Annotated in this window: 113 protein-coding genes and 7 tRNA genes (2 of these 120 only partly in view); 59 read left to right on the forward strand and 61 right to left on the reverse strand. The window is 32.3% G+C overall.

The genetic code is table 11. The features are described from left to right. The 15 genes from N534_RS0112550 to N534_RS0112620 form a co-directional block, all read right to left on the reverse strand. Window positions 1–193: the 5' end (the start) of a nuclear transport factor 2 family protein gene (locus N534_RS0112550; RefSeq protein ID WP_028892819.1), read on the reverse strand. It extends 218 nt beyond the left edge of the window; 193 of the gene's 411 nt are visible here — the first part of the coding sequence; it begins with the start codon at window positions 191–193; its stop codon lies off the left edge, out of view. Between the two features lie 7 nt (window positions 194–200). Then, window positions 201–725, reverse strand: a complete 525-nt coding sequence (locus N534_RS0112555) for a TetR/AcrR family transcriptional regulator (RefSeq protein WP_028892820.1) — start codon at window positions 723–725, stop codon at window positions 201–203. Between the two features lie 390 nt (window positions 726–1,115). Further along, on the reverse strand, window positions 1,116–1,337 hold the full coding sequence (locus N534_RS0112560; protein WP_028892821.1) for a heavy-metal-associated domain-containing protein: 222 nt from the start codon (window positions 1,335–1,337) through the stop codon (window positions 1,116–1,118). Window positions 1,338–1,493: 156 nt separating this feature from the next. Then, complete coding sequence (locus tag N534_RS0112565) at window positions 1,494–3,911, reverse strand: heavy metal translocating P-type ATPase (RefSeq protein WP_028892822.1); 2,418 nt, start codon at window positions 3,909–3,911, stop codon at window positions 1,494–1,496. 87 nt (window positions 3,912–3,998) lie between these two features. After that, window positions 3,999–4,559, reverse strand: coding sequence for an AraC family transcriptional regulator (locus tag N534_RS0112570; protein ID WP_038006088.1), 561 nt, complete (start codon window positions 4,557–4,559; stop codon window positions 3,999–4,001). Window positions 4,560–4,677: 118 nt separating this feature from the next. Beyond that, window positions 4,678–5,334, reverse strand: coding sequence for an intradiol ring-cleavage dioxygenase (locus N534_RS0112575; RefSeq protein WP_038006089.1), 657 nt, complete (start codon window positions 5,332–5,334; stop codon window positions 4,678–4,680). A 113-nt stretch (window positions 5,335–5,447) separates the two neighbouring features. Further along, window positions 5,448–6,422, reverse strand: coding sequence for a hypothetical protein (locus N534_RS0112580; RefSeq protein ID WP_028892825.1), 975 nt, complete (start codon window positions 6,420–6,422; stop codon window positions 5,448–5,450). Window positions 6,423–6,493: 71 nt separating this feature from the next. Beyond that, entirely contained in the window at window positions 6,494–7,222 is a 729-nt protein-coding gene (locus tag N534_RS0112585) for a hypothetical protein (protein ID WP_156025615.1), read from the reverse strand. Continuing rightward, window positions 7,204–8,817 carry an RNA-directed DNA polymerase gene (locus tag N534_RS14825; RefSeq protein ID WP_051435926.1) on the reverse strand — a complete coding sequence of 538 codons (1,614 nt, stop codon included), beginning with the start codon at window positions 8,815–8,817 and terminating at the stop codon, window positions 7,204–7,206. The genes N534_RS0112585 and N534_RS14825 overlap by 19 nt, the downstream gene beginning before the upstream one ends. Window positions 8,818–9,337: 520 nt before the next feature. Next, window positions 9,338–9,766: an META domain-containing protein gene (locus N534_RS0112595; RefSeq protein ID WP_028892827.1), complete on the reverse strand. Its 429-nt coding sequence runs from the start codon at window positions 9,764–9,766 to the stop codon at window positions 9,338–9,340. A gap of 10 nt (window positions 9,767–9,776) precedes the next feature. Then, window positions 9,777–10,778 carry a PliI family lysozyme inhibitor of I-type lysozyme gene (locus N534_RS14830; protein ID WP_038006091.1) on the reverse strand — a complete coding sequence of 334 codons (1,002 nt, stop codon included), beginning with the start codon at window positions 10,776–10,778 and terminating at the stop codon, window positions 9,777–9,779. A gap of 236 nt (window positions 10,779–11,014) precedes the next feature. Beyond that, entirely contained in the window at window positions 11,015–12,823 is a 1,809-nt protein-coding gene (locus N534_RS0112605) for an acyl-CoA dehydrogenase family protein (protein WP_028892828.1), read from the reverse strand. Window positions 12,824–12,937: 114 nt separating this feature from the next. After that, on the reverse strand, window positions 12,938–14,128 hold the full coding sequence (locus N534_RS0112610; protein WP_028892829.1) for an acetyl-CoA C-acyltransferase: 1,191 nt from the start codon (window positions 14,126–14,128) through the stop codon (window positions 12,938–12,940). Between the two features lie 87 nt (window positions 14,129–14,215). Further along, entirely contained in the window at window positions 14,216–16,621 is a 2,406-nt protein-coding gene (locus N534_RS0112615) for a 3-hydroxyacyl-CoA dehydrogenase/enoyl-CoA hydratase family protein (protein WP_028892830.1), read from the reverse strand. Between the two features lie 18 nt (window positions 16,622–16,639). Next, on the reverse strand, window positions 16,640–17,101 hold the full coding sequence (locus tag N534_RS0112620; protein ID WP_028892831.1) for a MarR family winged helix-turn-helix transcriptional regulator: 462 nt from the start codon (window positions 17,099–17,101) through the stop codon (window positions 16,640–16,642). A gap of 190 nt (window positions 17,102–17,291) precedes the next feature. Between N534_RS0112620 and N534_RS0112625 the strand changes: the two genes are divergently transcribed. The 4 genes from N534_RS0112625 (at window position 17,292) to N534_RS0112640 (ending at window position 21,690) form a co-directional block, all read left to right on the forward strand. Next, entirely contained in the window at window positions 17,292–18,221 is a 930-nt protein-coding gene (locus tag N534_RS0112625) for an ABC transporter ATP-binding protein (RefSeq protein ID WP_028892832.1), read from the forward strand. A 3-nt stretch (window positions 18,222–18,224) separates the two neighbouring features. Next, window positions 18,225–19,547 carry an ABC transporter permease gene (locus N534_RS0112630; protein ID WP_028892833.1) on the forward strand — a complete coding sequence of 441 codons (1,323 nt, stop codon included), beginning with the start codon at window positions 18,225–18,227 and terminating at the stop codon, window positions 19,545–19,547. 92 nt (window positions 19,548–19,639) lie between these two features. Next, window positions 19,640–20,485, forward strand: a complete 846-nt coding sequence (locus N534_RS0112635) for a mechanosensitive ion channel family protein (RefSeq protein WP_028892834.1) — start codon at window positions 19,640–19,642, stop codon at window positions 20,483–20,485. Window positions 20,486–20,526: 41 nt separating this feature from the next. After that, window positions 20,527–21,690 carry a sigma-54 dependent transcriptional regulator gene (locus tag N534_RS0112640; RefSeq protein WP_028892835.1) on the forward strand — a complete coding sequence of 388 codons (1,164 nt, stop codon included), beginning with the start codon at window positions 20,527–20,529 and terminating at the stop codon, window positions 21,688–21,690. Window positions 21,691–21,759: 69 nt separating this feature from the next. Here the strand turns inward: N534_RS0112640 and katG are convergent, their stop codons facing one another. After that, window positions 21,760–23,958 (reverse strand): catalase/peroxidase HPI, encoded by a 2,199-nt coding sequence (katG, locus tag N534_RS0112645; RefSeq protein WP_028892836.1) that lies wholly within the window; start codon window positions 23,956–23,958, stop codon window positions 21,760–21,762. 295 nt (window positions 23,959–24,253) lie between these two features. Between katG and N534_RS0112650 the strand changes: the two genes are divergently transcribed. The 3 genes from N534_RS0112650 (at window position 24,254) to N534_RS0112660 (ending at window position 25,549) form a co-directional block, all read left to right on the forward strand. Continuing rightward, a complete protein-coding gene (locus N534_RS0112650) occupies window positions 24,254–24,892 on the forward strand; it encodes a peroxiredoxin (protein ID WP_028892837.1) in 639 nt (212 codons plus the stop codon). 88 nt (window positions 24,893–24,980) lie between these two features. After that, window positions 24,981–25,289, forward strand: a complete 309-nt coding sequence (locus N534_RS0112655; RefSeq protein WP_028892838.1) for a co-chaperone YbbN — start codon at window positions 24,981–24,983, stop codon at window positions 25,287–25,289. A gap of 2 nt (window positions 25,290–25,291) precedes the next feature. Further along, window positions 25,292–25,549: a hypothetical protein gene (locus N534_RS0112660; protein ID WP_028892839.1), complete on the forward strand. Its 258-nt coding sequence runs from the start codon at window positions 25,292–25,294 to the stop codon at window positions 25,547–25,549. 52 nt (window positions 25,550–25,601) lie between these two features. On the opposite strand, the gene N534_RS0112665 is transcribed toward N534_RS0112660, so the two are convergent. Beyond that, window positions 25,602–26,495 carry a LysR family transcriptional regulator gene (locus N534_RS0112665; protein ID WP_028892840.1) on the reverse strand — a complete coding sequence of 298 codons (894 nt, stop codon included), beginning with the start codon at window positions 26,493–26,495 and terminating at the stop codon, window positions 25,602–25,604. A 110-nt stretch (window positions 26,496–26,605) separates the two neighbouring features. On the opposite strand from N534_RS0112665, the gene N534_RS0112670 reads away from it, so the two are divergent. Further along, complete coding sequence (locus tag N534_RS0112670; protein ID WP_028892841.1) at window positions 26,606–27,229, forward strand: LysE family translocator; 624 nt, start codon at window positions 26,606–26,608, stop codon at window positions 27,227–27,229. 87 nt (window positions 27,230–27,316) lie between these two features. Here the strand turns inward: N534_RS0112670 and N534_RS15465 are convergent, their stop codons facing one another. The 3 genes from N534_RS15465 to N534_RS0112685 form a co-directional block, all read right to left on the reverse strand. Further along, window positions 27,317–27,475 (reverse strand): hypothetical protein, encoded by a 159-nt coding sequence (locus N534_RS15465; RefSeq protein WP_170141656.1) that lies wholly within the window; start codon window positions 27,473–27,475, stop codon window positions 27,317–27,319. Beyond that, window positions 27,468–28,910 carry a sodium:solute symporter gene (locus N534_RS0112680; RefSeq protein ID WP_028892842.1) on the reverse strand — a complete coding sequence of 481 codons (1,443 nt, stop codon included), beginning with the start codon at window positions 28,908–28,910 and terminating at the stop codon, window positions 27,468–27,470. The genes N534_RS15465 and N534_RS0112680 overlap by 8 nt, the downstream gene beginning before the upstream one ends. A 63-nt stretch (window positions 28,911–28,973) precedes the next feature. Next, on the reverse strand, window positions 28,974–29,606 hold the full coding sequence (locus N534_RS0112685; protein WP_028892843.1) for an NAD(P)H-dependent oxidoreductase: 633 nt from the start codon (window positions 29,604–29,606) through the stop codon (window positions 28,974–28,976). Window positions 29,607–29,729: 123 nt separating this feature from the next. Here N534_RS0112685 and N534_RS0112690 point away from each other — a divergent pair, with 123 nt between their 5' ends. Then, on the forward strand, window positions 29,730–31,001 hold the full coding sequence (locus tag N534_RS0112690; protein ID WP_028892844.1) for a DUF2851 family protein: 1,272 nt from the start codon (window positions 29,730–29,732) through the stop codon (window positions 30,999–31,001). 60 nt (window positions 31,002–31,061) lie between these two features. Here the strand turns inward: N534_RS0112690 and N534_RS0112695 are convergent, their stop codons facing one another. From N534_RS0112695 to uvrA, 25 genes are all read right to left on the reverse strand, one after another. After that, window positions 31,062–33,515: a thiamine pyrophosphate-dependent enzyme gene (locus N534_RS0112695; RefSeq protein WP_028892845.1), complete on the reverse strand. Its 2,454-nt coding sequence runs from the start codon at window positions 33,513–33,515 to the stop codon at window positions 31,062–31,064. 117 nt (window positions 33,516–33,632) lie between these two features. Next, on the reverse strand, window positions 33,633–36,416 hold the full coding sequence (locus N534_RS0112700; protein ID WP_156025617.1) for an aminopeptidase: 2,784 nt from the start codon (window positions 36,414–36,416) through the stop codon (window positions 33,633–33,635). A 92-nt stretch (window positions 36,417–36,508) separates the two neighbouring features. After that, window positions 36,509–37,219 carry a TIGR00730 family Rossman fold protein gene (locus N534_RS0112705; protein WP_038006093.1) on the reverse strand — a complete coding sequence of 237 codons (711 nt, stop codon included), beginning with the start codon at window positions 37,217–37,219 and terminating at the stop codon, window positions 36,509–36,511. Window positions 37,220–37,359: 140 nt separating this feature from the next. After that, window positions 37,360–37,551 (reverse strand): hypothetical protein, encoded by a 192-nt coding sequence (locus N534_RS0112710; RefSeq protein WP_028892848.1) that lies wholly within the window; start codon window positions 37,549–37,551, stop codon window positions 37,360–37,362. A gap of 12 nt (window positions 37,552–37,563) precedes the next feature. Beyond that, entirely contained in the window at window positions 37,564–37,770 is a 207-nt protein-coding gene (locus N534_RS0112715; protein WP_156025618.1) for a hypothetical protein, read from the reverse strand. A gap of 161 nt (window positions 37,771–37,931) precedes the next feature. Next, window positions 37,932–38,093, reverse strand: a complete 162-nt coding sequence (locus tag N534_RS15360; RefSeq protein WP_156025620.1) for a hypothetical protein — start codon at window positions 38,091–38,093, stop codon at window positions 37,932–37,934. A gap of 16 nt (window positions 38,094–38,109) precedes the next feature. Then, window positions 38,110–38,286, reverse strand: coding sequence for a hypothetical protein (locus tag N534_RS15365; protein ID WP_156025621.1), 177 nt, complete (start codon window positions 38,284–38,286; stop codon window positions 38,110–38,112). Window positions 38,287–38,314: 28 nt separating this feature from the next. Beyond that, window positions 38,315–38,491: a hypothetical protein gene (locus N534_RS15370; RefSeq protein ID WP_156025623.1), complete on the reverse strand. Its 177-nt coding sequence runs from the start codon at window positions 38,489–38,491 to the stop codon at window positions 38,315–38,317. A gap of 246 nt (window positions 38,492–38,737) precedes the next feature. Beyond that, complete coding sequence (locus tag N534_RS0112735) at window positions 38,738–38,944, reverse strand: hypothetical protein (protein WP_028892850.1); 207 nt, start codon at window positions 38,942–38,944, stop codon at window positions 38,738–38,740. Between the two features lie 81 nt (window positions 38,945–39,025). Next, the gene (locus tag N534_RS15145) at window positions 39,026–40,552 is read right to left on the reverse strand and encodes a TlpA disulfide reductase family protein (protein ID WP_051435928.1); all 1,527 of its coding nucleotides are present in this window, start codon (window positions 40,550–40,552) and stop codon (window positions 39,026–39,028) included. Window positions 40,553–40,568: 16 nt separating this feature from the next. Then, on the reverse strand, window positions 40,569–40,811 hold the full coding sequence (locus N534_RS0112745) for a hypothetical protein (protein ID WP_028892851.1): 243 nt from the start codon (window positions 40,809–40,811) through the stop codon (window positions 40,569–40,571). Between the two features lie 81 nt (window positions 40,812–40,892). After that, the gene (locus N534_RS0112750) at window positions 40,893–42,182 is read right to left on the reverse strand and encodes an HlyD family secretion protein (RefSeq protein WP_028892852.1); all 1,290 of its coding nucleotides are present in this window, start codon (window positions 42,180–42,182) and stop codon (window positions 40,893–40,895) included. A 41-nt stretch (window positions 42,183–42,223) separates the two neighbouring features. Beyond that, window positions 42,224–42,415 carry a hypothetical protein gene (locus N534_RS0112755; protein WP_028892853.1) on the reverse strand — a complete coding sequence of 64 codons (192 nt, stop codon included), beginning with the start codon at window positions 42,413–42,415 and terminating at the stop codon, window positions 42,224–42,226. Between the two features lie 84 nt (window positions 42,416–42,499). Continuing rightward, window positions 42,500–44,686 (reverse strand): peptidase domain-containing ABC transporter, encoded by a 2,187-nt coding sequence (locus N534_RS0112760; RefSeq protein ID WP_028892854.1) that lies wholly within the window; start codon window positions 44,684–44,686, stop codon window positions 42,500–42,502. 57 nt (window positions 44,687–44,743) lie between these two features. Beyond that, a complete protein-coding gene (locus N534_RS0112765; RefSeq protein ID WP_028892855.1) occupies window positions 44,744–44,932 on the reverse strand; it encodes a hypothetical protein in 189 nt (62 codons plus the stop codon). A 12-nt stretch (window positions 44,933–44,944) separates the two neighbouring features. Beyond that, window positions 44,945–45,139 carry a hypothetical protein gene (locus tag N534_RS0112770; protein ID WP_028892856.1) on the reverse strand — a complete coding sequence of 65 codons (195 nt, stop codon included), beginning with the start codon at window positions 45,137–45,139 and terminating at the stop codon, window positions 44,945–44,947. Window positions 45,140–45,159: 20 nt separating this feature from the next. Next, the gene (locus tag N534_RS0112775) at window positions 45,160–45,414 is read right to left on the reverse strand and encodes a hypothetical protein (RefSeq protein WP_028892857.1); all 255 of its coding nucleotides are present in this window, start codon (window positions 45,412–45,414) and stop codon (window positions 45,160–45,162) included. A gap of 23 nt (window positions 45,415–45,437) precedes the next feature. Then, window positions 45,438–45,674 carry a hypothetical protein gene (locus N534_RS15375; RefSeq protein WP_156025625.1) on the reverse strand — a complete coding sequence of 79 codons (237 nt, stop codon included), beginning with the start codon at window positions 45,672–45,674 and terminating at the stop codon, window positions 45,438–45,440. A 27-nt stretch (window positions 45,675–45,701) separates the two neighbouring features. After that, window positions 45,702–45,905, reverse strand: a complete 204-nt coding sequence (locus tag N534_RS15380; protein WP_156025626.1) for a hypothetical protein — start codon at window positions 45,903–45,905, stop codon at window positions 45,702–45,704. 11 nt (window positions 45,906–45,916) lie between these two features. Beyond that, window positions 45,917–46,108, reverse strand: coding sequence for a hypothetical protein (locus tag N534_RS0112785; RefSeq protein ID WP_028892858.1), 192 nt, complete (start codon window positions 46,106–46,108; stop codon window positions 45,917–45,919). Between the two features lie 12 nt (window positions 46,109–46,120). Further along, a complete protein-coding gene (locus N534_RS15385; RefSeq protein WP_156025627.1) occupies window positions 46,121–46,273 on the reverse strand; it encodes a hypothetical protein in 153 nt (50 codons plus the stop codon). 133 nt (window positions 46,274–46,406) lie between these two features. Then, entirely contained in the window at window positions 46,407–47,993 is a 1,587-nt protein-coding gene (locus N534_RS0112795) for a vitamin K epoxide reductase family protein (RefSeq protein WP_028892859.1), read from the reverse strand. Window positions 47,994–48,112: 119 nt separating this feature from the next. Then, window positions 48,113–48,796 (reverse strand): response regulator, encoded by a 684-nt coding sequence (locus N534_RS0112800; RefSeq protein ID WP_028892860.1) that lies wholly within the window; start codon window positions 48,794–48,796, stop codon window positions 48,113–48,115. Window positions 48,797–48,955: 159 nt separating this feature from the next. Continuing rightward, window positions 48,956–49,777 carry an alpha/beta hydrolase gene (locus N534_RS0112805; protein ID WP_028892861.1) on the reverse strand — a complete coding sequence of 274 codons (822 nt, stop codon included), beginning with the start codon at window positions 49,775–49,777 and terminating at the stop codon, window positions 48,956–48,958. Between the two features lie 13 nt (window positions 49,778–49,790). Beyond that, window positions 49,791–52,613 (reverse strand): excinuclease ABC subunit UvrA, encoded by a 2,823-nt coding sequence (gene uvrA, locus N534_RS0112810; RefSeq protein WP_028892862.1) that lies wholly within the window; start codon window positions 52,611–52,613, stop codon window positions 49,791–49,793. 106 nt (window positions 52,614–52,719) lie between these two features. Between uvrA and N534_RS0112815 the strand changes: the two genes are divergently transcribed. The 24 genes from N534_RS0112815 to N534_RS0112930 all read left to right on the forward strand — a co-directional run bounded on the left by N534_RS0112815 (window position 52,720) and on the right by N534_RS0112930 (window position 74,306). Next, a complete protein-coding gene (locus N534_RS0112815; RefSeq protein WP_038006095.1) occupies window positions 52,720–53,544 on the forward strand; it encodes a class I SAM-dependent methyltransferase in 825 nt (274 codons plus the stop codon). Next, entirely contained in the window at window positions 53,544–53,771 is a 228-nt protein-coding gene (locus N534_RS0112820; protein ID WP_028892864.1) for a hypothetical protein, read from the forward strand. The genes N534_RS0112815 and N534_RS0112820 overlap by 1 nt, the downstream gene beginning before the upstream one ends. Then, complete coding sequence (locus N534_RS0112825; RefSeq protein ID WP_028892865.1) at window positions 53,768–54,772, forward strand: TrkA family potassium uptake protein; 1,005 nt, start codon at window positions 53,768–53,770, stop codon at window positions 54,770–54,772. Before N534_RS0112820 ends, N534_RS0112825 begins: the two co-directional genes overlap by 4 nt. Window positions 54,773–55,149: 377 nt before the next feature. Further along, window positions 55,150–56,841, forward strand: a complete 1,692-nt coding sequence (locus N534_RS0112830; RefSeq protein ID WP_028892866.1) for a sodium:alanine symporter family protein — start codon at window positions 55,150–55,152, stop codon at window positions 56,839–56,841. Window positions 56,842–56,851: 10 nt separating this feature from the next. Continuing rightward, the gene (locus tag N534_RS0112835) at window positions 56,852–57,751 is read left to right on the forward strand and encodes a ComEA family DNA-binding protein (RefSeq protein ID WP_028892867.1); all 900 of its coding nucleotides are present in this window, start codon (window positions 56,852–56,854) and stop codon (window positions 57,749–57,751) included. 25 nt (window positions 57,752–57,776) lie between these two features. After that, window positions 57,777–58,943 (forward strand): acyl-CoA dehydrogenase family protein, encoded by a 1,167-nt coding sequence (locus N534_RS0112840; protein ID WP_028892868.1) that lies wholly within the window; start codon window positions 57,777–57,779, stop codon window positions 58,941–58,943. 212 nt (window positions 58,944–59,155) lie between these two features. Continuing rightward, the gene (gene rpsU, locus N534_RS0112845; RefSeq protein WP_028892869.1) at window positions 59,156–59,353 is read left to right on the forward strand and encodes a 30S ribosomal protein S21; all 198 of its coding nucleotides are present in this window, start codon (window positions 59,156–59,158) and stop codon (window positions 59,351–59,353) included. An 83-nt stretch (window positions 59,354–59,436) separates the two neighbouring features. Continuing rightward, complete coding sequence (locus N534_RS0112850) at window positions 59,437–60,324, forward strand: tyrosine-type recombinase/integrase (protein WP_028892870.1); 888 nt, start codon at window positions 59,437–59,439, stop codon at window positions 60,322–60,324. Window positions 60,325–60,338: 14 nt separating this feature from the next. Then, the gene (gene hpf, locus N534_RS0112855) at window positions 60,339–60,644 is read left to right on the forward strand and encodes a ribosome hibernation-promoting factor, HPF/YfiA family (RefSeq protein ID WP_028892871.1); all 306 of its coding nucleotides are present in this window, start codon (window positions 60,339–60,341) and stop codon (window positions 60,642–60,644) included. 100 nt (window positions 60,645–60,744) lie between these two features. Then, window positions 60,745–60,818, forward strand: a tRNA-Thr gene (locus N534_RS0112860). A 43-nt stretch (window positions 60,819–60,861) separates the two neighbouring features. Further along, window positions 60,862–60,944 (forward strand) — tRNA-Tyr (locus tag N534_RS0112865). Window positions 60,945–60,968: 24 nt separating this feature from the next. Then, window positions 60,969–61,041 (forward strand) — tRNA-Gly (locus N534_RS0112870). A gap of 11 nt (window positions 61,042–61,052) precedes the next feature. Next, window positions 61,053–61,125 (forward strand) — tRNA-Thr (locus tag N534_RS0112875). A 75-nt stretch (window positions 61,126–61,200) separates the two neighbouring features. Further along, window positions 61,201–62,388: an elongation factor Tu gene (gene tuf, locus N534_RS0112880; RefSeq protein WP_028892872.1), complete on the forward strand. Its 1,188-nt coding sequence runs from the start codon at window positions 61,201–61,203 to the stop codon at window positions 62,386–62,388. A gap of 58 nt (window positions 62,389–62,446) precedes the next feature. Continuing rightward, window positions 62,447–62,519, forward strand: a tRNA-Trp gene (locus N534_RS0112885). Window positions 62,520–62,572: 53 nt separating this feature from the next. After that, window positions 62,573–62,764 carry a preprotein translocase subunit SecE gene (gene secE / locus N534_RS0112890; protein WP_028892873.1) on the forward strand — a complete coding sequence of 64 codons (192 nt, stop codon included), beginning with the start codon at window positions 62,573–62,575 and terminating at the stop codon, window positions 62,762–62,764. Window positions 62,765–62,766: 2 nt separating this feature from the next. Next, window positions 62,767–63,315, forward strand: a complete 549-nt coding sequence (nusG, locus tag N534_RS0112895) for a transcription termination/antitermination protein NusG (RefSeq protein ID WP_028892874.1) — start codon at window positions 62,767–62,769, stop codon at window positions 63,313–63,315. Between the two features lie 64 nt (window positions 63,316–63,379). Then, a complete protein-coding gene (gene rplK, locus N534_RS0112900) occupies window positions 63,380–63,817 on the forward strand; it encodes a 50S ribosomal protein L11 (RefSeq protein ID WP_028892875.1) in 438 nt (145 codons plus the stop codon). 20 nt (window positions 63,818–63,837) lie between these two features. Then, the gene (rplA, locus tag N534_RS0112905; protein WP_028892876.1) at window positions 63,838–64,530 is read left to right on the forward strand and encodes a 50S ribosomal protein L1; all 693 of its coding nucleotides are present in this window, start codon (window positions 63,838–63,840) and stop codon (window positions 64,528–64,530) included. A 21-nt stretch (window positions 64,531–64,551) separates the two neighbouring features. Continuing rightward, window positions 64,552–65,067, forward strand: coding sequence for a 50S ribosomal protein L10 (gene rplJ / locus N534_RS0112910; RefSeq protein WP_028892877.1), 516 nt, complete (start codon window positions 64,552–64,554; stop codon window positions 65,065–65,067). Window positions 65,068–65,116: 49 nt separating this feature from the next. Then, on the forward strand, window positions 65,117–65,491 hold the full coding sequence (gene rplL, locus N534_RS0112915; RefSeq protein WP_028892878.1) for a 50S ribosomal protein L7/L12: 375 nt from the start codon (window positions 65,117–65,119) through the stop codon (window positions 65,489–65,491). A 235-nt stretch (window positions 65,492–65,726) separates the two neighbouring features. Beyond that, complete coding sequence (gene rpoB, locus N534_RS0112920; RefSeq protein WP_028892879.1) at window positions 65,727–69,536, forward strand: DNA-directed RNA polymerase subunit beta; 3,810 nt, start codon at window positions 65,727–65,729, stop codon at window positions 69,534–69,536. Between the two features lie 98 nt (window positions 69,537–69,634). Then, window positions 69,635–73,906, forward strand: a complete 4,272-nt coding sequence (gene rpoC / locus N534_RS0112925) for a DNA-directed RNA polymerase subunit beta' (protein ID WP_028892880.1) — start codon at window positions 69,635–69,637, stop codon at window positions 73,904–73,906. Between the two features lie 88 nt (window positions 73,907–73,994). Next, window positions 73,995–74,306 (forward strand): DUF3467 domain-containing protein, encoded by a 312-nt coding sequence (locus N534_RS0112930; protein WP_028892881.1) that lies wholly within the window; start codon window positions 73,995–73,997, stop codon window positions 74,304–74,306. A gap of 44 nt (window positions 74,307–74,350) precedes the next feature. Here N534_RS0112930 and N534_RS0112935 read toward each other — a convergent pair whose 3' ends face one another. Then, window positions 74,351–75,037: a Crp/Fnr family transcriptional regulator gene (locus N534_RS0112935; RefSeq protein WP_028892882.1), complete on the reverse strand. Its 687-nt coding sequence runs from the start codon at window positions 75,035–75,037 to the stop codon at window positions 74,351–74,353. Between the two features lie 101 nt (window positions 75,038–75,138). On the opposite strand from N534_RS0112935, the gene N534_RS0112940 reads away from it, so the two are divergent. The 14 genes from N534_RS0112940 to N534_RS0113005 all read left to right on the forward strand — a co-directional run bounded on the left by N534_RS0112940 (window position 75,139) and on the right by N534_RS0113005 (window position 88,310). Continuing rightward, on the forward strand, window positions 75,139–77,514 hold the full coding sequence (locus N534_RS0112940) for a heavy metal translocating P-type ATPase metal-binding domain-containing protein (protein WP_028892883.1): 2,376 nt from the start codon (window positions 75,139–75,141) through the stop codon (window positions 77,512–77,514). A gap of 5 nt (window positions 77,515–77,519) precedes the next feature. Further along, window positions 77,520–77,852: a cupin domain-containing protein gene (locus N534_RS0112945; RefSeq protein WP_028892884.1), complete on the forward strand. Its 333-nt coding sequence runs from the start codon at window positions 77,520–77,522 to the stop codon at window positions 77,850–77,852. Window positions 77,853–77,854: 2 nt separating this feature from the next. Next, window positions 77,855–78,520, forward strand: coding sequence for a deoxyribose-phosphate aldolase (gene deoC, locus N534_RS0112950; RefSeq protein ID WP_028892885.1), 666 nt, complete (start codon window positions 77,855–77,857; stop codon window positions 78,518–78,520). A 19-nt stretch (window positions 78,521–78,539) separates the two neighbouring features. Next, entirely contained in the window at window positions 78,540–79,238 is a 699-nt protein-coding gene (gene deoD, locus N534_RS0112955) for a purine-nucleoside phosphorylase (protein ID WP_028892886.1), read from the forward strand. A gap of 51 nt (window positions 79,239–79,289) precedes the next feature. Further along, entirely contained in the window at window positions 79,290–80,651 is a 1,362-nt protein-coding gene (gene hemN / locus N534_RS0112960; protein ID WP_028892887.1) for an oxygen-independent coproporphyrinogen III oxidase, read from the forward strand. Between the two features lie 89 nt (window positions 80,652–80,740). Further along, on the forward strand, window positions 80,741–81,076 hold the full coding sequence (locus N534_RS14840; RefSeq protein ID WP_051435929.1) for a hypothetical protein: 336 nt from the start codon (window positions 80,741–80,743) through the stop codon (window positions 81,074–81,076). Window positions 81,077–81,188: 112 nt separating this feature from the next. Continuing rightward, on the forward strand, window positions 81,189–81,353 hold the full coding sequence (ccoS, locus tag N534_RS15215; protein WP_073184498.1) for a cbb3-type cytochrome oxidase assembly protein CcoS: 165 nt from the start codon (window positions 81,189–81,191) through the stop codon (window positions 81,351–81,353). A gap of 33 nt (window positions 81,354–81,386) precedes the next feature. Next, a complete protein-coding gene (ccoN, locus tag N534_RS0112975) occupies window positions 81,387–83,588 on the forward strand; it encodes a cytochrome-c oxidase, cbb3-type subunit I (protein WP_028892888.1) in 2,202 nt (733 codons plus the stop codon). A gap of 5 nt (window positions 83,589–83,593) precedes the next feature. Further along, window positions 83,594–83,761, forward strand: coding sequence for a cytochrome c oxidase subunit IV (locus tag N534_RS0112980; protein ID WP_028892889.1), 168 nt, complete (start codon window positions 83,594–83,596; stop codon window positions 83,759–83,761). A 14-nt stretch (window positions 83,762–83,775) separates the two neighbouring features. Continuing rightward, complete coding sequence (locus tag N534_RS0112985; protein ID WP_028892890.1) at window positions 83,776–84,696, forward strand: cbb3-type cytochrome c oxidase N-terminal domain-containing protein; 921 nt, start codon at window positions 83,776–83,778, stop codon at window positions 84,694–84,696. A gap of 31 nt (window positions 84,697–84,727) precedes the next feature. Continuing rightward, window positions 84,728–86,149 carry a cytochrome c oxidase accessory protein CcoG gene (ccoG, locus tag N534_RS0112990; protein WP_028892891.1) on the forward strand — a complete coding sequence of 474 codons (1,422 nt, stop codon included), beginning with the start codon at window positions 84,728–84,730 and terminating at the stop codon, window positions 86,147–86,149. Window positions 86,150–86,222: 73 nt separating this feature from the next. Next, complete coding sequence (locus N534_RS0112995; protein WP_369791962.1) at window positions 86,223–86,690, forward strand: FixH family protein; 468 nt, start codon at window positions 86,223–86,225, stop codon at window positions 86,688–86,690. Further along, window positions 86,690–87,388 (forward strand): sulfite exporter TauE/SafE family protein, encoded by a 699-nt coding sequence (locus N534_RS0113000; RefSeq protein WP_028892893.1) that lies wholly within the window; start codon window positions 86,690–86,692, stop codon window positions 87,386–87,388. The genes N534_RS0112995 and N534_RS0113000 overlap by 1 nt, the downstream gene beginning before the upstream one ends. A gap of 85 nt (window positions 87,389–87,473) precedes the next feature. Continuing rightward, entirely contained in the window at window positions 87,474–88,310 is an 837-nt protein-coding gene (locus N534_RS0113005) for a universal stress protein (RefSeq protein WP_028892894.1), read from the forward strand. Between the two features lie 66 nt (window positions 88,311–88,376). Here N534_RS0113005 and N534_RS0113010 read toward each other — a convergent pair whose 3' ends face one another. From N534_RS0113010 to N534_RS0113045, 8 genes are all read right to left on the reverse strand, one after another. Beyond that, window positions 88,377–89,081, reverse strand: a complete 705-nt coding sequence (locus N534_RS0113010; RefSeq protein ID WP_028892895.1) for a DUF4369 domain-containing protein — start codon at window positions 89,079–89,081, stop codon at window positions 88,377–88,379. A gap of 40 nt (window positions 89,082–89,121) precedes the next feature. Continuing rightward, window positions 89,122–90,429, reverse strand: a complete 1,308-nt coding sequence (locus N534_RS0113015; protein WP_028892896.1) for a DUF819 domain-containing protein — start codon at window positions 90,427–90,429, stop codon at window positions 89,122–89,124. Between the two features lie 41 nt (window positions 90,430–90,470). Then, complete coding sequence (locus N534_RS0113020) at window positions 90,471–91,130, reverse strand: DUF2490 domain-containing protein (RefSeq protein ID WP_028892897.1); 660 nt, start codon at window positions 91,128–91,130, stop codon at window positions 90,471–90,473. A 138-nt stretch (window positions 91,131–91,268) separates the two neighbouring features. Then, on the reverse strand, window positions 91,269–93,188 hold the full coding sequence (locus N534_RS0113025) for a S9 family peptidase (RefSeq protein ID WP_028892898.1): 1,920 nt from the start codon (window positions 93,186–93,188) through the stop codon (window positions 91,269–91,271). Between the two features lie 25 nt (window positions 93,189–93,213). Further along, window positions 93,214–96,414, reverse strand: a complete 3,201-nt coding sequence (locus tag N534_RS0113030; RefSeq protein WP_028892899.1) for a hypothetical protein — start codon at window positions 96,412–96,414, stop codon at window positions 93,214–93,216. Between the two features lie 96 nt (window positions 96,415–96,510). Further along, on the reverse strand, window positions 96,511–96,678 hold the full coding sequence (locus N534_RS15220; RefSeq protein WP_081728321.1) for an Arc family DNA-binding protein: 168 nt from the start codon (window positions 96,676–96,678) through the stop codon (window positions 96,511–96,513). Window positions 96,679–96,816: 138 nt separating this feature from the next. After that, on the reverse strand, window positions 96,817–97,317 hold the full coding sequence (locus N534_RS15470; protein WP_028892900.1) for a hypothetical protein: 501 nt from the start codon (window positions 97,315–97,317) through the stop codon (window positions 96,817–96,819). A 22-nt stretch (window positions 97,318–97,339) separates the two neighbouring features. Next, a complete protein-coding gene (locus N534_RS0113045; RefSeq protein WP_028892901.1) occupies window positions 97,340–98,200 on the reverse strand; it encodes an SPFH domain-containing protein in 861 nt (286 codons plus the stop codon). Window positions 98,201–98,322: 122 nt separating this feature from the next. On the opposite strand from N534_RS0113045, the gene N534_RS0113050 reads away from it, so the two are divergent. The 5 genes from N534_RS0113050 (at window position 98,323) to N534_RS15225 (ending at window position 103,212) form a co-directional block, all read left to right on the forward strand. After that, entirely contained in the window at window positions 98,323–99,111 is a 789-nt protein-coding gene (locus tag N534_RS0113050; RefSeq protein ID WP_028892902.1) for a S1/P1 nuclease, read from the forward strand. A gap of 130 nt (window positions 99,112–99,241) precedes the next feature. Beyond that, a complete protein-coding gene (locus N534_RS0113055; protein WP_028892903.1) occupies window positions 99,242–99,754 on the forward strand; it encodes a TlpA disulfide reductase family protein in 513 nt (170 codons plus the stop codon). Window positions 99,755–99,760: 6 nt separating this feature from the next. After that, window positions 99,761–100,381, forward strand: a complete 621-nt coding sequence (locus N534_RS0113060) for a thioredoxin family protein (RefSeq protein WP_038006099.1) — start codon at window positions 99,761–99,763, stop codon at window positions 100,379–100,381. Between the two features lie 110 nt (window positions 100,382–100,491). Beyond that, on the forward strand, window positions 100,492–102,990 hold the full coding sequence (locus tag N534_RS0113065; RefSeq protein ID WP_028892905.1) for a M14 family metallopeptidase: 2,499 nt from the start codon (window positions 100,492–100,494) through the stop codon (window positions 102,988–102,990). Between the two features lie 66 nt (window positions 102,991–103,056). Beyond that, window positions 103,057–103,212, forward strand: coding sequence for a YqaE/Pmp3 family membrane protein (locus N534_RS15225; RefSeq protein ID WP_081728322.1), 156 nt, complete (start codon window positions 103,057–103,059; stop codon window positions 103,210–103,212). A gap of 97 nt (window positions 103,213–103,309) precedes the next feature. Here N534_RS15225 and pafA read toward each other — a convergent pair whose 3' ends face one another. Next, window positions 103,310–104,947, reverse strand: a complete 1,638-nt coding sequence (gene pafA / locus N534_RS0113075; protein ID WP_028892906.1) for an alkaline phosphatase PafA — start codon at window positions 104,945–104,947, stop codon at window positions 103,310–103,312. Between the two features lie 119 nt (window positions 104,948–105,066). Between pafA and N534_RS0113080 the strand changes: the two genes are divergently transcribed. From N534_RS0113080 to N534_RS0113110, 7 genes are all read left to right on the forward strand, one after another. Next, window positions 105,067–105,807, forward strand: coding sequence for an ABC transporter permease (locus N534_RS0113080; RefSeq protein WP_028892907.1), 741 nt, complete (start codon window positions 105,067–105,069; stop codon window positions 105,805–105,807). Next, entirely contained in the window at window positions 105,807–106,571 is a 765-nt protein-coding gene (locus tag N534_RS0113085; RefSeq protein ID WP_028892908.1) for an ABC transporter ATP-binding protein, read from the forward strand. Before N534_RS0113080 ends, N534_RS0113085 begins: the two co-directional genes overlap by 1 nt. Before the next feature lie 133 nt (window positions 106,572–106,704). Then, window positions 106,705–106,777: transfer RNA gene (locus N534_RS0113090), tRNA-Lys, on the forward strand. Between the two features lie 47 nt (window positions 106,778–106,824). Next, window positions 106,825–106,907: transfer RNA gene (locus N534_RS0113095), tRNA-Tyr, on the forward strand. Between the two features lie 114 nt (window positions 106,908–107,021). Next, window positions 107,022–109,421, forward strand: a complete 2,400-nt coding sequence (locus tag N534_RS0113100; protein WP_028892909.1) for a TonB-dependent receptor — start codon at window positions 107,022–107,024, stop codon at window positions 109,419–109,421. Window positions 109,422–109,491: 70 nt separating this feature from the next. Further along, a complete protein-coding gene (locus N534_RS0113105) occupies window positions 109,492–110,607 on the forward strand; it encodes an aminopeptidase C (RefSeq protein WP_028892910.1) in 1,116 nt (371 codons plus the stop codon). A gap of 118 nt (window positions 110,608–110,725) precedes the next feature. Beyond that, window positions 110,726–112,174, forward strand: a complete 1,449-nt coding sequence (locus N534_RS0113110; protein ID WP_028892911.1) for a DUF389 domain-containing protein — start codon at window positions 110,726–110,728, stop codon at window positions 112,172–112,174. A 143-nt stretch (window positions 112,175–112,317) separates the two neighbouring features. On the opposite strand, the gene N534_RS0113115 is transcribed toward N534_RS0113110, so the two are convergent. The 6 genes from N534_RS0113115 to N534_RS0113140 all read right to left on the reverse strand — a co-directional run. Further along, a complete protein-coding gene (locus N534_RS0113115; RefSeq protein ID WP_028892912.1) occupies window positions 112,318–113,214 on the reverse strand; it encodes a Ppx/GppA phosphatase family protein in 897 nt (298 codons plus the stop codon). A gap of 8 nt (window positions 113,215–113,222) precedes the next feature. Then, complete coding sequence (locus N534_RS0113120) at window positions 113,223–113,711, reverse strand: histidine phosphatase family protein (protein ID WP_028892913.1); 489 nt, start codon at window positions 113,709–113,711, stop codon at window positions 113,223–113,225. A 29-nt stretch (window positions 113,712–113,740) separates the two neighbouring features. Then, window positions 113,741–114,388: a pyridoxamine 5'-phosphate oxidase gene (gene pdxH / locus N534_RS0113125; protein ID WP_028892914.1), complete on the reverse strand. Its 648-nt coding sequence runs from the start codon at window positions 114,386–114,388 to the stop codon at window positions 113,741–113,743. An 87-nt stretch (window positions 114,389–114,475) separates the two neighbouring features. After that, window positions 114,476–115,153, reverse strand: coding sequence for a hypothetical protein (locus N534_RS14850; RefSeq protein ID WP_051435930.1), 678 nt, complete (start codon window positions 115,151–115,153; stop codon window positions 114,476–114,478). 14 nt (window positions 115,154–115,167) lie between these two features. Beyond that, entirely contained in the window at window positions 115,168–115,335 is a 168-nt protein-coding gene (locus tag N534_RS15390; protein WP_156025629.1) for a hypothetical protein, read from the reverse strand. Beyond that, on the reverse strand, window positions 115,293–115,343 hold the 3' end of the coding sequence (locus N534_RS0113140) for a hypothetical protein (protein ID WP_028892915.1). It continues 831 nt past the right edge of the window; 51 of the gene's 882 nt are visible here — the last part of the coding sequence; its start codon lies beyond the right edge, outside the window; the stop codon is at window positions 115,293–115,295. Before N534_RS0113140 ends, N534_RS15390 begins: the two co-directional genes overlap by 43 nt.

The raw sequence follows: 115,343 nt of genomic DNA on the forward strand, positions 1-115,343 counted from the left end.
ATTTTCTAGCTAAGAAACCAATAATTTCTTCTCTACCATTTACAAAGGTGCCTCTATTTCTCCATTCACTATCAATAGTGTAAGCTAATGCTATCTTTTCAGGGTTTTGAGAATTCCAAGCATCTTCAGCCATTTGAATTTTTTGTTTCGCTGTTTCAAGTGTAAATGGTGGAAGCGGGTGTTTTTGTTCCATAAATATGTTATAATATTTCGTTTATAATTGTTTTAGATTTTTCTATTATTTCGTTTGATTTAAACAGTTGACTTTCTATGATAGAGCTTTCAAAAAGTAAGTATATATGAGTAGCTAATAAATCATTATTGGTTAGTTGTAAAAAAAATGAGTTTAACTCTTTTTTGTGTAGTTGAATAACAGTTAAAATAGCTTCTTGTTCTTTAGAAATCTCTGATAAAATATTAAGAAAACTACAGCCTCTAAAATTCTCTTTTGTGTTCATGTGAATTACAAAATCGAAAGCGAGTAGTATTTTATCTTTTGAATTTGTACCTTTTGAAGTGAATTTAAAAAGCTCCTTAAACCAATACTCGTGCCTGTTGTTTAAGAATTCAATACATAAAGCATCTTTAGATTTAAAATGCTGGTAAAAACTAGCTTTTGCAACCTTAGCTTCTTTAATAACTTGATTGATTCCTGTACTATTATAACCCTGTTGATGAAATAGGTATGAAACGGTTTCTAATATTCGTTCTTTAGGATTGCTCATGTTTCTTATTTTTTGACAAAGTTATTGAACAGAAAAAAAAACAGACAAGTCTGTATGTATTTTTAACATTTTAAGATTTGAATGAAATAAAGTTTAATAGAGTGTCAACTCTAAAAAATTAGTTGTTATAAGTTTAACGGTAAATAAGATTCATCAGAAATGTCACAGAATCTTAAGTAAAACCAATATATCATAAGATTATGTGTTTTACTCAATTTTTTTTTAAATAGAATAACGAAGTAGTTTTTGCAATTTTATTCTTTCAAATATAAAAGAAAAATACACCCCAAGGAAGAGTGTATTTATGTATAAAATTATAAGAAAATTACGCTAACAGCTTGTGAAATAGTTATGATGTTCTTTAACGCATCATAATATTATAAATGCTTTTTATACTAAAGGCTCTGCTTTAAAACCTTTACTTTTTACAATAGCAATTACTTCATCCGCAGTAATTCCTTTAGAATTTACGGTAAGAATTTTATCATCAAAATTAGTGTCTACATTCCAATGGCTAACACCTTCAGCATTGTCTAAATCAGCTTGCACTTTAGATACACATCCTCCGCAGTTAAGGTTAGTTTTAAATTTTAGTTCTTTATTGCTTTCCATTATATTAAAAATTTATTTGTTATTGAATACTACAAATTTCAGCACAACACCGTTATTTTTTGTTGTACAATTTAAAGATTGATTTATGAGATTTACAGATTTATTTACTAAGTAAGGTTTGAAATATTCCGACACTAACTAGTGCAGAAATACTTGTTACTTTTTCCACTTTAATCGTAAGCTATTGCTAACCACACTAACACTACTCATAGCCATAGCTGCACCAGCAATCATAGGATTTAATAAGAAACCATTAATTGGATATAAAATACCAGCTGCAATAGGAATACCAATAAGGTTATAAATAAATGCCCAAAATAGGTTTTGTTTAATGGTAGCCACCGTTTGTTTTGATAGTTTTATGGCTTGCGGAATTTTACTTAGATCGGATGATATAATGGTCATTTTTGCAACATCCATTGCAATATCACTACCTTTTCCCATGGCAATACTTACATCAGCAGTAGCCAACGCAGTACTATCGTTAATACCATCACCTACCATAGCAACAGTTTTTCCTTGTTGTTGTAATTCTTTTACAAAATCGGCTTTATGTTGTGGTAATACTTCAGCTTTATAATGTTGAATACCTGTTTCTTCAGCAATAGATTTTGCAGTAGCTTCGTTATCACCCGTAAGCATGTATAATTCAATACCCATAGCCTGTAACTCTTTAATAGCTTGTGCTGAGGTCTCTTTTATTTTATCTGAAATAGCAAGTACAGAAAGTGCTTCCTTATTATTAGCAAACCAAATAACTGTTTTAACCTGTTTGCTCCATTCTTCCGCCTGTTTTAAAAGCTCTTCCGTTATGGTAACCTTATTTTCAGCCAATAACTTCTTATTACCCACAAAAAAGGTTTCCTCATTATAATCTGCCTTAGCACCTTTACCAGTAATACTGTTGAAATTTGTTAGTGGGGTAGTGGTAGTATCTCCTAAAAACTTTACAACAGCTTCTGCTAATGGATGTTCAGAATTTTTCTCAATACTTAAAAGAATGTTCTTAGCGGTATCATCATTACGTAGCCAAGATATGCCAGTAACCTCTGGTTTTCCTTCGGTAATAGTTCCTGTTTTATCTAAAATAATAGCGTTTACTTTTTTAGCAGATTCAAGGCTTTCAGCATCTTTAATTAAAATACCATTTTCGGCACCTTTACCCACACCCACCATAATAGCGGTAGGAGTAGCAAGTCCTAAAGCACAAGGGCATGCAATAACCAGTACCGTAATACCAGCTAACAACCCTTGAACAACTCCGTTATCTCCACCTAAAACAAACCATATAATAAATGTAATAACAGCAATACTCATAACTACAGGAACGAAAATACTTGCAATTTTATCAACTAATTTTTGTACAGGAGCCTTACTACCTTGTGCATCTTGTACCATTTTAATAATCTGAGCAAGCATGGTTTCTTTTCCAACTTTAACAGCTTTGAACTGAAAACTTCCTTTCTGATTAATGGTTCCTGCAAATACTTTTTCATTTTCTTCTTTTAGTACCGGAACAGGTTCACCACTTAACATGCTTTCATCTACATACGAGCTTCCTGTAATAACCATACCATCTACCGCAATTTTTTCTCCTGGTTTTACAAGAATAATATCACCTACGTTCACTTCTTCAATAGCAGTTTGCTTTTCCGTTCCGTCAGGTTGTATCACAACAACGGTTTTAGGTTGTAAACCCATCAATTTTTTGATAGCTGATGAGGTATTTCCTTTGGCCTTTTCTTCTAATAATTTTCCTAAAAGAATAAATGCAATAATAACTGAAGCAGCCTCAAAATATACATGTGCTTCTAATCCTCTAGATTCCCAAAACTTAGGAAATAGCATGTTAAATACACTAAATATATAAGCAATACCCGTACTTAAGGCTACTAGGGTATCCATATTTGCAGAACGATGTTTGGCTTGTTTCCATGCATTGATAAAAAAGTCTTTACCAAACCATAGCAACACTGGGGTAGTGAAGGCCCACATAATAGGGTTTGCATAAGGCATATTCATAAAAAACATACCAATAATAACCACGGGTAATGAGAGTATTACCGACCAAATGGTTTTGGTTTTTAATTGGTTGAATTTCTTTTCGTGAATTGCTTCTAAGGTTTCTTGCTGTTTAGTTTCGTCTTCAATTAACAAATCATAACCCGCACCTTGTACAGCTTTTTGCAGTTTTGTAGCATTGGTCATATTAGGAAGGTATTCTACCGTTAAGTTTCCGCTAGCAAAATTTACTGAAGCATTAACTACGCCTGGTTCAAAGCTAACAATACTTTCAGCGCTTCCTGCACAAGAGGCGCAGGTCATACCTAATACTGGAAAAACTTTTTTAACAGTAGTAACACCGTACCCCAAATCTTTTATAGTAGTAACGGCATTAGCAAGAACTTCTTCGTTACTAACTGTAATAGCAGCTCTTCGGTTGTTTAGTTCTACTTTATGGGTTTCAATTCCTTCAACATGTGCTAAGCCTTTTTCAACGATTAAAGCACAGTGTTCACTTTCCACACCTTCTAAGGGGAGGTAAATGATTTCTTTATTATTATTTGTTGCCATTTTTTTCTTGTATGAATTTGTATACTACAAAGTTGGCTATAAGTTAAATAAAATTTATTGTGGAATTTTGTAATTGATTTATAAGATTTACACCTCGTCTAACGGTGTGCGTTTGTCTTTACGGATTTTTTTGAAGTGGCTTGGGGTTAATCCTGTTACTTTTTTAAACTGATTGCTTAAGTACGCTACGCTTGAATAGTGTAAACGGAAAGCAATTTCACTCAACGATAACTCATCGTAAACAAGTAATTCTTTTACCTTTTCTATTTTTTGGGCAATAAAATACTTTTCTATAGTAGTGCCTTCTACTTCAGAAAAAAGATTAGATAGGTAGTTGTAATCGTGATGTAGTTCGTTGCTTAATAATTCAGATAAATTGATTTTTGTTTCACTGTCTTGATGATGCACTAAGTTGATGATTAGGTTTTTAATCTTTTCAATAATGCGACTTTTTTTATCGTCAATAATCTCAAACCCTAAGCTAAGTAAGGTTTTGTTTAAGTGTTCTCTTTCTTCGGAAGTAAGCTCTTTTTCAAGTGTAACTTCACCTAATTTAATATTCTTTACACCCACACCTAGTTTGTCTAATTCATTTTGAATGACTAGAATACAGCGATTGCAAACCATGTTTTTGATAAAAAGAGTCATCGTATTTTTCTTACTTCTATTTTTTGTAAAGATACAGTTCTAATAGAAGACAATGGTTTTACTTTTTAGGTTTTATTGTTTTTGAAGTAAGGGAGAATAGGTAATCATTGATGATTTTTTACTCATAATCAGGAATATTCAATCCTAAGATTAAATCTCTGTTGGCTGTCCAAATACCATCTTCTTTTTTAAGTTGTATAATTCCAGAACCACCTCTGTTTTTTTCTGATTGCTTTTTTTCTTCAGTAAGAGCAGGGTCACTTTCAAATTGATAGCTATCAATATAATAAGGTACAGTATTGGGCTCTTTTACATAAATATGAATATGCTCTGGCTCTTGTGTATTTGGGTAAGATACAGGCCTGAATGTATAAAAAGTAAATTTTCCATCTTTTCCTGTTTTAAGCCAATTTCTATATTGTCCGTGTCTTTTTTCCGAACCTACAGGTTTTTCACTAGGTTGGTAAATTCCATTTCTGTCTGTGTGATAAATGTAGAGTATAACATTTTTAGCCGGTGTTTTTCCGTCTTTTTTAAATGCAGTACCCGTTATTTTTAGTTTTGGTTCATTTTCATGAAAACCAGGTAAGGTATCAACTGATTTAGGATTTATATTAAGCATTTTATAATCTAATAAAGCTTTACAGTCTTGGCAACCTCCACCTACATTTCTTTCTATGTTTGTTTGCGACTGTCCTTTACAGGAAGTTACAATTAGTATTAAAAAAAGCGCTCCTAAATAGTGTTTTAGTGTTTTGTGTTTAGAAAGATACATAACGTATTCGTATAAAATTAGTTGTGTTTTTAAAGTTCTAATTTAGTGAATACGAGATGAATAAGAAAATTACAGTCTCTTAGGGCTAGGCGAAAGCAAGATATTACTTATAGCTATTGTTGTGGGTAGTTTTTTTTTTCAAATAAATTAAAATCCGTAGTTTTTGCTATTCCAAAATAACTGGAATTTTTGGTCAATTCTTTAATGTATTGTTTTTTATTTTTTTCTTTAAAATCATTATATAAACTTGGTGAAACACCCCAATTTTCAATGCTAGTTGCAAATAAATTTGTCAATTTTACTTCTAATTGTTTTTTATCTAATTCACTCCAAGATTCACAATATTCAATCATTTCATCATTTTTATAATCATTGTGATATCCGACTAGGATTAATGTTTCTTCATATAACGGTAAAATATGAATATAAAGGTTTTCTAAATCAAGTGAACCTTCTTCTTTCGGTAATTCTATGCTAGTCGCACTAAAAGCAGCTGAAGCATATACTTCAATACTATCATATTTATAAGCATAAAAAGAATATTTGCCTTCTTCATTTTGAATTTCATCCTCTAGCATTTCTTTCATTGCTCGAAGGTCAGTTATCCCTAATTTATTTCCATTGATTATGAGTTGCAATTGTTCTTTGTTAATTTTTCCGTCAAGTATTTTTGAATTTATTAGTCTAGTATGATTTTCAATATTTACCATCTTTTTTCGAATCTCGGCACAAATTGCACGATAACTGAACAAAAGAAATGAAATGTAAGTCTTAAAATCTTTTTTCTCATTTTCTATTGGTTTGAAAATCTCAGTATCGTGATTGTTACAAAATACTTTATGAGATAAGGCATTTTTTATACCAACTAAACTAAAATTAAAAGGAGGCTCTTTACTATTCCATTTATAAGCATCCACCATTTTAATTTCAATTAAATGTCCGTTAATAGCAATGTTGCTCAATAAACCATTTCGTTGAATTAAATGTGAGTTTATAGCGTTTTCTTTACAATCATCCACTAAACATTCCCATTGTATTTTTTTTACATTTTTACTTACTTGAGCAATGATGTTTTGTGGTTTTGTCATAATTGTGAACAACGTTCTGTGTATGGTGCGTATCCCGAAGGGTATGCATTATACACCTTGTTATGGTTTTTTTATATTGATCTGTAATTGTTTGATATATAATTAACTATTTCTGAATAAACTTCAGATGAAGAAGCTCCTCCAATAATCTCACATACCGATTCTATATCTTCATTCCATTGTATACCCGTTCTGATATTTATCAATTCAAAGTTTGTAAGATTTATTTTATTGGTTGATATGTGATTTAATGCACCATAGGTTAATAGTTGATACATGTCTTGGCGACTGAAATTTGAATTACCAGCTTTAACCTCAATGAGTGTATCATTAAACAGAAGATCACCAGAACAATTAAATAATAATCCACAACCTTGAAATTCAGGGTAAATAAGCATTTCTGGTTTTGAGGAGACGTATTGAATTAGTCGATTAGTAAGTTCAATTATTATTTTAAACTCATTATCGTTTAATTCATTTTCAAAGTCATTAGAATTATTAAGAAATGACATTTTCTTTTCTTCCGATTTCTTAATTTTCAACAATTCCTGAGAATTTATCTTGAGGTTCTTATAAGGAATAGAATGTGCTTTGAAATTATAAAATAGCCTAAAGGCAATACCATTTATTATTGCTCTTCGATTAGGAATATCAGGAGTAGTTATTGGAGTGAATAAACGTTCCTTAAATCCTGAATTAATCATTCTAATGTAATGATCAATCCCTGGTAATAATTGTTCCCAAAAACTAGAATAGTAACGTATGAATGTTTTTTCCGAAATCATAATGGCAGTTTCCAATTATTAATTTTCGACTTTTCTTTAGCCCATTCCATAATAAGTTTTTCGCTATCTGAAAACCCTCTTTTGGAATGACTTAACCAATGACTTCCTTCATCGCCTATAAAATTTGCCGCAATTATGAACATTCTTCTTTCCCATTTATTCATGGTTGAAAATGTATCTTTTTTATCTGTAAGCCAATGATATGCTTTCCATCTAGTCATAATTTGAATAACAATACTCTTGATCAAGATACTGTCAGACGAATTATTGTAAGCAGTATTAATAGTTTCTTCATTAAAAAAATTATTTTCCAACCCAAGCACTCTTAGTAAATAAGTCATGTTTATCTCTGACTGAATTACATAAGAATTACTTTTAACTAGTTGTCTTAATGCCTCATGAAGATTTTCTTTTGTTTCTGGCTCTAACTTATCATGGTGCTTATAAGCAGCTTTCATTATAGCAGGGAAAATAGGATATAATGTCTCGAAACGATTAATCATTGAATCGAATGCCCTAGAAATGATTTCAGGCTCTAATACATCAAACGTTTTTATCAATCTTTTTCCAAACTGTTGATGAATTCTTACTTTACGTAATTCGTCATTTAAAAGCCCTACAATGTCGAATTCGCTGAGTTGGTTTTTTATTGTTTTGTAATCTTCATCTGCAGTATCAGAATATGGATCATAGTTGATTGGCAATGACATGAACTTAGCTCGATGTTTTTCTTTTTCATCATCACTTTCAGCATTAATTCTTGAAGAAACTAACTTGGTGAATTCTAAACGAGATTGTATTTGCGTCTTGTGTTTCTGAATAGTTAACCCTTCATTCCTCATTAATTTCATGGCTAAGAAATATAGAGCAGAATGAGCCTCTTGAAGAGATTCACAGAATATATGGATGTCATCCACGAATCTTTTGAATTTCACCCCTCTACTGTGGAGAAGTCTGTCTGTATTATTTAGTACCAACTCTGCAAGGATTCTCGATGCTTCACCTCCTATTGGTAAACCATAAGATTTAGTATTTGAAAACTTTTGAATTATCTTCTTTACTTTTTTGGGAGTGTCATTTGAAACAGGAAGTCTTTCAAGAGCATTTTCTAAGGGGTGATGATAGATTCTACTATAAAAATCAGCAATATCACAAATCACAACATAATTGAATTGTTCATTATCTTCCAGATAGTTCAATGAATCTGTTTGAAATTTCAGCCAATTATATTCTTTATCGAAAAGTTTAAAATCTGTTAGGCTAGGCGAAAACCTATAAGAATAAATTATATTTTCTTCTTTAGGAATTCTTGTATTTTCAATTTCTTCAGCAATACTCAGAACAGATGAAAGAAAATATGCATTCCAAATAGGGTCAATTTGAGTCGCCCATCTAAATCCTGTATATCCTAGAGGAACGGAAGTATTGATGTTCACAGGAGGATTTGTGTTTATGTAGTTATAGAAATCAGAATCAATTTTTTCTATTAGCTCCACAACTTTGTCCTTTTCATCAAAAAACAAGAGTTTTTCAATTGGAAAAGGGAATATGTCAGTGTCTCCGTATTTAGCAATGTTCTCAATTGCTAGTTCAATTTTATCTTTTTCCATTTATTGTTAATTGTCCATAACTTTTCTATATAGATGTAACATACATAGTTATATAACCATTTTAGTAGGTTTATGTTTGTTTATACTTTAACGAACTTACTAATAATAATTTAATTTTCTTACGGAATCCCATAAGCTCAGCTATTTAGGGAATAAAAGATGTTTTAAGTGTCATTAAAGGTAGCGCGGGTCGCTAATACCACGGCATGCTCCGCAGATACCGCGGCACGGGTCGCTAATATCACGGCATGCTCCGAAGACACCACGGCATGGGTCGCTGATATCACGGCATACTCCGCAGATACTACGCACGGGTCGCTAATATCACGGCGTGCTCCGAAGACACTACGGCACGGGTCGCTAATACCACGGTATGGGTCGCTGAAACTGTATACTTATTAGCGGACGCTGCCTTTGGTAGTAAAAAAATAAACCTCATACCAACAAACCAAAAAAAGGCTGTATAGTATGAGGTTTTCCCCTATGTTATCACTCAGTTTAAAGAGACAACTATAGTGAGTTATTCTTCAGTGGTTACTTTTTTAAAGCGCATCATGGTTACATCGTCCATTAATAAGTTTAGTTTTCCTTCTATGTCAAAGCTATACTTGTTAATTTTTTTAATGGTTTTTAAAAATACTTGTTCCCCTTGTCCGCAATACATCATAGTAGTTGGTCCTGCTTCTCCAAAAGAAATAGCATTTTCTTCACCTAACGTAAATTCAGCAGAATAACCGTTACAACCGTTATTTCCTGTAGCTTTGTTTGTTTCTTTATCAAACGTAAGTTGTGGCTTTTTAGTAGGGTATAATCCATCAAAAGCAATTCTTGGTCCAGTAATATATTCTAGTTCCCAAGTGGTATTGTATAGCTGATCAGCAGCATCTTTTTTAGTACAAGAAACTGTGATTAGTAAAATGGTAGCGAATAAAAATGATAGTTTTTTCATAATAAATAGTTTAATTTTTAGTGTTAAAATCAGTTGAGTTCTTTATTTCAAATTTTCTTGAAGCTTCACCATCAACCAATTTATAATTAATTTGTCTGATGCCTCCTGTTGGGTTAGCATTAGAATCTTCTTTTGTATAAATAGGAAAGCGTTGAGATAGGGTAGTTTCAACAATGGTAAACTCATCGTGTCCCATATATCCTCCACTTAACTTTTTATTTTCAGTAATAGGAGGGAAGTATATTTGACTCACCGATTTTCCGTTATTAACAGAGTATCCAATTACGTTACCGTAGCTTCCGCTTCCATCAGATCGAGTATAAATAACTACTTCTGGAAAACCATCTGAGTTTAAATCTTCAATTTCAGCATCAACAACACTACCATCAATGTTTTGAGTAATTGCTGAATTATCAATTTCTAAACCGTAAGGAGCAACCGTTAATTCAGTATCCATTCCATTTTTTTTAGTAGAAATATTAAAACCAATTCCTTGTAGGGTTAAATGCTTCTTAAAAATGGTTTTGTCTATTTGTGTTTGGTCTAGGTCTCCGTCAATTTTATGGTAAGAATCTGCAAGGCTTCCTCCACCTGAACAGTAAAAGTTTAATAAACTACTGTCTTCTCTGTTTGCCGTTGCAATAGAAATTTGTTTGTTTTTAAAAGAAAACACTACAGTTTTACCATTTATGTCAGTTGTATACGTGCTGTCATTTGCTTTTTTAGCAAGAGCGTCAAAAGTACAGGTAGGTTTTTTCTTATCAGCTCGCGAGCGAACTACAATTTTTAATTGATTATTTACAGCTGGTTTTACAGCAACAGAAACCCAATCGTATCCTTCGTTTCTTTTTTCATATTCTGAAGAAACATAGTTTCCAGTAACATCAGTCATAGTAGCTACTGTTTCTTGGTTAACGGTTTTTTGTGTGTCTGCTTTTTTTGCTTCTTTTTTACAGCTAACTATGGCTAAAAATGCCATTCCTAGTAGTGCTGTATTGGTAAGTTTTATCATGCTATTTTATTTTTCATAGGGACTGATTCAATAAATATACCATTAAAGATATGAAAAAGCATTTTAAGAAAAACTTAAGAACCTTAATTTTACAGAAGCTTGATATTGTAGTGTATAGGTTTGTTAATGTTTTTTTAGAGGATAAAAAAAAGACCGCCAAAAACTAATTTGACGATCTTTTAAACAAACAACTAAATTCTAAAACCTATAAAAGTTGAAGAAAATTTTTCTATTTTTTAGAAGCAGTATTTATTTTCTGCTTTTAATTTTTCTGCGATTGTGTCACGTAACTCAACTACGTTAGGGTAGTTTGCGTATTTTGTAAAACGCTTAAGTCCCATTAACATCATACGTTGCTCATCACCTTCAGCGAAAGAAATAATTCCTTCTCTTGCGCTTTTAGTAATAGTTTCTACGGCATTGTATAAGTATAACTTAGCCATAGCAATCTGTTCTTTTTGAGCATCTTCACCAAAACGCTTCGCGTTCTTTTCTGTTCTTAAAATTCCAGATTCTGCCATGTATATTTCAATTAAAATATTAGAAGCAGCAGTTAATAACTGTTGGTGTTGCTCTAATTCTGGACCAAATTTTTGTAATGCAGCTCCAGCTACCATTAAGAATACTTTCTTAAGTTTAGCTAACATCTCTTTTTCTTCTGAGAATAATTCAGAATAATCAGGAGTATCGAAAGAAGGAATTCCCATTAATTCGTTTTGAACTGCCATTGCAGGATTTAATAAATCTACATGACCTTTCATTGCTTTTTTAACTAACATTCCTACCGATAATAAACGGTTGATTTCGTTAGTTCCTTCGTAAATACGAGCAATACGAGCATCTCTCCAAGCAGACTCCATTGGAGTTTCTTCAGAGAATCCCATACCTCCGTAAATTTGGATTCCTTCATCAGCACAGTTTTGTACGTCTTCAGAAACAGCTACTTTTAAGATTGAACATTCAATAGCATATTCTTCAACACCTTTTAATTCTGCATCTTGGTGAGAACTTCCTTCAGATTCACGAATAGCAATTCTGTCTTCAATGTTTTTAGCTGCTCTGTATGATGCAGATTCACCAACATAAGCACTAGTAGCCATTTCAGCTAACTTCATTTTAATAGCTCCAAATTCTGAGATAGGAGTTTTGAATTGCTTACGCTCGTTAGCATAGTTTACAGCATTAGTTACAATTCTTCTTTGAGAATCTAAACAAGCAGCTGCTAATTTAATACGACCAACGTTTAAGGCGTTCATTGCGATTTTGAATCCACCACCACGAACAGATAACATGTTTTCAACAGGAATTAATGTATCGTTGAAAAATACCTGACGAGTAGATGAAGCACGAATACCTAATTTGTGCTCTTCTTCTCCTAAAGTTACTCCGTTAGGATTGTTTTTATCATATTCTAAGATAAAACCAGTAATGTTTTTATCGTCTTCAATACGAGCAAAAACGATGAAGATTTCAGCAAAACCTGCATTCGAAATCCACATTTTTTGTCCGTTAATTTTGTAGTGCTTTCCGTCTTCAGTTAACTCAGCAGTAGTTTTACCTGAGTTCGCATCCGATCCAGCTCCTGGTTCTGTTAAACAGTAAGCTCCAAACTTTTCACCCATTGCTAACGCAGGAACGTATTTTTGCTTTTGCTCTTCAGTACCATATAAAGTAATTGGCATAGTACCAATACCTGTATGTGCACCAAAAGCTGTACTAAAAGATCCTGTTCCACTTGAAATATAATCACAAGTTAACATGGTAGAAACGAATCCCATTCCTAATCCGCCATAAGCTTCAGGAACAGCCACACCTAAGAATCCTAATTCACCTGCTTTACGCATAGTTTCTTCGGTAAGTGCATAATCTTTCTTTTCAAAACGATCTTTATAAGGAATAATTTCACGGTCGTTAAATTCTTTAACCGCATCACGCATCATTGTTTGTTCTTCTGAAAAATCTTCAGGAGTAAATATATCTTCGCATTTTGTTTCTTTTACTAAGAACTGCCCTCCGCGTAAAAGATCTTTATTTAATTCTGACATAGTATATTAGATTTTAGTATTTAGTAGTGAGTATTGAGATACTAACTACTTTTATAATTTTGTTACTTATTTTTTAAAAGAGATGAGAAAATTCTCAATACTTATATCTTAATTTTAATTTAAGAATTCAAAAATACCAGCAGCACCTTGACCAGTACCTACACACATGGTTACCATTCCGTATTTACCATTCATGCTACGCTTACGCATTTCATCAAATAACTGAACAGATAGTTTACCACCAGTACATCCTAATGGGTGACCTAAAGCAATTGCTCCACCATTTACGTTAATGATATCCGGATTTAAACCTAATTCACGGATAACTGCTAATGATTGTGAAGCAAATGCCTCATTTAGTTCAATTAATTCAATATCACTTTGTTGTAAACCTGCTTGTTTTAATGCTTTTGGAATAGCTGCTACAGGACCAATTCCCATAATACGAGGTGGAACTCCTGCTGCTGCATAACTTACTAAACGAGCTTCTGGTTCAATACCTAACTCTTTTACCATATCTTCACTCATTACCATTACGAACGCAGCACCATCACTTGTTTGTGATGAGTTTCCAGCGGTAACAGAACCATTAGCCGCAAATACTGGACGTAATTTTGCTAAAGCTTCTACTGTTGTTCCTCTACGAGGACCTTCGTCTTTAGTAACTGTATAATTTCTTGTAGCTCGTTTTCCGTTTCCATCAATGTAGGTTTCCTCTACATTGATTGGAGCTATTTGATCTTGAAAACGATCACTATCTAACGCTTTTAAAGCTTTCATGTGCGATTCGTATGCAAATTGATCTTGGTCTGCACGAGATACATTGTATTGTTGAGCTACTGCTTCAGCAGTATTACCCATTCCCCAATAGTAATCTTCGTGACCTGCATTTACGATATCGTAGTTTAATTCTGGTTTAAAGCCTGTCATTGGTACAGAACTCATACTTTCTGCTCCACCAGCAATAATACATTCTGCCATTCCAGATTGAATTTTTGCTACAGCCATACCAATAGTTTCTAATCCTGATGAACAGAAACGGTTTACGGTAACTCCAGGAACATCCACAGAATCTAATCCGATTAATGAAATAATTCTTGCCATGTTTAATCCCTGAGAACCTTCTGGCATTGCGTTACCAACAATAACATCGTCGATACGTTTTACATCGAATTCGGGCAACTTATCCATCATATATTTGATGGTTTCAGCAGCTAATTCGTCAGCTCTTTTAAATCTGAACACACCTTTTTTAGATTTCCCTACGGCGGTTCTATATCCTTTTACTATATATGCTGTTTTCATACTTTTAAGTTTTTAGTGTTTAGTTTTTAGTTTTTTAGTGATTATTAACTGACCACTTTATAACTGAAAACTAATAACTCGCAACTTTTAGTTGCGTAAAGGTTTACCAGTTTTTAACATATGCTGAATACGCTCTAACGTTTTACGTTCTGTAGTTAAACTTAAGAAAGCTTCACGTTCAAGGTCTAATAAATACTGCTCAGTAACTTTTGTTGGTTCTGATAAATCTCCTCCAGCCATTACATAGGCTAGTTTGTTTGCAATTTTCTGATCGTGTTCAGAAATATATTTAGAAGCTTCCATAGAGTCTGTTCCTACTAAGAACATACCTAAGGCTTGCTTACCTAGTACTAAAACATCTTTGCGTTTTGCTGGTTGTGTATAACCTGCTTCTGCTAATAACACAGCGTGTTTTTTAGCTTCTGCTATTTGACGGTCTTTGTTTACAACCACAACGTCTTTTCCTTTTTGTAGTAAGTTTAAGTCGTATGCTTCATAAGCTGAAGTTGCTACTTTAGCCATACCAATAGTTAAGAAGTGCTCTTGTAATACGTTTAATTGAACATCGCCAGTGTGGAATAAGTCCTGAGCTCTTAAAGCCATTTCTTTAGATCCACCACCACCAGGAATTACTCCAACTCCAAACTCTACTAATCCGATGTAGGTTTCAGCAGCAGCAACTACTTTATCAGCGTGTAATGATAACTCACATCCACCACCTAACGCCATTCCGTGAGGAGCAGCAATAGTAGGAATTGCAGAGTAACGCATACGCATCATTGTATCTTGGAAATACTTGATAGCCATGTTTAATTCATCATACTCTTGCTCAACAGCCATCATAAAAATCATTCCAATGTTGGCACCTACTGAGAAGTTTGCAGCTTGGTTACCAATAACTAATCCTTGGAAGTCTTTTTCAGCTAAATCAACTGCTTTATTTAATCCTGCTAAAACATCACCACCAATAGTGTTCATTTTAGATTGGAATTCACAGTTTAAGATTCCGTCTCCTAAATCTTCAATAACAACTCCAGAGTTTTTGAATACCTCAGTAGTTTTACGAATGTTATCTAAGATGATAAACGAATCTTGTCCTGGTTTTTTAACTTGTGCTTTTGCAGGTACATCGTAGTAATATGTTGCACCGTCTTTAACTGTATAGAAAGATTTTTCTCCTTTAGCCAACATTTCAGTTACCCAAGCAGCTGGTTCTTTCCCTTCAGCTTTCATTAATTCGATACCTTTTTCAACTCCTACAGCATCCCAAATTTCGAAAGGACCATTTTCCCATCCGAAACCTGCTTTCATGGCATCGTCAATTCTATATAATTCATCAGAAATTTCTGGAATCCTATTTTGAACGTACGCAAACATTGCTGCGAAGTTTTTACGGTAGAATTCTCCCGCTTTATCTTTTCCGCCAACTAATACTTTGAATCGGTCAATTGGCTTATCGATTGTTTTTGTTAATTCTAACGTAGCAAATTTTGCTTTTTTTGACGGACGGTATTCCATCGTGTCTAAGTCTAAAGCTAAAATTTCACGCTTTCCTTCAGCATTGGTTGTCTTTTTATAGAAACCTTGTTTAGTTTTATCTCCTAACCATTTATTTTCCATCATGGTGTTGATGAAACCTGGTAGTTTGAATAAATCGTGAGCTTCGTCGTTAGGACAGTTTTCGTAAATTCCGTTAGCAACGTGTACTAAAGTATCTAATCCAACAACATCAACAGTACGGAAAGTAGCTGACTTTGGTCGTCCAATAACAGGACCAGTTAATTTATCAACTTCTTCAACTGTTAATCCTAATTCTTTTACTTGGTGAAATAAAGATTGGATTCCGAAGATACCAATACGGTTACCAATAAATGCTGGTGTATCTTTTGCTAATACTGAAGTTTTTCCTAAGAATTTAGAACCATAATCCATTAAGAAGTCAGTAACTTCTTGTTTACAGTCTGGTCCTGGAACAACTTCAAATAATTTTAAATAACGAGGAGGGTTAAAAAAGTGAGTTACCGCAAAGTGCTTACGAAAATCTTCACTACGTCCTTCGTTCATAAACTTAATTGGAATACCCGAAGTGTTGGTAGAAATAATTGTACCCGGTGTACGGTATTTTTCAACTTGTTCAAAAACACTTTGTTTAATGTCTAAGCGTTCAACAACTACTTCCATAATCCAATCTACATCTTTTACTTTGTGTAAATCGTCTTCAAGGTTTCCAGTAGTAATTCTATCTGCAAATTTTTTATTGTAGATAGGTGATGGTTTCGATTTTAACGAAGCAGTCAAAGCATCATTTACCAAACGGTTACGAACTACTTTGTCTTCTAAGGTTAATCCTTTTGCCTTTTCTTTGTCGTTAAGCTCTCTTGGAACGATGTCCAAAAGCAATACTTCAACGCCAATGTTAGCAAAATGACATGCAATACCAGATCCCATGATACCAGAACCGATAATTGCTACTTTTTTAATTCTTCTTGCCATTTGTTTATTGGTTTGTTTTTATACAGCTTTATTGTCAATATCATCTTCGTATATTAACTTATCTGTAATTAGTTTGTTTATTGTTGTTGTAACTTTAAAAAAGTTTTCTAACTCTTCTTCAGTAATATACTCTCTTACTTTATTGTTAAATTGGTAAACATGCCCCTTAGAAACTTCACGCATTTCCTTACCGTATCCGGTAAGTTTTAGAATAACACTTCTCCCATCATTAGGATTTTTCTCGCGACATATAACTCCTTTATCTTCCATGGTTTTTAATAAACGAGAAAGACTTGTAGGCTCCATTCCCATTAAAGGGCCCAAAGCTGTAGAAGGAGTACCGTTTTCAGAATCTATATTCAACAAAGCAAAAGCTGTAGCCATGGTGCTATCGTGCTTAGCAGCTTGCTCATTATACATTTTTGCAACCGCTTGCCAAGTGGCTCTTAATTGGTGATCTATCGATTTATCTTTATCCATCGATGCCAAATATATAAAAATTTATTATGCATGCATAGTATTTCATAAAAAAATTATGCATGCATAATAAAATTAACATAAAATTAATCTTGTAACGTTTACTGCGAAGTAGATACTAATTGAGTATAAAAATATGTAAGTTTGTCACTGCTGTTTTTTAATAAACGGCAATTAATCAACTATTATGTCTATGAATAATTTATTAGAAATAAATAATGTGGTAAAACGTTATGGCGATTATACTGCATTAAATAATGTGTCTATGCACATACCTAAAGGAAGCGTTTTTGGTTTGTTAGGTCCTAATGGAGCAGGAAAAACCTCGCTTATTAGAATTATCAATCAAATTACAATGCCTGATGCTGGTGAAATTATATTAGATGGAGAAAAGTTAGCTCCAAACCATATAGAGCATATAGGTTACTTACCAGAAGAAAGAGGACTGTATAAGAGTATGAAGGTAGGAGAGCAGGCATTATACCTTGCTCAATTAAAAGGGTTGAGTAAATCGGAAGCAAAAAAACGATTGAAATATTGGTTTGATAAATTTGATATTGGTGCTTGGTGGAATAAAAAGATTGAAGAGTTATCTAAAGGAATGGCGCAGAAGGTACAGTTTATAGTAACTGTACTACACCAGCCTAAATTATTAATTTTTGATGAGCCTTTTTCTGGTTTCGATCCTATTAATGCGCAATTAATAGCAAAGGAAATTTTACAGTTGAGAGATGAAGGAGCTACCATTATTTTTTCTACTCATAGAATGGAGTCTGTTGAGGAAATGTGTGATTATATAGCTTTGATTAACAAGTCGAATAAAATTTTAGATGGTAAGTTAGAAGATATTAAAAAGGAGTTTAGAACAAATACTTTTCAGGTTGGGTTAGCTACTTCTAATTCAAAAGAAGTGGAGCAAAAGCTAAAAGAAAACTTTGAGGTTTTACCAGCAGATTTTAAATTGTTAAATGAAGGGTTAAAGTTAAATGTAAAACTTACTAACGGAAGTTCTCCAAACGATTTACTATCGTATTTAACCAACCAAGGTCAAGTACAGCATTTTGTAGAGTTGGTGCCAAGTGCTAATGATATTTTTATTCAAGCAATCCATAAAAACAGTTAAGCAATGAAAAGATTACGATTAATTATAGAACGCGAGTTTATTGCTAAAGTTAGAAATAAGTCGTTTATCGTTATGACTTTTTTAAGTCCACTGTTAATGATTGGTATGGGGGCTTTAGTGTTTTTCTTAATGAAGAAGAACGATGAAAAGGTTAAAAAGATAGTATATATTGATGAGTCTGGAATGTTCTCTAAAGATGTTTTTAAAGATTCAAAAACAGTAAAGTACGAGGACTTTACTGCTTTAGGAATAGAAGATTCAAAAAAGAAAGTTGAAGAAGGGGATTATTATGGAGCTTTGTATATTCCAAAACAAGATAGTTTAGAGGTGTTGGCAAAATCGATTGAGTTTTTCTCAAAAGATTCACCAAGTATGTCTATCATGGAAAGTTTAGAAGATAAAATTGATAAGGAGTTGCGTCATAAAAAACTAACAAGCTTCGGAATTGATATTGCTCACATTGAAGAGTCTAAAATTTCATCAGAAATAAAAATGTTGAACTTCTCTGGTGAGAAATCATCAAAGTTAATCAACGGGTTAAAAATTGGTGTGGGAGCTATTGCCGGATATTTGTTAATGATGTTTGTAATGATTTATGGTACATCGGTAATGCGTAGTGTAATTGAAGAAAAAACAAGTAGAATTATTGAAGTAATTGTCTCTTCAGTAAAACCTTTTCAATTAATGTTAGGAAAAATTATTGGAAATGCTTCAGCAGGATTGTTACAATTCTTTATTTGGGGAATTTTGTTTTTAGTGTTTAGCCTAGTAGCATCTTCTTTCTTTGGAGTTGATATGATGGAAATGCAGTCAGCAAAAGTATCACCAGAACAAATGGAAGCTATTCAGCAAACAGCAACCAATAAAGGTGAAATGATTGTGCAAGAAATTTTCAGATTGCCTTTAGTAAAAATGTTTTTCTTATTCATTTTCTACTTCTTAGGAGGATATATGTTGTATAGTTCTTTGTTTGCAGCGGTAGGTGCTGCAGTAGATAACGAAACGGATACGCAACAATTTATGATGCCTATTATGTTACCGTTAATTTTAGCAGTATATGTAGGTTTTGCAACGGTAATTAATGATCCTCACGGACCAGTATCAGTAATATTCTCATATATACCATTTACGTCGCCAATCGTTATGTTAATGAGAATTCCATTTGGAGTAGCTTGGTGGGAAATAGCAATCTCTATGTTGCTATTAATTCTTACTTTTATGGTAATTGTATGGATTGCTGCTAAAATTTATCGCGTAGGTATTTTAATGTATGGTAAAAAGCCAACTTATAAAGACTTATGGAAGTGGATTCGTTATAATGGATAATTAAATCTTTATGAAATTGACTTAATAAATTTTATTTTAAAGAGTTTAATAGTGAATTGGATTTGATTAATAAAAACAATAAGAACTAGTAGATGAAAGAAATTATAAAGGAAATAACCGATTTTTTAAACTACAGAATCCCTGTGGGAGGAAAAGATGTTGAGTTTACACTAAAAACAGTCTTGTTTTTAATTGTAGGTTTACTTTTAGTCAAGTTTTTATTAAAGTACTTAAAGAAACTAGCAAAAAGTAAGTTAGAGCAAGAAGATAAAAACAAGTTTGATACTATCTTCTCATTTACAAGTTGGTTGGCTTATGTAGTTGTTTTTTCAATAGGATTAAGTTCTGCAGGAGTTAATTTAAGTGCAATTTTAGTAGCATCTTCTGCTTTATTAATTGGTATTGGTTTGGCTTTACAAACCTTTTTTCAAGATATTATTTCTGGAATTTTTATCATAGTTGATAAGAGTGTTCATGTAGGAGATATTATAGAGTTAGATGATAAAGTTGGAAGGGTAGAGGAAATAAAATTAAGAACTACTAGAGCGGTAACTATCGATAATAAAGTGTTGGTTATTCCTAACCACAAGTATTTGTCAAACAGCTTATATAACTGGACGCAAAACGGAACTACAACTCGTGAAAATGTTATAGTAGGAGTAGCATATGGTAGTGATGTAGCTCTGGTTAAAAAACTGTTGATGCAAGCTGCTAATGAGCATCCTAAGGTGTACCAGCATCCAGCACCATTGGTGCTTTTTGAAAATTTTGGAGATAGTTCATTAGATTTTAAATTGATTTTTACACTGAATGATAGCTTTCAGGCGGCAGTGCCAAAAAGTGATATTAGGTTTAGAATAGATGAATTATTTAGAGAGCATGATATAAGTATTCCGTTTCCTCAAAGAGACATACATATTATTGAGAAGAATAAATAATGGCTTAATTGTTGCTTTTCTAGAAAGAATAAAAATAAAATATGGCTAAAATATTAATAATAGAAGATGAAGCTGCAATCCGCAGAGTATTAAAAAAAATCATTTCTGAAGAGAATGATTCCTATGAAGTAGAAGAAGCTGAAGATGGATTGGCTGGAATTGAAATGATAAAAAATACAGATTACGATTTAGTATTGTGTGATATTAAAATGCCAAAAATGGATGGTGTTGAGGTGTTAGAAAAGGCTAGGAAAATTAAACCTGAAACACCAATGGTAATGATATCAGGTCATGGAGATCTTGATACAGCAGTAAATACAATGCGTTTAGGTGCTTTTGATTATATTTCGAAACCACCAGATTTAAATCGCTTGTTAAATACAGTTCGTAATGCATTAGATAAAAAAGAACTAGTAGTTGAAAATAAACGTTTAAAAAAGAAGGTAAGTAAAAACTACGAAATGATTGGTGAGAGTGAAGCTATTACTCATATTAAAGATATGATAGAGAAGGTTTCAGCTACCGATGCTCGTGTGTTAATTACAGGTCCTAATGGAACGGGAAAAGAGTTAGTAGCACATTGGTTACATGAAAAATCTGATCGTTCTAAAGCACCAATGATAGAGGTAAATTGTGCGGCTATTCCTTCGGAATTGATTGAAAGTGAATTGTTTGGTCATGTAAAAGGAAGTTTTACAGGAGCAAACAAAGATAGAGCAGGGAAGTTTGAAGCAGCAAATGGAGGAACCATTTTTTTAGATGAGATAGGGGATATGAGTCTGTCTGCACAAGCAAAGGTATTGCGTGCATTACAAGAAAATCGTATTCAGCGCGTAGGTTCTGATAAGGATATCAAAGTAAATGTGCGTGTGGTTGCTGCGACAAATAAAGATTTGAAAAAGGAAATTGCGGAAGGACGTTTTCGTGAGGATTTATATCACCGTTTAGCAGTTATTTTAATTAAGGTTCCTGCATTGAATGATAGAAGAGAAGATATTCCGTTATTAGTAAACTTCTTTGCAAAGAAAATTTCCGAAGAACAAGGAATGCCTAAAAAAGCATTTGCAGACGATGCTATTAAGCAATTACAAGAATATGACTGGACAGGAAACATCCGAGAGTTACGAAATGTAGTTGAACGATTGCTTATTTTAGGAGAAAAAGAAGTCTCTAAAAATGATGTAAAACTATTTGCAAGTAAATAACATTACTAGATAATAAACACAAAAAAAGAAGAGCTTTTGCTCTTCTTTTTTTATAATTAAATTTTTAGATTATGCTAAATCATATCTATCAGCATTCATTATTTTAGTCCAAGCAGCTACAAAGTCTTTTACAAACTTTTCTTTGTTATCATCTTGTGCATATACTTCTGCATACGAACGTAAAATTGAATTTGAACCAAATATCAAATCAACTCTAGTTGCTGTCCATTTTGTATTTCCAGTTTTGCGCTCAATAATATTATAAAGGTTTTCACCGGCAGGTTTCCATGAGTATTTCATATCAGTAAGGTTTACAAAGAAGTCATTACTCAATACACCTTCATTATCTGTAAATACACCATGTTTGGTACCTCCATGGTTGGTTCCTAATACACGCATTCCTCCAACTAAAACAGTCATTTCAGGAGCGGTTAAGCCCATAAGCTGTGTTCTATCTAATAATAACTCTTCAGGTTTTACTACATAATCTTTCTTTTGCCAGTTTCTGTATCCGTCATGTAAAGGCTCTAAAACATCAAAAGATTCAGCATCTGTCATTTCAGTGGTTGCATCACCTCTTCCAGGAGTAAAAGGAACTTTAATGTTGACACCACCTTCTTGAGCAGCTTTTTCAACAGCAGCACTACCTCCTAACACAATTAAGTCAGCAATACTTACTTTTTTACTTAGTGCTGATTGAATCTCAGTAAGCTTATCTAGTACCTTCTTTAATCTTGTTGGTTCGTTTCCTTCCCAGTCTTTTTGAGGAGCTAAACGAATACGAGCTCCATTAGCACCACCTCTAAAGTCGGATCCTCTATAAGTTCTTGCGCTGTCCCAAGCAGTATTTATAAGTTCAGTACGAGAAAGTCCACTATTTAATAGTTTTTCTTTCAATTCTTCAATTTCACTGTCATTTAAAGTATAGTCAACAGTAGGGACAGGATCTTGCCAGATAAGTGTTTCTGCTGGAGCATCAGCACCTAAATAACGTGTATTAGGTCCTAAATCACGATGTGTAAGTTTAAACCAAGCTCTAGCGAAAGCATCTTCAAAAGAAGCAGGATCATTGTAGAATTTCTCTGATATTTTTCTGTATTCAGGATCCATTTTCATTGCCATGTCTGCATCGGTCATGATAGGATTTCTTTTTACGTTTGGATTGTGAGCGTCGGTAGGTTTATCAGCTTCATCCATGTTAACAGGTTCCCATTGCCATGCACCAGCAGGACTTTTCTTTAATTCCCATTCGTGATTTAATAATAGGTGAAAGTATGTGTGATTCCATTTATCTGGAGTTGTTGTCCAAGCACCTTCTAAACCACTAGTTACAGTATCAGCTGCATTTCCATTTCCTTTTGGATTCATCCATCCAAAACCTTGATCTTGAATTTCCGCTCCTTCTGGACTTTGCCCTAGGACTCCTGCATCACCATTACCATGAGCTTTACCAACAGTATGTCCACCTGCAGTTAAGGCAACGGTTTCTTCATCATTCATTGCCATGCGCTTAAAAGTTTCTCTTACATCATGTGCGGTTCTTAACGGGTCGGGTTTACCGTCTACACCTTCAGGGTTTACATAAATTAATCCCATCATAACTGCTGCTAAAGGATTTTCTAAATCTCGATCACCAGAATAGCGAGTACCTTTACTTCCAGTAGGAGCTAACCATTCTTTCTCTGATCCCCAATAAATATCTTTTTCAGGGTGCCAAATATCTTCGCGTCCTCCTGCAAAACCGAAAGTTTTGAATCCCATCGATTCGTAAGCCATATTTCCAGCTAAAATAATAAGGTCAGCCCACGATAATTTATTACCATATTTCTTTTTAATAGGCCATAATAAGCGTCTTGCTTTATCTAGGTTCCCATTATCTGGCCAGCTATTTAACGGAGCAAAACGTTGGTTTCCGGTGTTACTACCACCTCTTCCGTCAGCAACTCTATAAGTACCCGCAGCGTGCCACGCCATACGAATCATTAATCCTCCGTAAGTTCCCCAATCGGCAGGCCACCAATCTTGGCTGTCGTTCATAAACGTTTTTAAATCATTTTTTACAGCTTCAAGGTCTAGTTTTTTAAATTCTTCAGCATAATTAAAATTGTTTCCTAGTGGATTCGTTTTAGTATCGTGTTGATGAAGGATGTCTAAATTCAAAGATTTAGGCCACCATTCCATAATGTTATCATGTATCTCAGTATTAGCGCCTTGTGAAAAAGGACACTTTCCATTGCTGCTAGTAGAGTGAGTGTGTGCTTCTTTCATATTTATATTTTTATAGGTTAGAATACCATCAAATTTACGATAAAACCTTGAATAATTTTTATCTATATTTTTTATTTCAATATAATATTTTCTTATGTTTTTATTTTTTAAAGATGTAACTATTTGATATTAAGAAAGGTATTTGTTTAATTTATTTTGTTTTTTTATTTGTATTGATAATGCTTATAGTTGAATAAAAAAATATTTTTGCTTTTAAGCTAGAGATAGTAAGAAAGGGAATAAATTTGCCACCGATAAAAGAACATATTAATATTAACCTTTAAAAAATTATAAAATGGCTACAGTAGGAAAAAAATTTCCAAGTTTAAGCGTAGATGCAATGAATGAAATGGGTGATACGTTTAAATTAAATGTATTAGAAGAAGCAGTAAAAAATAACAAAAAAGTGTTATTGTTTTGGTATCCAAAAGATTTTACTTTTGTTTGTCCAACTGAATTACATGCTTTTCAAGCTGCTTTGTCAGAATTTGAAAAAAGAAATACAATTGTAATTGGTGCGTCATGTGATACTCCTGAAGTACACTTTGCTTGGTTAAACCAATCTAAAGCTAATGGAGGAATCGAAGGAGTTACTTATCCATTATTAGCTGATAGTAACCGTAATTTATCATCAATCTTAGGAATTTTAGATATTACTAATGAAACTTATGATGAAGCTACAGGAACTGTACAAGTAGAAGGAGATAACGTAACATATAGAGCTACGTATTTAATTGATGAAGAAGGAACTGTATTCCACGAAGGAATTAACCATATGCCTGTAGGTCGTAACGTAAACGAGTACTTACGTTTAATCGATGCTTACACTCACGTACAAGAAAAAGGCGAGGTTTGTCCTGCAAACTGGGAAGAAGGTAAAGAAGCTATGCAAGCAAACGCTAAAGCTACAGCAGAGTACTTAGCTGTAAACTAATATAACATTAAGAGAGGAAATAAGTTCGTGTGAGATAGGTGAAGGGGTCGAGCACGAGCTCCTTTCGAAATAAAATAATTTTAAGACTATGGTACAAGAATTAAGTCAAGATAATTTATCAGAAGTTGTTGCAGGTAATAAAAAAGTAGTGGTACAATATTCAGCTACTTGGTGTGGTAACTGTCGTATTATGAAACCAAAATTTAAGAAGTTAGCTTCTGAAAATGAAGATGTGGTTTTCATTATTGCAGATGCAGAACAGTTTCCTGAAAGTAGAAAACTTGCTGATGTAAGCAACTTACCAACTTTTGCTACATTTGTAGATGGGAAGTTTGTAAATCAAACGCAAACAAATAAGTTTGAAGTGTTAAAAGATTTAGTAAACGAAGTAGCTTAATTATGAAATTACCAGTAATTAAACACCTAACTTCATTTATTGAAGAAAACGATCAAGATTACGTACTAGAAACTATTGAAACTCTTGAAGCTTTAACAGAAGTTCCTTCTTTAAAAGACGAAGAGTTAGATGTGATAGGAGAATTAATCTCTAACATGTACGGAGCAATTGAAGTTGATAAAATGATTAAAGACGGAACACCTAAAAAAGAAGCGTTGAATAATTTTATGAAACGTGTTTTAGGTTCGATTGACCAATAGTTTTACTACGAAAGAAAATAAAAATCCTAAGCAATTTGCTTGGGATTTTGTTTTATATAAATCGTTGATTATACCTTTTGCCTAAATTTGTAGCATACTCAATTACATTTTTAACAATCTTTCTATCATCATTTTTACGCCAGTTAATAAATAATTCTGTTTTTTCAGGAAGTGTAATAAAGCGAACACTTGAGTTTAATGAAAATTGAAAAGAGTAGGGTAGTATCGAAATTCCTAAGTCTCTAGAAACTAAGTTTAATATCATGCTTCCAAAATCAGACTCAATATGTGTTTGTGGTTCAAAACTGTAAGTGTTAAAAATAGTACGAAGTAATGAAGAAAAGTAAGTAGTATGATGTAAACCAGAAAGAATAAATTTTTCATCTTTTACATCTCTTAAATCTACAAAATTTTCAGCGGTTAACCAGTGGTTTTTTGGAACTACAAGACAAACAGGTTCTGCATATAATCTCTCAGAGAGAATAGAAGTATTTAAAACTTCATTTCTACTAAAAGCAACATCTATTTGATAGCTTGTTAGTAAGTTTTCAAGTGTAATGTCGGTGGGTTCCATAAGCTCTACCTTTAAGTCAGGTTTTTCTTCAGAAAATATCCTAAGTAATTCTGGTAAATAGTTATAAGAAATAGAACCAGGGTAGGCAATGCTAATTAACCCAGAAGAACCTTCTTCAATTTTTTTTGCATGTTGAAGCGTACGGTCAAACTCGTCTAATAAGTCTTCCCATTTTTTCTTAAGAAAAATACCGGTATCGGTCAACTTTACGTTTCTTTTATCGCGTTCAAATAAGGTAATACCAAGTTCTTCTTCTAAAGATTGAATTTGCCTACTTAATGATGATTGTGAGATGTACACTTTTTCTGAAGTTTTCCAAAAATGTAGCTCATCAGCAAGCGCTAAAAAATATCGAATTTGTTGTATTGTCATTTTAATGCGGTTTTTGCATTAATTGTTCAAAAATAAGTATTTTTTAATAAAGAGAACCACCGTTGCTTTGCATAAAAAAACATTGGTATTCATTTTTAAAATTTAAGGAAATGGGAATTGAGAATTATATCGCATTTTTTACAGCAACTATTCTTTTTGTACTAACACCAGGAATGGAAACGATCTTTTTACTTAACAAGTCGATAAGTCAAGGAAGGAAATCTGGAATTTATACTAATTTAGGCTTAAATACAGGGTCTTTAGTGCATACTTTGTTTGGAGCATTAGGATTGTCAATTATTGTAGCAAAATCGGCAATACTATTTGCGTTGATAAAATATTTAGGGGCTGCTTATTTAATTTATTTAGGGGTAACAAAAGTGTTCTCAAAAAAAGAATTGATACAAGAAGGTGCTGAGGAACAAAAGAAAAACTCAGCAATTAAAGATTTTAAATCAGGTTTTATAACAAATATATTAAATCCGAAAGTCGCATTATTCTTTATTGCATTTTTTCCACAGTTTATAAGTCCAGATAAAATAGAAAGCCCTGTGCCTTTTATTTTTATGGGTGTTTCATATACCATTATGAATACTATTTGGTACTTGTTTTTAGTGTCGTTTGCAGGAGTGTTTTCGAGGAAAGTAAGAGAAAACCAAAAGATAGGTATTCGAATGAATAAGGTCTCAGGAGCAGTATTCGTTTTAATGGGACTGCAAATAGCGTTTATGTAAAACTTAAAAACCGATAATGTTAAATTATATTATCGGTTTTTTATGTACTAGTAGTGAGATATAGTTTTTAGTTGAAACTTAAGACTTTTACTCTTCTTCTTTTTGTTCATTCGCTTTTTTAATAATTTCTTTTAAGCGTTCTTTGGTTCGTTGTTTTTCTAGGCGAAGTTTATTCTCCTTTTGTTTCATTAAACGAGTATGTTTCGCTTTGTTAACCGTATTTTTTGCTTTTCCTTTTTTAGGCATTTTTTGATGTTTTAATAGCTAATAAACCTAAGAAAGTCAAAGCTCCGTTTAAGATTAACACAAAGAAACTAAAGTCAAATCCCATTTTTTCTTTACTGTAAAAACTAATTACATACGTTAAAACAGGAGCTATTAAACAAATGATAGGTACTAATTTGTCTTTTACGTTTAGTTTAGTAAATAATCCAAAAGCGTATAAACCTAATAGTGGTCCATACGTATAACCTGCAAATTGGAATATTTTAGCAATTACACTTTCATCAGCAATAAAATATTTAAAAATTAAAATGGTTGCCACTAAAATGAAGGAGAATAATATGTGGATTTTCTTTCGTGTTTTTTCCCTTTCTTCTTCATTATCTTTTTTGTCAATTTCTAAAATATCAATACTAAAGGATGTAGTTAACGAAGTTAAAGCACTATCTGCACTAGAATAAGCGGCTGCAATTAAACCTAATAAGAAAAATAGAGCTGTAGCTATTCCTAAATCGCCACTCATTACTATAGTTGGAAATAGTTCATCTTTATGTGCGTTTATTTCATTAGCAGTAGCATAATCAGTTAATAAAATTCCTAAAGCTAAGAAGAAAAAGTTTACAATGACTAATACAATAGTAAACCAAAATATGTTTTTTTGAGCATCTTTTAAGTTACGACATGTTAAGTTTTTTTGCATCATATCTTGATCCAAGCCTGTCATTACAATTGAAATGAAAGCTCCTGAAAAGAATTGTTTCCAAAAGTAATTTCCAGCTTTTATGTCGTCAAAAAAGAAGGTTTTTGATAGATCATTATTAACAACGTACGAAAATAGATTGTCGATTTGCATTTCATCTTTTATCATTACAATACAAACTCCAACAGCAATTAACATAAAAAGAGTTTGTAAGGTGTCTGTCCATACAATGGTTTTTATTCCCCCTTTAAACGTATATAACCAAATTAATAAAATCGTAATGGCAACGGTAACCCAAAACGGAACTCCATAGGCATCAAATAAAATTAATTGTAATACGTTGGCCACTAAAAATAAACGGAAGGCTGCACCAATCGTTCTAGAAAGTAAGAAAAATGAAGCTCCTGTTTTATAAGAATATCTACCGAAACGTCCTTCTAAATAGGTATAAATTGAAGTCAGATTTAACCTGTAGTAAAGAGGGAGAAGTACTAAGCCAATTACGGCATATCCTAATACATACCCTAGTACCATTTGCATATAGCTCATTTTGTCACCTTCAATCCACCCAGGAACAGAGATAAAAGTAACTCCTGAAAGCGAAGCGCCAATCATACCGAAGGCAACTAAATACCATGGTGATGAGTTGTTTGCTTTAAAAAATGTTTGATTGTTTGCCGATTTACCTGTGATGTATGAAATAAGAATTAATACACCGAAATAAGCTAAAATTAGAAGGAGTATATGTAATGGTTGCATATAGTTAAATTATGAATTACGAATGTACTAAAATTATCATTCGTAATTCATAATTTACGATATCTAAGAAAGTTCAATAACCACCTCTTCGGTTTTTCTACGAACTTTTTTTAAGTCTTTCATATAATCGTCTTCAGCTCTAAAACCAACAGGTAAAACTAAAATTGATTGTAAATTGTATTTGTCTAAACCTAAAACTTCATCGTACTTTTCAGGAACAAAACCTTCCATAGGGCAGCTGTCAATTTTTTCATTAGCAGCCACAGTCATTAAGTTGCCTAAAGCAATATAAGCTTGGTTTTTCATCCAATGAAATAATACTTCTTGCGATTTGTTTTCTATATCGTTAGTTAAAAATTCTTTAAAAGGGTTTAGAATTTCGTCAGGTGTGTTTCTGATGTCTTTAACTAATTTAAAGTAGTTCTCAACGTGTTCTGAAGTCAATTCTTTAGGAATACAAAGCACTAATAAATGTGAAGCTTGTACAACTTGATGCTGGTTCCAAGAATGTGCTACCAATTGTTGCTGTAAATCTTTGTTCTTAACCACAACCATTTTTACAGGTTGTAATCCATAAGAAGTGGCCGTTAAATTAAATGCTTCTTTTAAAATATTGATTTGTTCTTCGGAAAGAAATTTATGTTCGTCAAATTTTTTAACAGCATAACGCCATTGTAAATTCTCTATACTATTCATGTGGTTTAATTTTCTTATTTGGCAAAAATAGTTGAATAAGGGGTTGTTATAAAATACTTTGGATAATAAAAATTGATGATGCCATAAAAATATTTTGTAAATTGATAGAGAAAAAGGAAGTATATGAAAGAAGAATTTTTGCACTTTTTATGGAAATACAAGTTATTCAGCACAACAGACTTAAAATCGATAGCAGGGGAGTTTATAGAGATTGTTAATCCAGGAATTTATAACACCAATACCGGTCCTGATTTTTTTAATGCTCAATTAAAAATTGATGGTCAGTTATGGATTGGAAATGTAGAGATTCATCTAAAATCATCTGATTGGTATGCACATTATCATGAGGAAGATGAAAATTATGATGCGATAATATTACATGTGGTGTGGAGTTATGATGCTGATGTTTTTATGAAAAACAATCTTCCTTTACCTACTTTAGAACTGGAGCAGTTTGTTCAAAAAGAAGTATTGATAAATTATCAGAAGTTATTTTCAAAAGAGCAACGATGGATTCCTTGTGAGAAACAAATAACTGAAATAGATTCTTTTTTGTTGAATAATTGGTTAGAGCGCTTATATTTTGAACGGTTAGAAAACAAAGCTGTTTTTATAAAAGAGGTATTGTCAAAATCAAATAATGATTATGAAGCGGTGTTATTTAAATTACTCGCTAAAAATTTTGGTTTAAAAGTAAATGGAGACGCTTTTTTTGATTTATCAAATTCTTTCGATTTTTCAGTGTTAAGGAAAGTTAGATTTAATCAAGAACAATTATCGGCTTTATTATTTGGGCAAGCAGGTTTTTTAGAAGACGAAGTAGAAGATGGTTGTTATGTAAAACTTAAAAAAGAGTATAACTATTTACAACATAAGTATAAGTTAAAACCTATAAGAAAGAATAGATTTCAGTTTTTTAGAATGCGGCCGAATAATTTTCCAACGATTCGAATAGCTCAGTTGGGAGCTTTATATTTCAAACATCAACATTTATTTTCTCAAATATTGGAGGTTTCTAGATTAAAAGATTTTTATATGTTGTTTTCGGTAGAGGTGAATGACTTTTGGAAAACACATTATACGTTTGAAACATCTTCAAAAAAATCACCTAAAAGACTTACGAAATCATTTATCGATTTACTTGTTATCAATACAATTATTCCTTTGAGATTTGTTTATGAACAAGAAAGAGGGACAATAAATGAAGAACAATTATTACAACTGATGCAGCAATTGAGGCCCGAGAAAAATTCAATCATTAATAAGTTTTCTGAATTAAAGATTGATGCAAAAAGTGCTTTTGAAACTCAAGCTTTGTTAGAGTTAAAAAATAACTATTGCTCAAAGAAAGAATGCTTACAATGTGCTATAGGAAATAGTTTGTTGCGTAAATAAAAAAATCTCGTGAATATTAACTACTCACGAGATTTGTCTTTATTTTTTTATCAGTATTTTTTAGTATAAACTCTTAAATTTAGCAGGGTTTGCTTCGTTCATAATTTCGTATACTTTTTCAAAAATATCTTCAGCAGAAGGTTTAGAGAAATAATCTCCATCAGTACCATAAGCAGGTCTATGTGCTTTTGCTGTTAAAGTTTGAGGTTTGCTATCTAAATGTTTGTATCCGTTTTGGTTTTCAACAATTTCTTGTAATAAATATGCTGAAGCTCCACCAGGAACATCTTCGTCAACAACTAATAAACGATTTGTTTTTGCAACAGATTTTACTGTATCGTGATTAATATCAAAAGGCAATAAACTTTGCGCATCTACAATTTCTACATCTATACCTACTTGTGCTAAATCTTTAGCAGCTTCTTCTACAATTCGTAAAGTAGAACCGTAAGAAACTATAGTGATGTCGTTTCCTTCTTTAATTGTTTCAACAACACCAATAGGTGTTTTAAAGTCTCCTAAGTTTGTTGGTAACTCTTCTTTTAAACGATATCCATTTAAACACTCTACTACTAAAGCAGGATCGTCACCTTCTAATAAAGTGTTATAGAAACCAGCAGCTTTTGTCATGTTACGAGGAACTAATACATGAATTCCTCTTACGTTGTTTATTATTCCACCCATTGGCGAACCTGAATGCCAAATTCCTTCTAAACGATGTCCACGAGTACGAATAATTAATGGAGCTTTTTGCTTTCCAAAAGTACGGTAACGTAGCGTTGCTAAATCGTCACTCATAATTTGTAAAGCATATAATAAATAATCTAAATATTGAATTTCAGCAATAGGGCGTAAACCACGCATTGCCATTCCAATACCTTGACCTAAAATGGTAGCTTCTCGAATTCCTGTGTCAGAAACACGTAACTCACCAAATTTTTCTTGCAAGCCTTCTAATCCTTGGTTTACATCACCAATATATCCAGCATCTTCACCAAAGATTAATACCTCAGGGTGTTTTGCTAAAATAGCATCAAAATTATCACGCATAATAATACGTGCATCTACAATATTTTTTTCTGAAGCATAAGTTGGAGCTTCTGCAGCAATATTTTCAGTTGCTAATTCAGTTTCACTTAATAAATGAGCCGAATATTTTACAGCAGCTTTATCAGTTGAAGCTTTGATGAAGTTTTTAAGTGCTGTTTTTTCAGCAAAATCTTCATCTCTTAAATAACGTAAAGTTTTACGAGCAGCTACTAAAATATCTTTTCTAATTGGTTCTGCTATGGCAGCTAAATCATTTTTATATTTCGTAATGAAAGAACCATTATTGCTTTTTTGAGCAATGGTTTCTAATAAAGAAATAGCTTCAGCCACTTCTGCTTTTATTTCATTTGTATAAGCACTCCAAGCATCACGCTTTGCTTTACTTACTTCTTTTTTAGCTTCTTTTTCAATGTTGATTAAGTCTTCTTCAGAATCGATAAACCTTAACGTTTCTCCATCTTCATTTTCTAATTCAAACTCTAAAATCCACTTACGCATTTGGGTAATACAATCAAACTCTTGCTCCCATTGTAAGCGTTCTTTTGATTTGTAACGTTCATGTGAACCTGAGGTTGAATGCCCTTGAGGTTGTGTTAATTCTTTTACGTGAATTAATACAGGTATATGTTGCTCTCTTGCAATTTGAGAAGCTTTATTGTAAGTGTCAACTAATTGAACATAATCCCAACCATTCACTACGAAAATCTCATATCCGTTACTTTCATTTTCACGTTGGAATCCTTTTAAAATTTCAGAAATACTTTCTTTAGTGGTTTGGTGACGTGCATGTACTGAAATTCCGTACTCATCATCCCAGACATTCATTATCATTGGAACTTGTAGAACACCAGCAGCATTAATTGTTTCAAAGAATAACCCTTCACTAGTACTAGCATTACCAATAGTACCCCAAGCAACTTCGTTTCCATTAATAGAAAAGTTGGTGTACTTTTCTAATCCTTCAACATTTCTGTATATTTTAGAAGCTTGCGCTAATCCTAACAAACGAGGCATTTGACCTGCAGTAGGAGAAATATCAGAAGATGAGTTTTTTTGAGCTGTTAAGTTTTTCCAGTTTCCGTTTTCATCTAAAGAATGGGTTGCAAAATGACCTCCCATTTGGCGACCTGCAGACATTGGTTCAACATCAATATCAGTATGAGCATATAAACCAGCAAAAAATTGTTGTGGAGTTAATTCTCCAATAGCCATCATAAATGTTTGATCACGATAATAACCTGAGCGAAAATCTCCATTTTGAAAGGCTTTAGCCATAGCTAATTGAGGTATTTCTTTACCATCACCGAAAATCCCAAATTTTGCTTTACCTGTTAAAACTTCTCTACGTCCTAATAAACTACATTCTCGACTAATACGAGCAATTCTATAGTCGTTTAAAACTTCGTTTTTAAAATCTTCAAAAGAAAGCTGTTGAGTATTAACTATTTCGGTATTTTGCGTCATAATCATCTAATTTAGGTATGGTTACAAAGATAGTTTTTTTAGTTGAAATTTAAAAATTTCTATTTTCATTGAATATTTTTCAAAAAAAAGAGAAAAAATCAGTTTTTATTGAAGTATTTATAATACTCCTCTTCTGATAAAGTTGTAAATCTGATCAATATCAGTCGTAATTATAAATCTAATTTTTGAAGGATAGGCTTCTTTAGTAACTTCAAATCCTTCGTTTGTATATATAGGAAGGTAGAATTCAAAAATATCAGGAAGGAAGTTTAAACGGATTCCATTTTCGTAAAAATACTTTGGAGAACTATTTTTGTTTTTTAACATGGCTACATCGTTGTATACTTCAGCCCATTTCCAAATACTTATACTGGTGTTAAGAGAAGTTATAAGTTGATTGGCGTAATAAGGTTGTTTAAAATTAGATTTGAACCCTCCTTGTCCTACTACAAATTGCTGACTAAAAATTCCCTCATTTTCAGAACGTCCAAATAAATTTTGTTCAAATAAATAATCATTTATTCTGTTTAAACCAAAGCTAAAATAATCTCCATCAGTATTGTTTGTTATGAAAAGCCCTCCAAAAAACCTGACTTCATAACTTTTGTCTGTAGCGAAAAACTTTTTATATCTAATGTCTGTTGAAAGTTTACTGAAATTAGAATTTAATTCGGCGTTTAAAGCGTATCTAATACTTTTTATCGCGTCAAACTTGTTGTTGATGTAGCGTAAGTTGAAAATATTGTATTTGTCTTTGTCACTTTTTATTTCGCCAGAAGGGATTTCTTTGTTAACACTTATAAGGCGTGCCGTGAATGATTTCGAGCCAATATCACGAAGTGAATTTCTTCTAAATTGAAAATTAATAAAAGGAAAAAAAGTATTATAACCAAGTTCTGGAGCGTAGTGAAAGTTACTACCACCAACACCATAACGTATTTTGTATAAGTCCTGATTTTTAAGAAAGTGGTTGTAGGCAACCACAAAAGAACCTGTTAAGTTTTGACTTTTTGTACTATAATTAGGGGTGATACTAAACTCAAAATTTCTATTAACAATTGATCTGTTGTTAATATTAACCCCAAGTATTAATCCGTCATATAAATTGTATTTGAAATCTGGATAATAAAATAGTTGATTGTAATAAGGGTTTTCGAAATCTTTAAAAAAACGAAATTGTAGGGGTTTGTTAATAAGGTTATTGTTTACATTTCTAAAATTATCTAGAGAATTAAATTCAGGGTAGATGTTTTCATAGTTTAATGCAAGCTTTTTAAAATCACCTCTTTTAATTTTTACGGTTTTAGTAGAATCAACACCAGTAACCCAAGTTTTAAATTTAATTTCTTTCTCTTGAATTCCATATAAAGCGACAGGAGCAGAAAAGTTTCTTTTGTTTTTGATAGTTACGAATAATGAATCTTTGTTTTTTGAAAAAGAAACTTTATTTATTTTATAATCTATTTTTTTGTTTGTGGTAATATAATCTCCAAAAAACCACTGTAAATCTTTAATAGTGTTTTTTTGAATAATGTTGGCAAAATCACTACTAGTTGAAGGTTTTAATTGATGTTTAATATAAAATTCTTTTACAGATTTTTTTAAAATACTATCTCCAAGAAAGTTTTGAAGATATTTAAAACCAAGTCCTGCTTTATATTTACTAACTACTTTTCTGTTGAAGTTAGAAAGAGAATCGCTAGCTGTAGTTAAAGATTGGTCATAGAATTTACGAGAACTAAACTGATAAACAAGTGCGTATTTATCATTTTGTTTTAACTGCGAAATATTATACGATTTAATAGGCCAATAGTTAGAGTATTTACCTAAAACGGTAACATCAGGATAATATTCCTTGATGTATTCCATCATTAAAAAGGTTTGTAAGCCGTCGGTTAACCAATAATCTTTTCGGGTATTTTGAATAATAACATCGTCAAAATATTTTTGCACAAGAGCTTTGAAAAATCCGGTTTCCCATCTAAAGTTGTTGGGAAAAGGTTTTAACCATTTAGGGAGACCGTAAATTTCGTGCAAAGAGTTCTTATTTACAGTGCGAGCATCAACAAGAATTTCAGGATGTGGATGTTTTCCAATAAAGTTTTCAATAAATTGTATTTGTCTGTCAATAATTTTAGTAGTTTCTTTATTTGGGATACTTTTTAAATAAGAGTCAGTTTTTATTTCTTTATCCTTTATTTTGAAGGATTTGAATGTTTTAAGAGAATCTATATGTAGTATAATGTCTTTCTTCTTACCTCCAACTAAGTAATAACTGGTAAAGTTTTTTTCTTTAGTTTTATATTGATATAAGTTACTTTCAATAAAATAATTTTTAGGAACTTCAATTGTGATTTTGTAATTAGAAAGATCTTCAAATAAGTCATCTAAATTTAGGTTGCTCATTAATTGCCAGTTACCGTCAAAAACAGCTGGAGTAATATACCAAAAGCGTAAATGATACCCAGTTTTTGTTTTTCCGTATCCTGTGTATCTAGCATTCGGGATTTTTATAAAATAAGAAGTGTTTATAATTAAACTATCATTGGGATGTAGTTTTTCATTAAGATTCACTTTAACAATATCAGAATGTTCTTTTTTCTCTTTGTAAGTGACTTGGTTATTGTTAATAGTTAAGTTTTTTATATAACTAAATCCTTTGTCCTTATCTTTAGAAAAGGAAAAATCATTTTTGTAGTCTTCAATAAAACGTTTAGCTAAAGGTGTTTCATTGTCAATAAAGCTATTTCCCCAATTGTGTAAGTATAATTCAGATATAATTGAATTGGAAGTGTTAAAATAAACTGTTTTTTGTTGAATATGAAGAAGATCATTCTTAACATCAAGAACAGCTTTGATGTTAACTGTATTTTTTTGCGCTGTTACCTTGAAATTGCACAAAAAAATAATACATATAAAAAGTAGTATTCTTTCTTTCAACATTAAATAAAAAAGCTCGATGTGAATTCAACGAGCTTTAAAGATAAATATTTTTAGAAATTAGGTTTTAATTGATATTTAGCATAGAATTTGTTAAAATGTTCCACAGCTTCATCAGCAGTATCAACAACTCTAAATAAATTCAAATCTTTCTCACTTATGTTGCCTTCTTCTATTAAAGTGTTTTTAATCCAGTCTAATAAACCTCCCCAAAACTTTCTACCTACCAATACAATAGGGAAACGACCAATTTTGTTGGTTTGAATCAACGTAATTGCTTCAAAAAGCTCATCCATTGTGCCAAAACCACCAGGCATAACTACAAAACCTTGTGAGTACTTTACAAACATTACTTTACGAACAAAAAAGTAATCAAAGTTTAGGTTTTTATCTCGATCAATCCAAGGATTATCGTGTTGTTCGAAAGGAAGGTCTATGTTTAAACCTACAGAGGTTCCTTTGCCTCGATGAGCGCCTTTGTTACCTGCCTCCATAATACCTGGTCCACCACCTGTAATAACACCAAAACCACTTTGCGTTAATTTATAAGAAACTTCTTCAGCTAATTTATAGTAAGGGTCATCGGTTTTTGTACGTGCAGAACCAAAAATAGACACACAAGGGCCTATTTTACTTAATTTTTCATAGCCATCAACAAACTCAGACATAATTTTAAAAATTGCCCAAGAATCGTTTGTTTTTATTTCGTTCCAAGTTTTTTGTTGTAGTTTTTCTCTAATTTTTCTGTCATCATTCGGACTCATAATTCTTCTACTTTTATATTAAATAACAAATTAAACTGCTAAAATTTGATTTTTAGCAAGCCTGCTAATTTAGTAGTTTTTAATATTAGAAAAAAGATAAAAGAAAAAAACTACCTTGATAGTCAAGGTAGTTTAAATTATTAGTCACATGATTTACTGAAAGCGTTAGGGGCCGTAACACAACTCCCGTTTACATCCCACCAATAAGGGCAAGGACAATAATTAGAAGTTACAAAGTCACCAGTACACTCTATAGTTCCTCTGCTTCCATTAATTTTAATCAGATCGATTTTTTTTAAAGCTTTACCTGAATTTAAAATTGATTTTTTCATGATTAGGGATATTTAGCTTTCACAACATTGACCTCCTTGTATTTCACCGTAACAGTAAAATCCCTCTGGAAATAAAGCGGGATACATACAAGAACCGTCTCCATTATTTGTATAAGAAGAGGTACATGGACATGGATCTTTAAGTTTGTTTCCTCCTTTAATTTGTTTTTGATTAGCTCTGGTTAAAGCTTTACCTAAATTTAAAATTGATTTTTTCATGATTAAAAATTTTAAAATAAATAATCCTTGAACATTTAAAGACACTCAAGGTATGCGTCTATTCTTCGCGAAAGGTTTTTTATTTAAAAATTAAAGATAGAGGGATTTGTTCCCTCTATCAGTTATAATATAGATAGTACTATAAAATATTAGTTTAATTTTTATGTAGGGCAACAGTCTAAATAAAAGACACCATCAAAACGTTGAAAAAAACAGTAGTCTTTACATTTCTCTTCATCAGGTATTTGGGGGTACCCACCTGATATTTGTTTTTGATTAGTTTTATTTAAAACTTTACCTAAGTTTAAGATTGATTTTTTCATGATTAAAACTTTAATGTTAAAACCAAATACAACCAAATCTATCACATCTACCAGGTGCACATAAGTTACCCCATGAAGTAGATTCACAACACATTACTCCGTCTTGAGTACAGCCACGAGCGATACCTCCATTAATTTGTTTTTGATCAGTTTTATTTAAAATTTTGCCTAAGTTTAAGATTGATTTTTTCATAATTTAAGATTTAAATATTATTGAAAAATTAGTACCATAAACAACCGTAAGTACCACATCTACCAGCATCACAAAAAACACCCCATGGTCTATTTTCACAACACCTACTACCTTCTTGGTAGCAAGAGCCATTAGCCCCACCATTAATTTGTTTTTGATCAGCTTTATTTAAAGCTTTACCTAAGTTTAAAATTGATTTTTTCATTTTAAAATAATTTAATTTTGATATAAATCCTTGAACTATTTAAAGACACTCAAGGTTTGTGTCTATTCTTCGCGAGAGAAATTTTACTAATTGTTTCTTTGATAGATTTTTGCAAATCTCCAATTTTAGTTGTAAAAAGCTACCTTAGCTACTTAGTAGCAAAGTTTATTTTTAGGTTAACTCGTTTGTGTAAGATTCTAAAATATAGTTTAGAAGTAATTAAAACGGGATTATTAATTTTCTATGTTAGATAGAAAAACAATTTATACTAACCAAAACACATGGTTGGTGTTCAGCAGGTAGAGTATGGTAGTCTCGACAACTTCCACAAAATCCATTGTCTATTCCATAGCATCCAGGGCCAGAATAAGTATTACAACTAGCTCCTCCGTTTATTTGTTTTTGATCAGCTTTTTTTAAAGCTTTACCAAGGTTTAAAATTGATTTTTTCATGATTAAAAATTTAATATTATTTAATCCTCGAACAGTTTAGAGACACTCAAGGTTTGTGTCTATTCTTCGCGAGAGAACTTTTTATTTTAGATAATTATCTAATGTTTTTCTTATTTGAGTAGAACTTGGTCTTGGAGCATTTCTATCTACTAGCTTTCCTTTTGAATAAATTAAGTATCTAGGGATTGTTTGCAGTTTAAGTTCATCATAAAATATAGAAGAAGGATAATTAATAGCAAGGAAGTTATTTTTTTGACTTAAATCATCTTCCTTATTAGCCTTAATCCACTCATTCTTATCAGAATCAATTGAGATGTAAATGAATTCAATATTTTTACCTTCAAATTCTTTCATTAATTTTTTTGATTCGGGCATTTCATTTCTACAAGGGTAGCACCAACTAGCCCAAAAGTCTATATAAAGTGTTTTATTTTTATGTTTTTTTATAATATCATTTAGATTAGTTGTTATAGAATTAGAACCTATTAAATCTACTTTGTCAGCTGTAGATATTTTTTTCTCGTTAATTAGATATCTGTTAGTAAATGATTTTATAAAGGAAGAATCATTATACTCTTTTTTATATTTTTCAAAATAATTATTTGTGAAGTTATTGTTTGATTTAGCTATTTGATGAAGACAGAATTGTTTAAATAACTTTAGTTTTTTGTTTTTTAGGTGGTAATCTAGATTATCATAAGCTTTTTGGTAATCAATATTTATTTTTTCTTTTTCATCTATTAAAACAATATTAATAATAAATGAATTTAAATAGCCGTATGAGATGAAAGGATCATTAAAGGCTAACCTATTGTTAAAATATAGAGTGTTAATTTTTTTTATATAATAACTATCATGACTGAATTTGTAACTTCTAATAAGAGAAGTGAAATATTTGAAATTTAATAAAGAAACTTGATGAACATAATTAACATCGCTTATAAGGTCTTGTTTATAAATCTTGTTTAATATTTCTTTTTTAAGTTCAAATTTTTTATGAGTTAAAGAATCCAAATTTCTAAAATCTTTAAGATTAGATTTAATAATGTTAGTTTCTGGGACTAGATTATTGGTTGTTTTATCAAATTTTATAAATTTTTTAAAAACTTTATTATAAGCTAGAATGTGTTGTTTTAAGTTAGCTTTGTATAATTCATTAATAAGAGGTAAGCTATCATATTTTTTTAATTGCCTATTTAAGAAAGATGATTTTGTACTGATACTATCAACATTTATTAACAAAGTGTCTGCTTTTTTGCACAAAACAGAGGTAAAAGAATTGTCGTTTTTTATATATAGTTTTAAATAGTCACTAGTTTTAAGAGTAATTGTATCTGTGGCTTTTGTAGAACTAATATTAATCTTATTATGATTTCTATTTATACCAGAACCAATGCTAGTTTTAATTTTTTTTTGGTTTTTTACAATTATAGTAACTGTATTATTTTTTACAATTTCTTTTTTTGGAGAGTAGCATGAGATAATAAAGAAAAGCAAAACTGAAATAAAACAGGTTTTCATTTGTAAAATTTTTAAAATCATAATTAAAAAAGGAGGGCTATAGATATTTAAGTCTTCTAATCCACGTGGATAACTCAGTTTATTCACGTGGATAGATTTCAAATTAACAACTACTACAACACCAGTGGGTAACAGTTGCAGCGCCAAAACCACCAAGATTGTCGTAACTATCACCTAAATTATCTAAAGCTTCAGATTTACTTATTCCACAAACTCTATATTGGTATCCGTCTTCGTAAGTTATTGTGTTGCAGCAGGTTCCTGATTCTGCTGCTAATCCTCCATTAACTTGTTTTTGGTCTGCTTTTGTTAAAGCTTTACCTAAGTTTAAAATTTGTTTTTTCATGATTAAAAAAAATTAATATTAATTAACCCTAGAATAATTTAAAGACACTCAAGGTTTGTGTCTATTCTTCGCGAGAGAATTTTATTGAATTATATTTTTAAGTTGATAGAAAAAACGTTCTATCAAGCGTAAATCTTCAGTTACTATATCTGCAGCACCTTTCATTTCTTGTCTAAAAGGAATTGTTTTATTGTAGGTGGTTTCTAAGTTTTGAGGTAATTCTACATTAATTAAATAATTACCTTCTTCATTTGGGGTTAATGAAATTGATTTTACTTTTCCGTTTAATTCACCAAATTCATCAGAAGGATAGTTTAATAGTTTAATTTGTACTTTTTGTCCTTTTTTAATTTTTCCAGAGTTTGCAGCTGGTGCCTCAATTTTACCGATAAATGAATTTCCTTTGTTAGGTATAATAGTGAATATTAAATCCCCTGTATTAACAGTTTGGTTTTTATTCCAAAAAGATAAGAAGGACACTTTTCCATTTATTGAAGAAGTAAGAGCGTATTGTTTTTCCCAATCTTTAATAGCTTTTTTTAAGTATAAGAAAGACTGAACAGCTTTATTTTTAAGGCGTGTGTCCTGTTGTGCTTTTTTTATAGAGGTTCCTTCTAGGTTTTTAGCTGAATTGTTGATTAACTCTCTTATTTGTGAGATAGATGATTCAAGAGTTTTGTATGATCGTTTAGCTTGTAAATACTCTATTTCTTTTTGGTCTTTTTCTTTGGCAGAAATAACTCCTTGACCAAACATTTTTCTACTACGTTCTAAGTCCTTTTCTTTAAACTCCAACTCTTTTAAGTTAAGTTCCTTTTGTGATAATAAAATTTGCAATCTACCTCTTGCTTCTATAACAGACATTTGGTTTGCGAAATTTTCAGATTTAAACGGAGTTAATTTTTCGTTTAAAACATATTCAGAGTAGTCGTTTTCAAATTGAGAGTAGCTAGATGTTATGTCACCTAAAATTAGTGGAGGGATTTTGTCAACAGGGAAAAAGAATTTTTGTTGATTCATTTCAATAGTATCAACAATACTCTTTAATAGTAAAACATCTTTATAAGAAGCACTGTTTTCAATTACAGCTAAAACATCACCTTCAGAAACACTTTTACCTTCACTAGTTAGAAAAGTTTCGAATTGACCTGTTGATTTAGCATAAATTTTTTCAGGCGGAGTAGAGGTAGTAACCATTACCTCTGTAGTTATAACGTCAGGGTATTTTACAAACCATGATATGAATAATAACATTATTATAAGCCCAAGTAGCAAAGTATTTCCCCAACGAATCATCCAGTTAGGGACATGAGTTAAAATTTCTTGAACTTCTTCACTTCGAATTTCTATGTCTTGAGTATTGTTTGGCATATGTGTTTCTAAAGGTGTTGTTTTTTGTTGATAAATGTTAATTAATAAGCCATCATACAACAATTGTTATGGCAAAGAGTAGGTGCGCCAGGGAGTAAAATATTAACACATTTGCTACAATCATTTACGTAATACATTTCAAATCCATCACAAGTTAAGCCAGCTTTTCCTTTAATTACTTGTTGTTCTTTTTTGTTTAGAAGTTTTCCTAAGTTTAAAATTTGCTTTTTCATAAATTATATGATTTAATATTTATTAAATCCTTGAATATTTAAAGACACTCAAGGTTTGTGTCTATTCTTCGCGAGAGAATATTTTTATTTACCTAGATCTAGTTGGTTTTTAACTAGATGGTAGTAACTTCCCTTTAATTTGATTAATTCTTCGTGACTTCCTTTTTCAATAATTTTTCCTTTTTCAAGTACCACTATTTGATGTGCATTTTTTACAGTGCTTAATCGATGTGCAATTACCACCGCTGTTTTGTCAGCAAAAAATTCATTAAGTTTACCCATGATAACCTTTTCGTTATTAGCATCGAGAGCACTAGTAGCCTCATCAAAGAATAAGAACTTCGGATTTTTATAGACAGATCGAGCAATTAGTAAGCGTTGTTTTTGACCTGTACTCAATCCGTTTCCTTCACTACCTATTTTTGTATTGTAACCCAAAGGCAAGCTTTCAATATAATCACCAATGTTTGCTACATCGATTGCATGAGCTAATTTTTCTTTATCGACATAATCTTCCCCTACAGCTATGTTTTTAGCTATGGAATCATTAAAGATGTAACCTTCTTGCATTACAACTCCACAGTTTCTTCTCCATTCTTTTTGAGAGACATTTTTTAAGTTGAAATTATTGATTGAAATATCTCCTTTATCTACTTGGTAAAAACCAAGGAGTAACTTCATTAAGGTGGTTTTTCCACTTCCACTAACACCAACAATAGCAGTTGTTTTATTTGCAGGGATTTCAAGAGATAGGTCCTTTAAAACAGGTTCTAAGCCACCTGTATATCTGAATGAAATGTTATTTAATTTTATAGATGCATTTTCAGGTATAACTGTCACTTTTTCATCACTAGGTTTTTCTTCATCTTCCATGTTGTGGATTTCACCTAGTCTATCTAAAGATATTTGGGCATCTTGTATGTCTCTCATAAAATTAATTAATTGAGTAATTGGACCGTTTAACTGCCCTACGATATAGCTAATAGCCATCATCATACCTAATGTGATTTGTCCATCTATTACTAGTTTTGCAGAAAGTATGGTAATGAACATATTTTTAAGCTCATTGATGAAATTTGAACCTACACTTTGTGTTTGTTCTAAAGCAAGACTTTTTGTAGCTACTTTAAATAAACGAGCTTGCACATATTCCCAGTTCCAGCGCATACGTCTTTCAGCATTATGAAGCTTTATTTCTTGCATCCCATTAATAAGTTCAATGACCTTACTCTGTTCTTGACTTACTTGAGAAAAACGTTTGTAATCAAGTTCTTTTCTTTTCTTGAAAAAGAATAATACCCACCCAAAATATAGAACACTTCCTAGTACAAAAACCCCAAAAATTTGTAAACTATAATACCCTAAAACCAAACTGAAAATTATAAGGTTGAAAAATGAAAAAAGTACAGTTAAAGATGAGGTAGTTAAAATTCTTTCAATACGTTTATGATCGTTGATTCTTTGTAATAAATCTCCTGTCATTCTTACATCGAAATAGGAGATAGGTAGTTTCATTAGTTTGATAAAAAAGTCTGAAATTAAAGATATGTTGATTCTAGTACTAAGATGTAGTAGAATCCAACTTCGAATAATTTCTAGTGAAGCTTTTCCTATAAAAAGGAACAGTTGTGCAAATAAGATAAGGTATACAAAATTTAAATCTTGGTTTTTGATACCTACGTCAACTACACTTTGAGTTAAAAAAGGTAAAATTAGTTGAAGTAAACTACCAGCAAGAAGTCCTATTATTAATTGAACTATGAACTTCTTGTATTTGTATAAGTATTTAAAAATAAATGAGAATCCAAACTTTTCATCTTCTTCAAATTCTTCTTGATAAAACTTGGGGGTTGGCTCAACTAACAAAGCAATTCCTTCTTCTGTATTTTCATCTGCGTTATTTCCAATCCAATGTTGAATAAATTCTTCTTTTGTAAAAGTAATTAATCCATGAGCAGGGTCAGAAATATAAACAATGTCCTTTTTAATTTTATAAAGAACTACATAATGATTTTTATTCCAGTGAATAATACAAGGAAATGGAGCTTCTTTTAACTTGGTGTAAGCTAATTTTATACCTAAAGATTTAAAACCAATGGATTCAACAGCTTCACTTAGCCCTAATAAACTACTGCCTTCACGTGTTGTTTCACTTAAGTTTCTTAGTTGTTGAGTATTGATAGTTTTACCATAGTGTTTAGCTATGATTTTTATACAAGTAGGTCCGCAATCTTTTGCTTCAGTTTGTTTGTAATTTGGGAATTTTTTCAAGTTAAGTTTAGATAAGAAATAAGTTAGAGAGTTAACTCTCTAACTTATTTAAAGTTATTAATTATTACAGAACCTTCTATAGTCTTCTCCTTCCATACAAAGTCCAATGTAAGGTGGGTTTTTGCAACATCCCATATGAGTTGGACAATCAGAGTTAGTATAACAAGCAATAGCAACTGAACCATTAATTAATTTTAGTTCCACTTTATTTAAAGTTTTACCTAATTTTAAAATTGATTTTCTCATAAAATTTTAATTTTATAGATAAGGAGCAGGACACTCAGGAGTTCCGTAACAACAGTTATATTGGTCAGTCCAACAACATCTTTCTATAGGGTTCCAATAATAGCCTTTGTCAGTTCTACATCCTCCTGGGATTTCTTTTCCGCCGTTTATTTGCTTTTGATTGTTTTTACTTAGCGTCTCACCTAAGTTTAAAATTGATTTTTTCATAATTAAAGTTTTAAGATTTATTAATACCCTATACAACAAGTGTCAAATTCGTTAACACAAAACCTATCAGGAGTGCAACCACCTCCAGAACCGCCACCAGTATTTCCACCACCGCCAGAAGAATTATCTTTTATACATAAATATCCTTCACAGTAGCTTCCTGTAGGACAATCACCATTAGCGTTACAGAAACCTATAACATCTCCGCTACCATTAATAGACTTTTGTTCTACCTTATTTAAAGCTTTACCTAAGTTTAAAATTGATTTTTTCATGAAGTTAGTTTTGTATTAGTAAATTAACATCCTGTACAGCTTATGCCACCATTAGGGCAGAATTGCCATGGTCCTGTGCAACTAGTGTCACCGTTATCGTTATCGTCATAATCTTTGTAACAATAAATTCCTTCGCAGTAATAACCAGAAGGGCAACTGTTTTGAGAGTCACATAACCCGACAGGGGTTTTACCGCCATTAATTAATTTTTGCTCTTTTTTACTTAAAGACTTGCCTGTATTTAAAATTGATTTTTTCATGATTAAAATTTTTAGTTTGTTTTTAAATTATTCCAAATCGAGACATGGTTGAGGTGGGCAGTTACCAGTAGGGTAATCAGGAGCGGAAATAGAGTAGCACATGTTGCTACAGCAGTGATACCCACTACCACAGTCTGAATCACAATGACAAAATCTTGGTTTTCCTCCATTAACTTTAATTTGTTCTTCTTTATTTAGAACATTACCAATGTTTAAGATTGTTTTTTTCATAATTATTGTTTTTAAATAATACTTCCGTCACATAAATATCCTGTGTTTCCTTGATCACCGAATAATTGGCACCATCCAGCCGTATTACAACAATACCCACTTCCGCATTGGTAATGGTTGTCACATTGTTTTTTACCTCCGTTAATTAGAGATTTTTCTGCTTTATTTAAAGCCTTTCCTATGTTTAAAATTGATTTTTTCATGATAAAATGAGGTTAAATTAATTGACAATAAATTTCTGCACATTTCCATCCGTAATCTTCACATATACGATCTCCATTGACATCACATTGCATTCTACCTCCGTTAATTTGATTTTGTTCCGCTTTATTTAAAGCTTTACCTAAGTTTAAAATTGATTTTTTCATAATTAAAATATTAAGGTTACTTTTGCGGCGAACATTTAAAGACACTCACCAATGTGTCTATTCTTCGCGAGAGAATTTTGTTCAAAACGCAAAGCCCTTAATTGGGCTTTGTTTTTTATATAAAGTGTATAACTTACACTGCTGATAAAATTTTGGTAGTTTCTTCTAAATCTTCAATGAAGAAAATTAAGTCAGTTCTGTTGTATTCCTTAGGAAAAGATCTTCCATTGATTAAAATTTCAGGGGTAAAGTTGATGTTGTTGTCTTTACACCAATTATTTTCCCTTTCTAATTCAGGTATATAAAGCTCATTATGCTTACATTCTCCCCATTTTTTTAACCAAGTATTTGGTTTTTCGCCTCCATAAATGTCATCCATAGCAGATAAACATTCCTTTTCTCCTTTAGATTCGTAAATTTCTAAAAGTCTACTGGTTATTTTTACAACATCACTGTTTTGATCACTCGGATTAATATTAAAGCGAATTTTAATCTTAACATTATTGTTGAACTTTTTTAGAATTTCATCAACATGAGTATGAACAGGTTTACAGTGACCACAGAAAGGATTAGTAACTATTGCTATTTCTAAAGAAGAATTATGGTTTCCAAATGTAATTTCTTTTGAATTATCTATATGGGTGTTAAGTTGAGGAGACTTTTGAAGAAGACTTTCAAAAAGTGTAAAGTTTCTTTTGAATTTTACACTTTCAACTTTTTCCTTTTTCAAAGTGTGTACATTTGTTATTAGTGGTTTTAAATAACTCCATGCTATAAAAGATGAGAAAGCAATTATTCCTAAAGAAATAAAATCGTTAACAATATAAGTGTCAATATAATTGTTAGTTAATACAGGGATAAGTGCTTGAATCCATAAAACACCAACAATACTTAAGCATAAAAGACACCATTTTTTTACAACTGCATATTGATAGTATAAAGAGTAAATTGTTATGGGTATTACTAATAAGCTTATTGTATATGATAAAATAGGATCTGATATTTGAATTAAAGTAAGAATTGATAAACCAGAGAAATAAAGAATACTAAAATCACTGAGTTTGTAACCTTTAACAATCTCTGCTCCCTTAGAAGTTAAAACGGCATCACAATCTTTCTTTTCATCTGTTCCAGAACAGAAAGCATCACCAATAGAAGATTTTAAACCGAGTTCTTGTTTCATTATAGCTACACTTATAATAACACCTAAAATTGAAAGAGAGAAATAAACTATATTATACAAGGAAACAGAGCTTTTGTAGAAAGAAAATAGTACTAAAAAACTAAGAGTGATAAGACTTATAGTTTTCAAGAAGTTAGAATTTTCTTTAGGAACTTCAGCGTTTTCTGTTTGTTCAACAGCTACAATAATTCCTGTAAATTTATCGAGGAATTCATTTTCTGAAAGTTTAGTTTTTTTGTTCTCGGAGTTATAGATTATATAATCCAGTTGTTTCCTCTCAAGAACAATTAATTCTTGACCATAGTCGCTGTTTATTTGAGCTATAAAGCAATCCGGTAGTTGTAACAATGTTTCGGAATTTACAGGAACATCAGCCGCAACATTTTCTATGTTAAAGTGATCAAGAACCCCAGTTATAGCATGTAAACTAGGATAGGATGGGTGGCTTTGAATTTGGAAGGAAAGTTCTTCTCTATCAAAAGGAATTCTGTTTTTTTTGAGTAACTTTTGTACTAAAGGTATTAATGTATCTTTCAAAATGAAGGGTTTTTTAAGAATAGCTAATTTTTAGATTTTTCCAAATCTATCTTTTAATAATTGTGTTTTTTTAAAAAAACACATAAAAAAAGTAAGGGAAAACCTTATTTTTTGATTTCTTAGATGTAGCCTTTTTCTTTCGCTACTAAAATTAATTCTCTATCTCCTTTGTCTTTTACGTTGAAAACTTTTTTTAAGTGTCTTTTGCGTTTCTCAATGCTAGCAGCAGATAAAGGTATGTAATTGGGCATATCTTTCATTTTAGATCCAATAGATAGTTCATAGAGAATTTGTCTATCTATAGTGTCGATTATAAAATTACTCGAAACTTCTTTTCTTAAAAGTTTTAAAACAGTTTTGCTGTAGTAAGGAATATTATTAGCAACATTTTTAATGGCGTTTTTAAATTCATCAGAGGTCAAGTCACTTTTTGTTAAAAAGCTTTCAGGGTTTAGACTTTTAATAACATTATGAATTCTGTAGTTATCATTACAGTCTGTAACTACGATAATTTTTGTGTTAGGGAGTAGTTTTCTGATTAAGAAGCCTAAATCTTCACCTGATAAAATTTTTCTGTTTGAAGAAGGTTTGAGTTTTAAATCTAAAACAACAAAATCTAATTTAGTTTCTTTTTCAATTGTTCTCTTAATAATGTCGTAAGCACCATTACAATTGTAAGTAATGTCAATGTTGAAACTGAAATTTGAAGTTTTTTTGGTGATTTTAGATGCAATGTTCTTGTAAGTTTCACATACAAGGGGGCAGTTGTCCGCTATTAAAGCAGATAGTTTTTCTTTTCTCATGTTTAAATAGTTTCGGGGGAAACAATAATTACTGCTTTTATAAAAAACAGTTTTTAAATTTAGAAAAAAGGATTATATAAGCAAAATAAATATGTAAATAAAATATTTTTAACTATTTATTTAAGATGTTTGTATTTTTGGTTTTTAAGGAGAAGCTATTTAATATAATGTCTTCAAAGCTTTATATACAGCAGGGTGTAATATAGTTGCGTGATCTTCATTATAGTTAGGTTTGTAAATGCAGTTGACATCACTTTTGTTATTGAGTTTTTTTGCTAAAGTGTCAGCTATTTCATTCATCGCAGGGTGCTCTTTTCCAACAGATAAAAATACAGTTGGATTAGAAAACTGCTGCTTATCTAGTAACTCATCAATGTCTTTAAGTATTCGGTATTCGTTCCACCAAAGTGATGGACTTACGATGATGTAATCATTAAACATGCTTGGGTTTTTTAGTAAAACTTCCGTAGCTAGTAATCCGCCTAACGATTGACCAATTAAAGTTTTGTGACTGTTGGTTTTATAGCTCTTGTTGATATATGGCTGTACTTCTTCTTTTAAAAAACGGATAAATTTTTCAGAGCCACCATGGGTCGGGAAATCTTTAATATCTAAACTATCTTTACTTGGATGTGTAAAATCTCTATTTCTATCAATATTTTCAATACCAACAACAATCATGGGCTCCATTTGAGTTGATAACTGCATGAACTGAACAAGTCCAGCAATGTGTTTAAAATCTTCTTCTTTAGAACCGTCTAGCAAATAAATAGCGCTATAGGTTCTAGTTGAATCAGGATGATAACCATGAGGTAAGTAGATGTTTAAATTTCTGTCTTCATTTAAAATAGAAGAGTATAAGGTAGCTACTTCACCAATAGAAATCTGTGCTTTTTCATTTCCTTTTTTAATTTCTTGTCTTTTGGAATTACAAGCAATTGAAATGAAAAGTAGCAATACGTAAAAATAATTCTTCATCATAGCTCTTAGGTTTTTAGTTTAGTTCTTTTTTCAAAAATTTAGCAGTATAACTCGTTTTATGCTTAGCAACTTCTTCTGGAGTTCCAGAAGTTAGTACTTTTCCTCCTTTTTTACCGCCTTCCATACCAATATCAATAATATAATCGGCAAGTTTAATTACGTCTAAATTGTGTTCAATAATTAATACGGTGTTTCCTTTGTTAGCTAGTTTGTTTAATACTTCCATTAGTACTCTGATGTCTTCAAAATGCAACCCAGTAGTCGGCTCATCTAAAATGTAAAAAGTATTTCCAGTATCTCTTTTTGATAATTCTGAAGCTAGTTTAATACGTTGTGCTTCTCCACCAGAAAGAGTGGTAGATTGTTGTCCTAAAGTAATATATCCAAGCCCAACATCTTTAATGGTTTTTAGTTTTCGATGTATCTTAGGAATATGTTCAAAAAACTCGGTAGCTTCGTTAATAGTCATATCTAATACATCAGAAATTGACTTTCCTTTGTAGCGAATTTCTAAGGTTTCTCGATTAAAACGTTTTCCTTGACAGGTTTCGCATTCTACGTGAACATCAGGTAAAAAGTTCATTTCTATCACACGAACTCCACCGCCTTGACAAGTTTCACAACGACCACCTTTTACATTAAAACTAAAACGACCGGGTTTATAACCGCGAATTGAAGCTTCTGGAGTTTTTGCAAATAAACTACGGATTTCACTAAAAACACCTGTGTATGTAGCAGGGTTAGAACGTGGTGTTCTTCCAATAGGAGATTGGTCAATATCAATTACTTTATCAATGTGTTCTAAACCTTCAATTTTCTTATAAGGCATCGGCTTTTTTACAGCTCGATAAATATGTGCATTTAAAATAGGGTAAAGGGTTTCGTTAATCAAGGTAGATTTTCCACTACCTGAAACACCTGTAACACAAATCATTTTACCTAAAGGGAACTCAACAGAAACATTTTTTAAGTTGTTTCCTGAAGCACCTTTTAATAAAATTGATTTTCCGTTTCCTTCACGACGTTTGTTAGGAACCTTTATTTCTTTTCTTTTAGATAAGTAATCTGCGGTAAGCGTATCATGACTTTTTAAATCTTCAAAAGTACCTTCACTCACAATCTCACCACCATGTCGTCCAGCGCCAGGACCAATATCTAGGACGAAATCGGCGTTTTTAATCATATCTTCATCGTGCTCAACCACTAAAACAGAATTACCAACATCACGAAGTTTGATTAAAGAGTCTATTAATTTTTGATTGTCACGTTGATGTAAACCAATACTTGGCTCATCTAAAATATAGAGTACGCCAACCAGTTGAGAGCCAATTTGTGTAGCCAATCGAATACGTTGAGCTTCACCACCCGAAAGTGACTTTGATGTTCTGTCTAAAGTCAAATAATCTAAACCAACATCTAATAAAAACTGAATACGTGTGCGGATTTCTTTTAAAATTTCAGAAGCAATAGTTAATTGCTTTTCTGATAGTTTTTTATCAACTTTTTGAAACCAACTCGCTAACTCCAAAACATCCATCTGAGCTAAATCACTAATATTTTTATCGGTAATATTAAAATGGAGGGCTTCTTTCTTTAATCTTTTTCCATCACACACAGAGCAAGTAACTTCGTCCATAAAATCTTTAGCCCAACGTTTAATAGAAGTGCTTTCAGAATTTTTATATTGATTTTCAATAAAAGCGATAATTCCTTCAAAATCAATTTCGTAATTTCTAGTAACTCCTGCTGCTTTTGATTGAATTTCAAACTTTTCCTTTCCTCCATGTAAAATAACTTCCATAGCTTCTTTTGGAATGTTTTTTATAGGGTCGGTTAACTTAAAACCATAACGTTCAGCAATAGTTTGAAGTTGTTTGAAAATCCAACTGTTTTTTTGCTCTCCTAACGGAACAATTCCTCCATTTTTAATTGAAATACTATCGTCTGGAATTACTTTTTGATGGTTGATTTCGTTGGTAATCCCTAATCCGTTACAATGGGTACAAGCTCCTTTGGGCGAGTTGAATGAAAAAGTATTTGGTTCAGGGTTTGGATAGGCAATTCCAGTAGTAGGACACATGAGTTCACGACTAAAATAGCGTGGTTTCTCATCATCAACATCAATTACCATTAAGATGTTATCACCAGTGTATAAAGCAGTTTTTATGGTTTCTTCTAAACGTTTTTCTGCGGTGTCATTTACAACTAAACGATCGATAACTACTTCTATATCGTGTGTTTTATAACGATCGAGTTTCATGCCTTTTTCAATCTCACGAATTTCACCATCCACACGAACACGAACAAAACCTTGTTTAGAAATTTGTTCGAATAATTCACGGTAATGCCCTTTTCTCGATTTGATTAAAGGGGCAAGAATAGCAATGCGCTTTTCATCAAAATCTTTTAAAATTAATTCTTTGATTTGTTCATCAGAATAGCTTACCATTTTCTCGCCAGTATTGTATGAGTACGCATCTGCTGTACGAGAAAAGAGTAAACGTAAGAAATCGTAAATTTCGGTAATGGTACCTACGGTAGAACGCGGACTTTTATTAGTCGTTTTTTGTTCAATAGAAATTACAGGAGATAGTCCGTCGATTTTATCAACATCAGGACGTTCTAGTCCTCCTAAAAACTGACGAGCATAGGCAGAAAACGTTTCAATATATCGGCGTTGACCTTCGGCATAAATAGTATCAAAGGCAAGTGACGATTTTCCACTTCCGCTTAAACCCGTAATCACAACCAGCTTTTCACGAGGGATTTTAACATCTATATTCTTTAAATTATGAGCTCTTGCTCCGTAAACTTCTATATATTCTTGTTCTTTCAAAGTGAGGATTTTACCAAAAACAGCAAAGTTACCAAAACCAAATTTATTTTAAAGGAGTGATGTTTAACAAATGAGTTGAAATTGGTATCTTGCATTAATTGATAATATGAGTAATTTAAATATTCAAATACACGAAACCGCTTTTGTTACATCAACATTTAGATCTCTAAACGAAGATTTGAGTAAAGATGTGTATGCAAAACTTTGGGATAATTCTCGGACAGATGTTTTGGTAGAAAAGTATCTTGATCAAGTTTGTTCAGAAGAAGTATCAGCGCATTGTTTAAGAAACCGATTTTTTCTTGAAGAGATTGAAAGGTTGCAGCCAGAAGTTCTTATTAATTTTGGAAGTGGTTTTAGTATGTATCCTTTTTTGTTAAGTGACGATATTATTCATATAGAAATTGACAAGGAAGAAGTAGTGAGTTATAAAGAGGAAAAGATAAAGGCGTTTCAAAAGGACGGAAAGTTGCCTGAAAGAAATATTCATTTTATTGGAGTTGATTTTAGTCAAGATTATGTTCATATCTTGTTAGAAAAACTACTTTTACTGAAAGGAAATAAGTCTTCATTTATTTTAATAGAAGGCGTGCTTTTCTTTTTATCGAAAAAAGACACAGAGAAATTATTTGAGTTTTTTTCTAGATTGCAAGAAAAAGGAGATTATATAGGAAGTGCTTCTTTTCAAAATGAGTTAAAGGCTTCTAAGGTTTTTGGAAAATTACTCGATTTTTGTAATAAAGAAATGGTGAAAACTGAAGCTTCTGATTGGCAAACGGTAGAAGATGACTTTTATAAAACGAATAAGAACTATGAATTATTAAATCATCAAGATTATTTTAGTCTTTCAAAAAAATATAATAATGAAGTGAAGTTAGAAAAAGATTTAATTTTAAATGAGAATTTTTATATCTTGAAAAAAATAGTGTAATGAAATTTATCCATTCTGTACGACATTTTTTTGAAAGACACGGGTTCAATGTGTCTTCCCGATTTGCAGATCGTTTAGGTATGCGAGCTACTAATGTGCGTTTGTTCTTTATTTATATATCATTTGTTACCATTGGTTTGTCGTTTGGTTTGTACCTTACCATGGCGTTTTTATTACGCTTAAAAGATATGATTTACACAAAAAGAACTTCTGTTTTTGATTTATGATAAACACGGTATTTCAATCGAGGTTATATAGAGCGATTACTTATTCTGTATTAATTGTTACAGTAGGAGTTTTAGGGTATATTCTATTTTTTGAATATTCACTTATTGATGCTCTTTATATGACAGTAATAACCATAAGTACTATTGGGTTTGGAGAGGTGCATCCTTTTGGTACAGGTGAAAAACTATTTACAATAGGTTTAATAATATCTAGTTTATTTATCTTCGGTTACGCAGTTTCATCGTTTTCAGAATATCTAATTAGCGGACAATTTTTCTATCAACTAAAAGTAAAAAAAGTGCAAAAACAAATAGAACAATTACAAGGGCATACAATTGTGTGTGGTTATGGAAGAAATGGAAGACAAGCTATTTCAAAACTAAAAAGCTATAAAAAACAAGTTGTAGTGGTAGAAAAGTTTGAAGGAATTGTGAAGCAGTTAGATGAAAAAGGCGTGTTGACTATTGAAGGAGATGCTACACTTGATGAAACATTGTTAAGGGCAGGTATAATGAGTGCAAATAATTTGATTACCGCATTGCCGTCTGATGCTGATAATTTATTTGTTGTTTTAACAGCTAAGCAATTAAATAAAGAATGCAAAGTAATAAGCAGAGCATCTAAAGAAACATCATATAGCAAATTAAAAATCGCAGGAGCTGATAATGTAATAATGCCTGATAAGTTAGGAGGTTCACATATGGCGTCTTTGGTGGTAACTCCAGATGTGATAGAATTTGTAGATCGATTAACTATTGAAGGAGAAACTACGGCAAACTTAGAAGAAGTCGCAATTAACGATTTGCCAGAAAAATACTTAGACAAAACAATTTTAGATTTAGATTTACGAAAAAAAACAGGATGTACCGTTATAGGTTACCGCACGCCAAATAAAGAGTATATTATAAACCCAGAAGCTGAAGTAAAGCTAGAAGCAGGAGGTAATCTTATTGTTTTAGGTAGGCCTGAGCAAATAAATACTTTAAGAAGGTTGTTTTAAAAAAAAATATTGAGATGAATTGATACTGGTAATCAATTGAAGTACCAAAAAGAACTGAATGATGTTTTCTTAAATGTCTGCTAGAAAATTTACGAAAAACCAAGAAAAACTTCTCTCTTTTTTATTATTTTGAAAAGTCTAAAAATCTTATAGTTAAACAAGATTTTAAGTTTCTAGTTTTAAAGTTCAGAAAAACAAAAAAGAAGCTAAAAATAATATAAGAGATCTCTTAAAGTCCTCTCTACTTGCCTAGGAATATTTACAAAAAATTAAAGAAAAACTAATCTTATATTCATATTTAACGATTAAAACTTGTTGTAAGTTCATTTTTTTATGATATTGCGGGCTACTAAATCAAAAAATCTAATACTTACATTATGAATAAAAGATTACTTGCATTGCTGTTTTTAATAACGCCGATGTTCACATTTGCACAAGGAAAGGGGCTGGATCAACAAATTGATGAATGGTTCAAGCCTATATCAGATTTCTTTAGCAGTGTAATTTTCTTTCCAGTATTTGGAACCCCTTTTGTATTGATTTTGTTAGTGGCAAGTGCCGCTTTTTTTACGATTTATTTTGGGTTCCCGAATATTCGTCACTTTTTTACAGCAATCAACGTTGTTAGAGGGAAGTATGAAGATATTGAAAAGCACGGAGCACAATTATTATATGGTGAAGATGGTATTGCACAGGGTGTAGATATGAATGAAGTTGATGATATTGAAGAGCATATTGAGAATATTGAAAGCTTGCATAGCGATTTAGAAATAGATGGAGATATAAAAGATACGATTAGAGATGAGAGTCATGAAGGAGAAGTATCGCACTTCCAAGCATTAGCAACTGCTGTTTCAGGTACGGTTGGTAATGGAAACATTGCAGGGGTTGCTTTGGCAATTGCTTTAGGAGGTCCAGGAGCTACTTTTTGGATGATTATTTGTGGATTATTAGGTATGTCAACAAAGTTTGTTGAGTGTACTTTAGGTGTTCACTACCGTGATGTAGGAGAAGATGGTACAGTATATGGAGGTCCTATGTATTATTTATCAAAAGGATTAAAAGAAAAAGGTTTTGCTACTTTAGGTAAAATTGCTGCAGGAGCATTTGCGGTGTTCTGTATTGGAGGATCTTTTGGTGGTGGTAACGCTGCTCAATCAAACCAAGCAACAATTGTAATTAAAGAGTTATTAGGGCTAGAAAGCACAGCAGCGGGAGCTATTATAGGACTTGTGTTAGCAATTTTAGTAGGAATTATTATTATTGGAGGAATTAAAAGAATTGCTTCGGTTACTGAAAAAGTGGTTCCTTTTATGGCGTTGTTATATTTATTAGCTTGTTTATATATTTTAGGAGTTAATTTCTCTTTAATTGACGATGCTATCTCTTTAATTCTTGCAGAAGCATTTAACCCAACAGCAATTGGAGTTGGTGGAGTTATAGGTGTGTTATTAGTAGGATTTAAAAGAGCAGCTTTCTCAAATGAAGCAGGAGCAGGATCAGCATCTATTGCGCACTCAGCAGTAAAAACTAAATATTCAGCTTCAGAAGGTTTAGTAGCGTTATTAGAGCCTTTTATTGATACTGTATTAATATGTACAATGACAGCTTTAGTAATTATTATTTTTAACTTCGGAGGAGCATTTGAATATGGAGGAGATGGAACAGGGTCTGTGTTTATTGACGGAATTGCTTATGAAGGAGCAGGAATTACATCAAAAGCATTTGCAGCGTATATTCCTTTCTCAAACGTGTTTTTAACGGTTGCTGTAGTGTTATTCGCTGTGTCAACAATGATTTCTTGGTCTTACTACGGATTACAGTCTTGGAAGTTTTTATTTGGTAGAGGTAAAAAAGCCGATTTAACATATAAATTTTTATTCTTAACTTTCGTGGTAATTGGTGCTGCAGCAAGTATGAAATCTATTTGGGATTTTTCAGATGCAATGATTTTTGCAATGGTGTTTCCAAATATGGTAGGTTTATACTTGTTAATGCCAGTGGTTAAAAAGCAATTGAAAAGATATATGGATGCTATTAACCTAAAAAAGGAAGCAATAGAAGATTAAAAATTAAAAGATGAAAATATTTAAACCCCATTTCTGGTACAACAAACGCCAACGAAATGGGGTTTTCTTTTTATTGGTAGTAATCATCATATTGCAACTCATTTATGTTTATGTTGATTTTTCTTCAGAGGTAGAGAAAACTATTGAAACAGAAGAATTACTAGCTTTTCAACACCAAATAGATAGTTTAAAGCAAGTAGAACTAGAAAGCAGGAAGCCGAAGTTGTATCCGTTCAATCCAAATTATATAACAGATTTTAAAGGGTATCAATTAGGAATGACCACAGATGAAATTGATAGACTACATAGTTATAGAAAACAGAATAAGTTTGTAAACTCTGTATCCGAATTTCAACAAATAACAAAAGTGTCAGATAGCTTGTTAGCTATAGTTTCTCCGTACTTTAAATTTCCAGATTGGGTAATAAGAAGAGAAAATCAAAAGAAAAGCAAAACTATTAAAGCGAGTTTGTCAGAAAACCATATATATAATAAGGTATACAAAATTTCAACTAATGATATTAATAAAGCAACTCAACAAGATTTAGAAACTGTTAGTGGAGTTGGTGAAGTGCTTTCTTCGAGGATTATAAAATATCGAAATAAATTACAAGGATATTCGTTCCCTTCTCAATTGTATGAAGTTTGGGGATTGAACAAAGAAACCGCTAATAAGGTTCTAGCAATATTTAAAATAGTAGACAAACCAATTATAGAAAAAGTAAATGTTAATACAGCTACTTTTAAAGAGGTGTTAAAGAATCCATATATAGATTATGAACTCTGTAAAAAGATTTTTGAGTATCGAGACGAGGTAGCAGAACTTCAAAATATTTCTGAATTAAGAAATATTAAAGATTTTCCACTAGACAAATACGATAGAATAGTTATATATTTGGAAGCAAAATAACAAACAACAAACAATTAGAGAACGAATGAACAGTATGTATTTTACTGAAGAGCACGAGTCTTTTCGTCAAAGTTTTAAAGATTTTTTACAAAAAGAAGTTGTTCCGCATATAGATAAATGGGAAAAAGAAGGAACTGTTGAACGTTTTATCTGGAAGAAATTCGGTGAAATGGGATACTTTGGTTTAAACCAACCAGAAGAGTATGGAGGATTAGGTTTAGACCTTTTTTATACTGTAATTTTTTTAGAAGAATTACAAAAAGTGAATTCAGGCGGATTCGCAGCTAACATGTGGGCACATGCTTATTTAGCAATGACACACTTGAATAAAGAAGGAGACGACCGTATTAAAAGAGAATACTTAACACCAAGTATTGAAGGTGATAAAATAGGATGTTTGTGTATTACAGAACCTTTTGGAGGAAGTGATGTTGCAGGAATGCGAACTACTGCAATTAAAAAAGGAGATACTTATGTAATTAATGGTTCAAAAACATTTATTACTAACGGAGTGTATTCTGATTATTTAGTGGTTGCGGCAAAAACAAATCCAGAAGACAAGCATAAAGGAATGAGTATTTTTATTGTAGATAGAGATACACCAGGAATTTCTTCAACTAAGTTAGATAAGTTAGGTTGGAGAGCTTCTGATACTGCTGAAATCGCTTTTGATAATGTGGTAATTCCTGTAGAGAACCTTATGGGTGAAGAAGGAAAAGGATTTCCGTACATTATGCAACATTTTGCTTTAGAACGTTTAGTTATGGGAATTAATGCACACGCACGTGCAGAATATGCAGTAGAGTACGCGATACAATATATGAGCGAGCGTCAAGCGTTTGGTAAAACATTAGATAAATTCCAAGCGTTACGTCATAAAATTGCTGAAATGGCAAGTAGAGTAGATATGTGTAAAGAATATAATTATTCTATCGCAAAACGATTAAATGACGGAGTTTATGTGGTAAAAGAAGCGAGTATGAGTAAGTTGTTGTCAACTAAAATGGCAGATGAGGTGATTTATGATGCATTGCAATTGTTAGGTGGTTATGGTTATATGGAAGAATATCCTATGGCGCGTTTACTTCGTGATAGTCGTTTAGGACCAATAGGTGGAGGTACATCAGAGATTCTTAAAGAAATCATTGCTAAAATGGTAATAGATAAGAAAGAATACAAACCAGCAACATAAGTTGCTTGAAAATAAAGATTTATAGAAGTTAAAATCCTGTTTTTAAAACAGGATTTTTTTATGAAAAAAGAGTTTGAATAATTTGATTTTAAATAATACTTTGTATCTTTGCCGTCCAAATAAATTAAAAACAATATAATCTTCTGATATACTGTGTTTTATCAAAAGATTTTAAAAATATAGAAAACTACAATGAAAGGAGGTGCAAAAACATGTTAATCATTCCAGTTAAAGAAGGAGAGAATATCGATAGAGCGTTAAAACGTTATAAGCGTAAATTTGATCGTACAAAAACGATGAAGCAATTACGTAACAGAAAGCAATTTACAAAGCCATCTGTAGCAAAACGTGCTCAAATGATTAAAGCATCTTACGTTCAGAGATTAAGAACTCAAGAAGAAGTAGGATAGTAATCATCCTTATAATGTATAAAACCTGTATTGATCTCAATACAGGTTTTTTTTGTACCTTCATTTTACAAAATAAGAATAAAATGCTTATAGAAGCTTTCCTAGAATACTTAACGTTTGAAAAAAACTATTCAAAAAATACAATACAAGCATATAAAACAGATTTAATTGCCTTTAAAGATTTTTGTGAGGTTGAATTTGATCAAGATGATTTAGAGGCTATTCATTATAATCAAATACGAACATGGATTGTTAGTTTGGTAAACAGTGGTGTGTCGAATAGAAGTGTGAATAGAAAGGTGAGTTCCTTAAAAACCTTTTATAAGTTTTTACAAAAAATAGGTGAAGTAACAATTAATCCATTAGCTAGTCATAAAGCTTTAAAAGTTCAAAAGAAAATTCAAACACCATTTGAGCAAAAGGAAGTAGAAGAGGTGTTGAAGTTGTTAAATGAAGCTTCCGATTTTGAATCGATAAGAGACCGGTTAATAGTTGAATTGTTATATTCAACAGGGATGAGAAGAATAGAGTTAATAAATGTTAAAGAGAAAGATGTAGATTATTCTAAAAAAGCAATTAAAGTTTTAGGGAAAAGAAACAAAGAAAGATATGTAACAATCTTGCCTTCAGTCTATAAAACACTAGAGAAATATTTGTCTGAAAAAAAGGAGTACGAAATAGAAAATGAAGAGGCACTTTTTATAACTAAAAAGGGAGTTAAAATTTATGAAACCCTTGTTTACCGAATAATAAATTTGTACTTTAGTAGGGTGTCGACAAAAGCAAAAAAAAGCCCTCATATTTTAAGGCATGCATTTGCAACACATTTACTAAATAACGGTGCGTCGTTAAATTCGGTTAAAGAATTACTAGGGCATTCAAGTTTAGCCTCTACCCAAGTGTATACGCACAATAGCTTGGAGCAAATAAAAAAAGTGTATAATAAGACTCATCCTAGAGAGTCAACCTAAAAGATCGAAGAATTATGAAGGTATTCACGCAATCAGTAAATTTCTCAGCAGACAAAAAATTAATAGATTACATTGAGAAAAAAGTAGGAGGATTAGAAAAGTTTCATGATAAGATCGTTGATGCAGAAGTATTTTTGAAAGTGCAAAAAACGAGCGAAAAAGAAAATAAAATTACAGAGGTAAAAATCAATATACCAGGAGATGAGTTAATGGTAAAAAAGCAATGTAAAACTTTTGAAGAAGGTGTTAGTGTGTCGGTAGAATCATTAAAAAGACAGTTGCAAAAGTCGAAAGAAAAAAAGAAAGATGCTCTTGTGTAAAAAAACAATAAAAAATAATTAAAAAAAGTTTTAAAAATCGAAAATTACTTTTTACATTTGCAGTCCGTTAGAAATAGCGGATTGTTTTTTTATAACAATTGCCGATGTAGCTCAGCTGGCTAGAGCAGCTGATTTGTAATCAGCAGGTCGTGGGTTCGAGTCCCTCCATCGGCTCTAAAAGAACAAAAGTTCATTAAAATTTTGATTTAAGATTATTGGGGAGATTCCAGAGCGGCCAAATGGGACGGACTGTAACTCCGTTGTCTTACGACTTCGCAGGTTCGAATCCTGCTCTCCCCACTAAAATCTTAAACAAGCAAAATTGCGGGAGTAGCTCAGTTGGTAGAGCGTCAGCCTTCCAAGCTGAATGTCGCCGGTTCGAACCCGGTCTCCCGCTCTAAATTCGTTGCCGACATAGCTCAGTTGGTAGAGCGCATCCTTGGTAGGGATGAGGTCACGGGTTCAAATCCCGTTGTTGGCTCTATTTTAGAGTTTATTTGACAAGAGTTTAAAAATAACACTAAATATATTTAACTAAGAATTAAAATTAATAATCATGGCAAAAGGAACTTATGATCGTTCGAAACCGCACTTAAACGTAGGTACTATTGGTCACGTAGATCACGGTAAAACTACTTTAACTGCTGCAATTACTAAAGTATTAGCAGATGCTGGATTTTCTGAGCAGAGAGCTTTTGATCAAATCGATAACGCTCCAGAAGAAAAAGAAAGAGGTATCACAATTAACTCTTCTCACGTAGAGTATGCAACAGCAAACCGTCACTACGCACACGTTGACTGTCCAGGTCACGCCGATTACGTAAAGAACATGGTAACTGGTGCTGCACAAATGGATGGTGCTATCTTAGTAGTAGCTGCTACAGATGGTCCAATGCCTCAAACTCGTGAGCACATCTTATTAGGTCGTCAGGTAGGTATTCCACGTATCGTTGTTTTCTTAAACAAAGTTGATATGGTTGATGATGAGGAGTTATTAGAATTAGTAGAAATGGAAGTAAGAGATTTATTATCTTTCTATGACTATGATGGAGATAATGGTCCTGTTATCGCTGGTTCTGCTTTAGGTGCATTAAACGGAGAGCAAAAGTGGGTTGATACAGTATTAGAATTAATGGAAGCTGTTGATACTTGGATTGAAGAGCCACCAAGAGATACTGAAAAGCCATTCTTAATGCCAATCGAAGATGTATTCTCTATTACTGGTCGTGGTACTGTAGCAACAGGACGTATCGAAACTGGTATCATCAACACAGGAGATCCTGTAGAGATCATCGGTATGGGAGATGAGAAATTAACTTCTACTGTAACTGGTATTGAAATGTTCCGTCAAATCTTAGATAGAGGAGAAGCTGGAGATAACGCTGGTATCTTATTAAGAGGTATTGCTAAAGAAGATATTAAGAGAGGTATGGTAATCTGTAAGCCAGGTTCTATTACTCCACACGCTAAGTTTAAAGCTGAGGTGTATATCTTAAAGAAAGAAGAAGGTGGACGTCACACTCCATTCCACAACAACTACCGTCCACAGTTCTACGTACGTACAACTGACGTAACTGGTAACATCAACTTGCCAGAAGGAGTAGAGATGGTAATGCCAGGTGATAACTTAACTATCACTGTAGACTTAATCCAACCAATTGCATTAAACGTTGGTTTACAGTTCGCTATCCGTGAAGGAGGTAGAACAGTAGGAGCTGGTCAGGTAACTGAAATTTTAGACTAATTATAGTTTAATTATAAATTATAAGGAGTCTCCTTATTAGTGAGACTCCTTTATAAATACGGGTTTAGCTCAGTTGGTAGAGCACTGGTCTCCAAAACCAGGTGTCGGGAGTTCGAGTCTCTCAACCCGTGCAAAAATTAAAAACGAGTTGTAGTTTTACTGCAACTCGTTAAAAGGATAAAATATGAGTAACTTTGTACAATATATTAAAGATTCTTTTGAAGAATTAAATACCAACATGACTTGGATATCTCGTGAAGAGGCTCAAAAGTCTACAGTGGTAGTAGCAGTATTTACTATTGTTTTTGCTTTAGCAGTAGCAGGTATAGATAAAGTTTTTCAAACAGGGTTAGATAACTTCTTTAAAATGTTTTAATGATGGCTGATTCGGTGATGAAATGGTATGTTGTGAGAGCTATTGGAGGTCAAGAAAATAAGGTTAAATCTTATATCGAAACTGAAATAGCACGTCATGGGTTGTCTGATTATGTAAACCAAGTAATCGTTCCAACTGAAAAAGTTATTCAAGTACGAAACGGAAAGAAGATAAACAGAGAGAGAGTTTACTTTCCTGGTTATGTAATGGTAGAAGCTAATTTAGCAGGTGAGGTTCCTCACGTTATTAAATCAGTAACAGGAGTTATTGGTTTTTTAGGTGAAACAAAAGGAGGTGATCCAGTTCCAATGCGTAAGTCAGAAGTAAACAGAATGTTAGGTAAGGTTGATGAACTTTCTGTTAAAGATGAAAACGTTGCAATTCCTTACTCAGTTGGTGAGACTGTAAAAGTAATTGACGGACCTTTCAATGGATTCGATGGAACGGTTGAGAAGGTTAATGAAGAAAAGCGTAAATTAGAGGTAATGGTAAAGATTTTCGGAAGAAAAACACCATTAGAACTAAATTACATGCAAGTAGAGAAAATATAATTGTTACACCTATATTTTGATGTGTTTAGGCTTCCAATTTAAACACATCGTTAAATCTTAAACAATGGCAAAAGAAGTAAGTAAATTAGTAAAACTACAAGTTAGGGGAGGTGCAGCGAATCCGTCGCCACCAGTTGGACCCGCTTTAGGTGCTGCCGGTGTTAACATCATGGAGTTCTGTAAGCAGTTTAATGCTCGTACACAGGACAAACAAGGTAAAGTATTACCTGTTGTTATTACAGTTTATACAGACAAATCTTTCGAGTTTGTTGTAAAAACTCCACCAGCTGCGGTACAATTATTAGAAGCGGCCAAAATTAAGAAAGGTTCAGGTGAGCCTAATAGAAAGAAAGTAGCAAGCGTTTCTTGGGATCAAATTCGTGGAATTGCAGAAGACAAAATGGCAGATATGAATGCCTTTGAAGTTGAGTCTGCAATGAGAATGATTGCTGGAACAGCTCGTTCTATGGGATTAACAGTAACAGGTGATGCTCCTGCATAAACTTAAAAGAGATTTAGAAAATGGCAAGATTGACTAAAAAACAAAAAGAGGCTCGTGCTAAAGTAGATAGCTCTAAAGTTTATAATTTAAGTGAAGCATCAGCTTTAGTTAAAGAAATTACAAACGTAAAATTTGATGCATCTGTAGACTTAGCAGTACGTTTAGGAGTAGATCCTCGTAAAGCTAACCAAATGGTACGTGGAGTTGTAACATTACCTCACGGAACTGGTAAAGATGTTAAAGTTTTAGCATTAGTTACTCCAGATAAAGAAGCAGAAGCTAAAGAAGCTGGTGCTGATTATGTTGGATTAGATGAATACCTTCAAAAGATTAAAGGAGGATGGACTGATGTTGACGTTATTATTACTATGCCTTCAGTAATGGGTAAATTAGGTCCTTTAGGACGTGTATTAGGCCCTCGTGGTTTAATGCCAAACCCAAAAACAGGTACAGTAACTATGGATGTTGCAAAAGCAGTACAAGAAGTAAAAGCTGGTAAAATCGACTTTAAAGTAGATAAAACTGGTATTGTACACGCTGCAATCGGAAAAGCATCTTTTGATGCAGCTAAGATTACAGAAAATGCAAACGAGTTAATTCAAACATTAATTAAATTAAAGCCAACAGCGGCTAAAGGAACTTATATTAAGAGCATCTTTATCTCTTCTACTATGAGCCCTAGTGTTGCTGTAGATGTTAAAACAGTATCGTAAGGCAGTTAAAACTTTTTAATTATGACTAGAGAGGAAAAATCACAAGTAATACAAGATTTAACAGCACAATTAGCAGATACTAGCACAATCTATTTAGCAGATATTTCTGGTTTAGATGCAGCTACTACATCTAACTTACGTAGAGCTTGTTTTAAAGCTAACGTACAATTGGCTGTTGTTAAAAATACATTGCTTTCTAAAGCAATGGAAGCTTCTGATAAAGATTTCGGAGAGTTACCAGATGTATTAAAAGGTAATACTTCAATGTTAATTGCTGAGGCTGCAAACGCACCAGCAAAAGTTATCAAAGAGTTCAGAAAAAAATCAGACAAGCCTTTATTAAAAGGAGCGTATGTTGAAGAAGCAGTTTATGTTGGAGATGACCAATTAGACGCTCTTGTTAACATCAAGTCTAGAGAAGAACTTATTGGAGATATTATTACCTTATTACAATCTCCTGCTAAGAATGTTGTTTCAGCATTACAATCAGGTGGTGGTAAGTTATCAGGTATCTTAAAGACATTATCAGAAAAATAATTTCGCGCACTAATAAACTAAAATAATAAAATTTTTAAAAACAATTAAAATGGCAGATTTAAAAGATTTCGCAGAACAATTAGTTAACTTAACAGTAAAAGAAGTTAATGAATTAGCTGATATTTTAAAAGAAGAGTATGGTATTGAGCCAGCAGCAGCAGCTGTAGCAGTAGCAGGTCCAGCAGCAGGTGGTGGAGATGCAGCTGAAGAGAAAACTGAATTTGACGTTATCTTAAAAGCAGCAGGAGGTTCTAAATTAGCAGTTGTAAAGTTAGTTAAAGAATTAACTGGATTAGGATTAAAAGAAGCTAAAGAAATCGTTGATAGCGCACCAGCACCAGTAAAAGAAGCTATATCTAAAGATGAGGCAGAAGGTCTTAAAAAATCTTTAGAAGAAGCAGGAGCTGAGGTAGAGCTTAAGTAAGCTATACTCCCGATTTAAAACGGGGAAAAACAATTAAGGTTTAGGTACTAAAAACACATGTTTTTAGGCCTAAACCATTTTGTGTATATATTCGTTCTTTATTTTTCACAATAATTTTCATTGTGATTTTACGATTATAAAGTGCTGATTTTTAATCAGTAAAAGCAATTAAAATTGCAGTATTGAAACGGTTAAGTTTCAAAAATAATATTTTTAATTAAAAATAGCATCTCTTTTGGCAACGATAAATACTACTGAAAGAATTAACTTCGCGTCTTCGCAGTTAGGAACTGATTATCCAGATTTTTTAGATATTCAGGTGAAATCATTCCAAGATTTTTTCCAATTGCAAACTAAAGCAGAAGAACGAGGAGAAGAAGGTTTGTACAAAACCTTTATGGATAACTTCCCGATTACCGATACACGTAATCAATTTGTACTAGAATTTTTAGACTACTTTGTAGATCCACCAAGATATAGCATTCAAGAATGTATCGAGCGTGGTTTAACTTACAGTGTACCTTTAAAAGCACGTTTAAAATTATATTGTACCGATCCTGAACACGAAGATTTTGAAACGATAGTTCAAGATGTATACTTAGGTACAATTCCTTATATGACTAACTCTGGAACTTTCATTATTAATGGAGCAGAAAGAGTTGTAGTATCACAATTACACCGTTCACCAGGTGTATTCTTTGGGCAATCTTTCCACGCAAACGGAACTAAATTATACTCAGCAAGAGTAATTCCATTTAAAGGTTCTTGGATAGAATTTGCTACCGATATCAATCAAGTAATGTATGCTTATATTGATAGAAAGAAGAAATTACCAGTAACAACATTATTCAGAGCCATCGGTTTTGAAAGAGATAAAGATATATTAGAAATTTTTGATTTAGCTGAAGAAGTAAAAGTTTCAAAAGCTGGATTAAAGAAGGTATTAGGACGCAAATTAGCTGCGAGAGTTTTAAAAACTTGGCACGAAGATTTCGTTGATGAGGATACAGGAGAAGTAGTGTCGATTGAGCGTAACGAAATTATTTTTGACCGTGATACCATTATTGAAAAAGAACATATAGATGAGATAATCGAATCTGGAGCAAAAACTATCTTATTACACAAAGAAGATAATCAGCAAGCAGATTACGCAATCATCCATAACACATTACAAAAAGACCCTACAAACTCTGAAAAAGAGGCTGTAGAGCATATATATAGACAATTACGTAATGCTGAACCGCCAGACGAGGAAACTGCAAGAGGAATTATTGAAAAGTTATTCTTCTCAGAACAACGTTATAGCTTAGGTGAAGTAGGACGTTTTAGAATGAATACTAAACTTCAGTTAAACGAAGATTTAGATCAAAAAGTATTAACAAAGAACGATATCATTACCATCATTAAGTATTTAATTGAGTTAATCAATTCAAAAGCTGAAGTAGATGATATCGATCACTTATCTAACCGTCGTGTTAGAACTGTTGGTGAACAATTAGCAGGTCAATTTGGTGTAGGTTTAGCTCGTATGGCACGTACTATTCGTGAAAGAATGAATGTTCGTGATAACGAAGTATTTACTCCAATCGACTTAATTAATGCTAAGACTTTATCATCAGTAATTAACTCTTTCTTTGGTACCAACCAATTATCTCAGTTTATGGATCAAACGAACCCATTAGCAGAGATTACGCATAAGCGTCGTTTATCGGCATTAGGACCTGGAGGTTTATCACGTGAAAGAGCAGGTTTCGAGGTTCGTGACGTTCACTATACACACTATGGTCGTTTATGTCCGATTGAAACACCTGAAGGACCAAACATTGGACTTATTTCTTCTTTAGCTGTATATGCTAAAGTAAACAATATGGGGTTCATTGAAACTCCATACAAGAAAGTAGAAAATGGTTCAGTTTCTTCTGAAGAACCTATTTATTTAAGTGCTGAGGAGGAAGAAGGAATGAAGATTGCTCAATCTAACTTACCAGTTGCAAAAGATGGTAAGATTGAAGGAGATAGAGTTATTGCTCGTGAAGAAGGAGATTTCCCAGTAGAAAGTCCTGAAGCAATTAACTATATGGACGTTGCGCCTAACCAAATCGCTTCGATTTCAGCATCGTTAATTCCTTTCTTAGAGCATGATGATGCGAACCGTGCGTTAATGGGATCGAACATGATGCGTCAAGCAGTTCCATTATTACGTCCAGAATCTCCAATCGTAGGTACTGGTTTAGAGCGTAGAGTTGCAAAAGACTCTCGTATTTTAATCAATGCTGAAGGAGCAGGAGTTGTTGAATATGTAGATGCCAACAAAATTACAATTAAGTACGACAGAACAGAAGAAGAGCGAATGGTAAGCTTTGATTCTGATGAAGTGTCTTACGACTTAATTAAATTTAGAAAAACCAACCAAGGTACGAACATCAACCTAAAGCCAATCGTAAAAGTAGGTGATAGAGTTGAGGAAGGACAAGTACTTTGTGAAGGTTATGCAACACAAAAAGGAGAATTAGCTTTAGGTAGAAACATGAAAGTAGCCTTCATGCCTTGGAAAGGGTATAACTTCGAGGATGCGATTGTGATTTCTGAAAAAGTTGTTCGTGAAGATATCTTTACTTCTATCCACATCGATGAGTATTCATTAGATGTTCGTGATACGAAGTTAGGAGCAGAGGAGTTAACAAACGATATTCCTAACGTTTCAGAAGAGGCTACTAAAGACTTAGATGAAAACGGTATGATTCGTATCGGAGCAGAGGTAAATCCTGGTGACATCTTAATTGGTAAGATTACACCAAAAGGAGAATCTGATCCAACTCCAGAAGAAAAGTTATTACGTGCTATCTTTGGTGATAAAGCAGGTGATGTAAAAGATGCATCATTAAAAGCTTCTCCATCATTAAGAGGTGTTGTAATCAACAAAAAATTATTCAAACGTGCAGTAAAAGATAAGAATAAGCGTGCTCGTGATAAAGAAGCTATCGCTGCTTTAGAAGCATCTTACGTATCTAAGTTTGAAGAGTTAAAAGATGTATTAGTTGAAAAATTATTCAACTTAGTATCTGGTAAAACTTCTCAAGGAGTTTATAACGACTTAGGAGAAGAAGTATTACCAAAAGGTAAAAAGTTCACTCAAAAAATGTTAAACTCTGTTGAAGACTTTACACATTTAAATGGAACTTGGACTACCGATAAGGAGTTAAACGATTTAGTTGTAGAATTAGTTCACAACTATAAAATTAAAGTAAACGACTTACAAGGAGTTTTACGTCGTGAGAAATTTACTATTTCTGTAGGAGACGAATTACCAGCAGGAATCTTAAAACTTGCTAAAATTTATGTTGCTAAGAAACGTAAATTAAAAGTAGGGGATAAGATGGCAGGACGTCACGGAAACAAAGGTATTGTTGCACGTATCGTTCGTCAAGAAGATATGCCTTTCTTAGAAGACGGAACACCAGTAGATATCGTATTAAACCCATTAGGGGTACCATCGCGTATGAACATTGGTCAGATTTATGAAACAGTTCTTGGTTGGGCAGGTCAAAAATTAGGTCAAAAATATGCGACTCCTATTTTCGATGGGGCTTCTTTAGATGAAATTAACAAATTAACAGACGAAGCAGGAATTCCAAGATTCGGTCATACATACTTATATGATGGAGGTACAGGTAAGCGTTTCGATCAACCAGCAACGGTAGGGGTAATTTATATGATTAAGTTAGGTCACATGATTGAAGATAAGATGCACGCGCGTTCTATTGGGCCTTACTCATTAATTACACAACAGCCATTAGGAGGTAAAGCTCAGTTTGGAGGTCAGCGTTTTGGAGAGATGGAAGTTTGGGCACTTGAAGCATATGGAGCATCAAGTATCTTACGTGAAATCTTAACTGTTAAGTCGGATGACGTATTAGGTAGAGCAAAAACTTACGAAAGTATTGTAAAAGGTGAGGCTATGCCAGAACCAGGTTTACCAGAATCATTTAACGTATTAATGCATGAACTTAAAGGTTTAGGATTAGACGTTAAATTAGAAGAATAATCACAGTGAAATGTCTCAGAGTTTAGGCTCTGAGGCAAATCATTTTTTCAATATCAGTCTTATTACAAGACATTTATTTTTAATTCGAATCCATTATCATGGCAAGAAAAAACGAAAAATACACTGTTAAGAAGTTTAACAAAATTTCAATAGGTTTAGCATCACCTGAGTCTATTTTAGAGGCTTCTAAAGGTGAGGTGTTAAAACCAGAAACTATTAACTACCGTACACATAAACCAGAAAGAGATGGGTTGTTTTGTGAGCGTATCTTTGGTCCTGTAAAAGATTACGAGTGTGCGTGTGGTAAATACAAAAGAATTCGATATAAAGGTATCGTTTGTGACCGTTGTGGGGTTGAAGTTACTGAGAAAAAAGTACGTAGAGATAGAGTAGGTCATATTAACTTAGTAGTGCCTGTAGCACATATTTGGTATTTTAGATCATTACCTAACAAAATGGGATACCTTTTAGGATTACCATCTAAAAAGTTAGATATGATTATTTACTACGAGCGTTATGTAGTAATTCAACCAGGTATTGCTAAAAATGCTGAGGGAGAGCCATTACAAAAAATGGATTTCTTAACAGAAGAAGAGTATTTAGATATTTTAGATACGCTTCCACAAGAAAATATGTACTTAGAAGATACTGATCCTAATAAGTTTATCGCTAAAATGGGAGCAGAGTGTTTAATCGATTTATTAGAAAGAATCGATTTAGACCAATTATCTTATGAGTTACGTCATAAAGCAAATACTGAAACTTCTAAACAACGTAAAAACGAAGCATTAAAACGTTTAAATGTTGTTGAAGCATTCAGAGATTCTCAAAAGAATAGAGAGAACAATCCAGAATGGATGATTATGAAAGTAGTTCCGGTTATTCCACCAGAATTACGTCCATTAGTTCCATTAGATGGAGGTCGTTTCGCTACTTCTGATTTAAATGATTTATACCGTCGTGTAATTATCCGTAACAATCGTTTAAAGCGATTAATGGAAATTAAGGCACCAGAAGTAATTTTACGTAACGAAAAACGTATGTTACAAGAATCAGTAGATTCATTATTTGATAACACACGTAAATCATCTGCAGTAAAAACTGAGTCAAACAGACCATTAAAATCATTATCTGATAGTTTAAAAGGTAAACAAGGACGTTTCCGTCAAAACTTATTAGGTAAGCGTGTTGATTACTCTGCACGTTCGGTAATTGTTGTTGGGCCAGAATTAAGATTATTTGAATGTGGATTGCCAAAAGATATGGCAGCAGAATTATACAAGCCTTTCGTTATTCGTAAGTTAATAGAAAGAGGTATTGTAAAAACTGTAAAATCTGCAAAGAAAATTATAGATCGTAAAGAACCAGTTGTTTGGGATATCTTAGAAAATGTAATTAAAGGACATCCGGTATTATTAAACCGTGCCCCTACCTTACACCGTTTAGGTATTCAAGCATTCCAACCAAAATTAATAGAAGGTAAAGCAATTCGTTTACACCCATTAGCATGTTCGGCATTTAACGCGGATTTCGATGGGGATCAAATGGCGGTTCACTTACCATTAGGGCCAGAAGCTATTTTAGAAGCTCAACTATTAATGTTAGGTTCTCACAACATCTTAAACCCAGCAAACGGAGCTCCTATTACAGTACCATCACAAGATATGGTATTAGGACTTTACTATATGACTAAAGAAAGAAAGTCAACTCCTGAAGTACCAATTAAAGGTGAAGGATTAACTTTCTACTCTCCAGAAGAAGTAATTATTGCTTTAAATGAGGAAAAAGTAGACCTTAACGCAGGTATTAAGGTTCGTACAGAAGATGTAGAGAATGGAGAACGCGTAGTTAGAATTATAGAAACTACTGTAGGTAGAGTTTTATTTAACGAAGTTGTACCTGAAGAAGCAGGATTTATTAATGAGGTTTTAACTAAGAAATCATTAAGAGGTGTAATTAGCAGAATTTTAAAAGTTACTGATATACCAGCTGTTGGAAAATTCTTAGATGAAATTAAAAATATGGGATATAAATACGCCTTCGAAGGTGGTTTATCATTCTCATTAGGTGATATCATTATTCCAGAAGAGAAACACGCTATGATTGCAGAAGCGAATCAAGAAGTGGATGGTATTATCATGAACTATAACATGGGTATGTTAACGCAAAAAGAGCGTTATAACCAGGTAATTGATGTTTGGGGATCTACCAATAACCGATTGACTGAATTATCGATGAAGCGTTTACGTGAAGACCAACAAGGATTTAACTCGGTATTTATGATGTTAGATTCTGGAGCGCGTGGATCGAAAGAGCAGATTCGTCAGTTAACAGGTATGCGTGGTCTGATGGCGAAACCTAAGAAATCTACTGCCAGCGGTGGAGAAATTATTGAAAACCCGATTTTATCTAACTTTAAAGAAGGTTTATCAATTTTAGAATACTTTATCTCTACACACGGTGCTCGTAAAGGTCTTGCCGATACCGCATTAAAAACAGCTGATGCAGGTTACTTAACACGTCGTTTAGTAGATGTATCTCAGGATGTTATTATTAACGAAGTAGATTGTGGTACTTTAAGAGGTTTAGAAGTTTCTCCATTAAAGAAAAATGATGAAATCGTTGAATCTTTAAGCGATAGAATTTCTGGACGTACAGCATTACATGATGTATATCCTCCAAACTCAGATGAGTTATTAATAGCTGCAGGAGAATTAATTACTCCATTATTAGCTGATAAAATTGAAGCTGCAGGTGTAGATACAGTTGAAGTTCGTTCTGCATTAACTTGTGAATCAGAAAAAGGAATTTGTGAGAAGTGTTACGGACAAAGTATGTCTACTGGTCAGAAAGTTCAAAGAGGTGAAGCAGTTGGTGTAATTGCAGCACAATCGATTGGAGAACCAGGAACACAGTTAACGTTACGTACGTTCCACGTTGGAGGGGTAGCAGGAAACATTTCAGAAGACAACAAGTTAATCGCTAAGTTTGATGGTAATGTAACTATTGATGATTTACGTACAGTAAAAGGTAAAGATGCAGCTGGTGAAGAAGTAGATATCGTTATTTCTCGTACTGCTGAAATCAAGATTATTGATAAAAAGAATGGAGTTGTATTAAGTACTAATATCATTCCTTACGGTTCTATTATCTTTGATAAAGATAGAGAAACTATCAAAAAAGGAGATGCAGTATGTCAATGGGATCCATTTAACGGAGTTATCGTTTCAGAATTCGCTGGTAAAGTGAAGTTTGATAACTTAGAACAAGGAATTAACTATTCTGTAGAAATCGATGAACAAACAGGTTTCCAAGAAAAAGTAATTACTGATTCTAAGAACAAGAAAATCATTCCTTCATTAATTATTGAAGATGCTGATGGTAACGCGTTACGTTCATACAGTTTACCAGTAGGAGCTCACTTAATTGTTGATAATGGTGATAAAGTTGAGTCTGGTAAAACATTAGTGAAAATTCCTCGTAAGTCTGGTAAAGCAGGAGATATTACAGGAGGTTTACCACGTGTAACAGAATTATTTGAAGCACGTAACCCATCTAACCCAGCAGTAGTTGCTGAAATTGACGGAGTTGTATCTTTCGGTAAGATTAAACGTGGTAACCGTGAAATCATTATTGAATCTAAAACAGGTGATGTTAGAAAATACTTAATCAAGTTATCTAACCAAATCTTAGTTCAAGAAAATGACTTTATCAAAGCAGGTATGCCGTTATCTGATGGAGCAATTACTCCAACGGATATCTTAAATATCAAAGGACCTTCAGCTGTACAAGAATACTTAGTGAATGAAATTCAAGAAGTATATCGTTTACAAGGGGTGAAGATTAATGATAAGCACTTCGAAGTAGTAGTACGTCAAATGATGCGTAAAGTTAGAATTATTGATTCAGGAGATACTTTATTCTTAGAAAATCAATTAGTTCATAAAACTGATTTCATCAAAGAAAATGACGCTATTTACGGAATGAAAGTTGTTGAAGATTCAGGAGATTCTGCAAACTTAAAACCAGGACAAATAGTTTCTGCTCGTCAATTAAGAGATGAAAACTCTTTATTACGTAGAGAAGATAAAAACTTAGTAATTGCACGTGATGCTCAACCAGCAACAGCTGAGCAAGTATTACAAGGTATTACAAGAGCTTCGTTACAAACGAAGTCATTTATCTCAGCTGCGTCGTTCCAGGAAACAACTAAAGTATTAAACGAAGCCGCAGTAAATGGTAAAGTAGATACATTAGAAGGATTAAAGGAAAATGTAATTGTTGGTAAACGTATACCAGCAGGTACAGGAATGAGAAGTTATGATGATTTAATCGTTGGTCCTAAGGATGAGATTGAACAAAGTTTATAAGAACTTATGTTTATAAATTATAGCAAGGGTTTGGAGTTTTTAAAACTCTAAACCCTTGTTTTTTTTCTAAAAAATAAAATATTACAGTATGGATGATAATAAAAAAGAACCACAATTAAACATAGAATTAGATCAAGAAATTGCAGAAGGAGCATATAGTAATTTAGCAATTATAAACCATTCTGTTTCAGAGTTTATTGTTGATTTTATTAACATAATGCCAGGTGTACCTAAGGCAAAAGTAAAATCGAGAATTATATTAACACCACAACATGCAAAACGCTTATCAAAAGCGTTGGCAGATAATGTTCGTAAGTTTGAACAAGTACATGGTGAAATTAAAGATTATGAGCAGCCTCCAATTCCAATGAATTTTGGTGGAACTACAGGTGAAGCTTAAAATAAATAAAAAATCGTCTATTTAGACGATTTTTTATTTTATAGTTAGAAGCCTTCAGACAGGTCTTTCAAGGCCTTAACATCTAAAATAAATACTTCTTTACCTTTTAAGTCAATCATCTTTTTCTTTTTAAATTCAGAAAGTAATCGGATAGCACTTTCAGTGGCAGTTCCAATAATATTGGCGATATCTTCTCTAGATAAGTTAACTTTTATTGAGCCATTATCATTTTTTTCAAATTTTGCTTCTAAAAATAAAAGCGTAGCAGCTAAACGTTGTTTTACAGTTTTTTGAGCCATGTCAACAATAACATCATCTGCTTTTTTTAGAGAGTTTGCCATTTTTCGTAAAAGGTCTAAAGAAAAGTTAGGATTGTTTTCTAAATCCCTAATAATTTCGTCTTTCGGGATAAAACAAACTTCCATATCGTTCACAGCTATGGCTTTTAAATTTGAAGCTTCATTGTTTATTAAACTGCGCTCTCCAAGAATATCTCCTTTTTGTATTAAGTGAATAATTTGATCTCTACCGTTATCACTCATCTTTGAAACCTTGCAAACACCATCTTTAATACAAAATACCCCATTAATATATTCTCCTTCATCAAATAAAACTTCTCCTTTTTTTACTGTTTTCGATGTTTTACAGCCCGTGATTCTTATTAACTCGTTTTTAGTTAAAGCCTTTAAAGAGTTGAATTCACGAATAATACATTGCTCACACTTGCTCATTTCTATGCCTTTTTTTCTACTCAAATATACAGAAAAGCTGACAATTATCATGTTTTAAAATGGAATCTTATCGGACATTTGTTGTAGGCAAAAGAGTAAATATGGAAAGCAAAATCTGTTTTCATTGTGGTAACGAATGTGATACCGAAAAAATTACAGTACAGGATAAATTTTTCTGTTGTAATGGGTGTAAAACCGTTTATGAAATATTTTCAGAAAACGATTTAACGTGTTATTACGATTTTCAAAACAATCCAGGAGCAATTCCTGAAGAAATACAAGGAAAGTACGATTTCTTAGACAATCAACCGATTGTAGAAAAACTTCTTGAGTTTAACGATGGTAATATGCAAGTTATTAATTTGTATATACCACATATTCACTGTAGTTCATGTATTTGGGTATTAGAAAACCTACATAAGTTACAAAGTAACGTGTCGTCGGCACAAGTTAACTTCCCCAAAAAGACAGTACGAATTACGTATAATTCAGAAAAGACTTCACTGAAAGAAATAGTATTATTATTAAGCTCTATTGGTTATGAACCGTACATTAGTTTAGAAGATTATGAAGTTGGAAAAAAGAAGGTAGATCGCAGCTTAATTTATAAACTAGGTATAGCAGGATTTGCCTTCGGAAATGTAATGTTTTTATCATTTCCAGAGTATTTTGAAGTATCTGAGTATTGGTTAGAGCAATACAAAGGTATTTTCCGCTGGTTGATGTTTGCTTTTTCACTTCCAGTAGTTTTTTATGCCGGAGTTGATTATTTTATTTCAGCTTATAAAGGGTTGCGTTCAAAAATTTTAAATATTGATGTTCCTATTGCTTTAGGAATATTCGTATTGTTTGTTCGTAGTACAGCTGAGATTCTTTTCGATTTAGGAACTGGATTCTTCGATAGTTTAACAGGATTAGTATTCTTTTTATTACTTGGGAAATTTTTTCAGCAGAAAACCTATAATTTCTTATCGTTCGAACGTGATTATAAATCGTATTTTCCAATTGCGGTAACCAAGATAACTTCCGATAAAAAGGAAGAGAATACTCAAATTTATGAGGTAAAAAAAGGAGATAGGTTACTAATTAGAAATCAGGAGTTGATTCCTGTTGATGGAATTTTAATTAGTGGGGAAGCAAAAATAGATTACAGTTTTGTTACAGGTGAGGCTGTTCCTGTAAATAAAAAGTCAGGAGATAAATTATTTGCAGGAGGAAAACAACTTTCAGGAAGTATGGAAATGGAAGTGCTAGCTTCGGTTTCACAGAGTTATTTAACTCAGTTATGGAGTAATGATGTGTTTCAGAAAGATAAAAATTCATCTTTTAAAACATTAACAGATGAGATAAGTAAAAACTTTACCATTGTTGTTTTATCTATCGCTTTTTTATCTACTGGTTTTTGGCTGTATTACGATTCAAGCGTAGCATTAAACGTATTTACTTCGGTGTTAATCATCGCATGTCCGTGTGCTATTGCGTTAGCAGCTCCGTTTACTTTAGGAAACATTTTACGAATTTTTGGTAGAAAGAAATTCTATCTTAAAAACGCGACCGTGGTAGAACAATTGGCAGCCGTTAATTCGGTAATTTTTGATAAAACTGGCACACTTACTACAAATAAAGAAAACACAATAACTTATGAAGGAGAAGAATTAGATAAAACTCAAAAATCGATATTAAAAAGTTCTCTTAGGTCATCGAATCACCCGTTAAGTAGAATGTTGTATACTTCATTACAAGATGAAGAAGTGTTAAGTGTAGATAGTTATCAAGAGCATGTAGGTAAAGGAATTGAAGCGAATTATCAACAAACAAAAATAAAGATAGGTTCATCTTCATTTGTTAAGAATGCAAAAGAACAAGCGAACTTAGATACTTCAGTACACATTAGTGTAAATGATGAGTACAAAGGTAAGTACGTTTTCAAAAATGCTTATAGAAAAGGTGTTCAACAATTATTTACGCAATTAAATAAGAAATATGACTTATCGGTAGTGTCAGGAGATAATGAAGGAGAAAAAAAGTTTTTAGAAGGGTTATTACCAAAAGAAACTACATTTTTATTCAATCAAAAACCACAAGATAAATTACACTATGTAGAGGAATTGCAAGAAAAAAGTAAAAGTGTATTGATGATTGGAGACGGGTTGAATGACGCAGGGGCTTTGGCTCAAAGTAATGTTGGCGTAGCAATTTCAGAAAATATAAATGTGTTTTCTCCTGCATGTGATGCAATTTTAGATGCAACAAAATTTAATCAGATAGCAGACTATATAAAAGCTTCAAAAAAAGCAGTAAAAATTATTAAATATTGTTTTTTACTATCTTTAATGTACAATGTTGTAGGACTATATTTTGCAGTAACAGGACAATTAATGCCTGTAATAGCAGCAATTTTAATGCCTTTAAGTTCTATAAGTGTAGTTGTATTTACAACAATTGCTACCAACATGTTAGGAAGAAAAATAAAATAAGAAAAATGAAAACAGCAGCATTTTTAAATGATATACAGTACAATGAAGAAAAAGTAGCTATTACTTTATTGTTAGAAACCGATTTTTCAAAAGAAATAAGAATAGTTTTTAAGAAAAATCAGGTAATGAAAGATCATAAAGCACCATATCCTATAGTTGTTCAAGTACTTAAAGGAAGTATTAATTTTGGTGTAAATAATGAAGTTAAGAAATTGAATTCAGGAGATATAATTTCTCTAGAGGCAAAAGTTATACATAACCTAACAGCTTTAGAAGATAGTGTTGTTCGTTTAACTTTATCTAAATCAGATTCAGTAAACAGAGTAAAAGAAGTTTAATTATGAGGTTGAATAGATATATAGATCATACTTTACTTAAAGCTACTGCTACAAAAGCTGATATCGTTAAGCTGTGTAATGAAGCGAAGGAGTATGATTTTTATGCGGTTTGTGTAAATGGTTGTTATGTAGAACTTGCAGCAAAAGAATTAGAAGGAACGGATGTGAAAATTGCTGCAGTTATTGGGTTTCCTTTAGGGGCAATGACTACCGAAGCTAAAGTTTTTGAAGCCAAAGATTGTATAAAAAATGGAGCATCAGAAATTGACATGGTTATCAATATCGGAAAGCTGTTAGAAGGTGATGAAAAATATGTTGAAAAAGAAATTCGATTAATTAAAGAAGCGATAGGAGAAAATACCTTAAAGGTAATTTTTGAAAATTGCTATTTGTCAAAAAAACAGATAAAAAAAGCAAGTCAATTAGCTGTTAACGCTGGTGCTGATTTTGTAAAAACATCAACAGGATTTGGAACAGGAGGAGCAACTTTTGAAGACGTAACCATAATGGATAGTGTCGTAGACGGAAAAGCTCAAATAAAAGCTGCTGGAGGAATTAGAGATGTGGAGACTGCGTTGAAGTTTATAGCAATGGGAGTAACTCGTTTGGGAACTTCTTCTGGGGTTTCATTAATTACTGAAGGAACTTCTGATAACAACGAATATTAAATTTTAAAAACCTAAAACTATGAGCGTGCATATTGAAGCAAAAAAAGGAGAAATAGCAGAAACTGTTTTATTACCAGGTGATCCCATGCGTGCAAAATGGATTGCAGATACGTTTTTGGAAAATCCAGTTTGTTATAACGATGTTCGAGGTATGTTAGGATTCACTGGAACCTATAAAGGAAAACGGATTTCCGTACAAGGAACAGGAATGGGAATTCCTTCTGCTTTAATTTATGCTCATGAATTAATTAATGAATATGGGGTTAAAAACTTAATAAGAGTAGGTTCTGCAGGGTCGTATCAAAAAGAAGTAAAAATCCGAGACATTGTTATTGCTATGGCAGCTTCTACCAATTCAGGATTAAATACCATCCGTTTTAATGGAGCCGATTTTGCGCCAACAGCAAGTTTTGAGTTGTTTCAAAAAGCCGTAGATGCAGCAAAAGAAAAAGGAATTCCACTAAAAGCAGGAAACATCTTAAGCTCAGATGAATTTTATGCAGATGAATTTGAAAGCTATAAAAAATGGGCAGATTATGGTGTGTTGTGTGTTGAAATGGAAACCAACGGATTGTATACAGTTGCAGCAAAGCATAAAGTAAATGCATTATCAATTTTAACCATTTCAGATAGTTTGGTTACAGGAGAAAGAACCACAGCCGATGAAAGAGAACAAACCTTTAAAGAAATGATTGAAATTGCTCTAGAATTGGCGTAATGTCAGTTAGAGTGATTTTATTGAAGAATGAAACAAAACATTATCAAGAACATGAACTCACTTATTCAAAAATATAACATTCCAGGACCTAGGTACACAAGCTATCCAACAGTTCCATATTGGGATAACGAAACATTTTCAAAAGAAAAATGGATAGAAACTTTTAAGCGTTCGTTTATAGAAAGCAATTCCTCAGAAGGAATTAGCTTATATATTCATTTACCATTTTGTGAGAGTTTATGTACGTTTTGTGCTTGTCACAAGCATATTACAAAACGCCATGAAATGGAAGATCCGTATATAGAAACCGTTTTAAAAGAGTGGCAGTTATATGTTGATTTAGTTGACGAAACACCTATAATAAAAGAAATACATTTAGGAGGGGGAACGCCAACATTCTTTTCAGAGAAACAATTAAAAAGGTTAATTGATGGAATTTTTATCAATGCTGAAAAACACCCAGACCACGAATTTAGTTTTGAAGGGCACCCAAACAATACTACAAAAGAACACTTGCAAACATTGTACAATTTAGGTTTTACAAGAGTAAGTTTTGGGGTACAAGATTATAATCCAAAAGTACAAGAAGCTATTCATAGAGTACAACCTTTTGAAAACGTAGAAAAAGTACACAATTGGGCAAAAGAAATAGGCTACACGTCTATCAGTCACGACTTAGTATTTGGACTTCCATTCCAAACAAAAGAAAACGTAATTTATACCATTAATAAAACAAAAGAATTAGAACCCGATAGAATTTCATTTTATAGTTACGCGCATGTTCCATGGGTAAAAGGAGTAGGGCAACGTGGATTTAATGAAGATGACTTGCCTAAAAATGAAGAAAAACGCGAGTTGTATGAAATAGGTAAAGAATTATTTGCCGAAATGGGCTATGTAGAAATTGGAATGGATCATTTCGCATTACCTACTGATAGCTTATATGAAGCTACCAAAGAAAAAACACTACATCGTAACTTTATGGGATACACCGCTAACAAAACACAGTTAATGGTAGGTTTAGGAATGTCGTCAATCTCTGATTCTTGGTACGGATTTACACAAAATGTAAAAACTGTAAAAGAGTACGAAAAAATTGTGAACGAAGGAGAAATCCCTGTGTTTAGAGGGCATATATTATCAGAAGAAGACTTAATAATAAGAAAACATATTTTAAATATTATGTGTCATTTCTCCACCTCGTGGGAAGAAGAGCAATTACAGATAAAAAATGTAGAAGCACATATAGGAAAGTTAAAAGAAATGATAGATGATGGGTTGGTTTCTATTAAAGGGAAAAAGTTAACAGTTCCTGAGAAGGCAAGACCCTATGTGCGTAATATTTGTATGGCATTTGACAAGAAATTACATGAAAAACAACCAGAAACAAAATTATTTTCAATGACTATTTAATTTATTGGTAGTTAATGTTTTATGATGAGTGTTGTTGTGTTTTTACTAAAAAAATGATTAAATTTGAGTGAACCTAAAAACCAGGCGTTATGGAATCATTTGAAGTAAATTGGTCAAAGGAAGAGCTACATACCTATCTTTTTATCTATTGTATTAATGCAGATTTTAAAGAAACAAAAGAAGAACTCGAAGCCATTTCTTTAAGAACAAATCAAGAAACGTATAAGAAGATGCATAAAGAGTTTGAAAAAGACAATGACTATGCTAGCATTCAAAAAATTAATAAATCACTCAAAAAATTAAACTACGGTAAAGAAGAAGTAAATAAGCTATTTGAAGAAATAAAAGAATTATTTCTATCAGATGGTAGCTACGCTATTTTAGAGAAAAATCTTCTAATGGGTTTACAAAGATTACTTAAATAAAGAGAACTTTTCGTTCTCTTTATTTTTTTTCAAAAAAAACTCAAACATGACAAAAGTCATATTTTAAGAAAACCTTCACAGTTACCTTTGAACTATAATTATCAGGCAAGATATGAGCGTTATTTACTTACTACTATCACTAAGTATTTTAGTGGCTATTATTTTCTTTATAGCATTTATTGTTTCAGTAAAAAAAGGGCAGTACGATGACTCGTACACGCCATCAGTTCGCATGTTGTTTGATGATGAACTGGTAAAAGAAGAAACAAAGAACTAACAATTAACAATAGATATTAAATTCAAATAGATTATGGAAATGCAACAATTTTATTACGATAATAAGATCGTAAAAAAATTCATCTACGCAACCTTACTATGGGGAATAGTAGGTTTTTCAGTAGGATTGTTATTGGCTTTTATGTTTTTATTCCCAAATTTAACTGACGGAATTTCGTGGTTGAGTTTTGGGCGTTTAAGACCATTACATACAAATGCAGTAATTTTTGCATTCGTAGGAAATGCCATTTTTGCAGGGGTTTACTACTCACTACAACGATTACTGAAAGCGCGTATGGCGAGTGATTTTTTAAGTAACTTTAACTTTTGGGGATGGCAGTTAATAATTGTTGCAGCAGCCATAACACTTCCGTTAGGGTATACAACTTCAAAAGAATATGCCGAATTAGAATGGCCAATTGATATAGCCATAGCATTAGTTTGGGTAGCTTTTGGAGCAAACATGATTTGGACAATCTTACAAAGAAGACAACGCCATTTATATGTAGCAATTTGGTTCTACTTAGGAACTTTTGTAACCGTAGCGGTATTACACATTTTTAATAGTTTAGAATTACCTGTAAGTTTTATGAAAAGTTACTCAGTATACGCAGGTGTTCAAGATGCATTAGTACAATGGTGGTACGGGCATAATGCTGTAGCATTCTTTTTAACGACTCCATTCTTAGGGTTAATGTACTACTTTGTTCCTAAAGCCGCTAACCGTCCGGTATATTCATATAGATTATCTATTGTACACTTCTGGTCGTTAATTTTCATCTACATCTGGGCAGGGCCTCATCACTTATTATATACATCATTACCAGATTGGGCTCAAAATTTAGGAGTGGCATTCTCTGTAATGTTAATTGCACCATCTTGGGGAGGTATGATCAACGGACTACTAACACTTCGTGGAGCTTGGGATAAAGTAAGGGTAGACCCAGTATTAAAATTCATGGTAGTTGCAATTACAGGGTATGGTATGGCAACGTTTGAAGGACCAATGTTATCATTAAAGAATGTAAATGCAATTGCACACTTTAGTGATTGGATTATTGCTCACGTACACGTAGGAGCCTTAGCATGGAACGGATTCTTAACTTTCGGTATGTTATACTGGTTAGTACCAAGAATGTTTAAAACAAAATTATACTCTACAGCATTAGCAAACTTCCATTTCTGGATAGGTACCTTAGGTATTATCATGTATGCATTACCAATGTATGTAGCAGGGTTTGTACAAGCATCAATGTGGAAACAATTCAACCCTGATGGAACCTTAACATATGGTAACTTCTTAGAAACAGTAAATGAAATTATTCCAATGTACTGGATGCGTGCTATCGGAGGAAGTTTATTTATCCTTGGAGCATTTGTAATGTTATATAACATCGTTAAAACTGTAAGATTAGGTAGTGGAGTAACTGATGAATTAGCAGAAGCACCTGCATTAACTAAAGTATCTAAACATAGAACTTCAAATGAAGGATGGCACACTTGGTTAGAAAGAAGACCAGTAAAATTAACTATCTATGCTACTGTAGCTATTTTAATTGGAGGTGTTGTGCAAATTATACCAACATTATTAGTAAAATCTAATATTCCAACTATAACAAGTGTACAACCATATACACCTTTAGAATTAGAAGGTAGAGATATTTATATCCGTGAAGGGTGTGTTGGATGTCACTCACAAATGGTACGTCCATTCAGATCAGAAGTAGAGCGTTATGGAGAATTTGCAAAAGCAGGAGAGTTTGTATACGATCATCCATTCTTATGGGGTTCTAAACGTACAGGACCAGATTTATTAAGAGTTGGAGGTAAGTATAACGACAGTTGGCACTTAAACCATATGTATGATCCACAAAGCACATCACCAGGATCTATTATGCCAGCGTACCAATGGTTAGTAAGAGATGAGTTAGATAAGAGCGATACCGAAAGTAAAATGAAAGCTATGGTAAGCTTAGGGGTTCCATATACAGATGAAGATATAGCGAATGCACAAGCAAGTATGGATGCTCAAGGAATGAAAATTCAAGAGAACTTGTATGCTGATCCTGATTTCAAAGCAAATTATGAAGCTGATAAAAAGTATGCTCAAGAGAATGGACAAACTTTTATTGAAATGAAGGATAGAGAAATCGTAGCCTTAATCGCTTATTTACAAAGATTAGGTACCGATATTAAAGTAAAAGATGTTGAAGATCAATTAAGCGCTAAAAACTAGAAATTATGTTAAAGTTTGTAAAAAACCATATGGAAACAATTGCAGGTATTGAAATATACCCAATTATTTCACTAACCATATTCTTTACATTTTTCGTAGTGTTGTTTTGGTGGGTGTTTACAGCCAAAAAAGAATATATAAGTAGTGTAAGTGAATTACCTTTAGATAATTAGTAAAATTTAACAAGATGAAAAAATATTTTCAATCTATAGTATATATCATTTTTGTTGCAGTAACCTTTTTTGCTATTGCTACTGCAATTAAATCGTACCAAAATCCATTTAGTCTGTATGAACATCCATTAGTTTGGATAGCAATTGTAGGGCTTATAACCGTGGTAGTTTTAAAAGAAGCTTTAAACATTGTAGCGCAACAAAGAGCAGAGCAACTTCAAATGGAAAAAGACGGAGTTAAACCAGAAGAAGTTGATAACTGGGCTTGGGCTAAAAAGCTTATTAGTAGGTGGACAGAGGCTAAAGCAGTTGAGCAAGAAGATGAAATTATTCTTGATCATAACTATGATGGAATTAAAGAGTTAGATAATAACTTACCACCGTGGTGGCTGTATATGTTTTATGCAACAATCATTTTTGCAGCGGTATATTTAGTAAGATATCATGTATTAGGTGCAGATAACCAAGAAATGGAATATGCACAAGCAGTTGCTGAAGCAAAAAGAGAATTAGCAGCGTTCAAATCAACTTCAAAAGAAGCTGTTATTGATGCAGAAACAGCAACCGTTTTAACAGATGCAGGAGATTTAAGTAGAGGTAAGGCAGTATATAACCTAAACTGTGCAGCATGTCACGTTGCTGATGGTGGAGGTGGTATTGGACCAAACTTAACCGATGAATATTGGATTTTAGGTGGTGGTATGAAAAATATTTTCAACACTATTGCTAATGGAGGTAGAGACGGTAAAGGGATGGTAGCTTGGAATAAAACCTTAAAACCAGCTGATATTCAAAAAGTAGCGAGTTATATAATTTCTATGCAAGGAACTACTCCTGCAAAGCCAAAAGAACCTCAAGGAGAGTTATATAAAGAAGAAGGAGCAGCTCCTGCTGTAGCTGAACCTGACGAACAACCAAAAGATAGTATTCAATAAATAGTTACAAATTAGTTTTTAATAGTTGATTATGGAAACACCCAAAAACGAACAATTTAGAGATAGTATAGGCACTATAAATGATGAAGGTAAAAGGGCTTGGGTGTTTCCAAAAAAACCAAGCGGTAAGTTTTATAAATACAGAAGTTATGTAAGCTACTTTTTATTAGCATTCTTATTATTAGCTCCTTTTATAAAAATTAACGGAAACCAATTTTTACTATTTAATGTTTTAGAACGTAAGTTTAACATTTTCGGTTTTCCTTTTTGGCCTCAAGATTTCCATTTAATGGTAATTTCAATGATAATAGGAGTGGTGTTTATCATTCTATTTACTGTTGTGTTTGGTCGAATTTTTTGTGGATGGATTTGCCCACAAACCATTTTTTTAGAAATGGTTTTTAGAAAAATAGAGTATTTAATTGAAGGAGATAGAGGAAAACAAATACGATTAGCTAAACAAGCATGGAATGCTGAAAAAATAAGAAAAAGAATTTTAAAATGGGTAGTCTTTTTTATCATCTCTTTTATTATAGCAAACGTTTTCTTAGCGTATCTAATAGGAAGTGATAAGCTAATAAGTTATATAACAGGCAATCCGTTAGATCATTTTAGTACGTTAATTTCTTTATTAATTTTTACAGGAGTATTCTATTTTATTTTTGCTTGGTTTAGAGAACAAGTGTGTATTATCGCTTGTCCTTATGGTAGATTACAAGGAGTATTGTTAGATAATAAAACGATAAATGTTGCTTACGATCATGTAAGAGGAGAAGGAAAGACAGGAAGAGGAAAGTTTAATAAGAAAGAAGATAGGGTAGCATCAGGTAAAGGAGATTGTATTGATTGTTTTCAGTGTGTACATGTATGTCCTACAGGAATTGATATTCGTAACGGAACACAGTTAGAGTGTGTAAATTGTACAGCTTGTATCGATGAGTGTGATCATATGATGGAAAAGGTAGGCTTGCCAAAAGGATTAATCCGTTATGCAAGCGAAGAAAACATTGTAAAAAAAGCGCCTTTTAAGTTTACTGCAAGAATGAAAGGATACTCAGCTGTATTATTCATTTTAATTGGAATTTTAATAGGGATGCTGTTTTTAAGAAATGATGTTGAAGCTACAATTTTACGTTTACCAGGGCAATTGTATCAACATAAAGAAAACGGAATAATTAGTAATATTTACACCTATAAAGTAGTAAATAAAACAACTAAAGAGATTGATGATGTGAGTTACAAATTATTGTCACATAAAGGAACAATAGAAACGGTAACACATCAAAATTTTGAAGTTCCTAAACAAGGATTGGCTGAAGGTACTTTGTTTATAGAGTTACATCAATCTGAAATGAAAGATGAAAAAGAAAAACTAAAAATTGGAGTATATAGTGGTGATAAACTTATTGAAACAACAACTACCAACTTTTTAGGACCAAGAAGTTATAGATAAAAATATCGTCATTAAGAGGAAGAAAGGTGAAGTAATCACTTAGTTTATAAATAAGTTGCTACATTTTTTCTCAATGACACAAAAACAAAATAAAATGAAACTAAACTGGGGCACGGGTATAGTAATAGCAATTATAGGGTTTATAGGGTTTATCATGTATTTCGTAATAACGATGAGTACAGGTAAAAATTATAACCACGATTTAGTAACAGAAAAGTACTATCAACAAGAGTTGGAAGTTCAAAATCAAATAAATGCTACAAAAAATGCGAAAGCATTAAAAGAAAATATTAAAATAGAAAAAGTATCAGAAGGAATTAAAGTCTATTTTCCAACAGACTTTAACCCTAAAGATATTAAAGGAAAAGTGTTCCTATACAGACCATCTGATAAACAATTGGATTTCGAAATGCCTATTTCGCTTTCCGAAACATATTTGCTCGTGCCTGAGAACCGTTTGTTGGGTGGTCGTTGGAACATAACCGTTTCCTGGAACTACAAAAATAAAGATTATTTATTTCAGAAAGAATTGGTTTACTAATGTTTCTTTCAGCAATTATATTTGGGCTATTAGGAAGTTTTCACTGCATAGGTATGTGCGGACCTATAGCCTTTATGTTGCCAGTAAATAGAACAAACAAAGTAAAACAGTTCTTCCAAATTACCAGTTATCATTTAGGGCGCTTGTTTACATATAGTTTAATAGGTTTGCTATTTGGGTTGTTAGGAAAAGGGTTTTACTTTTTCGGATTTCAACAGCAACTTTCTATTATTGTAGGTGTTTTAATGATTTTGGTAATTTTATTACCTAAAACTTTTCAAAAGTATAATTTTTCAGCACCTATTAATAAATTGGTAATGAAAGTAAAATCTTCTTTAGGAAAAGAGTTAAAGAAAAAAGGAAATGATACGTTTTTTACTATAGGTTTTTTAAACGGATTTCTTCCATGTGGATTGGTGTATATGGCTGTTTTTGGAGCTTTAGCTACCAATAACATGCTATCAGGTAGTTTGTATATGTTTCTTTTTGGCTTAGGAACCATCCCTTTAATGACAGCTGTGGTATACGTAGGTAATTTTGCTAATGGATTGGTTAGAAAAAGAATTCAACAAGCCATTCCTTTCGTAGTTGTTTTCATAGGAATCTTGTTTGTATTAAGAGGGTTGGGTTTAGGAATTCCTTATGTGTCTCCATTACCAGTTACTGAATTACATAATTCAGTAGAAGGTTGTCATTAAGAGCTTTAATGATAAATATCATGGTTTAAATGAGAAAGTTTAGGTAACTTTATAAAGTGTATTAAACTTTAAAACTAAACAAATCATGAAAAAAATAATTGTTCCTGTTGATTTCTCCGAATATTCTGAAAAAGCGCTACAAACAGCTGTGTTTTTTGCAAAAGAAACTAATGCTGAAATAGTAGTTGTACATATGTTAGAACTTTCAAACGCTGTACTTAGTCAGTCAGAAAGTTACATACAACAAGAAATGGTATTTTATTTAGAACTAACGGAGAAGAAGCTCACTGAATTTTTAAAAAAAGAGTATTTATCTGGTGTGAAAGTAACACCAATCATTAAGCATTTTAAAATTTTTAGTGAAATTGATCTTTTAGCTAGAGAAGAAAAAGCAGATTTAATTATAATGGGGTCTAAAGGAGTTAGCGGATTAAAAGAAATGTTTATAGGTTCTAACACCGAAAAAGTAATTCGTTATGCTCATATTCCTGTACTAGTAGTTAAAGAAAAACCAATAACAGAAAAAATTGAAAAGGTATTGTTTGCTTGTGATTTTTCTGACGATGATGTAAAACCATATATGCAAGCTAAAACTTTCTTTAATGATATAGAAAAAGAGGTAGAACTAATATATGTAAGTACTCCTACATCTAAGTTTAAAAGTACAAAAGAGTTGGAAGAAAGAATGGAGCGATTTTTTAAACAAACCAACGAGAGTCCTGAGGAAGGAATGAAAAAGGTGAAAATTGTTTCAGATTACTCAGTAGAAAGAGGTGTGTTTTATTATGCAGATAAAATAGATGTTGATGTGTTAGTTGTAGCATCACATGGTAGAAAAGGTGTAGCTCACTTTTTTGAAGGAAGTATTTCTGAAGACATTGCAAACCACAGTAAATTACCAGTAATGTCTTTTAAGATATAATAAAATAGAAATAAAAAAGCTCATTCAAACTTGAATGAGCTTTTTTATATTATGATAAAGAAAGGATTATTTACCTTCTTTTGTTTTGATATCACTTACAAATTTTTGTAAACGTTTCCCGTACTCAGAGCTTTTAACTCTATCTGTTAAACTATTGTTGATAGTATCTAAAAGTTGAATGTTAGCATCGTATAATTCAGATAAAGCAATGTAAGGGGCAGCTTCGCTATCAGCATTAGCAATGGCAAAGTTTGTAGAAAATAAGAAACGACGACGTATCATTTTTTTATAATCTTCCTCTATTTGCTGTATTTGAGCTTCATCTTGAGATTGACGAGCTTCTACTTCTTTTTTTACAAAATCTAAACGTTGCTCTAAAAACCTCTGATTTATCTTACGATACTCATCCATTACTTCTTGGTTTTTAGAACCTTTAATTTCAGGTTTAAAACCAAATTCTTCAATATTATCATTTATGGTAATTTCACCTTCTTCACCAAAGAACATAATGTGTTTGTTGGTTGTGTTACCATCAAAAGTAAGGTAGTACATTACAGGAGATTCTACATTATCGGTTAAAATAAATTTGTCATCACCTAATAAAGCTAAAGAATCAACAGATACTAATAAGGTATCGTTCATTTTTTGAAGATATAAAGTACCTTTTTTTAGTCCTTTGATTTGACCTTTAACTATCATGTTTCCCTCTTTTTTAGAGGAGCAGGCAAAAGCTACAAGTGCTATTGCGAAAAGAGCAATAATTTTCTTCATTGAATTCAAAATTTGTCTGTTGCAAATATGCAGATTTCTCTTAAACTTTTGAGGCTATTTCCATTAAAATTGTACAGAGAATTGCTCCCACGGTACCTATTGCATATCCAAAAACAGCTAATAAAACACCTACAGTAGCTAATGATGGGTGAAAAGCTTGTGCTACAATAGGAGCAGAAGCAGCACCACCAACATTTGCTTGACTTCCTACAGCCAAGAAGAAATATGGAGCACGGATTAATTTAGCTACCAATATTAATAACCCAGCATGAATTGCCATCCAAACTAATCCAATAGCAATTAAACCTACATTGTCAAAAATTAAAGTTAAGTCCATTTTCATACCAATAGTTGCTACTAATACATAAATAAAAATACTACCAATTTTACTAGCACCTGCACCTTCATAATTTTTAGCTTTTGTAAATGATAAAAGTATTGCTACAATTGTTGAAATACTAATTAACCAGAAGAATCCTGATCCTAAAAATGAAAAGATATTTCGCCATGTTTGAGATTCCATACTAGCAGTAATAGAAGCAAAAATTTCGCTTAAATATCCTGCAGCAAAATGACCAAAACCAACAGTACCGAAAGCGATAGCTAACATAATTATGAAATCAGTTAAGGTAGGATTTCTACGTACGCCTTGTGTGAAATTAGAAACACGTTCTTTTAAGTCTTCAATAGCAGAAGTATCAGCTTTTAACCACTTATCAATTTTATCTTTTTTACCAATTCCAATTAAAATAATTGCCATCCAAATATTAGCCACAACGATATCAACAAATACCATTCCTCCATATTTAGCAGGGTTATATTTATAAATTTCTAACATTGCGGTTTGGTTAGCACCACCACCAATCCAACTACCAGCAAGGGTAGATAAACCTCTCCATACAGCATCAAAATCTGCTCCGCCAACAGTTTCAGGAGAAACAGTAGAGATTAATAAAATAGCGATAGGGCCTCCAATAACAATTCCAATGGTTCCTGTAAAAAACATAATTAATGCTTTTGAACCTAAGTTAAAAATTGCTTTTAAATCAATACTTAAAGTCATTAAAACTAAGGCTGCAGGTAATAAAAATCTACTAGATACATAGTATAATTGTGATTTGTTTTTTACCACTTCGCCAGCTGCATTTGTAGTTTCCCATTCAGGAGAAATAACTCCTAGAGTAGTAAATATTGCTGGAATAAAATAGGCCATGAATAAACCGGGTACTATTTTATAAAATTTATGCCAAAATCCTGAGGTTTGTGATTCTGTATAAAAAACAAAACCTAAAGAAATCATTAAAATACCAAAAACGATTGCATCGTTTGTAAAAAGAGGTGCTTCCATCTAAAAAAATTTGTCGCTAAAGTATGAAATAATAGTTAGTTCTATTTTCTATGATCTGTGGTAATTGCAATTCCCAATTGAATTCTATTAAAATAGCCAACATTGTTAACATTGATTAACTGATATCCTACTTGAAGTTTTATAATATCAGAAACTTTATATTTAAAACCAGCTCCAAACCAGTTTTGATTATATGCTTCACCTTCAAAATCTAAAAAAGTTTCATTATATATGTAAGTAGACCATTTTTCATCAATAGGATGACTTAAGGCTAATTGATATCGAAAGAAATTACCAGTGGTTGATTTAAAAAAACGTTGTTCACCTCTAAAGCGATGTGCTAAATTTAAGCTAGCTATTTTATGCTTTACATTTAGGTCTTCATAAATACGATGTTCGTTAAAGTCACCAGCATTAATATCAAAAGTTTCATCGGTGTTTAAAAAGGCATACCCTACAGTAGCATTTATATTTTTATTGAATTTATAATTAGCTCCTAAACGTCCGATGAATTGTTGCATGTCGTCTCCTACTTCAAAGAAACGGAAATGTGCCATAGATTTTAACCCGAATTTATCTGAAATTTGGTGAGATCCGTTGTACATATACCATACACCAAGTTCTTTGGTTGGATTAGGTTGATTTTGAGAAAAGCTGTTTAATGAAAATAAAGTGATAATTAATAAGAATAATTTTCGCATAATAATAGTTGTGGTTCTTTGTGATATTAAAAATCCCCTACATGAATGAATATGCAGGAGATTTTATGTTATGCTGACAAAAATATAAACTCGATAATTTTTATAAAAAGTTATACTGTTAAAGTTCTTTGAGTTTATTTATAATTCATCGTTTTTAATTGGAGTTTCTTTCTTTAAATAAGTGTCTAAGAATTGTAAAATTTTACTGTTTGCTTCTATTTGATTTTCTTTTTTAACAAAACCATGCCCTTCATCATCAAAAAGAACATATTCTACAGGAACACCATTTTTCTTAACTCCAGCTACAATTTCGTCTGACTCTACTTGTAAAACTCTTGGATCTTTAGCTCCTTGTAATACCATTAATGGTTTGGTTACTTTATCTGTATGAAATAAAGGCGAAATTCTTTTAAGCCTTACTGAATCGGCAGAATAAGGGTTTCCTAATTCTTTGTATAAAGCTTCTCTAAAAGATTCCCACCATGATGGAATACTTTTTAAAGTGCGCATCCAGTTTGTAACTCCGTAAATGTTTACACCAACAGCAAACTCTTCAGGTGTATAGGTTAATGCAGCCATTGTCATATAACCACCATAAGAACCACCAATGATTCCGATTTTTTCAGCGTCTATTTCTGGTTGTTTTGCTAACCAATTTTTACCCTCTACACAATCTTGCAAATCTTTTTCTCCGTGGTTTAAATCATCCATAGTAAAAAAGGTTTTACCATATCCGCTACTTCCGCGATTATTAACAGCTAATACAGCATATCCATGGTTCACTAAATATTGAATTCTAGAATTGAAGTTTTGACGTGATTGCCCTCCAGGACCTCCATGAACCCAAACTAAAGCAGGAACTTTATTATCTTCTGTGGCTTGATGAGGTAGATAGTAAATAGCAGGAATAGTTACTCCGTCAAAAGAAGGGTAACGGATTACTTTTGCTTCTACCAAGTCATTAGGGTTAATATCTTTGTTAAGTACATCTGTTAGTTGTGTTTGTTTTTGAGTTGCTAAATCGTACACATATAGGTTTGATGGAGAGTTAGAACCTCCTGCATAAAAACGCATCATGTTTTCATCTCTAGAAAAACCAACGCTAGTTATACTTTTTCCGTTAACATTAGGTAAGGTTATATTTTTACCTTCAGCAACATCAAAAACTTCAATTACATTTTTTGCATCTTCATTAATATAGGTAACTCTATATTTTCCATTGTTGGTAAAATAACTTCCAGAAATATCCCAATCTTTAGCTAATATTTTTTCTGTTTCATTGGTGCTAATGGTGTATTTCATTAAGGTAGCAAATTCACCTTCTGCATCTGTTGTATAGTAAAAATCAGTATCATCAATAGAAAAATCAGCAGCTGAATTACCACTCAATGTTAGATTGATTTTTGTGATTACTTTAGTGGTTCTATCAAACAAGAATAGATCACTATCGTTGGTGTTAACAGTTTTACTTAGCGCTAAAATATTTTTATTATTAGATATTGCTGCTACGTTATAACCCTCCTTATTTTCATAAATCATGGTAGGAGTGAAAGTTTCAAGATCCATTTCATATAGATCCATGAAACGCTTATCTCTTTTATTAGAAGTAAAAAAGAAGCTTTTCTCATCTTTTGCCCAGCCAAAAAATCCAGCTCTAGCACCTTTAGTTGGTGTTAAATTTTTAATGTTGCCATCAAGCTCTCTTAAAAAGATATGATAAATTTCATCTCCATTATTATCCATTCTAAATAACATTCTTTCATCTTTTGGAAAATATGAGGTTGCAAAAACAGAAGAACTGTCCGATTTTGTTATTGGTTCAAATTCTCCGTTAGTTGTAGAAACTGTGTACATGTTATAAATTCCCGAACGATTACTGGTTACGAGTAATTTTGAATTATCAGGTGAAAAACTTCCTCCTAAAACACTTTCGTTATCCATCATTTGCTCGATAGAGTATTCTTTAAGTGTTTCACCAATTTCTGATGGCTTTTTTTGGTCCTTTTTACAAGCACTTGCTATAATAGTTATAGCGAGTAGTACGATTATTTTTTTCATTATATAAGGTTTAGTTAATTTGAATTTATTCTACAGAAAATTTTTCTGTTTCTTTAAACGGAGATAAATCTATTTTTTCTACCTCAACTTTATATTCTTTCCAGTCTTTATCAAAAAAAGCATTGGTTTTTTGAATGGCTTCTTTAAAAGCTCCTTTAAATTGATTGATTAATTGTTTTTCAGTAGCGGTTTGTTCACCAAATCTACTATTTACATACCAATTAGCCGTACCTAATCTTTGGGTAACTGTAGGGTCGGGGTTACGAATAATTCCTTGACGTTTATCAACTTTGCCAAAGTAAATATCAAGTAAGCGATCAATTTTTTTAATAGTTTCAGTTGAATTTTTTATTTGCTCTTTGTAGGCTTTTTTGTCTTTTTTAGTAAACTTAGCTTTATAACTATTAGCTATGTCTTTACTTTCAACCAATTGTTTAACTGCATCTGCAATAATATTTTGATACTTTTCGAGCTCTTTACCTGTATCGTATTTTTGATTGATAGCCGTTTGAGAAATAGTTAGTCTAGGATCGAATTTTACCGTGATATTTTGCTCAGAAACTTGATCTCCAAACGTAGTTTTAATTCTGTAAGTACCTGGTTTTACTTTTACACCACTAGGCTCATTTTTTTGATTTCTAATGGTTCTTGAAGGTCTAGTTACTCCTTTTTCATCCATAAACCAAACTCCTTTGTGAATTCCATTTTCTTTGGGAGTTTTTCTTTTTAATGTTCTAATTAACCGATTACCATCAAAAATTTCAAATTTAATAGAATCCCATTTTATTGTATTTTCAGCTTCTTTTTGAGTTGTTTTTTTAGTGTCTTCTTTTTTATCAGTTTTCTCTTTTACTTTTGGTTTGTTGATGTAAAATTGCACTAAAGCACCGCGACTTCTGTTTTCACCATTATAAATAGCATCTGCACCAAATCGACTACCTGTTGGTTGTTGATATGCTGCTTGATAAGCAATAGGAGGTTCAAATAATTCGATACTTTTTGTAAGAATATTTTTGTCTTTAGCTAAAGCTCTTAATGGACGAATATCATCCAATACCCAAGCTGATCTACCAAATGTACCTATAACCAAATCGTGTTCTCTTGGGTGAATCACCAAATCTTTTACAGGAACAGTGGGAAAACCTTCTGTCCATTTTGTCCATTTTTCACCAGCGTTTAAAGAGATGTATAGTCCGTCATCAGTTCCTAAAAAGAGTAGGTTAGATTCTATAGGATCTTCAATAATACTTAACGTAAAACTCTCTACATCGTTTTCATCTACAATAAGTTTCCATGTTTTTCCGTAATCTGTTGTTCGGTAGGCATAAGGTTTGTAGTTAAAACGACGATAATCGTTAGCAACTAGCAATGCTTCTCCTTTGTTTTTATTAGATGTTTTTATTTGTGTTATCCAACTATTTTCTGGTAACCCTTTTAGGTTTTTAGCAACATTTGTCCAAGTTGCACCACCATTTTGAGTGATGTGTACCTGACCATCATCCGTAGCCACCCATAACATGTTTTTTTCTAAAGGTGAAGGTTCGATTACTAAAATAGTACAATGGTTTTCGGCCCCAGTAGCATCCATGGTTAAACCACCGCTTTCATGTTGATTCAATTTAGCTTTGTCATTGGTAGTTAAATCGGGAGAAATAACTTTCCAAGTCAGTCCTTTATCGGTTGATTTATGCACGAACTGACTTCCGAAGTATAAAGTTGAATTATCAAATGGATCAATATTAATAGCGGAGTTCCAGTTAAAACGTAGCTTTACATCAGGATCTGGATGCGTAGGACGAACCGTGTAATTGTTTCCTGTTTCATAATCGTAACGAGATACGAAACCTTGTTGACTCATTGTCCATCCATAACGTGAATTGTCTTTGTCTGGAACTACGTCAAAACCATCACCAAAACTAATCTCTTGCCAATAAGAGTTTCTAATTCCTTGGTCTTTCCATACATATGCAGGTCCTCGCCAAGAACCATTGTCTTGCATTCCTCCGTATATATTGTAAGGAAATTCGTTATCAACATTAATATGATAATACTGGGCAATAGGCAAGTTAGCAATAAAACGCCATGTTTTACCACCATCTCTTGTTATATTCAATCCTCCGTCATTACCATCAATCATAAAACTACCGTCTTTAGGATGTATCCACCACGCGTGATGATCTGGATGGATTCCGTTATCAACACCATAAGCAGGCATTAATTGTTTAAAGTTTTTACCACCATCAATAGAAACATTTATGTAGGTGAAAACTGTATATAATTTATGTTCGTTTTGAGGATCAACATAAATTTCAGAGTAGTAGAAAGGACGATTTCCAATACCTTTTTTATCATTTATTTTTTTCCATGTAAATCCTCCGTCTTCACTTTTATATAACGCATTCTTTTTTGCTTCTACTAAAGCGTACACAGTATTAGGGTTAGAAGGTGCAATTGCTACACCAATTCGACCTAACTCTCCTTTAGGGAAACCTTCTTTATCGGTGATTTTTTTCCAGTTGTCACCACCATCATGGGTAATGTATAAACCACTTCCTTCACCTCCAGATTTAAAAAACCAAGGATCTCGTTTGTGTTCCCACATAGCTGCTATTAGTTTATTAGGATTGGATGGGGCCATAATTAAATCAGCAGCACCAGTTTTGTTATTGTTGAATAAAATTTGTTTCCAAGTTTTACCACCGTCGGTAGTTTTATATACACCACGTTCTTTATGTTCTCCCCAAGGAGATCCGATAGCGCCTACGTATACAACATCCGGATTGTTTGGGTGTATAACTACACGATGTATGTGACGTGTTTTTTCTAAACCCATTGATTTCCATGATTTTCCACCATCTAAGGATTTAAAAATTCCGTAACCTCCATTCAAGCTGTTACGAGGGTTACCTTCACCAGTTCCTACCCAAATAACGCTTGGGTTTGATTGTTGAATAGCTAAGGCTCCTATAGAGGCAGTTACCTCTTTATCGAAAATAGGTTGCCATTTAATACCACCAGAAGTAGATTTCCAAACTCCACCAGAAGCTGTACCAACGTACATAATATCAGGATTTGACTCTACAACATCAATGGCTGTTACACGTCCGCTCATTCCACCAGGACCAATATTTCTTGGTTTCATGTTTTTGACTAAATCCATTGAGAATTCTTGAGAAAAAGCAGCACAAGAGAAGGTTATAAATAGGAGATAAAAAAGTTTTTTCATAATAGTTAGTTGCTTGTAATTTAAGTTTGTACAATGTACAAAATAGAAAACGCCCAATAAAATTGGACGTTTTTTTTAACAAGTTCTTAAGATTTGTTATTCTTCTTCTTTCTTTTTAGGTTCTCTTTTGGCTTCTTTAAGTGCTTGCATAAGCATCCATTCAATCTGCCCATTGGTAGATCGAAATTCATCTGAAGCCCATTTTTCAATGGCTTTTAACATATCTTCATTAATGCGGAGTGCAAAAGCTTTCTTTTTTGCCATGTTGTGTTTTATAATAGTGTTTTTTTGAAACGCTAAAATGGTTGCAAAAATACAATTTCAAATTTCTTTTAATTTACAGTAAAGACATTATAAAGGTTAAAATATATACTATTGTAATAGTTATTACTTGTATCATTATTAATTGATTTTGTATTGATAGTTTTCTAATACATGTTTAGCTTCTCTTTCTTTTTTTGTTCCTATCAATAACTTTTTTCCGTTTTTAAGTTCTAGTTGAATACCAATGGTTCCTGAAATGTTAATAGCAGTTCCTTTTTTTTTATTCCAGAGTAATCCGCCTTTCAAGCCCCATCCTCCATATTCACCAATAGGATCATAGGTTCTGATATATGCTTTATTAATTTCAGACCAAGCTATTTTTTTAAATGAAAAGTGAAAAGGAAAAAATTGATAATGAATTCCATACTCATCGATTCTTGTAGTTAGTTTAAAAATAAAAATGAAAGCGAAAGAAACTACAATACCAAGAAGAGTAAGTGCAAACTCTGTTGAACTCATCGTGGAGTTTTTTTGTGTATACTCTTTGATGATAAGAGTAACAGGGACAATTAAACTTACGGCTAAAATTACTAATAACCATAATTGTGTAAACCGTTGTTCTTCTTTAAAAACTTTCATTACTTAACCTTCTTTTAGTCTTTTAATGATTCAATGTTCCTGCATTTACTACAGGTGCAGCTTCTTTATCGCCACATAAAATCACTAGTAAATTACTAACCATTGCGGCTTTACGTTCTTCGTCTAAGTCAACAATTTCTTTTTTGTTTAGCTCTTCTAAAGCCATTTCTACCATGTCAACAGCACCTTGTACTATTTTATGTCTAGCTGCTACAATAGCGGTTGCTTGTTGACGCTTTAACATGGCGCTAGCAATTTCTTGAGCATAGGCCAAATAACCAATACGTGCTTCTAAAACTTCGATACCCGCAATAGCTAAACGCTCTTCTAGTTCTTTTTCTAAAGCTTCACTTACTTCATTTACACTTGAACGTAAGGTAATGTCTTCTTCATGACCTTCATCAGCAAAATTATCATACGGATACATACTTGCTAGTTTACGTACAGCAGCATCTGTCTGTACACGAACAAAGTTTTCATAATTGTCTACATCAAAAGCAGCTTTATAAGTTTCGGTAACGCGCCATACCAAAATGGTGCTAATCATTACTGGGTTTCCAAGTTTATCATTCACTTTTAAACGCTCACTATCAAAATTACTAGCTCTTAATGAAATAGTTTTCTTTTTGTATAAAGGGTTTGACCAATACAATCCATTTTGTTTTACTGTGCCTACATATTTACCAAAGAATAACAAAACTTTAGAGGAGTTTGGGTTTACTAAAATAAAGCCTAAGGCTAGTATAAAAGCTAGTAAAGAAATTAAAAGGAATGCTGGATTTTCGGTTTTAATTGTTAATGTAATTCCGCTTATAAAAAGTATAAGTACAATAAAGAACATTAAATACCCATTGGCTGGTTTGATGATTTTTTCTGCTTTCATTTTTGTTTTAATTAAAGTGATATTAAAATGATATCATAAAGATATGTTTTAATTTTTGTTAAATCCAAATTTTTGAGGAATTATTTTTATAATTTAGCTTCCGATTATAATTTAAACTATTCATGAAGACAAAATTTTTAATAGTATTCGCTGCTTTTTTGGTAAGTGTTTCCTCAGTAGCTAATAACGAAGATGTATGGGGACCAACTGGTCACAGAGCTACAGGAAAGATAGCAGAAAAACACCTGACAAAAAAAGCTAAAAAGAAAATAGAAAAGCTATTACAAGGAGAAAGTTTAGCGTTTGTGTCTACTTATGCAGATGAAATAAAATCTGATAGAAAGAAATATGGTAAATTTTATACTTGGCATTATGTAAATATGCCATTAGATGCTCGTTATGAAGATACCGAAAAGAATCCTGAAGGAGATATGGTTACGGGTATTGAGAAATGTATAAAAGTGTTAAAGGATGAAAATAGCTCTACAGAAGATAAACGTTTTTACTTAAAAATGTTAGTGCATTTAGTAGGAGATTTACATCAGCCAATGCACATAGGTCAAAAAGAGGATTTAGGAGGGAATAAGATACAAGTTCAATGGCACGGTAAAGGCTCAAATTTACATAGAGTTTGGGATGAGGATTTACTTAATAAATGGGATATGAGCTATATTGAATTAGCTAATAACACTAAGCAATTATCAAAAGAGCAGGTAAAAGTAATTCAACAAGGAACTGTTGTAGATTGGTTACACGACACACACAAAATTACCAAAGAGGTATATAAATCTGTTGAGGTAGGAGAAAATTTACGTTACCGTTATTCGTATGTTTATTTTCCTGTAGTAAGAGAACAATTACAAAAAGGAGGATTACGTTTAGCTAAACTATTAAATGAAATTTATAGCTAAAAAATAAAAGTATTACTGATAATAAAGGCCCGAGAAAATTAACTTTTCGGGCTTTTTTCTTGTTAATGTTTCGTTAATTCTACTTTTTAAATACCACAATCAGTTAATTTTGAGAGGAAACAAATATCAGATGCATAAAATTCTAATACTTTTTTTGGGGAGTTTCATGTTGTTTTCTTGTGAAAAAAAAACTAAAGAAACAGATGAAGTTATAGAGTCATCAATTAAAATAGCTACGTTAAATTATGAAGAGTTAAAACCCTTGTTACATAAAAATGACGATAAAACCTATGTTGTTAATTTTTGGGCAACTTGGTGTATGCCTTGTGTAAAAGAACTACCTGCTTTTGAAAAGTTAAACGCAGCGTATAAAGATAAAAATGTAGAGGTGGTTTTGGTGAGTTTAGATTTTCCTAAACAGAAAGAAAGTAACTTAATACCATTTGTTAAGAAGAAAAGTTTACAGTCTAAAGTACTACATTTTGACGATGCAAATGAACAATTTTGGATACCAGATATTGCTGAAAACTGGTCAGGTTCTATACCAGCAACGTTAATTTACAATGAGAAAAAAAGAAAGTTTTACGAGAAATCATTTAGCTATAAAGAGTTACAACACGAATTACAAACCTTTTTAAACTAAATAATTATGAAAACATTTAAAACAATATTGTTATTGTTAGTAGTTGCAACGATATCTGCATTTACTATTAATCCTTCAAAAGGATACAAGGTAGGAGATGAAGCGGCAGATTTTGCGTTAAAAAATATAGACGACACCATGGTTTCTTTAGCTGATTATTCAGAAGCAAAAGGATTCATTGTAGTGTTTACGTGTAATATGTGTCCGTATTCGGTAGCAAATGAAGATCGAATCATTGCTTTAGATAAGAAATATAAAAAGAAGGGGTTTCCTGTAATAGCTATTAATCCAAATGACCCAGAGGTTTCAAAAGGAGATAGTTTTGAAGCGATGAAAGTGCGTGCAAAAGAGAAAGGTTTTACTTTTCCTTATTTGTTTGATGAAGATCAAGAGGTGTATCCAAAATACGGAGCAACTAAAACGCCACATGTTTACATATTGAATAAAAAGAAAGGTAAATTAATTGTTGAATACATTGGCGCTATTGATGATAGTTCTCGTAACGAAAATAATGTAAAGGAACGTTTCGTTGAAAACGCGGTAGATGCTTTGTTAAAAGGAGAAAAGCCAACAAAAACAGATACCAGAGCAATTGGATGTTCTATAAAAGATAAAAGAAATAGTTAATAAACACCAACAGGATAAAAGAATCCCACTTTTATGTGGGGTTTTTATTATTTAGACAAAATCTATACACAAGCGATTTTAATCGTAGTTAACACAATCAACTTAAAATAATGAAGAAATTATTACTATCACTACTATTTGTTAGTACAGCATTAACAGCACAAACAGTCGATTTAAATTATTACTTACCACAAGATGTTTCCTACAATCAAAATATACCTACGCCAAAATCTATTTTAGGGCACGAAGTAGGAGAGTGGCATGTAACTCACGATAAATTGGTAGAGTACATGAAAGCACTGGCAACATCTTCAGATAGGATAACATTTGAAAATAGAGGGACAACTTATGAAGGAAGACCGTTAGTATTGTTAACAATTACTTCCCCAAAAAATCATCAAAATTTAGAAGCAATACGAGAAAAGCATATCAAAGCCACAAATGATGCTTCTGTAGATGTTTCTGATAGTCCAATTGTGGTATATCAAGGATTTTCAATTCATGGAAATGAGGCAAGTGGTACCAATGCAGCGTTAGCAGCCGCTTATTATTTAGCAGCGGGAGAAGGGCAAAAAATTGAAGAATTATTAGAAAACTCAGTAATTCTTTTTGATCCAGCGATGAATCCAGATGGTTTACAACGTTTTGCATATTGGGCAAATACAAATAAGGCAAATAATATAAATCCAGATCCGAATGATAGAGAATATCATGAGGTTTGGCCGGGGGGAAGAACTAATCATTATTGGTTTGATATGAACCGTGATTGGTTGCCAGTTCAGTTGCCTGAGAGTAGAGCAAGAATTCAAACTTTTCATAAGTGGTTGCCGAATATTTTAACCGATCATCATGAAATGGGAACGAATTCTACCTTCTTTTTCCAACCAGGAATTCCGAGTAGAACAAATCCGTTAACTCCAAAAATGAATCAGAAGTTAACTAAAGAAATCGCTACGTATCATGCAAAAGCATTCGATAAAATTGGTTCAACCTATTATTCAGAAGAAAGCTTTGATGATTTTTACTACGGAAAAGGATCAACTTTCCCTGATATTAATGGAAGTATTGGAATTTTATTTGAACAAGGAAGTTCTCGTGGGCATGCGCAAGAAAGTGAAAACGGAGTGCTAACCTTTCCGTTTACAATTCGTAACCAGTTTACAGCAGCGTTATCAACTTTAGAGGCTGCTAAAAACATGCGAACTAAAATTTTACAATACCAACAAGATTTTTATAAAAACTCAAGAAGTTCAGAAAAGAACAATGCTATTGTGTTTGGAGATGAAAAAGATGCAACAAAAACAAATCATTTAGCAGAAGTCTTACAACGTCATCAGATAAAATTTCATGAGTTAAAAGAAGATTTTACATCGAATGGAAAACACTTCAAAAAAGGGTATAGCTATGTAGTACCGATGAACCAAAAAAATCATCGATTGGTAAAAGCGATGTTTGCTGTTCAAACGAAATTTAAAGACAGCTTGTTTTATGATGTGTCTGCATGGACATTTAATCATGCTTTTGGAGTTGATTTTTCGGATGATATTTCATTATCAAAAGCAGGAGTTGAGATAACTGAATTACAACCTAAGAAAGGGAGAATTCAACAAAAAAGTAGTGTGGGATATTTATTTCCTTGGAATGAATACAATACACCAAAAGCTTTAAATGCGATTTTAGAAAAAGGATTACGAGCGAAAGTAGCGATGAAAAAGTTTACAAATGATGGTAATTCATACGACTATGGAACCATTTTTATTCCAGCTCAAAATCAAAAATTAAATGGAAATGAATTATTTGATTTCTTAGGCACAGTAGCGAATGAAAATCATATTGCAATTAAAGGAGTATCTACAGGGTTGAATGAAGGAATTGACCTAGGAAGTAGAAATTTTGAAGCAGTAAAGCAACAAAAAGTAGCGATGTTGGTAGGAAATGGAGTAACAAGTTATGATGCAGGAGAAATTTGGCATTTGTTAGATCAACGATACAATATGAAATTAACAAAGTTAGATACTGATTATGCTACGAGAGTAAACCTTGATAGGTATACAACGATTATTGTTCCTAATAGTCGCTCGCTTGACAAGAATTTAGAGGAAAAATTAAAGGTATGGGTGCGTAATGGTGGCGTGTTAATCGGATATAGAAATGCAGTAAACTGGTTATCGAACAAAGGATTTATTGATGTGAAGTTTAATAAAACTAAAATAGATTCTGTTAATAATGTATCGTTTGAAAATCGTTCGTTACAATCGGGAGCGCAAGTAATAGGAGGAGCAATTTTTGAAGCAAAGATTGATCGCTCACATCCAATCAATTTTGGTTACAAAAATGATAACATAGCTTTGTTTAGAAATACTAAACAATTTATTCAAGCGGATACAAAGAGTTATAACAATCCAATTCAGTATACAAATAATCCTTTATTGAGTGGTTATATTTCAAAAGAGAACTTAAAGGAATTGAAAAACACCGTTCCGTTTAAAGCAGGACGCTTAGGAAGTGGTAGAGTAATCATTTTTACTGATAATACTAACTTTAGAGCATTTTGGTTTGGAACTAACAAATTATTGATGAACGCTATTTTCTTTGGAAAGTTAATGTAGTAGAATTAGAAGTGTAACAAAATTCTAATTAACTCGTCTTTTAAGTATACTAACTAAAAAAGTACTATGAGTTTATTAAGAGTTTTATTAGCAATTTTTTTTCCACCCTTAGCAGTGATAGGTAAAGGTTGTGGATCTATTTTAATAGTGTTTCTACTAACACTTTGCGGATGGGTTCCAGGAGTTATTGCAGCACTAATTATATTAAACAACCCAAATTAAACAATATGTTGATTTGAGAATTTGAAGATGAATTAATTAAAAACGCCATTTTGAGTTTGTCAAAATGGCGTTTCCTATTTTCTTGGTTTTAAATTCTCTATTCAAGAACTTCATCTATAACTTTTCCTGTGAAACCGTTTGGAAATTCAATTTGTAATAAATTAGAAATCGTTGGAGCGATGTCTACAATTTCATATTTCTTTTTAGAAACACCTTGTTTAATTCCGTTTCCGTAGAAAATCATAGGAATGTGTGTGTCGTAAGAGTAACCAGAACCGTGTGTAGTTCCTTTTCTAGAGCTGCTTGCAATAGTTGAAGGATTTGGAACTAAAATTACATCACCAGAAAACTTTTGGTTGTATCCATTTTGTAACACATGTAAAATTCCGTTCGTAAACGTAGTAGTTTGCATGGTTCTAGCAGTAACAGCTTTGTAAATTCTATTATGGTTAATAGCTTCGTCAGCAATAGTTTGTGCTACATTTTCATAGTTAAGGTTTAACTCTCTAATCTTATCTTTGTTTAAGAAGACTTGAAAGTTAGAAATGTTTTCAATGATTTCGTCAGATTTAAAGTGCTTTACCGTAATCTCATTTAAAAAGTTTTTAAAAGCTACAGGTTTTACATAGCCCGCAGGTATTTTTAAAGATTCTAAGTAAGCAGGAACTTGTACAGCAGCATGATCAGCTGTTAAGAATAAGGTGTAATTGTCTTTTCCTACTTGCGTGTCTAAAAACTTGAATAACTCAGCTAAATCTTGATCTAAACGTAAGTATGTATCTTCAATTTCCTTAGAAGCAACTCCAAATTGATGTCCAACATAATCAGGAGAAGAATAACTGATTGCAATAAAATCAACAAACTCAGATTTTCCTAAGTTCTCACCAATAATAGCTGCTTTAGCAAAGTCGGTAGTAATCGAGTTTCCAGCAGGAATACCTTTTATAATACTGTAGTTGTTGTTGCTTTTTCTTAATGTTGGAATATCATGAGGAAAAACAGGTCTTTCTTGCCCTTTAAAAGTAACTTCAAAATCGTTGTCGTCTTCAATACTTTGTGTATAAGTACTAATATCATATAAAGTTTCCCAAGGCTTACTTAAATATTCATCAGCTTTTCCTGAAGCGTTGAACTCTTGTACCCAAGTTGGTAATTCATTTAAGTAAAAAGAAGAAGAAATCCATTGTCCTTTATCACCTCCATCAAACCAATAAGCAGCATTAGCAGTGTGTCCTGCAGGTAAAATAGCCGAACGATCTTTAATTGCCACACCAATCGTTTTACCTCTCATGTTTTGAGCAAGTTTTAACTGATCGGTTACTGTAGTGGTTAACATTCTGTAAGGAGATTTTTTTCCGCCTTCACCATCATTTCCAACAGTATTGTAATTATTATCATCAACGCAGTAAATAGATTTCTTTAAATATTTATCATACCAATAATTACCAATAATTCCATGGTGTGTTGGTGTAGTTCCTGTGTAAATAGAAGTATGTCCTACAGCTGTGTAGGTAGGAATGTAATTATAATGAGCATTTTCTAAAGAAAATCCTTCTCTTTGTAAACGTTTAAACCCATCATTTCCATATCTATTAGCGAAACGAGTAAGATAATCATATCGCATTTGATCAATAACAACCCCTACAACCAGTTTTGGTTTTTGGGTACTTTTTTGAGGAGCGGTAGCACAACCTGTAATACATACGATGGCTAGTAAAAAAGCTATTTTTTTCATTTTATTCTTTAAAAATTAAAACTCAAAGGTACATAAAAAGAAAGCTAAAACTCTTAAATAAGGCGATGAGTTAATGGTTTTTTAATACTTTAGCAGAAAGAAAAAATAGATTTCGTTTAATGAATTACATTGAGCATATAGGTAAGTACGTTGCAATGCTAAAACAGGTTTTTACTAAACCCCAAAGAGCAAGAGTGTTTCGTGAAGCTTTATTTAGAGAAATAGATGAATTAGGACATAAATCGATAGGTATTATTGCATTTATATCGTTTTTTATTGGAGGAGTAATCGCTTTACAAACTGCGTTGAATTTAGAAAGTCCGTTTATACCAAAATCGTTGATTGGTTTTGCAGCAAAACGATCTGTAATTTTGGAGTTTGCACCTACATTTTGTTCTATTATTTTAGCAGGTAAAGTAGGGTCGTATATTACTTCAAGTATAGGTACAATGCGTGTAACTGAGCAAATAGATGCCCTAGAAGTAATGGGGATTAACTCACTAAATTATTTAGTGTTGCCAAAAATAATAGCAACTGTATTCTTTTATCCTTTTTTAATAATCTTAGGAATGTTTTTAGGAATTTTTGGAGGATGGGTAGCAGGAGTTTTATCGGGTCTGTTTTCTGGAGCTGATTATGTTACAGGAGTTCAGATGGATTTTGATCCGTTCCTTATAACCTATGCGTTGATAAAAACAGTAGTCTTTGCCTTTTTAATTGCTACAGTGCCTTCATACCATGGATATTTTGTTAAAGGAGGCTCATTAGAGGTTGGAAAAGCAAGTACACAGTCGGTTGTTTGGACAACAGTACTTATCGTAATAGCAAACTATTTCTTAACTCAAATGTTATTGACCTAATGATAGAAGTAAATAATTTACATAAAGGATTTAATGGTGTTGAGATTTTAAAAGGAATTACAACTTCATTTAAACCAGGAGAAACAAGTTTGATAATTGGTCAGAGTGGTTCTGGGAAAACAGTGTTTTTAAAATCGTTAATTGGTTTACATACACCAGAGGAAGGAACAATTGTGTATGATGGACTTGCTAATGTCGATATGACTTTAGAAGATAAGCGTCAATTTCGTCAAGAATTAGGAATGGTATTTCAAGGAAGTGCTTTGTTCGATTCGCAAACAGTAGAAGAAAATGTTATGTTTCCTTTAAAAATGTTTACAAAGCAGCCTGAAAGTGAAATGTTAGATAGGGTAAACTTTGTGTTGAACCGTGTAAACTTAGAGAACTCGAATAAAAAGTTTCCAGCAGAATTATCAGGAGGAATGCAAAAACGTGTAGCAATTGCTCGTGCGATTGTAATGAATCCTAAATATTTATTTTGTGATGAGCCAAATTCTGGATTAGACCCACAAACATCTATTGTTATAGATAACCTAATTCAAGAAATTACGGATGAATATAAAATTACCACAGTTATAAATACACACGACATGAATTCGGTGATGGAGATAGGAGATAAGATTGTTTTTCTCAAAAATGGAGTAAAAGCATGGGAAGGATCTCACAAAGAAATCTTCAAAACAGATAATGAAGCAGTGGTAGATTTTGTGTATTCATCAAATTTATTTAAAAAAGTTAGAAAAGCATACTTAAATGATCTTTAGGTAACTTTCTGTTAATTAATAGGTAACAAAAAACATTAAAAATTTTTCAAAAAAACTTCTAAAAAATGTTTGTGGGAACAATAAAACCTTCTATATTTGCACCCGCAAACGCAGAAAAGCAAAAGCAAAAAATGACCGGGTAGCTCAGTTGGTAGAGCATCTCCCTTTTAAGGAGAGGGTCCTGGGTTCGAGCCCCAGCCCGGTCACTAGTAAAGCTTCTCGATTTTACTGAGAAGCTTTTTTTAAAAGCTTTGGGGAGATTCCAGAGCGGCCAAATGGGACGGACTGTAACTCCGTTGTCTTACGACTTCGCAGGTTCGAATCCTGCTCTCCCCACTAAAACTCAATCATAACGATTGAGTTTTTTTGTTTCTAATATATTTTTGTTTATCTTTTTTTGTTTTTTGTTAAACAAAAAATGTATTTTTGTTAAGTCTTAAATGTTTTGATATGAGAAAAGTGTTGATACTCTTGGTTTTACTTCAGTCGTTTACTGGAGTGTCTCAAAATGAAGGAGGAATTTCAGGAAAGGTTATTGATTCTAAAACAAGAGAAGTACTTCCTTTTGTTAATGTTTTGGTATATGGAACAAAAATAGGAGCAGTTTCAAATGAAAAAGGAGAGTTTGTATTGAATAATGTTCCTTTGGGGTATAATAAAATACAGGCTTCTTTTGTCGGCTATAAGACGTTAATTTCTGATGAGTATTTAGTTACTAAAGATAATTCGCCATATATAACCTTAGAGTTGATTGAAGATGCAGCACAGTTAAAAGAAGTTCAAATACAAGCACCATTATTTAAAGAATCTGTAGATAGCCCATTATCACTTCAAAGTTTGGGTATAGCAGAAATAGAAAAGAACCCAGGAGGAAATAGAGATGTCTTAAAGGTTATTCAATCTTTTCCTGGAGTAGCCTCCAATCCTGGATTTAGAAATGATATTATTATTAGAGGAGGAGCAACTTCTGAAAATAAGTTTTATTTAGATGGAATTGAAGTTCCTGTAATAAATCATTTTCAAACTCAAGGGGCAACTGGTGGACCGGTAGGAATTATGAATGCAGATTTAATTCGTAAGGTAGATTTTTATTCAAGTGCTTTTCCAGCAAATAGAGGTAACTCTTTAAGTTCTGTTATAGAGTTTACTCAAAAAAGAGGAAATCCAAATTCACTAAACACAAGAGCAACTATTGGAACTTCAGACGCAGGAATTACCTTAGATGGTCCGTTAGGTAAGAATACAACCTTTATTTTTTCTGCTCGACAATCGTATTTACAGTTTTTATTTAAGTTGATAAAACTTCCTTTTTTGCCAACATATAGCGACTTTCAAGTAAATGTTAAATCACAATTATCAAAAAACAGTGAATTATCAATAGTTGCTTTGGGAGCTATTGATGACTTTGAAATAAATAAAGAGGTAAATGATGGTGAAACAGATTTAGAAACAATAAAGAGAAATAAAGTTATTTTAAACTCTGTTCCTGTAAATAGTCAATGGAATTATACGGTAGGTGCCAGTTATAAGTATTTTGCACCAAACTCAACACATTTAGTTGTACTTAGTCGAAATGAGTGGAAAAACAAGGCGGTAAAATATTTTTTAAATGAAGAAAAACCAGCGAATTTACTGTTAAATTATTCATCAAAAGAAATAGAGAATAAATTACGATATGAAAACAGCTTTGAAAGTGACAATAAGATTGATTTCAATCTAGGTTTTAACCTGGAAACTGCAAGATATACGAATAACAATTATCAGAAAAATGCTAACTCAGATGGAGTAACGATCTACGATTTTAATTCAGCAATTAATTTTGTTAAATATGGAGTTTTCGGACAAGTATCAAAAAGATACTTAGATGAAAAATTAGGAGTTTCTTTAGGCTTTAGAGTGGATGGTATAGATTACAATTCAGAAATGAAAAATCCGTTCAATCAATTTTCACCAAGATTGTCGTTGAGCTATAATCTGTCTGAAAAATGGATGGTGAGTTCTTCAGTAGGTCGTTACTATCAATTACCGTCTTATACAGTATTAGGATATAAAAACGATATAGGCGAATTTGAGAACAAAAATGGATTGAAGTATATACAATCAGATCATTTTGTAAGTGGATTAAGTTACAAGCCCAATGCAAGCTCAAAAATAACTTTTGAAGGGTTTTATAAGGGATATAAAGACTATCCATTCTCGTTAAGAAATCAGATAAGTTTAGCAAACCTAGGTGCTGACTTTGGCATTATAGGAAATGAAGCAGTGAGTTCAACATCTGAAGGGCGAGCGTATGGATTCGAGTTATTAGCACAGAAAAAATCATATAGCGGACTGTATGGAATAGCGTCGTATACCTTTGTAAGAAGTGAGTTTAAAGATGCACAAGGTGGATATATTCCTTCAACATGGGATAATAAACACTTGTTAACAATTACAGCAGGAAAAAAACTAAACAGAAATTGGGAAATAGGAACTAAGTTTCGATTAGTTGGTGGTAAACCTTATACACCATATGATTTAGGTGCTTCTTCTTTAAAAGATAATTACGATGTGCAAAACGGCGGAATTTTAGATTATACCAAACTTAATACAGAAAGATTAGATACGTATACACAACTAGATATACGTGTAGATAAAACATGGTTCTTAAAAAAAGCAGCCATAAACCTATATTTAGATGTTCAAAATATATATGCTAGTAGCTCTAAACAGCAACCATTTTTATTACCTATTGAAGATGGAAATGGTAGAGTAACCGATCCTAATGATAGTTCAAGGTATTTACTAGAGGAAATAGAAAGTACAACAGGAAGAGCTTTACCACGTATTGGCGTTATAGTAGATTTTTAACACTTTTGAAGTTTAATAATCTTTTAAAAAGAGTAAATTGCTTGCTTAAATTATCATAAGATTTTTAAACATGAAAAAAATTCTATTAGGAGCGGCATTAACTTTTTTAAGTATAACTTCAACTTCAGCACAAAAGTATCAGTTTTCAACAGTAAAAGATATTGAAGATACAGAAGTTAAAAGTCAAGGAAGAACAGGAACATGTTGGAGTTTTTCTACAACCTCTTTTTTAGAATCAGAAATTATCAGATTAACAGGTAAAAACATTGATTTATCTGAAATGTACACGGTTCGTAATACGTATTCAGATAAAGCAAATAATTATTTATACCGTCAAGGAAAAGCACAATTTAGCGAAGGAGGTTTAGCGCACGATGTAATTAATTCAGTAGAAAAATACGGATTAGTACCTGAGCAAGTTTTTACTGGTTTAGATCTTGGGCAAGACAGACATAATCACGCTGAAATGATTGCGGTGTTAAAATCGATGTTAGATGCTTACATTAAAAACCCAGCAGGAGAATTAAGTCCAAAATGGAAGCAATCGGTAGAAAGTGTTTTAGATGTGTATTTAGGAAAAAATAAAGAAGAGTTCACTTTCAAAGGAAAAAAATATACTCCTAAATCGTTTGCAGAATATGTAAAAATAGATCCTTCAAACTATGTAACGATTAGTTCTTTTAAGCATGCAAAAAAATACGATCAGTTCATTTTAAACATTCCTGATAATTTTTCAAATGGAGCATTTTATAATGTTTCTTTAGACGAATTAGTAGCTGTAACAGAAGAAGCTATTAAAAAAGGATATACAGTAGAGTTAGACTGTGATGTTTCAGAAAAAACATTTTCATCAAAAAGTGGAGTTGCTGTAATTCCTGCGAGTAGTACAGAAAATAAAAAAGCGTTGACAGAAATTGTAGAAGAAAAAACAATTACACCAAGTTTACGTCAAACAGAATTTGAAAATTTTAACACAACCGATGATCACTTAATGCATATTGTAGGTTTGGTAAAAGACCAAAAAGGAAATACCTATTTTAAAGTAAAGAATTCTTGGGGTAAAAACCAAGGAAATCAGGGGTATGTGTATATGTCAGTTCCTTACTTTAGATTAAAAACAATATCTGTTTTATTACACAAAGATGGAATTTCACCAAAATTGAAAAATAAATTACACATTAACTAAATAACGGTTTTTAAACAAAATTCTTAAACGCTTGTGGGTTCAATGCTTACAAGCGTTTTTTATATCTTTTCTAATTCGGGAATTTTGTATCTTTCCGAAGTTAATAAAAATGAAAAATATGGAAGAAAATAAGCAAGAGGAAGCTGTAGAGCAATCAGAGCAAACTATACAGCAAGACGCGAAAGGCTTATGGGAAAAGATAAAGAAGTTTATATTAGAACTTCTTGATTTTAGAGATGATACAGACCAAGAGGCAACAATAGAAGCAATAAAAAGTGATATTTCTTTTAAAGGAGCCACAGCGTGGATTTTAATATGTTCTATTTTTGTGGCATCTATAGGGTTGAATGCAAACTCAACAGCTGTGGTAATTGGAGCCATGTTAATATCTCCTTTAATGGGGCCTATTTTAGGAGTAGGAATGTCAATTGCTATTAACGATATTGATACATTACGCAAATCGTTAACAAACTTAGCTACAATGATTGTGTTAAGTTTATTAACAGCGTTTTTATTCTTTTTTATATTTCCACTTCGTGAAGAAACCTCAGAATTATTAGGTAGAGTAAGACCTGATATTAGAGATGTGTTAATTGCTTTCTTTGGTGGTTTAGCATTAATTATTGCACGAACTAAAAAAGGAACGATTGCTTCTGTAATATTTGGTGTAGCAATTGCTACAGCCTTAATGCCGCCATTGTGTACAGCAGGGTATGGTTTAGCAATAGGTAATTTTGACTACTTTCTTGGTGCGATGTATTTATTTACAATCAACACCATTTTTATTGCTTTAGCAACCTTCTTAGTGTTGAAGTTATTAGGGTTTACAATGATTCGTTATGTAAATTCTGCTAAACGTAAAAGAATAGCGCAAATAGCATCATTTATTGCTTTTTTGGTAATGGTTCCTGCTGTGTTTACTTTCGTGGGAGTATATAATGAAAGTGTAATTGATGCAAGCTATAAAAGGTTCTTAAAAGCAAAAGTGTATGATAATCCTAATTTATGGTTACAACGTGAAAAGCTAGAGGTTAAAGAGAAAACAATAAAATTATTTTTTAACGGAGACGTAAGTGATGCAACTGAATCTTTTTTACGAAACGAATTAAAAACCTTTCCTAAAATTGATGCTTATTCTTTAGTTATTAATGAAAACAAAGCTAAAAGTGTTGATAGGGTAGTAGATGCTTATGATAGAGCTGTAAAAGAATTAGATGAAAAAGATAATATCATAACAGGTTTACACATGGAGATTGATGATTTGAAAAGAACAATTTCTAGTTTAAATCAAAGAATAGAGCAAGATGCTTTGTATAGAGATAAAAACTCAATTCCTTTCAATAAAATTAGTACAGAAGCAAAAATTCGATTTAATGATATAAAAGAAATGAGTTTAGCAAAAGTATTATCGTCAAGTGATTTTATAAAGGTAGATACCTCTACAGTCGTATCTATAAGTTGGAATAAAAAGTTAGCAGACTCTATTATGGTAAAAAATGAGAGAGAGTTAAGAACTTGGATACAAAAAGAATTGAAAACTGATAAAATTCAAATAAGAAGAAAGTAGCAAAAAGATATATTGTGTATTATAAAAAAAACCTCGCAACAGCGAGGTTTTTGTTTTTGATTTTTTGTTAGAGTATTTCTAATAAATAAGAAATTACTCTAACTATATGACACTATTATCCTGTGAAAGTCACAAAATAAGGTTTAAAACTTGTTGAAATATAAACTTTTAATAATTCCGTCTGAAAGTCCAATTTTAGGAACATAAATTTTTCTGGCTCCACTCCATTTCATGGCAGATAGGTATATTTTTGTAGCAGGAACAATAACATCGGCTCTATCAGGGTTTAAACCTAATTCAGAAATACGTTCTTGATAGCTCATTTTTTTTAAGAATTGGTATTGAGCATTCAAGTAAATGTATGAAATAGGTTTACCAATATCTCTTCCAGACATTTTAAAGAGTTTGTTAATATTTCCTCCTGATCCAATTAAAGAAATTCGTCTATAATCACTGGTGTTTTCTTCAATCCAGTTTTGTACTTTACCAAAAAGAATTTTGTTTTCAGATTTCTTATTGTTAAGTAAACGTACGGTACCTATTTTAAACGATTTAGAACGAATAATTTTTCCTTTTGAAAATAAGGTGAATTCGGTACTACCACCACCTACATCAACATATAAGTAAGTAGAGTCAGATTCTATTAATTGGTTTAAATCGGTAGAAGATATAATAGCTGCTTCTTTTTTACCATCTATAATATCAATTTTAACTTCAGTATTTTTTAAAATAGAATTAGCAACTTCTTCACCATTTTCAGCTTCTCTCATCGCTGAGGTAGCACAAGCTTTATATCGCTCAACTCCATGAATTTTCATGATGAGTTTAAAGGCTTGCATTGCATCAATCATTCGTTGCGTATTTGCTTCTGAAATTCGTCCAGAAACAAAAGCATCAGCACCTAAACGAATAGGTACACGAACTAACGATGATTTTTTAAATTGGGGTTCTCTATCTCTTTCTTCAATAACGTTAGCTACTAATAACCTTACTGCATTAGATCCAATATCAATAGCGCCGTACTTCTTTATTTTCAAAATATATAGATTTATCTATGGTTCTTAGGAAACTCTACTAATATAGTGCTTCCTTTCTTAATATCTTTCCAGTGTTTAGTATCAAACTGAATTCCGACAACACCACATGTAGTTACATGAGCAATAGGTTTATTACCAAATTTGTTCACAAAACTATTAATACCGTGGTCATGACTAAATACAATGGCACTATCAAAACTATCATCAAGTGCTTTTACAGTTTTAACTAAATAACCATCACTAAAATTATATAGCTGACGTTTTATTTTAAGGTTTGATAACGGGTATCCAAAGTTTTCACAAAAAATAACCGCTGTATGCAGCGCTCTATTTGCACTACTAGAAAGAAAAACATCAGGTTTGTTAATTTTCTTAGCTAGGTATTTTGACAAAAGATGGGCATCATTAATACCACGTTCTTTTAAAGGTCTATCAATATCCTTAACGCTATCATACTCCCATGATGATTTAGCGTGACGAACGATATATAGTGTTTTCATTCAAATATAAATACTATGTAAATATAAAACTAAGGAGCTAAACGTTCAAGTTTCCAAGAAAAATCTTTTTGTAAAGTGTATCGAATGCGGTCGTGCATACGGTTTGGGCGTCCTTGCCAAAACTCAATAGAAACAGGTTTGACTAGAAAACCACCCCAATGTTTTGGTCTTGGAATTTCTTGGTCTCCAAATTGTTTTTCAAAAGAGTTCAACCTTTGGTCTAGTTCTTCACGTGAAGTAACTACTTCACTTTGTTTAGAAGCCCAAGCTCCCAATTTACTTCCGTCTGGTCTCGATTCAAAATAACCATCAGATAAATTCTCGGCAAGTTTTTCAGCTTTCCCTTTAATAATAATTTGTTGCTCTAAACCAGACCAGAAAAATGACAAACACACATGGTTGTTGTTTAAAATAGCCTTTCCTTTTTCTGAATTGTAGTTGGTATAAAAAATAAAACCTTCCCATGTATATTTCTTTAATAAAACAACTCTACTTTTTGGAAAACCATCTAATCCAATAGATGCAATTGTCATAGCATTTGCTTCATCTACTAACTCAGATTCATCTGCAGTAAAAAACCAATCTCTAAATAATTCAATAGGATTTTCAGGACAGTTGCTTTCTAGTAACTCTCTTTTTTCGTAAGATTTTCTATAGTCACTTAAATCGTGTGCCATTCTTGTTAATTTATACTATGTAAAAGTACAATTTTATACTATTTAAAATCATACTTAGGCAAGATTTATAAAGAGACTCATTATAATTTATTCTTGAAGAATTAATTGTTTAATTAATATAAAAGAATCTTCATCAGCTACCCATTTTTTATACTTTTTAAAAGGGAGCTGTTGAAGGTTTTTTGTTGGATATAATTGATGAAAAATAGTAAGAGCAGCTGCAAAACTTCCAGCAGTAGAAGGATGGAAGTTATCTAGACTGTATAAAGACTCTTTACCTTTATAAGTGTTATAGTCTTTCCATATATTTCCCACAGGAAACAAAAAAGCATCGTTCTGTTTGGCAGCAAATTTGTGATTCTCTATTACTTTATCAAAAGTATGGTAATATCTAACGGATGGCCATACCATAAAGTAACCAAGTTTAGTATTGTATTGTTTACAAAGAGCTCTTATTGTCGCTCCGTCTTGTATTAGCATTCTTCTTCCTTCTGTTTGTGAGGAAGGACCTTGTTGAATAACAACATAGTCAAATTGTTTTTTTTGCAATAACTTTTGAAGCTTTCCGTCGTTAATATGATCAATAATAGCATAGTTAGGAAAACATAAGCTTTTGGTTTTAATAGTAATTCCTTGTTGTTTTCCGATATACTCTAACATTTTAGGCATGTTGTTCGTATAGGTTAAACTATTTCCAACAAATAATATTTGTTGTGCTTGAACTGAAAGTTGAAAAAAGAGTAGTATATAGTGTAGCTTCTTCAAGGGTAATGATATTTTTACACCTCTAAATTTAGCCTATTTTTTAATTCTATTCTACCAATAGAGGTAATAATAACTTCTCTAGAATTTGGTTTTTTACGTAACCAATCTTTTTTAATCATTACTTCGAGAAGAGAAGCACCTAATGCTCCTGCAATATGACGCTTTCTTTCAGCTCCTCCCAAACAATTTC

The sequence above is a fragment of the Tenacibaculum sp. 47A_GOM-205m genome (genome assembly GCF_000518405.1).
GTDB lineage: Bacteria > Bacteroidota > Bacteroidia > Flavobacteriales > Flavobacteriaceae > Polaribacter > Polaribacter lutimaris.

Coding starts and splice junctions, on each gene's coding strand:
- N534_RS0112655 (WP_028892838.1), top strand. CDS start 24,981: ATGGTACAAGAATTAAGTCAAGATAATTTATCAGAAGTTGTTGCAGGT.
- N534_RS0112615 (WP_028892830.1), bottom strand. CDS start 16,621: ATGGCAAGAAGAATTAAAAAAGTAGCAATTATCGGTTCTGGTATCATG.
- N534_RS0113120 (WP_028892913.1), bottom strand. CDS start 113,711: ATGAAAACACTATATATCGTTCGTCACGCTAAATCATCATGGGAGTAT.
- N534_RS0113000 (WP_028892893.1), top strand. CDS start 86,690: ATGTTTCTTTCAGCAATTATATTTGGGCTATTAGGAAGTTTTCACTGC.
- N534_RS0112620 (WP_028892831.1), bottom strand. CDS start 17,101: ATGGATAAAGATAAATCGATAGATCACCAATTAAGAGCCACTTGGCAA.
- N534_RS15225 (WP_081728322.1), top strand. CDS start 103,057: ATGAGTTTATTAAGAGTTTTATTAGCAATTTTTTTTCCACCCTTAGCA.
- N534_RS0113100 (WP_028892909.1), top strand. CDS start 107,022: ATGAGAAAAGTGTTGATACTCTTGGTTTTACTTCAGTCGTTTACTGGA.
- N534_RS0112680 (WP_028892842.1), bottom strand. CDS start 28,910: ATGCAACCATTACATATACTCCTTCTAATTTTAGCTTATTTCGGTGTA.
- N534_RS0113010 (WP_028892895.1), bottom strand. CDS start 89,081: ATGAAGAAAATTATTGCTCTTTTCGCAATAGCACTTGTAGCTTTTGCC.
- N534_RS0112670 (WP_028892841.1), top strand. CDS start 26,606: ATGGGAATTGAGAATTATATCGCATTTTTTACAGCAACTATTCTTTTT.
- hemN (WP_028892887.1), top strand. CDS start 79,290: ATGAACTCACTTATTCAAAAATATAACATTCCAGGACCTAGGTACACA.
- N534_RS15375 (WP_156025625.1), bottom strand. CDS start 45,674: ATGAAAAAATCAATTTTAAATACAGGCAAGTCTTTAAGTAAAAAAGAG.
- N534_RS0112850 (WP_028892870.1), top strand. CDS start 59,437: ATGCTTATAGAAGCTTTCCTAGAATACTTAACGTTTGAAAAAAACTAT.
- N534_RS0113005 (WP_028892894.1), top strand. CDS start 87,474: ATGAAAAAAATAATTGTTCCTGTTGATTTCTCCGAATATTCTGAAAAA.
- N534_RS0112980 (WP_028892889.1), top strand. CDS start 83,594: ATGTTAAAGTTTGTAAAAAACCATATGGAAACAATTGCAGGTATTGAA.
- N534_RS0112830 (WP_028892866.1), top strand. CDS start 55,150: ATGAATAAAAGATTACTTGCATTGCTGTTTTTAATAACGCCGATGTTC.
- N534_RS0112840 (WP_028892868.1), top strand. CDS start 57,777: ATGAACAGTATGTATTTTACTGAAGAGCACGAGTCTTTTCGTCAAAGT.
- N534_RS0112555 (WP_028892820.1), bottom strand. CDS start 725: ATGAGCAATCCTAAAGAACGAATATTAGAAACCGTTTCATACCTATTT.
- N534_RS0112735 (WP_028892850.1), bottom strand. CDS start 38,944: ATGAAAAAATCAATTTTAAACCTTGGTAAAGCTTTAAAAAAAGCTGAT.
- rplA (WP_028892876.1), top strand. CDS start 63,838: ATGGCAAGATTGACTAAAAAACAAAAAGAGGCTCGTGCTAAAGTAGAT.
- N534_RS0112690 (WP_028892844.1), top strand. CDS start 29,730: ATGAAAGAAGAATTTTTGCACTTTTTATGGAAATACAAGTTATTCAGC.
- N534_RS0112765 (WP_028892855.1), bottom strand. CDS start 44,932: ATGAGAAAATCAATTTTAAAATTAGGTAAAACTTTAAATAAAGTGGAA.
- N534_RS0113015 (WP_028892896.1), bottom strand. CDS start 90,429: ATGGAAGCACCTCTTTTTACAAACGATGCAATCGTTTTTGGTATTTTA.
- N534_RS0112605 (WP_028892828.1), bottom strand. CDS start 12,823: ATGTCAGAATTAAATAAAGATCTTTTACGCGGAGGGCAGTTCTTAGTA.
- N534_RS0112835 (WP_028892867.1), top strand. CDS start 56,852: ATGAAAATATTTAAACCCCATTTCTGGTACAACAAACGCCAACGAAAT.
- rplK (WP_028892875.1), top strand. CDS start 63,380: ATGGCAAAAGAAGTAAGTAAATTAGTAAAACTACAAGTTAGGGGAGGT.
- N534_RS0113030 (WP_028892899.1), bottom strand. CDS start 96,414: ATGAAAAAACTTTTTTATCTCCTATTTATAACCTTCTCTTGTGCTGCT.
- N534_RS0112575 (WP_038006089.1), bottom strand. CDS start 5,334: ATGTATCTTTCTAAACACAAAACACTAAAACACTATTTAGGAGCGCTT.
- N534_RS0112750 (WP_028892852.1), bottom strand. CDS start 42,182: ATGCCAAACAATACTCAAGACATAGAAATTCGAAGTGAAGAAGTTCAA.
- N534_RS0112815 (WP_038006095.1), top strand. CDS start 52,720: ATGAGTAATTTAAATATTCAAATACACGAAACCGCTTTTGTTACATCA.
- N534_RS14830 (WP_038006091.1), bottom strand. CDS start 10,778: ATGATAAAACTTACCAATACAGCACTACTAGGAATGGCATTTTTAGCC.
- N534_RS0112775 (WP_028892857.1), bottom strand. CDS start 45,414: ATGAAAAAATCAATTTTAAACTTAGGTAAAGCTTTAAATAAGGTAGAA.
- N534_RS0112930 (WP_028892881.1), top strand. CDS start 73,995: ATGGATGATAATAAAAAAGAACCACAATTAAACATAGAATTAGATCAA.
- N534_RS15360 (WP_156025620.1), bottom strand. CDS start 38,093: ATGAAAAAATCAATCTTAAACTTAGGTAAAGTTTTAAATAAAACTAAT.
- N534_RS15220 (WP_081728321.1), bottom strand. CDS start 96,678: ATGGCAAAAAAGAAAGCTTTTGCACTCCGCATTAATGAAGATATGTTA.
- N534_RS0112635 (WP_028892834.1), top strand. CDS start 19,640: ATGAAAGAAATTATAAAGGAAATAACCGATTTTTTAAACTACAGAATC.
- ccoN (WP_028892888.1), top strand. CDS start 81,387: ATGGAAATGCAACAATTTTATTACGATAATAAGATCGTAAAAAAATTC.
- N534_RS0112825 (WP_028892865.1), top strand. CDS start 53,768: ATGATAAACACGGTATTTCAATCGAGGTTATATAGAGCGATTACTTAT.
- N534_RS0113085 (WP_028892908.1), top strand. CDS start 105,807: ATGATAGAAGTAAATAATTTACATAAAGGATTTAATGGTGTTGAGATT.
- N534_RS0113105 (WP_028892910.1), top strand. CDS start 109,492: ATGAAAAAAATTCTATTAGGAGCGGCATTAACTTTTTTAAGTATAACT.
- hpf (WP_028892871.1), top strand. CDS start 60,339: ATGAAGGTATTCACGCAATCAGTAAATTTCTCAGCAGACAAAAAATTA.
- N534_RS0112665 (WP_028892840.1), bottom strand. CDS start 26,495: ATGACAATACAACAAATTCGATATTTTTTAGCGCTTGCTGATGAGCTA.
- N534_RS0112560 (WP_028892821.1), bottom strand. CDS start 1,337: ATGGAAAGCAATAAAGAACTAAAATTTAAAACTAACCTTAACTGCGGA.
- N534_RS0112985 (WP_028892890.1), top strand. CDS start 83,776: ATGAAAAAATATTTTCAATCTATAGTATATATCATTTTTGTTGCAGTA.
- pdxH (WP_028892914.1), bottom strand. CDS start 114,388: ATGGCACACGATTTAAGTGACTATAGAAAATCTTACGAAAAAAGAGAG.
- N534_RS0112625 (WP_028892832.1), top strand. CDS start 17,292: ATGAATAATTTATTAGAAATAAATAATGTGGTAAAACGTTATGGCGAT.
- N534_RS15380 (WP_156025626.1), bottom strand. CDS start 45,905: ATGAAAAAAACAATCTTAAACATTGGTAATGTTCTAAATAAAGAAGAA.
- N534_RS0112630 (WP_028892833.1), top strand. CDS start 18,225: ATGAAAAGATTACGATTAATTATAGAACGCGAGTTTATTGCTAAAGTT.
- N534_RS15385 (WP_156025627.1), bottom strand. CDS start 46,273: ATGAAAAAATCAATTTTAAACTTAGGTAAAGCTTTAAATAAAGCGGAA.
- N534_RS0112755 (WP_028892853.1), bottom strand. CDS start 42,415: ATGAAAAAGCAAATTTTAAACTTAGGAAAACTTCTAAACAAAAAAGAA.
- ccoG (WP_028892891.1), top strand. CDS start 84,728: ATGGAAACACCCAAAAACGAACAATTTAGAGATAGTATAGGCACTATA.
- N534_RS15365 (WP_156025621.1), bottom strand. CDS start 38,286: ATGAAAAAATCAATCTTAAACTTAGGCAAAATTTTAAATAAAACTGAT.
- rpsU (WP_028892869.1), top strand. CDS start 59,156: ATGTTAATCATTCCAGTTAAAGAAGGAGAGAATATCGATAGAGCGTTA.
- rplJ (WP_028892877.1), top strand. CDS start 64,552: ATGACTAGAGAGGAAAAATCACAAGTAATACAAGATTTAACAGCACAA.
- N534_RS0113020 (WP_028892897.1), bottom strand. CDS start 91,130: ATGCGAAAATTATTCTTATTAATTATCACTTTATTTTCATTAAACAGC.
- deoC (WP_028892885.1), top strand. CDS start 77,855: ATGAGGTTGAATAGATATATAGATCATACTTTACTTAAAGCTACTGCT.
- N534_RS0112650 (WP_028892837.1), top strand. CDS start 24,254: ATGGCTACAGTAGGAAAAAAATTTCCAAGTTTAAGCGTAGATGCAATG.
- N534_RS0112745 (WP_028892851.1), bottom strand. CDS start 40,811: ATGAAAAAACAAATTTTAAACTTAGGTAAAGCTTTAACAAAAGCAGAC.
- N534_RS0112580 (WP_028892825.1), bottom strand. CDS start 6,422: ATGACAAAACCACAAAACATCATTGCTCAAGTAAGTAAAAATGTAAAA.
- N534_RS0112565 (WP_028892822.1), bottom strand. CDS start 3,911: ATGGCAACAAATAATAATAAAGAAATCATTTACCTCCCCTTAGAAGGT.
- N534_RS14825 (WP_051435926.1), bottom strand. CDS start 8,817: ATGGAAAAAGATAAAATTGAACTAGCAATTGAGAACATTGCTAAATAC.
- secE (WP_028892873.1), top strand. CDS start 62,573: ATGAGTAACTTTGTACAATATATTAAAGATTCTTTTGAAGAATTAAAT.
- rpoC (WP_028892880.1), top strand. CDS start 69,635: ATGGCAAGAAAAAACGAAAAATACACTGTTAAGAAGTTTAACAAAATT.
- pafA (WP_028892906.1), bottom strand. CDS start 104,947: ATGAAAAAAATAGCTTTTTTACTAGCCATCGTATGTATTACAGGTTGT.
- N534_RS0112570 (WP_038006088.1), bottom strand. CDS start 4,559: ATGACTCTTTTTATCAAAAACATGGTTTGCAATCGCTGTATTCTAGTC.
- N534_RS0112610 (WP_028892829.1), bottom strand. CDS start 14,128: ATGAAAACAGCATATATAGTAAAAGGATATAGAACCGCCGTAGGGAAA.
- N534_RS0112685 (WP_028892843.1), bottom strand. CDS start 29,606: ATGAATAGTATAGAGAATTTACAATGGCGTTATGCTGTTAAAAAATTT.
- N534_RS0113050 (WP_028892902.1), top strand. CDS start 98,323: ATGAAGACAAAATTTTTAATAGTATTCGCTGCTTTTTTGGTAAGTGTT.
- N534_RS0112660 (WP_028892839.1), top strand. CDS start 25,292: ATGAAATTACCAGTAATTAAACACCTAACTTCATTTATTGAAGAAAAC.
- N534_RS0112710 (WP_028892848.1), bottom strand. CDS start 37,551: ATGAAAAAATCAATTTTAAATTCAGGTAAAGCTTTAAAAAAAATCGAT.
- tuf (WP_028892872.1), top strand. CDS start 61,201: ATGGCAAAAGGAACTTATGATCGTTCGAAACCGCACTTAAACGTAGGT.
- N534_RS0113080 (WP_028892907.1), top strand. CDS start 105,067: ATGAATTACATTGAGCATATAGGTAAGTACGTTGCAATGCTAAAACAG.
- N534_RS0112940 (WP_028892883.1), top strand. CDS start 75,139: ATGGAAAGCAAAATCTGTTTTCATTGTGGTAACGAATGTGATACCGAA.
- katG (WP_028892836.1), bottom strand. CDS start 23,958: ATGAAAGAAGCACACACTCACTCTACTAGCAGCAATGGAAAGTGTCCT.
- N534_RS0112715 (WP_156025618.1), bottom strand. CDS start 37,770: ATGAAAAAATCAATTTTAAATTTAGGTAAAGCTTTAACCAGAGCTAAT.
- N534_RS0113025 (WP_028892898.1), bottom strand. CDS start 93,188: ATGAAAAAAATAATCGTACTACTCGCTATAACTATTATAGCAAGTGCT.
- N534_RS0112770 (WP_028892856.1), bottom strand. CDS start 45,139: ATGAAAAAATCAATTTTAAACTTAGGTGAGACGCTAAGTAAAAACAAT.
- N534_RS15370 (WP_156025623.1), bottom strand. CDS start 38,491: ATGAAAAAATCAATTTTAAACTTAGGTAAAGCTTTAAATAAAGCTGAT.
- N534_RS0113055 (WP_028892903.1), top strand. CDS start 99,242: ATGCATAAAATTCTAATACTTTTTTTGGGGAGTTTCATGTTGTTTTCT.
- N534_RS0112820 (WP_028892864.1), top strand. CDS start 53,544: ATGAAATTTATCCATTCTGTACGACATTTTTTTGAAAGACACGGGTTC.
- N534_RS0112945 (WP_028892884.1), top strand. CDS start 77,520: ATGAAAACAGCAGCATTTTTAAATGATATACAGTACAATGAAGAAAAA.
- N534_RS0113045 (WP_028892901.1), bottom strand. CDS start 98,200: ATGAAAGCAGAAAAAATCATCAAACCAGCCAATGGGTATTTAATGTTC.
- N534_RS0112995 (WP_369791962.1), top strand. CDS start 86,223: ATGACACAAAAACAAAATAAAATGAAACTAAACTGGGGCACGGGTATA.
- N534_RS0112705 (WP_038006093.1), bottom strand. CDS start 37,219: ATGAGTCCGAATGATGACAGAAAAATTAGAGAAAAACTACAACAAAAA.
- N534_RS0112785 (WP_028892858.1), bottom strand. CDS start 46,108: ATGAAAAAATCAATTTTAAACATAGGAAAGGCTTTAAATAAAGCAGAA.
- N534_RS0112805 (WP_028892861.1), bottom strand. CDS start 49,777: ATGATGAAGAATTATTTTTACGTATTGCTACTTTTCATTTCAATTGCT.
- N534_RS0112595 (WP_028892827.1), bottom strand. CDS start 9,766: ATGAAAAAACTATCATTTTTATTCGCTACCATTTTACTAATCACAGTT.
- N534_RS0112640 (WP_028892835.1), top strand. CDS start 20,527: ATGGCTAAAATATTAATAATAGAAGATGAAGCTGCAATCCGCAGAGTA.
- N534_RS15470 (WP_028892900.1), bottom strand. CDS start 97,317: ATGAAAGTTTTTAAAGAAGAACAACGGTTTACACAATTATGGTTATTA.
- N534_RS0113110 (WP_028892911.1), top strand. CDS start 110,726: ATGGAAGAAAATAAGCAAGAGGAAGCTGTAGAGCAATCAGAGCAAACT.
- rplL (WP_028892878.1), top strand. CDS start 65,117: ATGGCAGATTTAAAAGATTTCGCAGAACAATTAGTTAACTTAACAGTA.
- N534_RS0113065 (WP_028892905.1), top strand. CDS start 100,492: ATGAAGAAATTATTACTATCACTACTATTTGTTAGTACAGCATTAACA.
- N534_RS0112935 (WP_028892882.1), bottom strand. CDS start 75,037: ATGAGCAAGTGTGAGCAATGTATTATTCGTGAATTCAACTCTTTAAAG.
- deoD (WP_028892886.1), top strand. CDS start 78,540: ATGAGCGTGCATATTGAAGCAAAAAAAGGAGAAATAGCAGAAACTGTT.
- nusG (WP_028892874.1), top strand. CDS start 62,767: ATGGCTGATTCGGTGATGAAATGGTATGTTGTGAGAGCTATTGGAGGT.
- N534_RS0113060 (WP_038006099.1), top strand. CDS start 99,761: ATGAAAACATTTAAAACAATATTGTTATTGTTAGTAGTTGCAACGATA.
- ccoS (WP_073184498.1), top strand. CDS start 81,189: ATGAGCGTTATTTACTTACTACTATCACTAAGTATTTTAGTGGCTATT.
- N534_RS0112695 (WP_028892845.1), bottom strand. CDS start 33,515: ATGACGCAAAATACCGAAATAGTTAATACTCAACAGCTTTCTTTTGAA.
- N534_RS15465 (WP_170141656.1), bottom strand. CDS start 27,475: ATGCCTAAAAAAGGAAAAGCAAAAAATACGGTTAACAAAGCGAAACAT.
- N534_RS0112800 (WP_028892860.1), bottom strand. CDS start 48,796: ATGAGAAAAGAAAAACTATCTGCTTTAATAGCGGACAACTGCCCCCTT.
- N534_RS14840 (WP_051435929.1), top strand. CDS start 80,741: ATGGAATCATTTGAAGTAAATTGGTCAAAGGAAGAGCTACATACCTAT.